At 69.2% G+C, this 111,319-nt stretch carries 113 protein-coding genes, 1 other RNA gene and 1 pseudogene (1 of these 115 cut by a window edge); 58 read left to right on the top strand and 57 right to left on the bottom strand.

The genetic code is table 11. The annotated features are described in order from the left end of the window. Positions 1-502: the final stretch of an SDR family oxidoreductase gene (locus I4Q42_RS16970; protein WP_198577268.1), read on the top strand. 503 nt of this gene lie to the left of the window's left edge; only the last 502 of its 1,005 coding nucleotides appear in the window; the start codon falls outside the window, past its left edge; its stop codon occupies positions 500-502. 145 nt (positions 503-647) lie between these two features. Here I4Q42_RS16970 and I4Q42_RS16965 read toward each other — a convergent pair whose 3' ends face one another. Next, positions 648-1,211 (bottom strand): nucleoside 2-deoxyribosyltransferase, encoded by a 564-nt coding sequence (locus I4Q42_RS16965; protein WP_198577267.1) that lies wholly within the window; start codon positions 1,209-1,211, stop codon positions 648-650. Between the two features lie 63 nt (positions 1,212-1,274). On the opposite strand from I4Q42_RS16965, the gene I4Q42_RS16960 reads away from it, so the two are divergent. Continuing rightward, positions 1,275-2,075, top strand: a complete 801-nt coding sequence (locus I4Q42_RS16960) for a CAP domain-containing protein (RefSeq protein WP_198577266.1) — start codon at positions 1,275-1,277, stop codon at positions 2,073-2,075. A 33-nt stretch (positions 2,076-2,108) separates the two neighbouring features. On the opposite strand, the gene I4Q42_RS16955 is transcribed toward I4Q42_RS16960, so the two are convergent. The 5 genes from I4Q42_RS16955 to I4Q42_RS16935 all read right to left on the bottom strand — a co-directional run bounded on the left by I4Q42_RS16955 (position 2,109) and on the right by I4Q42_RS16935 (position 5,957). Continuing rightward, positions 2,109-2,456: an ArsR/SmtB family transcription factor gene (locus I4Q42_RS16955; protein WP_198577265.1), complete on the bottom strand. Its 348-nt coding sequence runs from the start codon at positions 2,454-2,456 to the stop codon at positions 2,109-2,111. Continuing rightward, positions 2,443-2,889, bottom strand: a complete 447-nt coding sequence (locus I4Q42_RS16950; protein WP_198577264.1) for an SRPBCC family protein — start codon at positions 2,887-2,889, stop codon at positions 2,443-2,445. Before I4Q42_RS16950 ends, I4Q42_RS16955 begins: the two co-directional genes overlap by 14 nt. 84 nt (positions 2,890-2,973) lie before the next feature. Further along, positions 2,974-3,642 carry a hypothetical protein gene (locus tag I4Q42_RS16945; protein ID WP_198577263.1) on the bottom strand — a complete coding sequence of 223 codons (669 nt, stop codon included), beginning with the start codon at positions 3,640-3,642 and terminating at the stop codon, positions 2,974-2,976. A gap of 120 nt (positions 3,643-3,762) precedes the next feature. Next, on the bottom strand, positions 3,763-4,782 hold the full coding sequence (gene ilvC / locus I4Q42_RS16940) for a ketol-acid reductoisomerase (protein ID WP_198577262.1): 1,020 nt from the start codon (positions 4,780-4,782) through the stop codon (positions 3,763-3,765). Positions 4,783-5,036: 254 nt separating this feature from the next. Continuing rightward, positions 5,037-5,957, bottom strand: coding sequence for an RcnB family protein (locus I4Q42_RS16935; RefSeq protein WP_198577261.1), 921 nt, complete (start codon positions 5,955-5,957; stop codon positions 5,037-5,039). A 104-nt stretch (positions 5,958-6,061) separates the two neighbouring features. Between I4Q42_RS16935 and I4Q42_RS16930 the strand changes: the two genes are divergently transcribed. The 7 genes from I4Q42_RS16930 (at position 6,062) to I4Q42_RS16900 (ending at position 11,495) form a co-directional block, all read left to right on the top strand. Next, positions 6,062-6,616: a DUF924 family protein gene (locus I4Q42_RS16930; protein ID WP_198577260.1), complete on the top strand. Its 555-nt coding sequence runs from the start codon at positions 6,062-6,064 to the stop codon at positions 6,614-6,616. A gap of 76 nt (positions 6,617-6,692) precedes the next feature. Then, positions 6,693-7,643 carry an SH3 domain-containing protein gene (locus I4Q42_RS16925; protein WP_408611090.1) on the top strand — a complete coding sequence of 317 codons (951 nt, stop codon included), beginning with the start codon at positions 6,693-6,695 and terminating at the stop codon, positions 7,641-7,643. Positions 7,644-7,826: 183 nt separating this feature from the next. Further along, entirely contained in the window at positions 7,827-8,666 is an 840-nt protein-coding gene (locus tag I4Q42_RS16920; protein WP_332873102.1) for a thymidylate synthase, read from the top strand. Between the two features lie 44 nt (positions 8,667-8,710). Then, positions 8,711-9,229 carry a dihydrofolate reductase gene (locus I4Q42_RS16915; protein WP_198577258.1) on the top strand — a complete coding sequence of 173 codons (519 nt, stop codon included), beginning with the start codon at positions 8,711-8,713 and terminating at the stop codon, positions 9,227-9,229. Continuing rightward, on the top strand, positions 9,226-9,600 hold the full coding sequence (locus tag I4Q42_RS16910; protein WP_198577257.1) for a hypothetical protein: 375 nt from the start codon (positions 9,226-9,228) through the stop codon (positions 9,598-9,600). Before I4Q42_RS16915 ends, I4Q42_RS16910 begins: the two co-directional genes overlap by 4 nt. A gap of 85 nt (positions 9,601-9,685) precedes the next feature. Continuing rightward, positions 9,686-10,597 carry an SMP-30/gluconolactonase/LRE family protein gene (locus I4Q42_RS16905; protein WP_198577256.1) on the top strand — a complete coding sequence of 304 codons (912 nt, stop codon included), beginning with the start codon at positions 9,686-9,688 and terminating at the stop codon, positions 10,595-10,597. A gap of 106 nt (positions 10,598-10,703) precedes the next feature. Next, a complete protein-coding gene (locus tag I4Q42_RS16900) occupies positions 10,704-11,495 on the top strand; it encodes an SDR family NAD(P)-dependent oxidoreductase (protein WP_198577255.1) in 792 nt (263 codons plus the stop codon). 230 nt (positions 11,496-11,725) lie between these two features. Here the strand turns inward: I4Q42_RS16900 and I4Q42_RS16895 are convergent, their stop codons facing one another. From I4Q42_RS16895 to I4Q42_RS16870, 6 genes are all read right to left on the bottom strand, one after another. Next, positions 11,726-12,817 (bottom strand): NADH:flavin oxidoreductase, encoded by a 1,092-nt coding sequence (locus I4Q42_RS16895; protein ID WP_198577254.1) that lies wholly within the window; start codon positions 12,815-12,817, stop codon positions 11,726-11,728. Between the two features lie 318 nt (positions 12,818-13,135). After that, positions 13,136-14,194: a histidinol-phosphate transaminase gene (hisC, locus tag I4Q42_RS16890; RefSeq protein WP_232793227.1), complete on the bottom strand. Its 1,059-nt coding sequence runs from the start codon at positions 14,192-14,194 to the stop codon at positions 13,136-13,138. A gap of 67 nt (positions 14,195-14,261) precedes the next feature. Next, positions 14,262-14,552 carry a putative quinol monooxygenase gene (locus I4Q42_RS16885; RefSeq protein ID WP_198577253.1) on the bottom strand — a complete coding sequence of 97 codons (291 nt, stop codon included), beginning with the start codon at positions 14,550-14,552 and terminating at the stop codon, positions 14,262-14,264. Between the two features lie 74 nt (positions 14,553-14,626). Beyond that, on the bottom strand, positions 14,627-15,058 hold the full coding sequence (locus I4Q42_RS16880) for a hypothetical protein (RefSeq protein WP_198577252.1): 432 nt from the start codon (positions 15,056-15,058) through the stop codon (positions 14,627-14,629). Between the two features lie 7 nt (positions 15,059-15,065). Continuing rightward, a complete protein-coding gene (locus I4Q42_RS16875; protein ID WP_198577251.1) occupies positions 15,066-15,359 on the bottom strand; it encodes a hypothetical protein in 294 nt (97 codons plus the stop codon). 139 nt (positions 15,360-15,498) lie between these two features. Beyond that, positions 15,499-16,194: a tellurite resistance TerB family protein gene (locus I4Q42_RS16870; RefSeq protein WP_198577250.1), complete on the bottom strand. Its 696-nt coding sequence runs from the start codon at positions 16,192-16,194 to the stop codon at positions 15,499-15,501. A gap of 295 nt (positions 16,195-16,489) precedes the next feature. On the opposite strand from I4Q42_RS16870, the gene I4Q42_RS16865 reads away from it, so the two are divergent. After that, positions 16,490-17,359 carry a hypothetical protein gene (locus tag I4Q42_RS16865; protein ID WP_198577249.1) on the top strand — a complete coding sequence of 290 codons (870 nt, stop codon included), beginning with the start codon at positions 16,490-16,492 and terminating at the stop codon, positions 17,357-17,359. A gap of 65 nt (positions 17,360-17,424) precedes the next feature. Here I4Q42_RS16865 and I4Q42_RS16860 read toward each other — a convergent pair whose 3' ends face one another. After that, the gene (locus I4Q42_RS16860) at positions 17,425-18,885 is read right to left on the bottom strand and encodes a GH1 family beta-glucosidase (RefSeq protein ID WP_198577248.1); all 1,461 of its coding nucleotides are present in this window, start codon (positions 18,883-18,885) and stop codon (positions 17,425-17,427) included. A 187-nt stretch (positions 18,886-19,072) separates the two neighbouring features. Between I4Q42_RS16860 and I4Q42_RS26645 the strand changes: the two are divergent. Further along, positions 19,073-20,196, top strand: a pseudogene (locus I4Q42_RS26645) (DUF3500 domain-containing protein). A gap of 199 nt (positions 20,197-20,395) precedes the next feature. Next, positions 20,396-21,517, top strand: a complete 1,122-nt coding sequence (locus I4Q42_RS16845; protein ID WP_198577245.1) for a HupE/UreJ family protein — start codon at positions 20,396-20,398, stop codon at positions 21,515-21,517. Positions 21,518-21,693: 176 nt separating this feature from the next. Here the strand turns inward: I4Q42_RS16845 and metH are convergent, their stop codons facing one another. From metH to I4Q42_RS16795, 10 genes are all read right to left on the bottom strand, one after another. Further along, positions 21,694-24,372, bottom strand: a complete 2,679-nt coding sequence (gene metH / locus I4Q42_RS16840) for a methionine synthase (RefSeq protein ID WP_198577244.1) — start codon at positions 24,370-24,372, stop codon at positions 21,694-21,696. Continuing rightward, a complete protein-coding gene (locus tag I4Q42_RS16835; RefSeq protein WP_198577243.1) occupies positions 24,369-24,767 on the bottom strand; it encodes a DUF4259 domain-containing protein in 399 nt (132 codons plus the stop codon). The genes metH and I4Q42_RS16835 overlap by 4 nt, the downstream gene beginning before the upstream one ends. Before the next feature lie 2 nt (positions 24,768-24,769). Next, positions 24,770-25,771, bottom strand: a complete 1,002-nt coding sequence (locus I4Q42_RS16830) for a D-alanine--D-alanine ligase family protein (protein ID WP_198577242.1) — start codon at positions 25,769-25,771, stop codon at positions 24,770-24,772. Positions 25,772-25,776: 5 nt separating this feature from the next. Further along, positions 25,777-26,853 (bottom strand): homocysteine S-methyltransferase family protein, encoded by a 1,077-nt coding sequence (locus tag I4Q42_RS16825; RefSeq protein ID WP_198577241.1) that lies wholly within the window; start codon positions 26,851-26,853, stop codon positions 25,777-25,779. Beyond that, complete coding sequence (gene blaCAU, locus I4Q42_RS16820; protein ID WP_198577240.1) at positions 26,850-27,707, bottom strand: CAU/MBL1b family subclass B3 metallo-beta-lactamase; 858 nt, start codon at positions 27,705-27,707, stop codon at positions 26,850-26,852. Before blaCAU ends, I4Q42_RS16825 begins: the two co-directional genes overlap by 4 nt. Beyond that, positions 27,704-28,429 (bottom strand): class I SAM-dependent methyltransferase, encoded by a 726-nt coding sequence (locus tag I4Q42_RS16815; RefSeq protein ID WP_198577239.1) that lies wholly within the window; start codon positions 28,427-28,429, stop codon positions 27,704-27,706. Before I4Q42_RS16815 ends, blaCAU begins: the two co-directional genes overlap by 4 nt. After that, on the bottom strand, positions 28,426-29,376 hold the full coding sequence (metF, locus tag I4Q42_RS16810; RefSeq protein ID WP_198577238.1) for a methylenetetrahydrofolate reductase [NAD(P)H]: 951 nt from the start codon (positions 29,374-29,376) through the stop codon (positions 28,426-28,428). Before metF ends, I4Q42_RS16815 begins: the two co-directional genes overlap by 4 nt. Further along, positions 29,373-30,350: an ArsR/SmtB family transcription factor gene (locus tag I4Q42_RS16805; protein WP_198577237.1), complete on the bottom strand. Its 978-nt coding sequence runs from the start codon at positions 30,348-30,350 to the stop codon at positions 29,373-29,375. Before I4Q42_RS16805 ends, metF begins: the two co-directional genes overlap by 4 nt. 143 nt (positions 30,351-30,493) lie before the next feature. Continuing rightward, positions 30,494-30,850 carry a VOC family protein gene (locus I4Q42_RS16800; protein ID WP_198577236.1) on the bottom strand — a complete coding sequence of 119 codons (357 nt, stop codon included), beginning with the start codon at positions 30,848-30,850 and terminating at the stop codon, positions 30,494-30,496. Between the two features lie 111 nt (positions 30,851-30,961). Beyond that, positions 30,962-31,921, bottom strand: coding sequence for a 2-hydroxyacid dehydrogenase (locus I4Q42_RS16795; protein ID WP_198577235.1), 960 nt, complete (start codon positions 31,919-31,921; stop codon positions 30,962-30,964). Between the two features lie 283 nt (positions 31,922-32,204). Between I4Q42_RS16795 and I4Q42_RS16790 the strand changes: the two genes are divergently transcribed. Next, positions 32,205-32,633, top strand: a complete 429-nt coding sequence (locus I4Q42_RS16790) for a hypothetical protein (RefSeq protein WP_198577234.1) — start codon at positions 32,205-32,207, stop codon at positions 32,631-32,633. Between the two features lie 68 nt (positions 32,634-32,701). Here the strand turns inward: I4Q42_RS16790 and ettA are convergent, their stop codons facing one another. Then, positions 32,702-34,369 (bottom strand): energy-dependent translational throttle protein EttA, encoded by a 1,668-nt coding sequence (gene ettA, locus I4Q42_RS16785; protein ID WP_198577233.1) that lies wholly within the window; start codon positions 34,367-34,369, stop codon positions 32,702-32,704. 216 nt (positions 34,370-34,585) lie between these two features. On the opposite strand from ettA, the gene I4Q42_RS16780 reads away from it, so the two are divergent. Continuing rightward, positions 34,586-36,880, top strand: coding sequence for a TonB-dependent receptor (locus I4Q42_RS16780; protein WP_198577232.1), 2,295 nt, complete (start codon positions 34,586-34,588; stop codon positions 36,878-36,880). Positions 36,881-37,038: 158 nt separating this feature from the next. After that, complete coding sequence (locus tag I4Q42_RS16775; protein WP_198577231.1) at positions 37,039-38,151, top strand: alkaline phosphatase D family protein; 1,113 nt, start codon at positions 37,039-37,041, stop codon at positions 38,149-38,151. A gap of 11 nt (positions 38,152-38,162) precedes the next feature. On the opposite strand, the gene I4Q42_RS16770 is transcribed toward I4Q42_RS16775, so the two are convergent. Beyond that, complete coding sequence (locus I4Q42_RS16770; RefSeq protein ID WP_198577230.1) at positions 38,163-38,420, bottom strand: low temperature requirement protein A; 258 nt, start codon at positions 38,418-38,420, stop codon at positions 38,163-38,165. 84 nt (positions 38,421-38,504) lie between these two features. On the opposite strand from I4Q42_RS16770, the gene pip reads away from it, so the two are divergent. Continuing rightward, positions 38,505-39,494, top strand: coding sequence for a prolyl aminopeptidase (pip, locus tag I4Q42_RS16765; RefSeq protein WP_198577229.1), 990 nt, complete (start codon positions 38,505-38,507; stop codon positions 39,492-39,494). Between the two features lie 171 nt (positions 39,495-39,665). Here the strand turns inward: pip and I4Q42_RS16760 are convergent, their stop codons facing one another. Then, a complete protein-coding gene (locus tag I4Q42_RS16760; protein ID WP_198577228.1) occupies positions 39,666-40,847 on the bottom strand; it encodes a low temperature requirement protein A in 1,182 nt (393 codons plus the stop codon). Positions 40,848-40,921: 74 nt separating this feature from the next. Here I4Q42_RS16760 and I4Q42_RS16755 point away from each other — a divergent pair, with 74 nt between their 5' ends. The 5 genes from I4Q42_RS16755 to I4Q42_RS16735 all read left to right on the top strand — a co-directional run bounded on the left by I4Q42_RS16755 (position 40,922) and on the right by I4Q42_RS16735 (position 46,307). After that, complete coding sequence (locus tag I4Q42_RS16755) at positions 40,922-41,434, top strand: hypothetical protein (RefSeq protein WP_198577227.1); 513 nt, start codon at positions 40,922-40,924, stop codon at positions 41,432-41,434. A 225-nt stretch (positions 41,435-41,659) separates the two neighbouring features. Continuing rightward, positions 41,660-43,072 carry an O-antigen ligase family protein gene (locus I4Q42_RS16750; RefSeq protein ID WP_198577226.1) on the top strand — a complete coding sequence of 471 codons (1,413 nt, stop codon included), beginning with the start codon at positions 41,660-41,662 and terminating at the stop codon, positions 43,070-43,072. Next, positions 43,069-43,935: a 50S ribosomal protein L11 methyltransferase gene (locus I4Q42_RS16745; RefSeq protein ID WP_198577225.1), complete on the top strand. Its 867-nt coding sequence runs from the start codon at positions 43,069-43,071 to the stop codon at positions 43,933-43,935. Before I4Q42_RS16750 ends, I4Q42_RS16745 begins: the two co-directional genes overlap by 4 nt. Before the next feature lie 80 nt (positions 43,936-44,015). After that, positions 44,016-44,462 (top strand): hypothetical protein, encoded by a 447-nt coding sequence (locus tag I4Q42_RS16740; RefSeq protein WP_198577224.1) that lies wholly within the window; start codon positions 44,016-44,018, stop codon positions 44,460-44,462. A gap of 42 nt (positions 44,463-44,504) precedes the next feature. Then, positions 44,505-46,307, top strand: a complete 1,803-nt coding sequence (locus I4Q42_RS16735) for an aminopeptidase P family protein (RefSeq protein WP_198577307.1) — start codon at positions 44,505-44,507, stop codon at positions 46,305-46,307. 156 nt (positions 46,308-46,463) lie between these two features. On the opposite strand, the gene I4Q42_RS16730 is transcribed toward I4Q42_RS16735, so the two are convergent. From I4Q42_RS16730 to dapA, 4 genes are all read right to left on the bottom strand, one after another. After that, positions 46,464-46,883: a DUF2147 domain-containing protein gene (locus I4Q42_RS16730; RefSeq protein WP_198577223.1), complete on the bottom strand. Its 420-nt coding sequence runs from the start codon at positions 46,881-46,883 to the stop codon at positions 46,464-46,466. 98 nt (positions 46,884-46,981) lie between these two features. Continuing rightward, complete coding sequence (locus tag I4Q42_RS16725) at positions 46,982-48,142, bottom strand: acyltransferase family protein (protein WP_198577222.1); 1,161 nt, start codon at positions 48,140-48,142, stop codon at positions 46,982-46,984. Between the two features lie 214 nt (positions 48,143-48,356). After that, positions 48,357-48,815: an SsrA-binding protein SmpB gene (gene smpB / locus I4Q42_RS16720; RefSeq protein WP_058349779.1), complete on the bottom strand. Its 459-nt coding sequence runs from the start codon at positions 48,813-48,815 to the stop codon at positions 48,357-48,359. Next, positions 48,815-49,699: a 4-hydroxy-tetrahydrodipicolinate synthase gene (gene dapA, locus I4Q42_RS16715; protein WP_198577221.1), complete on the bottom strand. Its 885-nt coding sequence runs from the start codon at positions 49,697-49,699 to the stop codon at positions 48,815-48,817. The genes smpB and dapA overlap by 1 nt, the downstream gene beginning before the upstream one ends. A gap of 253 nt (positions 49,700-49,952) precedes the next feature. Here dapA and I4Q42_RS16710 point away from each other — a divergent pair, with 253 nt between their 5' ends. Then, positions 49,953-52,076: a lytic transglycosylase domain-containing protein gene (locus I4Q42_RS16710; RefSeq protein WP_408611088.1), complete on the top strand. Its 2,124-nt coding sequence runs from the start codon at positions 49,953-49,955 to the stop codon at positions 52,074-52,076. 172 nt (positions 52,077-52,248) lie between these two features. Here the strand turns inward: I4Q42_RS16710 and I4Q42_RS16705 are convergent, their stop codons facing one another. From I4Q42_RS16705 to I4Q42_RS16695, 3 genes are all read right to left on the bottom strand, one after another. Beyond that, positions 52,249-53,226, bottom strand: a complete 978-nt coding sequence (locus I4Q42_RS16705; protein ID WP_198577220.1) for an alpha/beta hydrolase — start codon at positions 53,224-53,226, stop codon at positions 52,249-52,251. 64 nt (positions 53,227-53,290) lie between these two features. Continuing rightward, the gene (locus I4Q42_RS16700) at positions 53,291-54,103 is read right to left on the bottom strand and encodes a TrmH family RNA methyltransferase (RefSeq protein ID WP_198577219.1); all 813 of its coding nucleotides are present in this window, start codon (positions 54,101-54,103) and stop codon (positions 53,291-53,293) included. Positions 54,104-54,122: 19 nt separating this feature from the next. Then, a complete protein-coding gene (locus tag I4Q42_RS16695; protein WP_198577218.1) occupies positions 54,123-55,379 on the bottom strand; it encodes an MFS transporter in 1,257 nt (418 codons plus the stop codon). A 190-nt stretch (positions 55,380-55,569) separates the two neighbouring features. On the opposite strand from I4Q42_RS16695, the gene I4Q42_RS16690 reads away from it, so the two are divergent. Next, positions 55,570-56,634 (top strand): LacI family DNA-binding transcriptional regulator, encoded by a 1,065-nt coding sequence (locus I4Q42_RS16690; protein ID WP_198577217.1) that lies wholly within the window; start codon positions 55,570-55,572, stop codon positions 56,632-56,634. 65 nt (positions 56,635-56,699) lie between these two features. Here I4Q42_RS16690 and I4Q42_RS16685 read toward each other — a convergent pair whose 3' ends face one another. The 4 genes from I4Q42_RS16685 to I4Q42_RS16670 form a co-directional block, all read right to left on the bottom strand. Next, a complete protein-coding gene (locus tag I4Q42_RS16685; RefSeq protein WP_198577216.1) occupies positions 56,700-57,026 on the bottom strand; it encodes a hypothetical protein in 327 nt (108 codons plus the stop codon). 93 nt (positions 57,027-57,119) lie between these two features. Beyond that, entirely contained in the window at positions 57,120-58,214 is a 1,095-nt protein-coding gene (gene rsgA / locus I4Q42_RS16680; protein ID WP_198577215.1) for a ribosome small subunit-dependent GTPase A, read from the bottom strand. 152 nt (positions 58,215-58,366) lie between these two features. Beyond that, positions 58,367-59,914: a globin-coupled sensor protein gene (locus I4Q42_RS16675; RefSeq protein ID WP_198577214.1), complete on the bottom strand. Its 1,548-nt coding sequence runs from the start codon at positions 59,912-59,914 to the stop codon at positions 58,367-58,369. A gap of 145 nt (positions 59,915-60,059) precedes the next feature. Next, the gene (locus tag I4Q42_RS16670) at positions 60,060-61,589 is read right to left on the bottom strand and encodes a glucan biosynthesis protein (protein ID WP_198577213.1); all 1,530 of its coding nucleotides are present in this window, start codon (positions 61,587-61,589) and stop codon (positions 60,060-60,062) included. A gap of 218 nt (positions 61,590-61,807) precedes the next feature. Between I4Q42_RS16670 and I4Q42_RS16665 the strand changes: the two genes are divergently transcribed. From I4Q42_RS16665 to I4Q42_RS16650, 4 genes are read left to right on the top strand one after another with little or no spacing between them, the layout of a single operon-like run. After that, positions 61,808-62,923 (top strand): MlaE family ABC transporter permease, encoded by a 1,116-nt coding sequence (locus I4Q42_RS16665; RefSeq protein ID WP_198577212.1) that lies wholly within the window; start codon positions 61,808-61,810, stop codon positions 62,921-62,923. Further along, a complete protein-coding gene (locus I4Q42_RS16660) occupies positions 62,920-63,747 on the top strand; it encodes an ABC transporter ATP-binding protein (RefSeq protein ID WP_198577211.1) in 828 nt (275 codons plus the stop codon). Before I4Q42_RS16665 ends, I4Q42_RS16660 begins: the two co-directional genes overlap by 4 nt. Then, positions 63,747-64,685, top strand: coding sequence for an MlaD family protein (locus tag I4Q42_RS16655; RefSeq protein ID WP_198577210.1), 939 nt, complete (start codon positions 63,747-63,749; stop codon positions 64,683-64,685). The genes I4Q42_RS16660 and I4Q42_RS16655 overlap by 1 nt, the downstream gene beginning before the upstream one ends. Next, positions 64,682-65,329, top strand: a complete 648-nt coding sequence (locus I4Q42_RS16650) for an ABC-type transport auxiliary lipoprotein family protein (protein WP_332873101.1) — start codon at positions 64,682-64,684, stop codon at positions 65,327-65,329. Before I4Q42_RS16655 ends, I4Q42_RS16650 begins: the two co-directional genes overlap by 4 nt. A 257-nt stretch (positions 65,330-65,586) precedes the next feature. Here I4Q42_RS16650 and I4Q42_RS16645 read toward each other — a convergent pair whose 3' ends face one another. Both I4Q42_RS16645 and I4Q42_RS16640 read right to left on the bottom strand, forming a co-directional pair. After that, positions 65,587-66,099: a group I truncated hemoglobin gene (locus I4Q42_RS16645; RefSeq protein WP_198577209.1), complete on the bottom strand. Its 513-nt coding sequence runs from the start codon at positions 66,097-66,099 to the stop codon at positions 65,587-65,589. A gap of 12 nt (positions 66,100-66,111) precedes the next feature. Next, positions 66,112-66,960: a DUF3034 family protein gene (locus tag I4Q42_RS16640; RefSeq protein WP_232793224.1), complete on the bottom strand. Its 849-nt coding sequence runs from the start codon at positions 66,958-66,960 to the stop codon at positions 66,112-66,114. A 273-nt stretch (positions 66,961-67,233) separates the two neighbouring features. Here I4Q42_RS16640 and I4Q42_RS16635 point away from each other — a divergent pair, with 273 nt between their 5' ends. Further along, complete coding sequence (locus I4Q42_RS16635; RefSeq protein ID WP_198577207.1) at positions 67,234-67,776, top strand: cupredoxin domain-containing protein; 543 nt, start codon at positions 67,234-67,236, stop codon at positions 67,774-67,776. A 6-nt stretch (positions 67,777-67,782) separates the two neighbouring features. After that, on the top strand, positions 67,783-70,113 hold the full coding sequence (locus I4Q42_RS16630; protein ID WP_198577206.1) for a putative bifunctional diguanylate cyclase/phosphodiesterase: 2,331 nt from the start codon (positions 67,783-67,785) through the stop codon (positions 70,111-70,113). On the opposite strand, the gene I4Q42_RS16625 is transcribed toward I4Q42_RS16630, so the two are convergent. The 3 genes from I4Q42_RS16625 to I4Q42_RS16615 are packed head-to-tail and all read right to left on the bottom strand — an operon-like array spanning position 70,110 to position 72,145. Continuing rightward, the gene (locus tag I4Q42_RS16625) at positions 70,110-70,775 is read right to left on the bottom strand and encodes an HAD family hydrolase (protein WP_198577205.1); all 666 of its coding nucleotides are present in this window, start codon (positions 70,773-70,775) and stop codon (positions 70,110-70,112) included. The genes I4Q42_RS16630 and I4Q42_RS16625 overlap by 4 nt on opposite strands. Further along, positions 70,772-71,620, bottom strand: a complete 849-nt coding sequence (serB, locus tag I4Q42_RS16620) for a phosphoserine phosphatase SerB (protein ID WP_198577204.1) — start codon at positions 71,618-71,620, stop codon at positions 70,772-70,774. The genes I4Q42_RS16625 and serB overlap by 4 nt, the downstream gene beginning before the upstream one ends. A gap of 54 nt (positions 71,621-71,674) precedes the next feature. Then, complete coding sequence (locus I4Q42_RS16615) at positions 71,675-72,145, bottom strand: hypothetical protein (RefSeq protein ID WP_198577203.1); 471 nt, start codon at positions 72,143-72,145, stop codon at positions 71,675-71,677. A 61-nt stretch (positions 72,146-72,206) separates the two neighbouring features. Here I4Q42_RS16615 and miaA point away from each other — a divergent pair, with 61 nt between their 5' ends. Further along, positions 72,207-73,088: a tRNA (adenosine(37)-N6)-dimethylallyltransferase MiaA gene (gene miaA / locus I4Q42_RS16610; protein WP_408611087.1), complete on the top strand. Its 882-nt coding sequence runs from the start codon at positions 72,207-72,209 to the stop codon at positions 73,086-73,088. On the opposite strand, the gene I4Q42_RS16605 is transcribed toward miaA, so the two are convergent. Continuing rightward, positions 73,021-73,575 carry a hypothetical protein gene (locus I4Q42_RS16605; RefSeq protein ID WP_198577201.1) on the bottom strand — a complete coding sequence of 185 codons (555 nt, stop codon included), beginning with the start codon at positions 73,573-73,575 and terminating at the stop codon, positions 73,021-73,023. The two genes, miaA and I4Q42_RS16605, sit on opposite strands and share 68 nt — an antisense overlap. A gap of 150 nt (positions 73,576-73,725) precedes the next feature. On the opposite strand from I4Q42_RS16605, the gene I4Q42_RS16600 reads away from it, so the two are divergent. From I4Q42_RS16600 to I4Q42_RS26145, 16 genes are all read left to right on the top strand, one after another. After that, positions 73,726-74,208, top strand: coding sequence for a CinA family protein (locus I4Q42_RS16600; RefSeq protein WP_198577200.1), 483 nt, complete (start codon positions 73,726-73,728; stop codon positions 74,206-74,208). A gap of 117 nt (positions 74,209-74,325) precedes the next feature. Continuing rightward, entirely contained in the window at positions 74,326-74,373 is a 48-nt protein-coding gene (locus I4Q42_RS26640; RefSeq protein WP_370444040.1) for a hypothetical protein, read from the top strand. Between the two features lie 110 nt (positions 74,374-74,483). Continuing rightward, positions 74,484-76,289, top strand: coding sequence for an acetolactate synthase 3 large subunit (locus I4Q42_RS16595; RefSeq protein WP_198577199.1), 1,806 nt, complete (start codon positions 74,484-74,486; stop codon positions 76,287-76,289). A gap of 12 nt (positions 76,290-76,301) precedes the next feature. Beyond that, the gene (locus tag I4Q42_RS16590) at positions 76,302-76,619 is read left to right on the top strand and encodes a BrnT family toxin (protein ID WP_198577198.1); all 318 of its coding nucleotides are present in this window, start codon (positions 76,302-76,304) and stop codon (positions 76,617-76,619) included. Then, positions 76,600-76,887, top strand: coding sequence for a BrnA antitoxin family protein (locus I4Q42_RS16585; RefSeq protein ID WP_198577197.1), 288 nt, complete (start codon positions 76,600-76,602; stop codon positions 76,885-76,887). The genes I4Q42_RS16590 and I4Q42_RS16585 overlap by 20 nt, the downstream gene beginning before the upstream one ends. A 72-nt stretch (positions 76,888-76,959) precedes the next feature. Beyond that, positions 76,960-77,520 carry a hypothetical protein gene (locus tag I4Q42_RS16580; RefSeq protein WP_198577196.1) on the top strand — a complete coding sequence of 187 codons (561 nt, stop codon included), beginning with the start codon at positions 76,960-76,962 and terminating at the stop codon, positions 77,518-77,520. Further along, the gene (gene ilvN / locus I4Q42_RS16575; protein ID WP_198577195.1) at positions 77,517-78,089 is read left to right on the top strand and encodes an acetolactate synthase small subunit; all 573 of its coding nucleotides are present in this window, start codon (positions 77,517-77,519) and stop codon (positions 78,087-78,089) included. Before I4Q42_RS16580 ends, ilvN begins: the two co-directional genes overlap by 4 nt. 6 nt (positions 78,090-78,095) lie before the next feature. Further along, complete coding sequence (locus I4Q42_RS16570) at positions 78,096-78,968, top strand: hypothetical protein (RefSeq protein ID WP_232793223.1); 873 nt, start codon at positions 78,096-78,098, stop codon at positions 78,966-78,968. A gap of 145 nt (positions 78,969-79,113) precedes the next feature. Next, positions 79,114-79,248, top strand: a complete 135-nt coding sequence (locus I4Q42_RS26430) for a hypothetical protein (RefSeq protein ID WP_269816516.1) — start codon at positions 79,114-79,116, stop codon at positions 79,246-79,248. Further along, complete coding sequence (locus tag I4Q42_RS16565) at positions 79,248-79,472, top strand: Atu4866 domain-containing protein (protein ID WP_198577194.1); 225 nt, start codon at positions 79,248-79,250, stop codon at positions 79,470-79,472. Before I4Q42_RS26430 ends, I4Q42_RS16565 begins: the two co-directional genes overlap by 1 nt. A gap of 5 nt (positions 79,473-79,477) precedes the next feature. Continuing rightward, positions 79,478-79,843, top strand: a transfer-messenger RNA (tmRNA) gene (gene ssrA / locus I4Q42_RS16560). Positions 79,844-80,041: 198 nt separating this feature from the next. Next, positions 80,042-80,521 carry an SspB family protein gene (locus I4Q42_RS16555; protein ID WP_198577193.1) on the top strand — a complete coding sequence of 160 codons (480 nt, stop codon included), beginning with the start codon at positions 80,042-80,044 and terminating at the stop codon, positions 80,519-80,521. A gap of 3 nt (positions 80,522-80,524) precedes the next feature. Continuing rightward, a complete protein-coding gene (locus I4Q42_RS16550) occupies positions 80,525-80,995 on the top strand; it encodes a PaaI family thioesterase (protein WP_198577192.1) in 471 nt (156 codons plus the stop codon). 9 nt (positions 80,996-81,004) lie between these two features. Further along, positions 81,005-81,805 carry a C13 family peptidase gene (locus I4Q42_RS16545; RefSeq protein WP_198577303.1) on the top strand — a complete coding sequence of 267 codons (801 nt, stop codon included), beginning with the start codon at positions 81,005-81,007 and terminating at the stop codon, positions 81,803-81,805. Positions 81,806-81,911: 106 nt separating this feature from the next. Next, positions 81,912-84,020, top strand: a complete 2,109-nt coding sequence (locus tag I4Q42_RS16540; RefSeq protein WP_198577191.1) for a serine hydrolase domain-containing protein — start codon at positions 81,912-81,914, stop codon at positions 84,018-84,020. Between the two features lie 247 nt (positions 84,021-84,267). Further along, the gene (locus I4Q42_RS26145) at positions 84,268-84,444 is read left to right on the top strand and encodes a hypothetical protein (protein WP_232793222.1); all 177 of its coding nucleotides are present in this window, start codon (positions 84,268-84,270) and stop codon (positions 84,442-84,444) included. On the opposite strand, the gene I4Q42_RS16530 is transcribed toward I4Q42_RS26145, so the two are convergent. After that, a complete protein-coding gene (locus I4Q42_RS16530) occupies positions 84,406-84,825 on the bottom strand; it encodes a RusA family crossover junction endodeoxyribonuclease (protein ID WP_232793221.1) in 420 nt (139 codons plus the stop codon). The two genes, I4Q42_RS26145 and I4Q42_RS16530, sit on opposite strands and share 39 nt — an antisense overlap. A 133-nt stretch (positions 84,826-84,958) precedes the next feature. On the opposite strand from I4Q42_RS16530, the gene fumC reads away from it, so the two are divergent. The 5 genes from fumC to I4Q42_RS16505 are packed head-to-tail and all read left to right on the top strand — an operon-like array spanning position 84,959 to position 88,340. Next, positions 84,959-86,350 (top strand): class II fumarate hydratase, encoded by a 1,392-nt coding sequence (gene fumC, locus I4Q42_RS16525; protein WP_198577189.1) that lies wholly within the window; start codon positions 84,959-84,961, stop codon positions 86,348-86,350. 2 nt (positions 86,351-86,352) lie between these two features. Beyond that, positions 86,353-87,024 carry a phytanoyl-CoA dioxygenase family protein gene (locus I4Q42_RS16520; protein ID WP_332873100.1) on the top strand — a complete coding sequence of 224 codons (672 nt, stop codon included), beginning with the start codon at positions 86,353-86,355 and terminating at the stop codon, positions 87,022-87,024. After that, on the top strand, positions 87,021-87,761 hold the full coding sequence (locus I4Q42_RS16515; RefSeq protein ID WP_198577188.1) for an AAA family ATPase: 741 nt from the start codon (positions 87,021-87,023) through the stop codon (positions 87,759-87,761). Before I4Q42_RS16520 ends, I4Q42_RS16515 begins: the two co-directional genes overlap by 4 nt. A 13-nt stretch (positions 87,762-87,774) precedes the next feature. Further along, positions 87,775-88,029, top strand: a complete 255-nt coding sequence (locus I4Q42_RS16510; protein ID WP_198577187.1) for a type II toxin-antitoxin system CcdA family antitoxin — start codon at positions 87,775-87,777, stop codon at positions 88,027-88,029. Beyond that, positions 88,026-88,340 (top strand): CcdB family protein, encoded by a 315-nt coding sequence (locus I4Q42_RS16505; RefSeq protein ID WP_198577186.1) that lies wholly within the window; start codon positions 88,026-88,028, stop codon positions 88,338-88,340. Before I4Q42_RS16510 ends, I4Q42_RS16505 begins: the two co-directional genes overlap by 4 nt. Here I4Q42_RS16505 and I4Q42_RS16500 read toward each other — a convergent pair. The 3 genes from I4Q42_RS16500 to I4Q42_RS16490 all read right to left on the bottom strand — a co-directional run bounded on the left by I4Q42_RS16500 (position 88,337) and on the right by I4Q42_RS16490 (position 90,339). Continuing rightward, a complete protein-coding gene (locus I4Q42_RS16500) occupies positions 88,337-88,735 on the bottom strand; it encodes a YccF domain-containing protein (RefSeq protein WP_198577185.1) in 399 nt (132 codons plus the stop codon). The two genes, I4Q42_RS16505 and I4Q42_RS16500, sit on opposite strands and share 4 nt — an antisense overlap. Before the next feature lie 69 nt (positions 88,736-88,804). Continuing rightward, positions 88,805-89,329 (bottom strand): hypothetical protein, encoded by a 525-nt coding sequence (locus I4Q42_RS16495; protein ID WP_198577184.1) that lies wholly within the window; start codon positions 89,327-89,329, stop codon positions 88,805-88,807. Beyond that, entirely contained in the window at positions 89,329-90,339 is a 1,011-nt protein-coding gene (locus I4Q42_RS16490; RefSeq protein WP_198577183.1) for a polyprenyl synthetase family protein, read from the bottom strand. The genes I4Q42_RS16495 and I4Q42_RS16490 overlap by 1 nt, the downstream gene beginning before the upstream one ends. 131 nt (positions 90,340-90,470) lie before the next feature. Here I4Q42_RS16490 and I4Q42_RS16485 point away from each other — a divergent pair, with 131 nt between their 5' ends. From I4Q42_RS16485 to I4Q42_RS16475, 3 genes are all read left to right on the top strand, one after another. Next, on the top strand, positions 90,471-91,211 hold the full coding sequence (locus I4Q42_RS16485) for a tRNA1(Val) (adenine(37)-N6)-methyltransferase (protein ID WP_198577300.1): 741 nt from the start codon (positions 90,471-90,473) through the stop codon (positions 91,209-91,211). Positions 91,212-92,227: 1,016 nt separating this feature from the next. Beyond that, positions 92,228-93,058 (top strand): flagellin, encoded by an 831-nt coding sequence (locus tag I4Q42_RS16480; RefSeq protein ID WP_198577182.1) that lies wholly within the window; start codon positions 92,228-92,230, stop codon positions 93,056-93,058. 85 nt (positions 93,059-93,143) lie between these two features. Then, positions 93,144-93,536: a VOC family protein gene (locus tag I4Q42_RS16475; protein ID WP_198577181.1), complete on the top strand. Its 393-nt coding sequence runs from the start codon at positions 93,144-93,146 to the stop codon at positions 93,534-93,536. A gap of 170 nt (positions 93,537-93,706) precedes the next feature. On the opposite strand, the gene I4Q42_RS16470 is transcribed toward I4Q42_RS16475, so the two are convergent. The 5 genes from I4Q42_RS16470 to I4Q42_RS16450 form a co-directional block, all read right to left on the bottom strand. Continuing rightward, positions 93,707-94,252 (bottom strand): DUF2239 family protein, encoded by a 546-nt coding sequence (locus I4Q42_RS16470; protein WP_198577180.1) that lies wholly within the window; start codon positions 94,250-94,252, stop codon positions 93,707-93,709. Then, complete coding sequence (locus I4Q42_RS16465) at positions 94,249-94,587, bottom strand: GIY-YIG nuclease family protein (protein ID WP_198577179.1); 339 nt, start codon at positions 94,585-94,587, stop codon at positions 94,249-94,251. Before I4Q42_RS16465 ends, I4Q42_RS16470 begins: the two co-directional genes overlap by 4 nt. 55 nt (positions 94,588-94,642) lie before the next feature. Beyond that, positions 94,643-96,094 (bottom strand): NCS1 family nucleobase:cation symporter-1, encoded by a 1,452-nt coding sequence (locus I4Q42_RS16460; protein WP_198577178.1) that lies wholly within the window; start codon positions 96,092-96,094, stop codon positions 94,643-94,645. A gap of 99 nt (positions 96,095-96,193) precedes the next feature. Beyond that, positions 96,194-96,376 (bottom strand): hypothetical protein, encoded by a 183-nt coding sequence (locus I4Q42_RS16455; protein ID WP_198577177.1) that lies wholly within the window; start codon positions 96,374-96,376, stop codon positions 96,194-96,196. A gap of 83 nt (positions 96,377-96,459) precedes the next feature. Further along, positions 96,460-98,925 carry a TonB-dependent receptor domain-containing protein gene (locus I4Q42_RS16450; RefSeq protein ID WP_198577176.1) on the bottom strand — a complete coding sequence of 822 codons (2,466 nt, stop codon included), beginning with the start codon at positions 98,923-98,925 and terminating at the stop codon, positions 96,460-96,462. 363 nt (positions 98,926-99,288) lie between these two features. Here I4Q42_RS16450 and I4Q42_RS16445 point away from each other — a divergent pair, with 363 nt between their 5' ends. Together I4Q42_RS16445 and I4Q42_RS16440 are read left to right on the top strand one after the other, a co-directional pair. After that, positions 99,289-99,807: an RNA polymerase sigma factor gene (locus I4Q42_RS16445; RefSeq protein ID WP_198577175.1), complete on the top strand. Its 519-nt coding sequence runs from the start codon at positions 99,289-99,291 to the stop codon at positions 99,805-99,807. Further along, positions 99,770-100,798: a FecR family protein gene (locus tag I4Q42_RS16440; RefSeq protein ID WP_198577174.1), complete on the top strand. Its 1,029-nt coding sequence runs from the start codon at positions 99,770-99,772 to the stop codon at positions 100,796-100,798. Before I4Q42_RS16445 ends, I4Q42_RS16440 begins: the two co-directional genes overlap by 38 nt. 100 nt (positions 100,799-100,898) lie before the next feature. On the opposite strand, the gene I4Q42_RS16435 is transcribed toward I4Q42_RS16440, so the two are convergent. Then, on the bottom strand, positions 100,899-103,715 hold the full coding sequence (locus I4Q42_RS16435) for a TonB-dependent receptor (RefSeq protein WP_232793219.1): 2,817 nt from the start codon (positions 103,713-103,715) through the stop codon (positions 100,899-100,901). Between the two features lie 534 nt (positions 103,716-104,249). Between I4Q42_RS16435 and I4Q42_RS16430 the strand changes: the two genes are divergently transcribed. Next, positions 104,250-105,680, top strand: a complete 1,431-nt coding sequence (locus I4Q42_RS16430; protein ID WP_408611092.1) for an amidohydrolase — start codon at positions 104,250-104,252, stop codon at positions 105,678-105,680. A 211-nt stretch (positions 105,681-105,891) separates the two neighbouring features. Here I4Q42_RS16430 and I4Q42_RS16425 read toward each other — a convergent pair whose 3' ends face one another. From I4Q42_RS16425 to I4Q42_RS16410, 4 genes are read right to left on the bottom strand one after another with little or no spacing between them, the layout of a single operon-like run. Next, positions 105,892-106,437 carry a sterol desaturase family protein gene (locus I4Q42_RS16425; RefSeq protein ID WP_232793218.1) on the bottom strand — a complete coding sequence of 182 codons (546 nt, stop codon included), beginning with the start codon at positions 106,435-106,437 and terminating at the stop codon, positions 105,892-105,894. 17 nt (positions 106,438-106,454) lie between these two features. After that, complete coding sequence (locus tag I4Q42_RS16420) at positions 106,455-107,651, bottom strand: ABC transporter permease (protein ID WP_198577173.1); 1,197 nt, start codon at positions 107,649-107,651, stop codon at positions 106,455-106,457. Continuing rightward, the gene (locus tag I4Q42_RS16415; protein WP_332873097.1) at positions 107,648-108,550 is read right to left on the bottom strand and encodes an ABC transporter ATP-binding protein; all 903 of its coding nucleotides are present in this window, start codon (positions 108,548-108,550) and stop codon (positions 107,648-107,650) included. Before I4Q42_RS16415 ends, I4Q42_RS16420 begins: the two co-directional genes overlap by 4 nt. Positions 108,551-108,582: 32 nt before the next feature. After that, positions 108,583-109,488, bottom strand: coding sequence for a polyprenyl synthetase family protein (locus I4Q42_RS16410; RefSeq protein ID WP_198577171.1), 906 nt, complete (start codon positions 109,486-109,488; stop codon positions 108,583-108,585). Positions 109,489-109,615: 127 nt separating this feature from the next. On the opposite strand from I4Q42_RS16410, the gene amaB reads away from it, so the two are divergent. Further along, positions 109,616-111,142, top strand: a complete 1,527-nt coding sequence (gene amaB / locus I4Q42_RS16405; protein ID WP_198577170.1) for an L-piperidine-6-carboxylate dehydrogenase — start codon at positions 109,616-109,618, stop codon at positions 111,140-111,142. Positions 111,143-111,319: the final 177 nt, after the last annotated feature.

Below are 111,319 nucleotides of genomic sequence, written 5' to 3'. Positions count from 1 at the left end.
GCTCGACATCCTGGTCAACAACGCCGCCTTCCAGGAGCATGTCACGGCCTTCGAGGACCTGACGCCCGAGCACTTCGACCGCACCCTGAAGACCAATCTCTACGGCTATTTTCACATGGCCCAGGCGGCGGTGAAGGTGATCCCGCCGGGCGGGGCGATCGTCAACACCGGCTCGGTGACCGGCCTGTTGGGCAACAAGGACCTGCTGGACTATTCCCTGACCAAGGGCGGCATCCACGCCTTCACCCGCTCGCTGGCCACGCACCTCGTGGACAAGGGCATCCGGGTCAACGCCGTGGCTCCGGGCCCGGTCTGGACGCCCCTGAACCCGGCCGACAAGCAGGCGCCCGACGTGGCCCAGTTCGGCGCCAAGACCCCGATGAAGCGCCCCGCCCAGCCGGAAGAGATCGCGCCGGCCTACGTGTTCTTGGCCTCGCCGCAGACGGCCAGCTACATCACGGGGGAAGTGCTGCCGATCATTGGCGGGTACAACGGGGGCTAGCGGGGATCCTTCTCCCCTTGCGGAAGAAGGTGGCGGCCGAAGGTCGACGGATGAGGGGTCGAAAGGCCTCTCCGCAACCTTCTGAGAGACCCCTCACCCGACCTCGCTTCGCGAGGCCCCCTCTCCCGCAAGGGGAGAGGGGTTCTTACTCCGCGTAGAGCCTCAGCGCCTGCAGGCACATCTCCAGCCCGGTCAGGTCGTGCAGCGCGTCGGGCGTGACGATGACGAACAGGCGCCGGGCCTCGGCCCACAGCATGACGCTCTCGGGCAGGCCCAGGTCCTCGACGACGCAGCCGTCCTCGTCGCGCCAGATCCCGTCCTCGCCGCGCTCGGCGCCGACGATCACGTCGACCCGGTCGACATATTCGGCCAGGCTTTCGTCCTCGACGTTGATGTAGGCGAAGATCGGCTTGCCCAGGCCCGCCAGCACGCCGGCCTCGAAGGCCGTGGTCGAGTCGCAGGACGGACCGCGCCAGGGGGTCAGGTTGACGATGGCCGCGTCGACCCGACGCAATTGGGCCATGCGGTCCATATAGAGTTCGCGAGCCTGGATCTCGGAGCCGAAGTCGTCGCCCGGCGCGGCCTGGCCGCCGGAAAAGGCCGTGAAGCCGGCGTCCAGGCACAACGCCTTTCGACGAAGATCTTGGGCTTCGGCGTCGGGGAGCCATGCCTCGGGGCCGGCCAGCCATAGGGAACGGACGGGTCGCATCCGGCCTTAGAGCGGACGACCGGACCGTCCTGTCAACCGTCTTGGAGATCAAAGCCTAGTCCGATGAGCGCCCTCTCCCGTCGAACCGCCCTGGCCCTGGGGGCCGCGAGCCTTGTCCTGCCGGGCCTGGCTCAGGCCGCCTCGGCCCAGGCCTATCTCGCCTACGACCGCCGGCTGCGCGACCAGCTGGCCGCCCGGCGCGGGGATTTCGACGCCGATTTCGAGCGCGAGTTGCAGGATCAGGGCGACGCCCAGCGCGAGGCCCGCCGCCTGTCGCCGCTGACCTTCGATCCGGGCCTGGCCCTGGCCGCCCGCGCCCACGCCGCCGACATCGCCCGCACCGAGGTCTACGACCACATGACCCGCGAGGGCTTCGGCCCCGCCGCCCGCGTCGGCCTGCTGGCCCGCGACCTGGTCGGCGCCCCGGCCGAGAACATCGCCCTGCGCCGCAACGCCGCCGGCGCCGTGCGTCCCGACCAGATCATGGGCCAATGGAAGTCGAGCCCCGGCCATCGCGCCAACCTGCTGGCGCCCGGCTTCACCCATGTCGGCTACGCGGCCCTGCGCGACGGTCCCGAGGTCATCGCCGTGGGCGTCTATGCCGAGGTCTCGGCCCGTCTGGCCGCCCCCGCCCCGCTACGCGCGACCTCGGTCGAAGCCATCGCCGCCGCCCTCTCCCGCGCCAGCCCGCGCATCGACCAGTTCTCGCTGTCGGATCCCGGCGGCGAGGTGCTGACCCAGACCTATGTCGAACGCCCCCAGCCGGTCACCATCCCGTCCGGCGCCTGGCAGCTGCGCCCGCACTTGTCGAGCGGCGCGCACCGCTATCAGGTGGCCTGGGGACCGGTGGTGGTGCTGGGGTAGCGGCGTACTCCCTCTTCCTATGGGAAAGGGGCGTCACACCCCCTCCACGAACGCCTTCAGCCGCCCCAAGGCGTCGTCCCAGCGGGCGGAGACCGTGTCGAGCCAGGCGCGCGCCTGGCGCACCTGTTCGGGGCGGTAGGCGAAGCGGCTCTCGCGGCCTTCGCGCAAGCTGGCGACCAGCCCCGCCCCCTCCAGCACCCGCAGGTGCTTGGTCACGGCCTGGCGGGTGATGTCGCCGCCGCTGGCCAGGGCCGAGATCGAGCGGGGTCGGCCGTCGCTCAACCGGTCGAGCAAGGCCAGCCGCGTCGGGTCGCCCAGCGCCGCGAACACCGCCGCCGGATCGGGCGGAGCGGCGCCCGTCGCCGCCTCAAGCCTCGACATGCGCCTTGATGTTCTCGACCTGCTGGGCCCAGCCGCCCTCGTTCATCCGGAAGGCCTCGTCGCGGCGATGGGCCGGCACGGCGTCGAAGCCGCTCTCGATCACATCCAGCCGCACGCCCTGCCCTTCCGGCGTCAGCAGGAACTCGACCAGGGTCGGGGTCTCGCCCGAATAGTCCACGGCCGGATCGATGGCATAGGGATGCCAGCGAAAGGCCAGCCGCCGCATCGGCTCGACGGCCACGACCTGCGCGCGCCACTGGATATGCTCGTAGCCCGGATAGGTGATATGGCCGGTCGAGGCCCGGCCGGCCACGAACGGACCGTCCAGCTTGACCCGGAACCAGGCCCCAAACTGCTCGTGGTCGGCGATGGCGTTCCAGACGCGCTCCAGCGGCGCGTTCAGCACGATGGTCTTCTCGATGCGGTCGGTCATTTCAGCAACCTCTTGGTTGCTGATTAAAGGCTCGAGCGCGCCAGACATGCAACCGGATACTTGCACGTTTCAGTCATTCGCCGCTTATCGCGTTGGAAAGATTCCGCTGACCCGGGCCACGATGGCGAAAATCTCAGGGTCGTTCATGAACGCCTTCATCGCTGCCCAGCCTTCCGGCGCATCCTCCCAGTAGTTCGGCGGCCCGCGATCCTCCGAAGCGGCCTCGCCGAAGCGCCAGTAGAGATCCGTCACCAAGAGGCCGACCGGCTTCAGGCGATCTAGGTAGGTCGCGATGTCCACGCCCCCGATCGCCAAGCCGCAAAGCAGCGCCTCCACCTCGTCGCTCTCGTGGAAACCCAACCCAGTGCCGGCGATTTCATCGAGTTGGCGATCGAACCAGGCGTCGAGAAATGCGCTCAGCGCTCGACGCTGGCCGGGCTTCCACGCGACCCTATCGCCGAAGCGCAAATGGCCGACGACCAGTTGCGGGTATAACTGCCAGTGCTTTTCCGTCGCCGTGATCTCGAACATCCGGGGCAGCAAATACAGATAGTCATTCTCAGACCCGACGGTCAGGAAAACGCCGCTCGCATAGCCGCCCAGATCATCGCCCGTTAGCTGTCTTAGAGGCTTGGCTAGCAGTATGTCGGTGTTGCGCTTGTCGACGCAGCAAGGGCAACCGTGAATGACGCGCGGCTTGGTTGTGTCGAAGGCCGCATAGAGGTCGGCCAGCGCTGCGTCGAAAGCCCTCAAGGCCATATCCTGTGTCCGCTTTTCTCCCTCAACTTGGCCGAGAAGCCCGCGAGACGCCAAACGAAAAACGGCGGGCCCTTGCGAGCCCGCCGCTTCCTTGTTCAGCCGTTAGGCCGAAGCTTAGTTCTTGGTGACGTCCACCAGCTTGTTCTTGGCGATCCACGGCATCATGCCGCGGAGGCGCGCGCCGACTTCCTCGATCTGGTGCTCGGAAGCGCGGCGGCGGGTCGCCTTGAAGGACGGCTGGCCGACGGCGTTTTCCAGCATGAAGTCGCGGACGAACTTGCCCGACTGGATGTCTTCCAGCACGCGCTTCATCTCGGCCTTGGTCTCGGCGGTCACCAGGCGCGGGCCGGTGACGTATTCGCCGTACTCGGCGGTGTTGCTGATCGAGTAGTTCATGTTGGCGATGCCGCCTTCGTAGATGAGGTCCACGATCAGCTTCAGCTCGTGCAGGCACTCGAAATAGGCCATTTCCGGCGCGTAGCCGGCTTCCACCAGCACTTCGAAGCCGGCGCGGACCAGCTCGACCGTGCCGCCGCAGAGGACGGCCTGCTCGCCGAACAGGTCGGTTTCGCATTCCTCGCGGAAGTTGGTCTCGATGATGCCCGAGCGGCCGCCGCCGATGGCCGAGGCGTAGGCCAGGCCGAGGTCGAGGGCGTTACCGGTGGCGTTGTGGTGCACCGCGATCAGGCAGGGCACGCCGCCGCCCTTCTGGTACTCGCCGCGCACGGTGTGACCCGGGCCCTTCGGCGCGACCATCAGCACGTCGATGGTGTCCTTCGGCTCGATCAGGCCGAAGTGGACGTTCAGGCCGTGGGCGAACAGCAGGGCCGCGCCGTCACGGATGTTGGGGGCGATGTCGTTCTTGTAGATCGCGGCCTGATGCTCGTCCGGCGCCAGGATCATGATCAGGTCGGCCCAGGCGGCGGCTTCGGCCACCGACAGGACCTTCAGGCCTTCGCCTTCGGCCTTCTTGGCGCTGGGCGAACCCGGGCGCAGGGCGACGGCGACGTTCGAGGCGCCGCTGTCACGAAGGTTGAGGGCGTGGGCGTGGCCTTGGCTGCCATAGCCTACGATGGCGATCTTCCGGTCCAGGATGCGGGCGAGGTCGGCGTCGCGGTCGTAGTAGACGCGCATGATTTCTTCTCCAGGACTGGTCAATATGGCCACCCCGCGCAACGGCGGAGCGACAAAGGCCGGGCGTTTGAGCGTTTTTTTGCCGTTTCGTCAAGGCGACGGCGGCAAAAGCCTGTGGCCTCGGAGCCTCTGCGGCGAGGTTTTTAAACCCTGGGGCCGAGCTTGCCCATGGAAGAACCGGCGACGCACGCCGAGAAAACAAAATCGCCGCCCTCCGGAGACCGGAAGGCGGCGATCGAGAGCGCTGGAGGGCGCTACCAGAAGAGGTCGTAATAGACGCTCAGCACGCGGCCCGACCACACGTCGACCAGCATGGCGTCGTCGCCGACCCGAACCCACTCACAGCCGATCGGCGGCTGGGGCAGGCCGTAGCGGTACCAGTCGAGATAGTAGCCGCTGCCGTACCAGCCGCCCGGCAGATAGTCGCCGAAGCTCCAGCGGAACGAATACCAGCCGCGCGGATAGCGGTAGGCCGGGGCGCGGTAGCGCTGGGCGGAGCGGTAGGTGGGCCGGAAGCGGCGCTGGTCGTACTGCGGCCGGCCGTTGTCGCGGTCGCGCCAGCGTTGGTCGCCGGGACGTTGCCCGCCCGGACGCTGGTCGCCCTGGCCCGGACGCGAGGCGCCGGGACGGTCACGATCGCCATTCCATCCGCCCGGACGGTCATTGCCGGGACGACCGTTGTTGCGATCGTCGTTCGGACGTCCGTCGGGGCGTCCATCGGGGCGCCCGCTGGGCCTGTCGCCGCCTTGCCAGCCGCCGGGACGCTCGCCCCGATCCTGGCCGCGATCCTGGCCGCCGCCGTTCGGGCGTTCGCCGCGATCCGGACGGTCGCCACGGTCGCCGCGATCGGCCTGGGGCGCCTGAGGCGCTTGCTGGGCCGGGCGGGGTTCCTGCGGACGCGGGGCCTGAGGCGCGGAATCGCCGCCTCGGCCGCCGCCGCCGCGCCAGCCGCCGTCCTGGCGGTCGCCACGGTCAACACGGCCGCCTTGGTCGCCGCTGCCTTGCTGGGCTCGGCCGCCCTGGTCGCCGCCGCGCGGACCGCGATCGGGGCGCGAACCGTGGTCCCCGCGCTCGTTCTGCTGCTGCATCGCGACGGCCGTCGCCGCATTGCCGGCCTGCGCCGCCGCGCCGCCCGTCAGCGACAGGATCATGGCGGCGGTGATCAGACGTTTCATCTCTTGCTCCGTGGACCTTGCGCCGGCCCGTGGCTCATCCCTTGATGACACCATCGCGCTTGGCGCATGAACCGTAATTGAACGAAATCCGCAGCGAGGATTCGATGGCCGCGCAGCCCCAGGACATTCTCGGCTTCTGGACCCAGGCGGGACCCAAGAAGTGGTTCGAGAAGAACCACGCCTTCGACGAAGCCATCCGCCTGAAGTACGAGCCCACCCACCACAAGGCGGCACGGGGCGACTACGACGACTGGGTGGACACCGCCGACGGCGCCCTGGCCCTGGTCATCGTGCTCGACCAGTTCCCGCGCAACCTCTACCGCCGCAGTGGCCACGCCTTCGCCACCGACGGCAAGGCCCGCGCCATCGCCCGCGCCGCCATCGCCGCCGGCCACGACACGGCGGTCGCCCCCGAGCTGCGCTACTTCTTCTACCTGCCCTTCGAGCACTCCGAATCGCTGGCCGACCAGGAGCTGTGCATCGAACTGTGCGCCGGCATGCAGGCCGACACCGGCGACGAAGACTCGATCAAGTGGGCGATCATCCACCGCGACATCATCGCCCGGTTCGGACGGTTCCCCCATCGCAACGTCGCCCTGGGCCGCCAGACGACCCCGGCCGAGCAGGCCTTTCTCGATGAAGGCGGCTTCGCGGGTTAGGCGAGCTTGGCTTCCGCAACCTCGGCATTGTAGTGTCGCCCCGATCTTTCCCAGGGGCTCTGGAGGGCGCTTTTACATGTCGATGAAGAAACTCATGCTCGCGGCAGGCGCGATGGTCTGCGTCGCGGCGCCGATGGAAGCCTCCGCCCAGGCCAAGGCGAGCAAGGCCCAGCAAGCGCAAGCCCAGGCTGTCGCCGAAGTGCCGCGCTGCTCGCGCAAGCTGGGCACCCTGTCGATCATCGACGGCGATGATCCGCGCGGCTGGACGCAGTACAACCTCGCCTCGCCGCAGAAACTGCTGCGGGCGCTGGTGCAGAAGTCGGGCTGCTTCAACCTGGTCGATCGCGGCGCGGGCCTGAACGCCGCCCAGATCGAGCGCAACATCGGCGGCAATCTAGGCCTTCAGCGCGGCTCCAATGTCGGTCAGGGCCAGATCAAGGCCGCCGACTACGTGCTGGTCGCTGAGGTCCAGGCCAGCGACAGCAACGCCGGCGGCGGCGCGGTGGCCGGCGCCATCGGCGGCCTGATCGGCGGCCGGGCCGGCGGCCTGATCGGCGGCATCAAGACCAAGAAGCTGGAAGCCAACACCGTGCTGTCGCTGACCAATGTCCGCACCACCGAGACGGTGGCCGTGCAGGAAGGCTACGCGGTGAAGAACGACATCGGCTGGGGCGTGGGTGGCGGCATCGGCTTCGCCGGCGCCGTGGGCGGCGGCTACGAGGACACCGAGATCGGCCGCATCGTCACCCTGGCCTTCATCAACAGCTACTCGAAGATGGTCGGCGAACTGGGCCTGGTCGGCGACAGCCCGGCCGCGGCGCAGAACGCCCCGGCCAAGACCTTCGTGGCCACCCGCGTCGTCAACATGCGCGCCACCCCCGTGGCGGCCGGCAAGCTGGTCCGCGCCCTGCCCGCCGGCTCGATCGTCTATCCGACCGGCAAGAAGCAGGACCTGTGGTGGGAAGTGGCCGACGAGAACGACAATGTCGGCTGGGTGCTGAACACCGGCCTCGAGCCGTCGAAGTAGGCCTAGCGGCTACCTGAACGAGAACGCCCCGCCGGTTCGCCGCGCGGGGCGTTTTTCGTATGAGGCGCTCGGATCGTCTCGACGCCTGAACCGTTAATTTCTCCACAAGAATTTGAGCCCCGGCCCGATTTTTACCGCTACATCTAGTGTTATAAGCCTCCGGGAATGCCGTGGAGCGACGCCGTGAACGCCATCCTGCCGATCCTCGCTCAGCAATCCGTCGACCATCCCGAGCGCCAGTATCTCGACCTGCTGGCCGACATTCTCGCCAACGGCGTCGAGCGTGGCGACCGTACGGGTACGGGCACCAAGGGCGTCTTCGGCCGGCAGATCCGCTTCGACCTGGCCAAGGGCTTCCCGGTCCTGACCACCAAGAAGCTGCACCTGCGCTCGATCATCATCGAGCTGCTGTGGTTCCTGAAGGGCGACACCAACATCGCCTATCTGAAGGACAACGGCGTGCGCATCTGGGACGAGTGGGCCGACGAAAACGGCGAGCTTGGCCCCGTCTACGGCAAGCAATGGCGTTCGTGGGCCACGCCCGACGGCCGCTCGATCGACCAGATCGTCAACCTGGTCGAGGGCCTGAAGACCAACCCCAACAGCCGCCGCCACATCGTCAGCGCCTGGAACCCGGCCGACGTCGAGGACATGGCCCTGCCGCCCTGCCACTGCCTGTTCCAGTTCTTCGTCGCGGACGGGAAGCTGTCCTGCCAGCTCTATCAGCGCAGCGCCGACGTCTTCCTGGGCGTGCCGTTCAACATCGCCAGCTACGCCCTGCTGACCCTGATGGTCGCCAAGGTCGTCGGCCTGCAGCCGGGCGAGTTCGTGCACACCTTCGGCGACGCCCACCTCTATCTGAACCACCTGGACCAGGCCCGCGAGCAGCTGACCCGCGAACCCAAGCCGTTCCCGACGATGAAGATCGCCGACAAGACCGACCTCTTCGCCTTCGAGTACGAGGACTTCCAGCTGGAGGGCTACGAGGCCCACCCGCACATCAAGGCGGCGGTCTCGGTCTGAAACCCGACCTTCCGGATCAGGCGACGGACGGCTAAGAGTCGCCCATGACCGCCCCCATCCTTACCGTCGGCCCAGTGGCCCGCTCGCTCAACGGCGTCATCGGCCGCGACAACGACCTGCCCTGGCGGCTGAAGTCGGACCTTGCGATGTTCAAGGCCGCCACGCTGGGCAAGCCGGTGATCATGGGCCGCAAGACCTGGGACAGCCTGCCCAGGCGCCCCCTGCCCGGCCGACTGAACATCGTGCTCACCCGCGACCACAAGTTCGAGGCCGAAGGCGCCGTGGTCTGCGACACCTGGATGGAAGCCGTCCAAATCGGCAAGGAGCAGGCGGCCGAGGACGGTGTCGAGGAGGTCTGCGTCATCGGCGGCGCGGCCCTGTTCGAACTGGCCCTGCCCCGCGCCAAGCGCATTTACGTCACCGAGGTGCAGGCAGAAGTTCAGGGCGACGTCCACTTCCCGGCCTTCGACGAGAGCGCCTGGACCGAGGTGCGCCGCGAGGAACGCCCGGCCGGCGAGGGCGACGACTTCCCGTTCGTGTTCCGCGTGCTGGAACGCAAGTGAGCGCCCTACTGGCCGCCGCGGCCCTGCTGGCCCAGACGACGACGCCGGAGGCGGCCGCCGCCGATGCACGCCAGGCCGCCCGCGACAAGGCCGCCGAGATCGCCGTGGTCCAGGTCCAGCACGTGGGCCTGGCGCGTCGGCCGCGTGGCCGCTGCCTGGTGGTCGCCAAGGTCTATCGGGCCGAGCCGGGCGTGACGCTGAAGGTCGGTCGCACCCTGCGTCTGTCGGTCCCTTGCGCCGCGCCCGGCGCCAGCGGTTCGGACACCGACCACGGCGTCGACCAAGCCGCTCTCAAGCGCTCCAGCTACGGTCGGGCCTTCCTCGACGCGCGGCTGAAGCTGATCGCCTACGACCTGTTTGACCTGAACTGACCTAGCGGCAGCTTGCCGGCCCTCTCAAACGACCGTTTACTCCCATGGAGCGTCCGACAGAGACGCCGCAAGGGAGCGAGACGACATGGACCTGACCCTCGTCGCCGAAGGCCTGCAGTTTCCCGAAGGCCCGATCGCCATGGCCGACGGCTCGGTGCTGCTGGTCGAGATCCAGCGCCAGACCCTGACGCGGATCGCGCCCGACGGAACCCGGACCACCGTCGCCGACCTGCCCGGCGGCCCTAACGGCGCGGCCATCGGCCCGGATGGGGCGGTCTACATCACCAACAACGGCGGCAGCTTCGCCTTCTTCGACATGGGCGGGCTCAACATCCCCGGCCCGACGCCCGAGAGCCACACGGGCGGCTCGATCCAGCGGGTGGACCTTTCCACCGGCGCGGTGACCACGCTGTACGAGGCCTGCGACGGCAAGCGGCTGGTCGGCCCCAACGATCTCGTTTTCGACAGGCACGGCGGCTTCTGGTTCACCGATCATGGCTGCTCGACGCCGGACGGCCGCAAGTACGGGGCGCTGTACTACGCCAGGGCCGACGGCAGTCACATCGTCCGGCTCCGCGACCACCTGATCTCGCCCAACGGCGTGGGCCTGTCGCCGGACGAGGACGTGGTCTATGTCGCCGACACCATGCTGGGCCGCCTCTGGGCCTTCGACGTCGCCGCGCCCGGTGAGCTGGCGCCGCCGGCCCCGCTCCAGCCCGGCCGCGTGGTCTGCAACCTGCCGGGCTACCAGTTGCTCGACAGCCTGGCGGTCGAGGCCGACGGCCGGGTGTGCGTGGCGACCATCATCAACGGCGGGATCACAGCCTTCTCGCCGGACGGGACGACCGAGCACTTCGCCGTGCCCGACGTGATCGTCACCAACATCTGCTTCGGCGGCGTCGACCGGCGCGACGCCTGGATCACCGCCTCCGGGACGGGAATACTGTTCAAGACACGCTGGCCGCGGCCCGGCCTAAGCTTGAACTTCAATGCCTGATCGCCGCTGATCTGTGACTTGAGTTCACAGGCCATGTGCCCGGTCTGCGCATGGTCCCGCTCGGCTGCGCCCCCACCTGGAGTGCAGCAAGCCACGGAGTCCCGCGATGGATCTCAAACTCGAAGACAAGACCGCCCTCGTCACCGGCTCGACCGCCGGCATCGGGCTGGAAATCGCCCGCACCCTCGCCGTCGAAGGCGCCAAGGTGTTCGTCACCGGCCGCAGCCAGGCCAAGCTCGACGAGGCCGTGGCCGACATCCGCGCCTCGGGCGGCGCCAAGGTCGAGGGCGTGCTGGCCGACGCGGCCACGGCCGAGGGGGTCCAGGCGATCCTGAAGGCCGTTCCCCAGGTCGACGTCCTGGTCAACAACCTCGGCATCTACGAGATGAAGGCCTTCGCCGACATCACCGACGAGGACTGGCTGCACCTGTTCGAGGTCAATGTGATGAGCGGCGTGCGCCTGTCGCGCGGCTACTTCCCCGGCATGCTGGAGCGCGACTGGGGCCGGGTGATCTTCATCTCCAGCGAAAGCGGCTTGGCGATCCCCGGCGAGATGGTCCACTACGGCATGACCAAGAGCGCCCAGCTGGCGGTCGCGCGCGGTCTGGCGCAAGCGACCAAGGGCACGGGCGTGACGGTCAATTCGGTCCTGCCCGGCCCGACCCGCGCGGCGGGCATCTTCGACTTCCTCAAGAGCGTCTCGACCAATCCGGAAGGCACGCCGGCCGAGCACGAAGCCGAGTTCTTCGAAAAGCACCGCACGTCGTCGCTGCTGCAACGGATGATCGAACCGCAGGAAGTGGCCAGCCTCGTGGCCTATGTCGCCAGCCCGCTCTCGGCGGCGACCAACGGCGCGTCGCTGAAGGTCGAGGGCGGCCTGGTGACGACGATCGCTTAGGCGGCCGATTGAGCACTGCGAACCTCCCCCTCTGGGGGAGGTGATCGCGCAGCGATCGGTGGGGGGAGTTGGAGCGAAGTCGGCCAGGGCCTCGGCAGCTGAAAACGCACCCCCTCCGGCCCTCCGGGCCACCTCCCCCAGAGGGGGAGGATCTGATCCGACGCCTTGCCAGATAGATGCTCCCCCTCTGGGGGAGCTGTCGCGGAGCGACTGAGGGGGTCTTCTTCTAACTAGTACAGAACCCCCAGCGCCTCGCGGCTGAAGCTCTGCAGCTCGTCCTCGCGGCCGTCGCGGATCTTCACGACCCATTCCGGATCCTGCAGCAGGGCGCGGCCGACGCCGACGAGGTCGAACTCGCCGCGGTCGAGGCGTTCCAGCAGGCCGTCGATCGAGGCGGGCTGGCTGCCTTCGCCGCCGAAGGCCGCGATGAACTCGCCCGACAGGCCCACCGAGCCGACGGTGATGGTCGGGGCGCCGGTCAGCTTCTTGGTCCAGCCGGCGAAGTTGAGGTCGCTGCCTTCGAACTCCGGCTCCCAGAAGCGGCGCTGGCTGCAATGGAAGATGTCGGCGCCGGCGTCGGCCAGCGGCTGCAGCCAGGCTTCCAGCAGTTGCGGGGTCTCGGCGTTCTTGACCGCATAGTCCTGCTGCTTCCACTGCGACAGGCGGATGATCACCGGATAGTCGGGGCCGACGGCGGCGCGGACGGCTTTCAGGATCTCGGCGGCGAAGGCGCTGCGCTCGGCGATGCCGGGACCGCCATAGGCGTCGCCCCGCAGGTTGGTGCCGTTCCAGAAGAACTGATCGATCAGGTAGCCGTGGGCGCCGTGCAGCTCGATGGCGTCGAAGCCCAGGCGCTTGGCGTCGGCGGCCGCCGTGGCGAAGGCGGCGATGGTGTCGGCGATCTCGGCGTCGGTCATCGGCTCGGTGAATGGCGCGCCGCCGGCCTTGGACACGCCCGAGGGGCTGTCGATCTTGCCCAGCACGTCCTTGCCCTTGGCCGAACCCACATGCCACAGCTGCGGCGCGATCAGGCCGCCGACGGCGTGGACCTCGTCGACGACCTTCTTCCAGGCCGCCAGTTCCTTCTCGCCGTGGAAGCGCGGGATGTTGGCGTCGTTCAGCGAGGCGTCGCGGGCCACGCCCGTGCCTTCGGTGACGATCAGCCCGACCTGGGCGGCCGCGCGGCGGGCGTAATAGGCCGCGACGTCGTCGGTCGCCACGCCGCCCGGCGAGAACGAGCGGGTCATCGGCGCCATGACCACCCGGTTGGGCAGCTTCAGCGACTTGAATTCAAACGGCTTGAAGAGGGCGTCGAGGGCCATGCGGGCGCTCCGGCAGGAGTATGATTTGCCAGGATCCAAACATTTGTTTGGATCCACCGCCATGCAGAAATACTGCAACGGTCGCTGTATCTGGTGAGACGGGAGCGGGATGGGAAGGCCGGGCCGGGAAAATCAGCGACCAGCCCCGCCGCCCGCAGTTCTGCGCCCACCCCTCACCCGAGTTTCCCCGCGAAGGCGGGGACCCAAGCCGAGTCAGCGGACAATCCACGGCCGCACCACGACCTGAAAGCCAGCTTGGATCCCCGCCTTCGCGGGGATGCGCGGAAATTGAGTTGTCTGGGTAAGAGCCTTGCGCCCCTACCCCAAAATCTCGTCTAGCGCCGTCAGCAGCCGATCGATCTGGCCGTCCGTGCCTACCGTGATCCGCAGATGATCCCCGATGCGCGGCGCGTCGAAGCGGCGGACGATGACTCCCCGCGCCCGGAGCTCCGCCGCCAGCTCGGCGCCGGGCCGCGACTCGTGGCGGGCGAAGACGAAGTTTGCCGAGGACGCAGGCGCGGAGAAGCACCGCGCCTCCAGCCCCTCGACCAGCCGCAGGCGGCCGGCGATCACCTTGGCGCGGCTATCCTGGAAGAAGGCCTCGTCCTCGATCGAGGCGATCGCCCCGGCCTGGGCAGGACGGCCCAGGGGATAGGAGTTGAAGCTGTCCTTGACCCGCGTCAGCCCCTCGATCAGGGCCGCGTCGCCGATGGCGTAGCCGACCCGCAGGCCGGCCAGGGCCCGCGACTTCGACATCGTCTGCACGACCAGGAGGTTCGGGTGGTCGGCGACCAGCGGAATGGCGCTCTCGCCGCCGAAATCGACATAGGCCTCGTCGATCACCACCGGCTTGTCGGGGTGCTCGGCCAGCAGGCAAGCGATCTCGGCGCGGGTCAGGGCCACGCCGGTCGGAGCGTTGGGATTGGCGACGATGATCGCCCCGGCCGGACGGCGATAGTCCTCGATCCGCACCGACAGGTCCTCGGCCAGGGGCACGGTCTCGTAGGCCACGTCGAACAGCCGGCAATAGGTCGGATAGAAGCTGTAGGTGATGTCGGGGAACAGCAGCGGCGACTCATGGCCCAGCAGGGCGCGGAAGGCGTGGGCCAGCACCTCGTCCGAGCCGTTGCCGACGAACACCTGCTCCACGGCCACGCCGTGATGGGCCGCCAGGGTCTCGCGCAGCGCGGTCGAGGTCGGATCGGGATAGAGCCGCAGGGCCTCGCCGGCCGCCGCCGCGATCGCGTCCACGGCCTTGGGCGAAGGTCCGTAGGGGCTCTCGTTGGTGTTCAGCTTGACCAGGTCGGCGATCTTCGGCTGCTCGCCCGGCACATAGGGCGACAGCGTGTGGACCAGCGGGCTCCAGAAACGGCTCAAGGTCTTGCTCCAGGCGGACTTCAGGCCGCCGGGATGCGCGAAACCTCAGGCCTGCGTCAAGCGCGCCCTACTCCACCGCGTCGAGATATTCGATCTCCGGACGCGCGGCCATGAAAGGTCCCATGGCCGCGCCGGCGGCCTTGAAATAGTCGGTGCCGCCGTGGTGTTTGAGGGCCTCTTCGGAGGCGTAGAGCTCCAGCACCTTGTAGACCCCGGCCTCGGTCTTGGATTTCGTCAGCTGATAGACGATCGCGCCGGGCTCGTTGGCCTTCACCTTGGCCGCGAGATCCAGGAACACAGCCTCGAACTCAGACGTCTTGTCCGGCTGGACCTTCAACACCGCCACCACGCCGATCATGCCCGCCTCCCAACATTTGTTTGAAAGCCAATGTCGCCAATGGCCGGCGCAAGTGCAAGTGGCCAACTCGCGGCTCAGTTGGTCAGCGGGAACAGGGTCATCACGCCAGCGAACAGCGCGAACAGCAGCGTGAAGCTCAAGAGCAGGACCGCGGGTCGCCTGGCTGCGCGGGCACGGCTGAAGGCCCAGCCGCAGAGCGCCAATTGCGCGACGAGAAAAAGCGGTCCGATGACATCCCATCGACCGTCGTCGAAACCTTCGTACTGGGCGACCTGCATCCGTGGCCCGTCCAAAACGGCCGCGAAAAGCAGAATGTGGCTCAAAATTACCGGGATCAGGAAAAGCAGCAGGGCCTTGGCCCGCTGCCTGACGCCGCCGATCACCCCCATGACAAGGCACGCCGTCCCCGCCGCGGGAAGCAGGCTGAAGGGAAAGAACAGCGGATTGAAGATGGCCAGGCAAAAGAGCGGCAACGCCAGCGCCGCCGAGGCCAGGGCGTTCAGCAAGATAAGCCTACCGCCGCTCGTTCCAGCCGTAGGCGACCCAGGAATGTCCGCCGACGTTGCGGGCTTCGATCAGCGAGGGATCGGCGGAAGCCTTGGCGTGGGCCTGGCGGCGGCCGCGCAGGGCGAAGGCGGCGAGGCCCAGGAGCGCGGTGGCCATGAAGCCGACCACGACCAGGGTAGCGGCGAAGACGACGGCGACGATGGCGGCGACCGAAACGGCGATGGCCGTGGCCACGGCGCCGACCAGGGCCGCCAGACCGCGCCAGGCCGAAGGCCCGCCGCCGGGCGATGTCGCGCTCATGTTCATCGTCGTCCTCTCGGGGCCTTCACTCAAGGGCGCGAGGCGCCCGGAATCTCCGTCCGTACGACCACTAGGTTGGATCACGAGGTCTGAACGTCAACTGAACACCCGTTGGGTTCATTCACAAAGCGGTTTTCGCTCAACCCGCGGCGGCCAGTCCCAGTTCCCGCCGCTCGCGCATTACGGTGCTGAAAGCCGCATTGATCGCCGCGGCCTTGGCCTCGGCCACCTCGATGAACTCGGCCGGCAGGCCGCGGGCGCGGGCGCGATCGGGGTGGGCGTCCGACAGGGCGCTCTTCCAGGCGCTGCGCACGGCCGCGTCGTCGGCGTCGGCCGCCACGTCCAGGATCACGTAGGGATCGTCGGCCTCCGCCCCCAGGTGGGTGGCGCTGAGGCGGCGGAAGGCCAGGGCCGACAGGCCAAACAGCTCGGCCACCCGCTCCAGGTAGTCGAGCTCGTCCTGGGTCACCGCGCCGTCGGCCTTGGCGATGTGGAACAGGCCGTCGAGCACGTCTTCCAGCAGCTGCGGGCACGAGCGATAGCGCTTGGCCAGCCGCTTGGCGTAGCTCTCGAAGCCGTGGGTGGTCTGGCGGGCCAGATCGTACAGGCGATGGATGTTCTGCTCGGAGGCCGGATCCGGGTGGAAGACCTGCGAGAAGGCCGCGAACTCGTGGCCGTCGGCGCTGCCGTCGGCCTTGGCCAGCTTGGCGCCGAGCGCCGTCACGGCCGTGGAGAAGGCCGGGTCCTGTCCGGGCGGGCCGGGCGGACATTCGGCGCACTCCGCCAAATCCAGACGGCGGGCCGCGATGCTTGCGATGTTGCGCCAGAAGGTCATGCGGAGGGGTCTTAAAAGCCGGCCGATCCTGGGAGATACGGATCCGAACGTCCCCAGGATGACGCTCCGGAAGCGCCTCATAGCACACGTGTCGTACGCGACCCACCCGGCGATTGCTGCGTCGCACATGTAAACTTGTTCAGAATTGTCGCGATCGGCGGAGCCATCCGGCGGCTTCGCCGTTATGGCTGAGCTTGAAGCGTCGCCTTGTCGGGTCGGCGCCATGCTGAGGTCCCATTGCGGTCCGAAATGCTCTAGTCAGTCCGCTGACGTCACTAAAAGGATCTCCGGCCGTATGGCGACCGCTCTTCTTCTCGCCCTCGCCCTGATGGCGCAGGACGCGCCCGTGACCACCGCGGCCCCGCCGCCGCGCACCCAGCCCGCCGCCACGCCGCCGAACGACGAGTACGGCTACATCGCCTGGTGCTACGGCGCGCTCGGCGGCTATGTCGAGCTGTACGACAAGGTGATGCCCGAGGTGACCCGCATCGAGAAGGCCTTCCCCGGCCCCGACGGCGCGGCCGCCGCGCTGAAGGAATATCCGGCCATGCGCAACCAGGCGCGCTCGGACCTGAAGATCTACGCCTCGGCCATCACCGCCGCCGAGAAGGCCAGCCCGCGCCCGATCTCGGAATATGGCGCGGCCTCGATGAAGAAGGGCCGCTCGATCTGGGGCGGTTCGGAAAGCGTCGACAAGGCCCGCCTGGCCCAGGTGTGGATGAGCTGGTCGCCGCCCGGCGACTGCGAGACCCGCGCCAAGACGCTCGAAACCAAGTCCAACCTGTTCGGCCAGGCCCTGAACTACAACGTCAAGAGCGCCGTGCCGGTCGAGCCGGAAGCCGCGCTGGCCGCTCCGGCCCCTGCCCCGGTCGAGGAGGCCCCGGCGCCAGCGCCCGCCAAGCCCGCTCCGGCCAAGGTCGAGGCTTCGGCGCCCAAGCCGGCGGTCCAGAAACCGGCCGCCGCCAAGCCGGTCGCCAAGCCCGCCGCCGCCGCTCCGGCTGTCAAGAAGCCCGCGGCCCCGATCGGCGCGACCCCGGCCAAGCTGCCGGCCAACCGCGAGATCATCATCGACCCGGCCAACCCGCAGGCCTGCGCCGGCAGCCTCGTGCCCGCCAAGCGCGGCGGCAAGGACGTGCTGATCTGCAAGCCTGACGACCTGCGGTAGACGCTCTTTTCCCTTTGAACTGCCCTCTCTCTTAGAGAGAGGGATGCAGAGACAGAGACGACGCTTCACGGCGCCGTCGGCAAAACCCCGCTGCGCGCCAAGGCCGCGTACCAGGCGTACGAGGCTTTCGGCGTTCGCACGCCCGTCGTCCGGTCGTGGGTCACCAGGCCGAACTTCGAGCGGTAGCCCAGCGCCCATTCCCAGTTGTCGATCAGGCACCAGGCGAAGAAGCCCTTCACCGGCGAGCCGGCCTCCATGGCCGCCTTCACCGCCTGCAGGTGGCGGCGCAGGAAGGCGATGCGGAAGGTGTCGGCCTGGATGCCCGGCCCGTCGCCGAACGGGTCGGAACAGCCGTTCTCGGTGATGAACACCGGCGGATTGCCGTACTCGGTGCGCAAGCGCGCCAAGACTTCGGACAGGCCCGACGGGTCGATCTGGCGGCCGAAGGCGTCCAGCTCCACGCCGCGGGGCGGCGCGGCCGGGGCGATCCGGCCCGGCGACAACGGCGCCAGGCGCATATAGGCTGGCGCATAGTAGTTCACCCCCATGAAGTCGACCTTCTGGCGGATGGCCGAAAGATCGCCCGCCCGCACGCGGTCGCCCAGAAACTCGCCCATGGCGTCCGGATACTCGCCCTTCAGCAGGGGATCGAGCCAGGCGCGATTCCACAGGGCGTCGAGGCCGTCCGACGCCAACCGGTTCCAGAACGCCAGGCCGCCGCCCGCCGGACGGCAGGGCTGCAAGGCCAGGGTCGTGCCGATCGACAGGTCGCCCTTGGCCGCCCGCAGGGCCTGGATGGCGAGCCCCTGGCCCAGGTTCATGTGGTGGGTCACCGGCCCCAGCAGGGCGACGTCCTTCAAGCCCGGCGCGTGCTCGCCGGTGACGTGGCCGAACACGGTGTGCACGGCCGGCTCATTGAGCACGATGATCCGCTTGAGCCGATCGCCCAGCCGCTCGCCGACCAGGGCGGCGTAGTCGGCGAAGGCCTGGGCCGTGTCGCGCGCCGCCCAGCCGCCATGGTCCTGCAGCGCCTGGGGTAGGTCCCAGTGGAACAGGGTGGCGTAGGGCGTGACGCCCTTCTCCAGCAGGCCGTCGACCAGCCGCGCGTAATGGTCGATCCCCGCCTGGGCGACCGCGCCGGCCCCGGTCGGCAGCAGTCGCGACCACGAGATCGAGAACCGGTAGCCGCCCAGCCCCGCCCCGGCCACGAGGTTCACGTCGTCGGCCCAGCGGCGATAGCTGTCGGTGGCGGTCTTGGCGTCGGAGCCGTCGACGATCTTGCCCGGCAGATCCTGGAACAGGTCCCAGACGCTGGGACCGCGCCCGTCGGCCTGCGGCGAGCCCTCGGTCTGGAAGGCGGCCGTGGCCGTTCCCCAGACGAAGTCCTTAGGAAAGTCCCGCGCCTTCGGCTGCACGTCGCCGGGCCGCTCTGTTCCGCAGCCCGCCAATCCCGCGGAAAGCCCTGCCGCCGCGCCGCCGACCGCCAGCGCGCCCAGCCCACGACGGCTTACGCCCTCGCCTTCCATGCTCCACCCCCAGCTTTGGATCGGAGGCTCACAACCTCCGTTGGCGGCAGAATGCAGCTATAACCGAATGCTTGGCCAGTCCGCGATTTTGTCTCGCCAAACGCCGCGCACCTTGTCTCGCCGGACATAGGTCGGGAAAGAACGTCGTTCATCGCTGCCTTCCAGAACAAATGTTTGGGAAGAACCGATGACCATCGAAGGCCCACGGCGCCGCCTCGCCCTCGCGGCGACCTGCATCGCAATGGCCCTGACGGCAGGCCTCGCCGCCTGCGGCGGAGGCGGCGGCTCCAGTTCGAGCGGCTCCAGCAGTTCCAGCAGCGCTTCGTCGAGCAGCAGTTCGAGCAGCTCCAGCAGCAGCACGGCCTCGACCTCGTGCTCGGAAACCACCCAGGGCGCGCAGCTGGTCTGCCTGGCCAACGTGTTCCGGGCGACGCTCAGCAGCAGTCAGCTCAGCTCGGTCAGCTACAGCCTGACCTCATCCAACGCCACCCAGCACTGGTCGAACCTGCCGGTCGGCTCGGTCAGTCGCCTGGGCCTGGCGCTCAGCGCGCTGAGCACCGACCAGAAGACCGCCGCCGAGGCCCTGATCGCCGCGGCCCTGACCACCCAGGGCCAGTCGACCATGACCGGCCTGCGCGCCGCCGACGGCTACCTGGCCGCTGCCGCCAGCGGCTATGGCCAGAATCTCTACTACATCGCCTTCCTGGGCACGCCCTCGACCTCCAGCCGTGGATCCTGGAGTTCTCCGGCCACCACTACACCTTCATGGCCAGCGTCACGGGCAGCTATGTCAGCATGACCCCCAACTTCGTCGGGGTGGAGCCGCTGTCCTTCACCTATGGCGGCACGGCCTACACGCCGATGCAGACGCGGCACGACACCCTGGCGGCGATGCTGAGCGGCCTGTCGTCGACGCAACTGGCCTCGGCCAAGCTGTCCCAGGCCTATGACGACGTGCTGGTCGGTCCGCAGGAGGACGGCGACTTCCCCTCGACCCAGTCGGGGCTCGCCGTGTCGAGCCTGAGCTCGACCCAGCAGGCTTTGGTCAAGGCGGCGATCAACGCCTACGCCGCCGACGCCAACGGCACGGGCCAGAGCGACGCCTACACCACCGACACGGCCCTGGCCTCGACCTATATCGCGTGGGCCTCGTACTCGGACCTGTCGACCAAGGGCTCGTACGTGCGCATCGACGGCCCGCGGGTCTGGATCGAACTCAGCGTCCAGAGCGGCGTGGTCTACAGCGCCAACCACTACCACAGCATCTGGCGCGACAAGACGGCGGACTATGGCGGCAACTTCACGTTCTGAGCCCTTCCGTCCAATGACTTGCGCCGCCCCTCCCTCAACTCCCGTCATTCCCGCCCTTGTGGCGGGAACCCCTTGTTCAGCCCGCATGCGCGGCGCCAGCGGCGCGCCGGCGCGCCGCCCCAACTGCCCTAGCGGCGGACATAGGGCTTCCCGCCACAAGGGCGGGAATGACGGGAAGAAATTAGGAATATGGCTGGCGATGCTCGTCACCGGCCTCGCCCTGCTGACCACCGGCCTGGCCGTCGCTCACCCGATGGCCAAGTCGTTCGTCCAGATCCGCGTGCTCGACCACGCCTGGCGGCTGCACCTGCGACTGCCGGCCGACCGGCTGGAGGTGGCCATCGTCCAGGCGGGTCTGGTTCCCCAGCCGCTGGGCGAAGGACGCCCCACCCTGACGGCGGCGGCGGTCGCGGCCTATGTCGCCGACCACATTCGCCCCCGCTCGCCGGACGGGACGGTGTGGGGCAAGCGCGTGCTCAGCGTCGAGGAAGTCCCCTTCCCCACCGACGAATGGGTGGTCGAGGTCGACCTGACGCCGCCGCCGGGCCCGGCGCCGGATACGCTGATCCTGGACTACGGGGTCATCGTCCGCGAGATCGCCACCCACGCGGCGGTGCTGACCCTGGAGCAGGACTGGGCGCGCAACGTGCTGCCGCACAAGCCGCGCCTGCTGGGCACGCTGCGGGCGGAATCCCGCCAGATCCGCATCGACCGGGTGCAAGGCTCGCCCTGGCCGGCCTGGACCAGCATGGTCGTGATGGGCGCCCGCCACATCTTGGAGGGCGCCGACCACCTGGCCTTCCTGGTCACCCTGATCCTGACCGCGCCGCTGGTGGCCGAGAACGGCCGCTGGCGGCCGGTGGAGGAGCCGCGCAAGGCGCTGTGGGCCACCTTCGCCCGGGTCAGCGCCTTCACCGTCGGACACTCGGTCTCGCTAATGGGCGCGGCCCTGGGTTGGCTGCCGCCGGCCGGCAAGGGCGTCGAGGCGCTGATCGCCCTGTCGGTCGGGATCTCGGCCCTGCACGCCCTGCGGCCGATCTTCCCCCGGCGCGAGGCCTGGGTGGCCGGCGGCTTCGGCCTGGTCCACGGCCTGGCCTTCGCCGAGACCCTCAGCACCCTGTCCCTGTCGACCGGCCAACTCGTGGCCGCGACCCTGGGGTTCAATCTCGGGATCGAACTGGTGCAGCTGCTGATCGTCGCGGCCGTGGCGCCGGTGGTGTTCGTGCTGCGGCGACGGGCGGCGGGGGTGTGGACGCGTTGGGCCCTCGGGGCCGGAGCGCTGGCGGCGTCGATGGTGTGGCTCTACGCGCGGTTGGCGTGAGGCTCCGCTCCGCCAACCCCAAGACTCCCGTCATTCCCGCCCTTGTGGCGGGAAACCCTCTTTCAGCCGCAAGGGCGGATGGGGCGGACTGCTGAGCAGTCCGCTTGCACCTCACCTGCGAGCGGAACCAGGGGTTCCCGCCACAAGGGCGGGAATGACGGGAGTATTTGGGATCCTTAAGCCGCCTCGCCCCGCGCCCGGGCCAGCGGGTCGTAGTTCAGGATCGGCGACAGCCAGCGTTCGGTCGTGGCCAGGTCCCAGCCCTTGCGGAGGGCATAGTCCTCGACCTGGTCGAAGTCGATCTTGCCGACCCCGAAATAGTGGCTCTGCGGGTGGCTGAAATAGAGGCCCGAGACGGCCGCGCCGGGGCTCATGGCGAAGCTCTCGGTCAGCAACATGCCGGTGGCCGCCTCGGCCTCGAGCAGGCGGAACAGCGTGCCCTTCTCGGTGTGGTCGGGCTGGGCCGGATAGCCGGGGGCCGGACGGATGCCGACATACTTCTCGCCGATCAGGGCGTCGGCGTCGAAGCCCTCTTCCGGCGCATAACCCCACAGCTCGACCCGCGCCTTGTGGTGCAGCCACTCGGCGAAGGCCTCGGCCAGGCGGTCGGCCAGGGCCGAGGCCATGATCGCCGAATAGTCGTCGCCGGCGTCCTTGAAGCGCTTGACGATCTCGTCTTCGCCATGGCCGGCGGTGACGGCGAAGCCGCCGACATAGTCGGCCGGACCGCCGACGGGGGCCACGAAGTCGGCGAGCGCCAGGTTGGCCTTGCCCTCGCCTTTGCCCTTGTCCATCTGCTGGCGCAGGGTGTGCAGGCGGGCGATCTCGACCGTGCGGGTCTCGTCCGAATACAGCACCACGTCGTCCTCGACCGCCTGGGCCGGCCAGAAGCCGATCACGCCCTTGGCCCCGAACCACTTCTCGGCGATCACCTTTTCCAGCATCACGCGGGCGTCGCGATAGAGGTCGGTGGCGGCCTCGCCGACCACGTCGTCTTCCAGGATCTGCGGATAGCGGCCGATCAGCTCCCAACTGGCGAAGAACGGCGACCAGTCGATGAACGGCTCCAGCTCGGCCAGGCTCGGCTCGAAGGTGCGCGTGCCGGTGAACACGGGCTTGGGCGGCGCATAGCCCTTCCAGTCAATGGCGAACTTGCGCTTGCGGGCCTCGCCGATCGGGGTGCGGGCCTTGACCGTCTGGCCGCGGGCGTACTGCTCGCGCACCTTGACGTATTCGGCGCGGGTCTCGCCGATGATCCGGTCGCGCTCGCCTTCCGACAGCAGGCCCGAGACCACGCCGACCGCGCGGCTGGCGTCGACGACATAGGTCGTCGGGCCCCGCCGATAGGCCGGCTCGATCTTCACCGCCGTGTGGGTACGGCTGGTGGTGGCCCCGCCGATCAGCAGCGGGATGTCGAAGCCCTGGCGCTCCATCTCGGCGGCGACGAACACCATCTCGTCCAGCGACGGGGTGATCAGGCCCGACAGGCCGATCATGTCGACCTCGTGCTTTTTCGCTTCTTCGAGGATGCGGTCGGCCGGGACCATGACGCCCAGGTCGATGACCTCGTAGTTGTTACACTGCAGCACGACGCCGACGATGTTCTTGCCGATGTCGTGGACGTCGCCCTTGACGGTGGCCATCAGCACCTTGCCGGCCGCCTTGCGGACCTGGCCTTCCTTCTCGGCCTCCATGAACGGCATCAGCCAGGCCACGGCCTGCTTCATCACGCGGGCCGATTTGACCACCTGGGGCAGGAACATCTTGCCCGCGCCGAACAGGTCGCCGACGACGTTCATGCCGTCCATCAGCGGGCCTTCGATGACGTGCAGCGGCCGTTCGGCGGCCAGGCGCGCCTCCTCGGTGTCGGCTTCGATGAACTCGGTGACGCCGTTGACCAGGGCGTGGGTGATGCGCTCGCCCACCGTGCCCTCGCGCCAGGCCAGATTGACCTGCTGGGCCGCGCCCTTCTCGCCCTTGTAGCGCGGGGCCATGTCGACCAGACGCTCGGTGTTGGTCTGCACCGGATCGCGCTGCGGGCGGTTGAGGATCACGTCCTCGACGGCCTCGCGCAGCACCGGGTCCAGGGTGTCATACACCGGCAGGTCACCGGCGTTGACGATGCCCATGTCCATGCCGGCGTTGATGGCGTGGTACAGGAACACCGAGTGGATGGCCCGCCGCACCGGCTCGTTGCCGCGGAAGCTGAACGAGACGTTCGACACCCCGCCCGAGATCCGGGCGTAGGGGCAGCGCTTCTTGATCTCGCGCGTGCCCTCGATGAAGTCGACGGCGTAGTTGTCGTGCTCCTCGATCCCCGTCGCCACCGCGAAGATGTTGGGGTCGAAGATGATGTCTTCCGGCGGGAAGCCGACCTTGTCGACCAGGATGCCGTAGGCCTTCTCGCAGATCTCGATCTTGCGGGCGGCGGTGTCGGCCTGGCCGACCTCGTCGAAGGCCATGACCACCACGGCCGCGCCGTAGCGCAGGCACAGCTTGGCCTGCTCGATGAACTTGGCCTCGCCTTCCTTCATCGAGATCGAATTGACGATCGCCTTGCCCTGCACGCACTTCAGGCCGGCCTCGATCACCTCCCACTTGGAGCTGTCGATCATCACCGGCACGCGGGCGATGTCAGGCTCGGCCGCCATCAGGTTCAGGAAGGTGATCATCGCCTGCTCGGAGTCGAGCAGGCCTTCGTCCATGTTGACGTCGATGACCTGGGCGCCGGCTTCCACCTGCTGGCGGGCGACCGACAGGGCTTCGCTGAAGTTGCCCTCGACGATCAGCTTCTTGAACTTGGCCGAACCGGTGACGTTGGTCCGCTCGCCGATGTTGACGAAGACAGGTCTCATTGGAATGCGCTCAGGATCTTTTGCAGGCCGGCGATATGGATCAGCCAAGCATCGTGGGCGTCGCCTTCCTGCCAGAGTTCGTCGAGTTCGGAAGCCGGACCGACCACCCGGGCCAGGGCGGCCTTGGCCAGGCGGGCCGCGCCTTCCGGCGGCGCGCCGAGGGCGGCCTTGAGGTCCTGGTGGTCCGGCGGCAGCACGACGCCGTCGCCGAGACCAGCGGCGACGATGGCCGAGGCGGCCACGGCCATCTCGGCCTCGGGGGCTTCCAGATAGCCGCCCGCCTTGGTCACGTGGTCGAGGATCAGCAGCACGGCGCGCCAGTCGGGCGCCTCGGCCAGGTCGGCGACGAAGTCGGCCGCCTCGTCGTTGTCGAAGGGTCCGGTGTCCCAGGCCATGGTCAGGCCGCCGTCGCGGCTTGCTTGGCCCGCGCTTCGGCGAGAGCCAGTTGGCCCTTGAGGAAGGTCGCGATCTCGATCCCCTGCGCCTTCAGCGCCTTGGGGTAGAGCGACGAGGCGGTCAGGCCCGGCAGGGTGTTGGTCTCCAGATAGACGAGGCCGTGCTCGGAGACGATGAAGTCGGTGCGCGAATAGCCGCGGCAGCCCAGGGCCCTGTGGGCCTTCAGCGCCTGGTCCTGAATCGCGGCGTTGATCTCCGGCGCGAAGGTGGCCGGGCAGATCTCCAGCGTGTCCTTGGCCAGGTACTTGCTCTTGTAGTCGAACTTGCCGGCCGACGGACGGATCTCCACCGGCGGCAGGGCGATCAGTTCGCCGTCCTGCTCCAGGATTCCGCAGGTGGCTTCCGGACCGGTGACGAAGGGCTCGATGACATAGGCCAGGGTCTTGGCCGCCTCCGCCACCGTTTCCAGGTCGGCGGGCGCGTCGACGAAGATCAGGCCGTAGCTCGAGCCGTCCTCGGCCGGCTTGGCGATCAGCCGGCCGTACTTGGCCAGGGCGACCTCGGCATCGGCCAGGTCGATGGTCTCGGGGGCCGAGACGCCGGCCTTGGCGACGATTTCCTTGGCCAGAACCTTGCCGAAGGCCAGCCGGCTGGCTTCCGCGCCCGAGCCGGTGAAGGCCACGCCCCGCGCCTCGCACAGGGCCTGCAGGCCGCCGTCCTCGGAAAAGCCGCCGTGCAGGCTGAGCAGCAGGACGCGGTCCTCGCGGGCGGCGACGTCCAGGGCCGCCTCGATGTCGCCGATCGGCGCGCCTTCGGTCGGCAGGTCCAGCTCGAACGGACGGTCATGGCCCAGCAACGCGGCCTGGCTGGCGACGTAGACCTGGCCGTCCGGAGCCCAGAACCACAGGTCGGCGTCGGGCAGTTCGCGGGTCAGACTCTGGGCGCTGCCGACGGCAACGAGGCGCTCGCGGCTGGGGCCGCCGAAAAGGATGGTGGTGCGCATCGTGCTCAAGCCAGTTCGAAGGGTTCCAGACCCGCCAGGCGCATGGCCTTCGGGCGCTCAGGAATAGCGCGAGGCGCGACGCCGCGCACCTCGTCCGCCACGTGGCGGATGTGATCGGGGGTGGTGCCGCAGCAGCCGCCCAGGATGTTGACCAGACCGTCCTTGGCCCATTCGTGAAGGGCGTGACCGGTCTCGTGCGGCTCCTCGTCGTACTCGCCCATGGCGTTGGGCAGGCCGGCGTTGGGATAGGCCGCGACCAGGGTGTCGGCGATGCGGGCCATCTCGGCGATGTGCGGCCGCATCAGGTCCGCGCCCAGGGCGCAGTTGAAACCCACGGCGAACGGCTTGGCGTGCTTGATCGAGTTCCAGAACGCCTCGGCCGTCTGGCCCGACAGGGTGCGGCCCGAGCGGTCGGTGATCGTGCCGCTGATCCAGATCGGCAGTTCCTCGTGGCCCTCGTCGCGCCAGTCGAGAATGGCCTTCAAGGCGGCCTTGCAGTTGAGGGTGTCGGTGATGGTCTCGATCAAAAAGAGGTCGACCCCGCCCTGGTAGAGGGCGTCCACCTGCTGGCGATAGGCGGCGTAGACCTGGTCGAAGGTCACCTTGCGCGCGCCCGGATCGTTCACGTCCGACGACATCGACAGCATGACGTTCAGCGGCCCGATCGAGCCGGCGATGAACTTCGGACGCTCGGGGTTCTCGGCGTTCCAGCGGTCGGCGACCTGGCGGCCGATCCTGGCGCCCTCGAAATTGATGTCCCAGACGTCCTGTTCGCCGAGGCGATAGTCGGCCTGGGCGATGGTGGTGCCCGAGAAGGTGTTGGTCTCGGAGATGTCGGCGCCGGCGCTGAAATACGCATCATGAAGTTCGGCCACGAGATCGGGCCGCGTCAGGCACAGGATGTCGTTGTTGCCCTTCATCTGGCCGTCGTAGTCGGCGAAGCGGTCGGCGCGGTAGTCGGCCTCGGTCAGCTTCTTCTTCTGGAACATCACGCCCCAGGAGCCGTCGAGGATGAGAATGCGCTCCTTGGCGGCGGCCTTGAGGGCGGCCACGCGATCAGCACGGATGGAGAGGTCGGTCATTTCGCGGCTCCTTGCTGGCGCGCCAATTCCTTGTCGAACGCGGCCTGGGCGGCGTCGACGAAGCGCGAAAGCTCGGTGAAGTCGATGAAGGCGTCGGCGTCGCCGCGCAGCTGCTTCTGGCGCTTGGCCAGCAGATCGCCCTGCTCTTCGTGGCTGGGCAGCATGACGTCGGTCGGGATCGCCCGCACGGCGGCGAAGCTGGCCCGATAGTCGGCGACGATGGTCTTGTGGGTCTTGTTGCCGACCAGCACGTTGCCGGCCACCGACAGCGAGCACGGGAAGGTCACGCTCAGCGGCCGCCCCTTCTCGACCACCTGGGTGGTCCAGGTGGTGCAGCCGATGGTGTGGCCCGGCGTCAGGTGGGCGACCAGGGTGGTGGCGCCCAGCTTCAGCTTGGTCTCGTCGCCGAATGCCTTGTCGACCTTCACGGCCGGAAAGGTCGTCGCGCCGTTGGCGTTGTCGCCGAAGTGCTGACCCTTCTCCAAGGCCGGCTTGTCGGCGCGCGAGGCCCACAGCTTCGCGCCGGTGTCGGCCTTCAGCTGGGCCAGGCCCCCAGCATGGTCGAAGTGGGCGTGGGTGTTGATCAGCACCTTCACGTCGGCGAGCTTGAAGCCCAGCGTGGCGATGTTGCGCTCGATCAGCTTGGCCCCGTCGGCCGACGGTCCGCCGTCGAGCACGACATGGCCTTCCGGCGAGGTGATCAGCCAGGCCGACAGCCCCTCGGAGCCGACATAGTAGATGTTGCCGACCACGCGGTATGGCCGATTGGGCTTGGTCCAGGCGGGATTGTCCTGCGCGCCGGCGACGCCGAAGCTCGCCAGGCCCAGGGCGATGGCGAAGGTCAGGGCCCTCATGCCGCTTCTCCCTTGCGCGCGACCAGATAGGCCTCGCTGTTGACGGCCAGCGGCCCGCCCAGCGGGCTGCCGACGATACGCTCGACCTGGAACCATGCGCCGACCTGCTTGAAGAACGCCCGGTGATCGAAACCGAGGTGATGCGGATAATAGGCCAGGCCCGGCCCAATCGGGGACTCTTCACGCTCGCGCGGCGGCCGGCCCAGGGCGGCGGCCAGGATCGGACCCGGCCGGGCGTCGAAGGCGCTGGCGCGACGGATCATCCGGAAGATCCCCTTGGCCAGGGCCGGCGGCCCGACCTCGATCGGCACGCCGATCACCACCCGGCCGCCGGGGGCGAGGATGCGATGCAGTTCGGCCAGGGCCGTCTCGGTCTCGCGCGGCGGCAGGTGCTCGAACACCTCCAGGCAGAAGGCCGTGCGCGCCCAGCCGTCGGCGAGGTCGGTCGAGCGGGCCGCGACCCGCGCCCCGGCCACGCCGTCCAGCAGGGCCTCGGCCTCGGCGCGCAGGGTCGGCGCGGGCTCGAAGGCCACGGCCTGGTCGGTGCGGCCGGCCAGCAGAAGCCGCGCGGCCAGGGCGCCGTCGCCGCAGCCGTAGTCCAGCACGGGGCCCAGGTCGCCCTGCCCCGCCAGGCGGTCGGCGTCGACCAGCCGGCGGTCCTGCACCCAGCGCTTCAGAGCGCTGGGGTCGTTGCGGGTCAAGGCGGCGTAGGCGCCGGTCACGCAGCCGCCTCGGCCGCGGGGACGGTCTCGCGCACGCCCAGCACCCGGCAGATGGCGTAGACCAGGTCGGCCCGGTTCAGGGTGTAGAAGTGGAAGTCGTTGAAGCCCTGTTCCTGCAGCTTGGCGCACATTTCGGTGGCCACCGAGCAGGCGATCAGGCGGCGGGTCTCCGGATCGCCGTCCAGCCCCTCGAACAGGTTGGCCAGCCAGCCCGGCACCGAGGTCTGGCAGGCGGCCGACATCGTCTTCAGGCCGTTGAAGTTGGTCACCGGCATGATCCCCGGCACGATCGGGATGGTGATCCCGGCGCCGCGGGCCTTGTCGACGAAGCGCAGGAAGGCGTCGATGTCGAAGAAGAACTGACTGATGGCCAAAGTGGCGCCCGCGTCGACCTTGGCCTTCAGCACGTCGATGTCGTGATCCAGCGACGGGCTTTCGGGATGCTTCTCGGGATAGACCCCGACCAGCACCTCGAACGGCGCAATGCCGCGCAGGGCCGCCGTCAGTTCGGTGGCGTTCTTGTAGCCGTCCTCGCGCGGCACGTAGAGACCGCCCAGGCCGCCCTCGCCGGGAGGCGGATCGCCGCGCAGCGACACGATGTGGCGCACGCCGATGTTCCAGTAGTCGTGGATCACCTCGTCCACCTCGGCGCGGCTGGCGCCGACGCAGGTCAGGTGGGCGGCGGGCTTCAGGCGGGTCTCGTCGAGGATGCGCTTGACCGTGCGGTGGGTGCGCTCGCGGGTCGAGCCGCCGGCGCCGTACGTCACCGAGACGAAGGCCGGGTCCAGCGGGGCCAGGCGGGTGATCGCCTCCCACAGGCTCTCTTCCATCTTCTCGGTCTTGGGCGGGAAGAACTCGAAGGACACGCGCGGGCGCACGGCGCCGACCGGGCGTTCGCCGGCGCGCGCGATGGGACCGATGACGCGGCGGGTGGGCGGCAGGGTCATGCGGCGGTCCTCTCGGCGATCGCCGCAACGGGGCGGCGGGCAGTCCAGATCTTGACGGTGAGCCCCTCGGCCGTGGTCGGCGGCAGGGCGATATTGGCTTCCGGGACCAGGCCGCCGGCAAGGATCCATGGCTGGATCTCGTCGTCGGCGAAGCCCAGGCGGCGATGCTGGTGGGCCTCGCGCAGGAACTCGTGGTCGTGCGGGGCGAAGTCGGCGATCAGCAGCAGGCCGCCCGGCGCGACCAGGCGCGCGGCCTCGCTCACGGCGGCGGCGGGATCGCCCAGATAGTGCAGCACCTGGTGGACGGTCACCAGGTCGGCGCAACCGCCCGGCAGGCCGGTGTCGAAGATGTCGCCATGGCGCAGCTCGCACTGCGCCAGACCGGCCTTGCCCACCTCGTCGCGGGCGATGTTCAGCATCTGCTGCGACAGGTCCAGGCCCAGGGCGTTCACCGCCCGTCCGCCGAGAAGCGTCAGCATGCGGCCTGCGCCCGCGCCCAGGTCGACCATCTCGTCGAACGGCCCCTCGCCGGCGGCGCGCAGGATCGCGGCCTCGACCTCGTTCTCGTCGACATAGAGCGAGCGGATCTCGTTCCAGCGGGCGGCGTTGCGGGCGAAATAGGCCTGGGCGCCGGCCGAGCGCTCGGCGCGGACGGACGCCAGCTGGCCGGCGTCGGCCTGGATGACGGCGTCGTCGCGGTCGATCAGCCCCAGGGCCGAGGCGACCACCACCCCGCCGCCCGAGGTCTCGGCCAGGCGGTAGAAGACCCAGGCCCCATCGGGGAAGCGCTCGACCAGCCCGGCCTCGGCCAGGAGCTTCAGGTGGCGCGAGACGCGCGGCTGGCTCTGGTCGAGAATGCGGCACAGTTCGAGGACAGAAAGCTCCTCGACGGCCAGCAGCGCGAGGATACGCAGACGGGTGCTTTCACCCGCCGCGCGCAAGACGTCGACAACCTGTTCGCTCGATAGCGCCATAAGGACATAAAGATATCTTTATGTCCGATTTGGCAAGCGAATTCTGCGACGCGGAAGCGCTCCTTAGCCGGTCCGACGGAGATCAAAAAGCCCCGGAACGCCGTCCCGCGCAGGACATAGGGGATAAATCTTCCCCGTGACCTCTAGGCGGGCTGCCACAGCTCGACCTTGAAGCCTTCCGGATCCACCAGCCACGCGAAGCGGCCGTATTCCTCGTCCTGCCGGCCCGTCGCCTCGACGCCCTCGGCGGCCGCCTTGGCCAGCACGCCGTCTAGGTCGTCGACGATCAGGTTGATCATGAACGACGCCGCCGAGGGCTCGAAATAGCGGGTGTCGGCCGGAAACGGCGACCAGCTGGCCATGCCGATCTTGGGATGCTGGAACACCGCCCCGCCCCAGGACTCGGTCTCGAAGCCAAGCACCCGCGTGTACCATTCGGCCAGGGCCTTGGGGTCCTTCGCCTTGAAGAACACGCCGCCGATACCGAGCACCTTGGCCATGGGTTTCCCTTTCGAAGCCTCATCCGCAAGGGAAGCGACCACACGCGCCGCGTCAACCACCCGCCCGCCTCCCCTTTCGAGAGAGGCGGTCCAGACCGTCACGCCGCCCCGTTACGCCGCCACCGGACTGGCCAGCGGCTCACCCAGGAAATAGCGGCGCAGGTTCTCCAGGGTCAGGTTGACCATGGCCGGCAGGCTGTCGAGCGTGGCGCCGGCCATGTGTGGGGTCAGCACCGTGTGGGGCACGTCGACCCAACGAGCCGGCGGAGTCGGCTCGACCTCGAAGACGTCGAGGGCGGCCATGCCCAGCCGCCCGTCCTTGAGCGCCGCCACCAGGGCGTCCTCGTCGACCAGCGACCCGCGCGAGACATTGACCAGCAGCCCCTGCGGCCCCAAGGCGTCGATGACCCCGGCATTGACCAGATGGCGGTTACTGGCGTCGGGCCGAGCGCAGACCACCAGGATGTCGCTATCGCGCGCCAGGGCCATCAGGCTGTCGGCGCGCGGCCACTCGGTCTCCTTGGCGCGCGGTCCCCACCAGGCGACCTTGACGTCGAAGGCCGACAGCCGGCGGGCGACGGCCTCGCCGATGTGGCCCAGGCCGACGATCCCGGCCTTGCGGCCGCGCAGACCGTGGCGCGCGCCCATCCGGTCCATAGAAGTCCAGCGGCCGGCGCGAACCCGGCGGTCGCCCTCGGCGATCCCGCGCCAGGCGCTCAGCAGCAGACCCAGGGCGTGGTCGGCGACGTCGCCGGCGTTGAGGCCGACGGAATGGGTCACCGCCAGGCCGTGGGCCCGGCACCAGGGCACGTCCACCCCGTCATAGCCGGCGCTGACGCAGGCGATCAGGCCCAGGCGCGGCATCTCCGAAAGCAGGTCGCGCGGCAGCACCATCTCGCCGGCGTGGACGATGGCCTGCACCTGCCTGCCCGGCCCCTCGAGAAAGGTCAGTCGGTCGGGATAGTCCCACAGGCGATGCACCTCGTAGGCGCCCTCCAGCAGCGGCTCCATGGGCAGCAGCATCTCGTGGGAGAGAACGATATGGGGCTTTAAGACAGGGGTCTGCGGCATGGGGGCGGCTCTCCGGTCCCGGCGCGCGGCGGAAGATCTCCGTCGCCGATCCGCGGGACGATTGCTCCAAAGGACAAGCTACTCTTCTTGTGGCCGCGCGCCAGCATTCAGCGCGCGACGCACGACAATCTGAAGACGATGTAAGGCGACGCCCCACAGGCCAGGAACCCGCGCCCCGCCGCCCGGTTCCAGCGCCCGCAATCCGCGGCCAAGCTGTGAACGCCTTGGCCGCGAAAGGGTTTTATCCGCTGGCGCCGAGACCGGCGCTTCAGGGAGAGCTCCCATGTTCAAGAAAACTCTGCTGGCGGGCGCCGCGCTCGCCATGATCGCCTCTGGCGCGGCCGTGGCGAACCCGAAGATCAAGGCCGGCGCCGCCATCGCCTCGCCCAAACAGCCGATCCCCTACGACCAGCTCGACGCCTACTCCAAGGCCTCGCCCAAGCTGCGGGCCAGCAAGGACTGGTGGGCCGGCCAGGCAGCGACCGGCGCCGCGGCCGACACCTCGGCCACCCTGCCCCCGGCCTCCATGAACGGTTCGATGTCGGGCGACGCGGCCGCCAGCACGGCGGTCAACCCGCCGATGACCGACGCCCCGCCGTCGATGCCGAGCACGCCGCCGACCAACGCCTCGCCCGCCGACGCCATGCCGGCCGATCCGGGCTCGAACCTGCCCGGGGCCGATCCCAACCTTCCGCCGAAGGAACCCAAGTAGGCTTCAAAGCAAAAGGGGCGGCCCTCGCGGACCGCCCCTTTCTCGTTTCGACCAAAGCCTGTCCGTGATTAGCGGGCGAACTTCTGGAACTTGATCCGCTTGGGGATCAGGCTGTCGGCGCCCAGGCGGCGCTTCTTGTCTTCCTCGTACATTTCGAAGTTGCCTTCGAACCATTCGACGTGGCTGTCGCCCTCGAAGGCCAGGATGTGCGTCGCCAGGCGGTCCAGGAACCAGCGATCGTGGCTGATGACCACGGCGCAGCCGGCGAACTCCTCCAGCGCCTCTTCCAGGGCCTGCAGGGTCTCGATGTCCAGGTCGTTGGTCGGTTCGTCGAGCAGCAGCAGGTTGCCGCCGGTGGCCAGGGTCTTGGCCAGGTGGACGCGGTTGCGCTCACCGCCCGACAGCAGGCCGACCTTCTTCTGCTGGTCGCCGCCCTTGAAATTGAAGCTGCCGACATAGGCGCGCGAATTGATCTCGCGCTTGCCAACGATCATCACGTCGGTGCCGCCGCTGATTTCCTGCCAGATGGTCTTGTTCGGATCCAGCGCGTCACGCGACTGGTCGACATAGGACAGCTTCACGGTCTCGCCGACCTTGACCGTGCCGCCGTCGGGCTGCTCGCGGCCGGTGATCAGCTTGAACAGCGTCGACTTGCCGGCGCCGTTCGGGCCGATGACGCCGACGATGCCGTTCGGCGGCAGGCGGAACGACAGGTCCTTGAACAGCACCTTGTCGCCGTATTCCTTTTCCAGGCCGTTGACCTCGAGCACCAGGCTGCCCAGGCGCGGGCCCGGCGGAATCTGGATATGGGCCTGGGTCTGGGCGGCGCGGGCGTTTTCCTGCGCGGCGACCATCTCGTCATAGCTCGCCAGGCGGGCCTTGGACTTGCTCTGACGGGCCTTGGGCGAGCTGCGCACCCATTCCAGTTCGCGGGTCAGGGCGCGCTGGCGGGATTCGCTCTCGGACTGCTCCTGAACGACGCGCTTCTGCTTCTGCTCCAGCCAGCCGGAGTAGTTGCCCTCGTAGGGCACGCCCTTGCCGCGATCCAGCTCCAGGGTCCACTTGGTGACCTGATCCAGGAAGTAGCGATCGTGGGTGACCAGGATCACGCAGCCCGGGAAGTCTTCCAGGTGGTGCTGCAGCCAGGCCACCGACTCGGCGTCCAGGTGGTTGGTCGGTTCGTCGAGCAGCAGCATGTCCGGCTTGCTGAGCAGCAGGCGGGCCAGGGCGATGCGGCGCTTTTCACCGCCCGACAGGCTTTCGATGTTGCTGTCGTTGGGCGGGCAGCGCAGGGCGTCGATCGCCATCTCGATCTTGGAATCGATGTCCCACAGATCCTTGGCGTCGATGATCTCCTGGAGCTTGGTCATCTCCTCCATCAGCTCGTCGGTGTATTCCTCACCGAGCTGAACCGCGAGGGCGTTGTATTTGTCGAAGACGTGCTTGTCTTCGCAGTCGGCGATGACGTTGCCCCAGACGTCCTTGGTCGGGTCGAGCACCGGCTCCTGCGGGAGATAGCCGCGCTTGATGCCGTCGGCGGCCTTGGCCTCGCCGGAGAATTCCTTGTCGAGGCCGGCCATCACCTTCAGCAGGGTCGACTTACCCGAGCCGTTGACGCCGACGACGCCGATCTTGGCGTCGGAGTAGAACGACAGCCAGATATTCTCGAAGACCTTCTTGCCGCCGGGATAGGCCTTGGTCAGGCCCTGCATCTGGAAAATGTATTGCTGCGCCATGAGGGGCTTTTCGTCTCTCGGGTCGGGTTCGGGGATCGGGCGCTCAAATAGCCGCTGGGGGAGATTTGCGCAATCGTGGCCCCTTCACGGCTTCGTCGTCGAACTGTCGGCGAGGCGACAAATAAGCGTCGCAAGCCCGTCGTCGATCAACGTTAGGCGAGCCTCCTAGACGCGTTCGAAGCGGCCTCTCCGCCGCCAACGCCTAGGGGATATGAGATGAAGACCACGCTCCTGCTGAGCGCCGCCTTCGGCGCGCTCCTGCTCGCCGCGCCCGCTCTGGCCGCCGAAACGCCCGCCGCCGAACCCGCCGCGACCGCCGCCGACGCCAATGAAGTCGAAGCCGTCGTCGTCATCGGCCAGGGCCAGAGCCGCCAGGTCCAGACCATCACCGAAGCGGCCCTGGCCCTCGAGACCGCCGGTTCCAGCCCGCTGAAGGCCATCGCCAAGCTGCCCGGCGTGAACTTCCAGTCGGCCGACGCCTTCGGCGCCTACGAGTGGTCGACCCGCATCTCGATCCGCGGCTTCAACCAGAACCAGCTGGGCTTCACGCTCGATGGCGTGCCGCTGGGCGACATGAGCTACGGCAACCACAACGGCCTGCACATCAGCCGCGCCATCGCCAGCGAGAACATCGGCAAGGTCGAACTGGCCCAGGGCGCCGGCGCGCTCGGCGTGGCCGCCTCGTCCAACCTCGGCGGCACGCTGCAGTTCTTCTCGCGCGATCCCTCCGAGGCCCTGGGCGGCCAGTTGAACCTGACCGGCGGCTCGGACGCCATGCACCGTGTGTTCGGCCGCTTCGAGACCGGCGCCATCGAGCAACTGGGCGGCCTGCGCGCCTACGTCTCCATCGCCGACCAGAAGAGCGACAAGTGGAAGGGCGGCGGCGAACAGAAGCAGCGCCAGTACGACGCCAAGGCCGTGCTGCCGCTGGGCGAAGGCGAGCTGACCGGCTTCTACCACCGCTCGGAACGCCGCGAGCAGGACTACCAGGACATGTCGTTCGAGATGATCAAGCGTCTCGGCCGCGACTGGGACAACACCCAGCCCAACTGGGCCCTGGCCGTGGCCGCCGCCCGCGCCTACCAGACCGGGACCGCCCTGCCCTCGCCGTTCACCTCGGTCGACGACGCCTACTACGCCGGCGCCGGCATCCGTGACGACGATCTCTACGGCGCCAGCCTCAGCCTGCCGATCGGCGAGCGCGTGAAGTTCGACGCCACCGCCTACCAGCACAAGAACCAGGGCCAGGGCCTGTGGTACACGCCGTACCTGGCCAGCCCCGGCTTCGGCACGGCCGGCTCGAACGCCGCCCCGCTGTCGATCCGCACCACCGAATACGACATCGATCGCGGCGGCCTGGTCGCCGGCCTGTCGGTCGAGCTGGGCGCCCACACCATCAGCGGCGGCTTCTGGACCGAGACCAACCACTTCAACCAGGCCCGCCGGTTCTACGCCGAGACCGCCTCGGCCCCGTCGCGCGACCCGCTCGACTTCCAGGCCAACCCGTTCGCCACCCAGTGGCAGTACCGCTTCGAGACCAAGACCCTGACCGGCCACGTCGAGGACACCTGGGTCGTCACCGACGCCCTGAAGGTCAATTTCGGCTTCAAGGTCATGAAGGTCGAGAACAGCGTCGAGACCGTGGTCGGCAGCGCCCTGTCGGGCACGATCGAGAGCAAGGACACCTTCCTGCCGCAGGTCGGCTTCGTCTACGCCCTGGACGGCGGCCTGGAGTTCTTCGGCGGCTACACCGAGAACATGGCCGCCTACGTCTCGGCGGCCACGGCCGGCCCGTTCGCCTCGCAGAGCCAGACGGTGGTCGACTACGTCGCCAAGACCCTGAACCCGGAAAGCTCCAAGACCTTCGAGGCCGGCGCCCGCTATCGCCAGGGCCCGTTCCAGGGCGTGGTCGCGATCTATGACGTCAACTTCGAGGACCGCCTGCTCAGCGCCGCCACGGCCTCGCCGATCCTGGGCCTGCCCGCCGTGCTGTCGAACGTCGGCTCGGTAAAGACCCAGGGCCTGGAACTGGCCGGCGAATACCGCATCAGCGACGCCTGGTCAGTCTACGGCGCCTACGCCTACAACAAGTCGGAATACCAGGACGACGTCATCAACGGCAGCGGCGTCGTCGTCGCCCGCACCGCGGGCAAGACCGTGGTCGACACGCCCGAAAACACCTTCAAGGCGGAGGTGAAGTTCGAGCAGGGCGGCTTCTTCGCCAAGCTCGGCGTCAACTACACGGGCGAGCGCTACTACACCTACGAGAACATTGGCGGAAAGGTCGACGGCTTCACCGTCGCCGACCTGACCCTCGGCTACAGCTTCGACGGCGAGGGCTGGACCAAGGGCCTGGAGGTCCAGGCCAACATCAGCAACCTGTTCGACGAGGACTACATCTCGACCGTCGGCTCGGGCGGCTTCGTCAACAACGACACCGCCGGCACGACCATGACTCTCCTGCCGGGCGCCCCCCGCCAGGGCTTCGTGACGATCAAGAAGGCGTTCTAAGCAAGCCTCCCCCCTTCCCCCTCGATGGGGGAAGGGCCGGGGTTGGGGGTGATGCGGCGCTGGACAACCTACGGCGCGTCACCCCTAAATTCCGCAGACACCCCCATCCCAACCCTTCCCCCATCGGGGGGGGAAGGGCTTTTTCGTGGGAAGCGCCCGTGACCGACCTTTCCCGCCGCTCGGCCCTGGGCCTGTCGGCCGCCGCCCTGGCCGTCGCGCCGGCCGCCGCCCAAGCCGTGGTGGACGCGCCCCACCCCGCCCTCGACAAGCCGCTGACCCGCATCGCCTTCGGCTCCTGCGCCAAGCAGGACAAGGACCAGCCGATCTGGGAGGCGATCTTCGACGCCAAGCCCGACCTCTTCATGTTCCTGGGCGACAACATCTACGCCGATACCCGCGATCCCAAGGTGATGGCGGCAAAATACGCGACCCTGGCGGCCAAGCCGCACTTCAAGCGCCTGCGCGAGGAGATTCCGGTCGTGGCCATCTGGGACGACCACGACTTCGGCGAGAACGACGCTGGCGGCGACTATCCGATGAAGGACGAAAGCCGCCGCCAGTTCTGCGACTTCTGGGGCGAACCCGCCGCCTCCCGGCGCCGCACCCGCGACGGCGTCTACGCGGCCTATGTGTTCGGGCCCGAGGGCCGGCAGGTGCAGATCCTGCTGCCCGACCTGCGCTGGAACCGCACGCCCCTGGCCGAGAAGACCTTCAAGGGCGGCTACAAGGCCTGGGCGGTCTCGCGCGGCTTGCAGGGCAAGGAAACGCCGGGCCCCTACGACCGCATCGCCGACCAGGACGCCACCATGATCGGCGAGCCGCAATGGACCTGGCTGGAGGCCCAACTGGCCCAGCCGGCCGACCTGCGGATCTTCGGCTCCAGCCTTCAGGTGCTGGCCGACTTCGCCGGGTGGGAAAGCTGGATCAACTACGCCCGCGACCACCAGCGCCTGTTCCAGGCCATCCGTCGCCAGAAGGCCGAGCGCCTGGTCTTCGTCAGCGGCGACACCCACTATGCCGAGGTCAGCAAACTCGACCTCAACGTCCCCTACCCGATGTGGGACGTCACCTCCTCGGGCCTGACCGAAGTGTGGCCCGTCACGCCGCCCAATGCCCTGCGCGGTTCGGCCGTGCTGCGCGAACGCAATTTCGGCCTGATCGAGATCGACTGGTCGCCGCCGGCGCCGAAGGTCACGATCCAGGTTCGCGACGAGAAGGGCCGCGTCCGGATCAGCCAGGCGATCGACACCGCCGACCTGCGGATAGGCTGAGCCCTGTCGCCCTACTGCGGCCGCTGCATCAGCCGCTCGGCGCGGCGGCGCATGGCGGCGGCCAGTTGCAGCAGGGCCAGGGCCGAGGCCTCGTCGCGTTCGGCCGCGCGCATCGAATAGACCCGGGCCAGGACCAGCAAGGCCTCGGCCTTGTCCAGCCCCTCGGCGCCGAAGGTCTCGGCGATCGAATTGTCGAGCTCTTCCAGCTGATCGTCGGTCAGCAGGTTCAGCAGGTCGTCGTCGGTGAGATCTTCAGGCGTGGTGCTCATGCGCACGCACCATAGCCGGAATCGGGGCGAGGATGCGACGGCTGCGGATGGTCAAAACGGGTTCTGGCGCGCTAGGGTGAGCCCATGGACCGTCATGCCTCTCTCGCAGCCATGTCCGCCGTCGGCCGCCGGGGCCTCTTCCGGGAGGTCGAGCCGTTCTCCTTCGGCTGGTTGCCGGTCGGGGGCGCCCACGAGATCTACTACGAGGAATGCGGGGCGCCGCGCGGCAAGCCGGCGGTGATCCTGCACGGCGGCCCGGGCGGGGCGATCAACCCGACCATGCGGCGGTTCTTCGACCCGGCCAGGTGGCGCATGGCCCTGTTCGACCAGCGCGGCTGCGGCCGCTCGCGTCCCAACGCCAGCCTCGAGGACAACACCACCTGGAGCCTGATCGCCGACATCGAGCGGCTGCGCGAGCACCTGGGCATCGAGAAGTGGACGGTGTTCGGCGGCTCCTGGGGCTCGACACTGGCCCTGGCCTACGCCATCAAGCACCCCGACCGGGTCGAAGGCCTCGTTCTGCGCGGCGTCTTCCTGCTGACCGAGAAGGAGCTGCGCTGGTTCTACCAGGACGGCGCCTCGATGCTGTTCCCCGACGCCTGGGAGCGCTTTCTCGCCCCTATCCCGCCGGCCGAACGCGGCGACCTGATGGCCGCCTACCACAAGCGGCTCGTCCATGCAGACCGCCGCGTCCAGGCCGAGGCCGCCAACGCCTGGAGCCAGTGGGAAGGCGACACCATCTCGCTGCGAGGGCCCGAGGCCCGTCCCCCGAAGTTCAACGAAGAAGACTTCGCCATCGCCTTCGCGCGGATCGAGAGCCACTTCTTCGTCAATCGCGGCTTCTTCCCCGAGGACGGCTGGATCCTCAACAACATCGACGTGATCCGGCACATCCCGACCTGGATCGTCCAGGGCCGCTTCGACGTGGTCACCCCCCTGGCCAGCGCCTGGGCCCTGCACCGCGCCTGGCCCTCGGCCCATTTCGAGATCGTCTGGGACGCCGGCCACGCCTCGACCGAGCCCGGCGTCATCGACGGCCTGATCCGCGCGACCGAAGCCGCGTTCGGGCGGTAGTTTAGCCCTCTAAACTCCCGTCATCCCGCCCTTGTGGCGGGAAACCCTCTGTCAGCCGCAGGTGCGGATGGGGCGGTGTGCTCAGCACGCCGCTTGCGCTTCACTTGCGGGCGGAACCAGGAGTTCCTGCCACAAGGGCGGGAATGACGGAAAGAAGGGAGGCATAGTCGCTCAATCCCCCAGGTGCTTCCCCCGCCGCTTGATCGCCAGGCTCTCCCAAGCCGCCACCGCCAGCAGCACGGCCGTCGTCAGCAGCGACAGCACCAGCGGCGAGACGCTCATGGCGACCAGGGCCAGCAGCGCCAGGGCCGCCATCCCGGCGACGCGCGACGGCGACCAGATGCGGAAGATCGCCTTCTTGAACAGGGTCCCGCCCAGCAGAAACAGCAGCGGCCCGCCGATCAGGGCCATGGCGGTCTTCAGGTCCGCATGGCCGACCGGATGGTGGATCACCCACTCATCGCCGACCGCCGCCACGATGATCCCCGCCACCGGCAGCAGGTGGCTGTAGGTGTAGGCCCGACGGGCCACACGGCCGGGATCGTCGGAATGGCTGATGCTCTCGCTGGCGGCCTCGGCCGTGTAGGAGAAGTAGATCCACCACATCGCCAGGCTGGCGACGAAGGACGAGATGAAAGCCGTCGTCACGGCCGGCGTCCATTCCAGGCTGGCGGCGGTGGCGCCCATGACCAGGATCGACTCGCCCAGGGCGATGATCGTGAACAGGGCGCAGCGCTCGGCCAGGTGCGCGCCTTCCACCGTCCAGTCGGCGGTCTTCGAGCGGCCCAGCCCTGGGGTCCAGAAGCCGGCGGCCGGCGAGGCGTATTCGATGGCGATGGCGGCGGCCCAGCAGGCCAGGCGGATCTCGTCGTGGGCCAGGCCGCCGGCGATCCACAGCACGCCCGAGACGATCAGCCAGGCGCTGATCCGCAGGAAGTTCAGCCGCAGGTTCTCGTCGCGCCGCACGCACCACAGGGTGAACAGGCTGCGCCCCACCTGGATCGCCACATAGGCCAGGGCGAACAGCAGCCCCCTGCCCTCGAAGGCCTGGGGAATGGCCATGGCCAGCACCATGCCGGCGGCCATGACGACGAACAGCATGATCCGCACCGGCGGCCGCTCGGGATCGAGCCAGTTGGTGACCCAGGCGGTGTAGACCCAGGCCCACCAGACGGCCATCAGCAGCAGGCCCGTCTCCAGCACGCCCAGCAGGCTGGGATGGCCGATCAGGCCGTGCGAAAGCTGGGTGATGGCGAAGACGAAGACCAGATCGAAGAACAGCTCGACATAGGTCACCCGCGCGTGGCCGCCCTCTCGCGCCCGCAGCAGGCCGCCGCCCTTTTGGTCCGTCATCGCCGCTCCTTCGCCTCTTCGTCCGGAATCGCAAGCTAGCCAGAACGAATTGGCGGCTGAAGCGCTATCCTCGCATGACGCCGTTCGACCTTCTCAAAACCCGCGCCGCCATCGTCGGCCTCCCTCTCGCCCTGACCCTGGGCGCGGTGGCGGGCATGGCCATGCAGATCGGTCCGCAGGACGCCGAGCCGATGGCCTTCGTCGAGCCCCGCGGCAGCCAGTATGCCGAGGCCGCCGCCATGGTCTGGCCGGCCGGCAAGGTGCCCGACTACGTCATCGGCTCGGATTTCTTGCGCCCGCCGCAGGAAATGACGCCGGTGGTGCTGACCTCGGCGGACCTGTCGGACATGGGCCTGATCGAGCCGGCCAGCTACGAGCCCACCGACCAGGACATCGTCTCCGCCTCCGGCGCGACCACCGCCGCCATGGACCAGCCGGAAAACCCGCCCGAACCCGCCGACGCCCCGCCGGCCCGCAGCTACGCCTCGACGGGCGGCGACATTCTCGACACGCGCCTGCCGGAAGAGGTGATCCCGGTCACGGCCTCGGCCGCCGCGCGGACCGAGGTGGCGGCGTCGAGCTACTGAGCCGATCCAGCCAGTAATTTATAGAAGTCATCGCCCGCTTCATGCGGGCGACCCAAGCTGACTCCGCCCCATCCTGACATACCGCTTGGGTCGCCCGAACAAGTCGGGCGATGACCTTTGATCTTTGGATCCCGGCTGCCCTTCCAGACTTTCCCGGCCCTCCCCTTGCAGCCGCCCCCCTGAGCGAACCGCGCCTGTGCCGTTTCGCGCCAGACGGGAACGGCGATGGACGCGGAAACGCCAGAACGGGACGAGGAGCACGAGGGCGGGATCCTGCGCACGCTGGAGGCCTGGGCCTGCGGCTTCGTGCTGTTCATGCTGTCCAACGCCTTCATCGGGCCTCTGCTGGACCCGGCCCAGGCCGGCGGCGAGGACATGCCGATCCTTCGCCTGATGTGGCTGCCGGTCTACGCCCTGATCCTCGCCCTCGTCCTGTGGCGCGCCCCACGGCTGGCGAAGTTCTGGTTGCCGGCGACCGTGCTCAGCCTGCTGGTGTTCTGGGTGTTCGCCTCGTCGTCCTGGTCGTTCGATCCGGGCACCACCAACCGCCGGGCCCTGGCCGCGGCCTTCACCACCCTGTTCGGCTTCTATTTCGCCGCCAGCTTCGACGGCCGCCGCATGGCCGAGATCCTGGCGACCACCTTCCTGATCCTCGGCGCCGGCGGCCTGCTGGCGGCGATCGCCTATCCCAAGATGGGCGTGCAGCACGACATCAACGCCGGCGACTGGCGCGGCCTGTGGTTCGAGAAGAACCAGATGGGCGCGATGATGGTCTATGGCGCCCTGGCCGCCACGGCCGCCATCCTGGCCGGCTCGCGCCATCGCAAGCTGTTCGTCGCCGCCATCGTGATCTGCGCCTTCATGATCGTGATGAGCAAGTCCAAGACCTCGCTGATGGTGCTGCTGATCGGCCTGGCCGGCTCGGGCGTCCTGGCCTCGATGCGGCGCGGACCGGCGACGGCCGTGACCATGGTCTGGCTGGGCGTCACGGTGATCGGCGGCGCGGCCCTAGTCATGTGGCTGGCCCCCGACCTGCTGTTCAAGGCCCTGGGCAAGGACCCCACCCTGACCGGCCGCACCGAGATCTGGGACGCCCTGCTGCGCCAGTCGGCCAAGGCCCCCATCACCGGCTACGGCTATGCGGTGTTCTGGCGCGACGAGTCGGTGCCGGCCATGTTCATCCGCAAGGAGACCGGCTGGAACGTGCCGACCGCCCACAACGGCTGGCTCGACGTGCTGGCCCAGCTGGGCTGGGTGGGCGTGGGGCTGTCGGCGCTGGTCCTGGGCCTGCCGGTGCTGGTCGCCCTGCTGCGCTTCGACAAGGTGCGCGACGGCTACTGGTCGACCCTGTTCCTGGTCATCTTCCTGATCACCACCTTCTCGGAAAGCTTCATCCTGGAGCGCAACGGCATCGCCTGGGCCCTGGCCTGCGCGGCCGCCACGCGCCTGCTCGGACCGGCCCTGGGCCTGGCCCGCAGCGCCGAGCCGAAGGCCGCGCGCGCCCCACGTGAAGAGGCGCCGCTGACCTGGCGGCTGGCCCCGCCCGAGCCGATGCCGGAAATTTGGAGCCCCGCCCCCGCCTTCGGACGACGCATGGTCTCGCCTTTGGCGGCGCGTACGACTATTGGAGCGGCATGACCGACTATACGCCCCAGCAGATCGTCGCCCGCGGCGCCCGCGCCGACGCCGAAGCCGCCGCCGACGCCATCGACAACATGCCCGGCCTCGAAGGCGCGACTTACTCGATCCTGGAAGAGGACGAGGACAAGAACATCTGGCGCATCGACGCCTTTCCGACCACCGACGAGGAAGACGCCGGCCTGCTGGAGCTGCTGGGCGGCTTCCCGCTGAAGGTCGTGCGCGAGACCCTGGCCGACGCCGACTGGCTGGCCATGGCGCTGTCGGGCCTGCCGCCGGTGCGCGCCGGCCGCTTCTTCGTCTACGGGATGCACGACCGCGGCCGCCTGCCGGCCAGCACCGTCAACCTGCGCATCGAGGCCGGCGCGGCCTTCGGCACCGGCCACCACGGCACCACCGTCGGCTGCCTGCAGGCCTATGACCGCCTGATCAAGGCCAGGAAGTTCAACAAGGTGCTCGACGTCGGCGCCGGCACGGGCCTGCTGGCCATCGCCGCCGCCCGTACGGGCAGCAAGCTCGCCGTGGGCACCGACATCGACAAGCCGTCCGTGCGCATCGCTCGCGAGAACGCCCTGGTCAACAAGGCCAACGCCCGCTTCGTCCACGCCTCGGGCCTGGGCCACCGCCTGGTCGCCGACAACGCGCCCTACGACCTGGTGTTCGCCAACATCCTGGCCCGCCCGCTGATCAGCCTGGTGCAGGACATCAAGCGCGCCCTGGTCCCGGGCGGCACGGTCATACTGTCGGGCCTGCTGCGCACCCAGGAGCGGATGGTCAAGGCCGCCTACCTGTCGCGCGGCTTCCGCGTGAAGACCCGCATCCACCGCGACGCCTGGGCGACGCTGGTTCTCGAACGGCCCTAAGGCGCTCTCCGGCAGAGGGAACGGAACGCCCCCGCTTGGCTCCACGTTTCTTGGGACAACACCGTTCCAGGACGAAAGCCATGACCTACACCGATCCTTCCCTGCCTCCCGTCCAGCGCCAGCCCGAGCGCGTCCCCGAGCGCGTCATTGAGGTGCGGCGCGAGTCGAGCCCGCTGGGCTGGCTGGTGGCCGGCGTCGTCGCCATCGTGGCGGTGATCGCCGTGGCCTTCATGCTGACCTCGCGGCCGATGGACGCCAGCTCCGATCAGATCGCCCAGGCCCAGGAACAGGGCCGCACCGCCGGCCTGCTCGAAGGCGCCCAGGTGGGCCTCCAGACCGGCGCCCAGCAGGCCCAGGCCGCCGCCGAGAGCTCGGCCCGCGACGCCGCCGCGGCGTCCGACGCCCTGCGCCGCCAGACCGAGGCCCAGGCCCGGACCGCGGCCGACGCCGCCCACGACGCGGCCGCCAACGCGCCGGCCACGACCGACGGCACGGCCCCTGCGCCCCAGGTCGACACCCCGCAATAAGTCCCCTTTTCAGGTCGGCGCATGAGGCCTAAATCGGTCGGCATGCGCCAGACCTTCGATGAATCCACCGATCCGGGCTTTGGCCCGCGCCACGTTCCGCTGATCCGCGAGGCCATGGCCCGCCAGGGTCTCGACGGCTTCCTCGTGCCGCACGAGGACGAGCACCAGAACGAATACCTGCCCGCCGCCAACGACCGCCTGGCCTGGGCCAGCGGCTTCACCGGCTCGGCCGGGGCCGGCGTGATCATGAGCGACCGCGCCGCCGTCTTCGTCGACGGCCGCTATACGCTTCAGGTGCGCGAGCAGGTCGACCAAGGCGTGTTCGAGATCCGCGACCTCGTCGAGGGCGGCGTCCCGGCCTATCTGGAGACCGCCCGCAGCGGCGCCGTCATCGGCTACGACGCCCGCCTGCACAGCCCCTCGGCCCTCGACGCCCTGAAGGCCGCCGCCGCCCGCGCCGGCGCGACCCTCAAGCCCGTCGCCGCCAACCCGCTGGACGAGGCCTGGGGCGCGCAGCGTCCAGCCCAGCCGACGGCCCCCGTGGTTCCGCACCCGACGCAGTACGCTGGCGAAGAGTCCTCGGCCAAGCGCGCCCGCGTCGGCGCCGGCCTGGGCGCCGACGCTTCGGTGATCACCGCTCCGGCCTCGATCGCCTGGCTGTTCAACATCCGCGGCGGCGACGTCATTCGCACGCCCCTATCGCTGGCCCAGGCCATCCTCCGCGCCGACGGCACGGCCCGCCTGTTCCTCGACCCGGCCAAGGTGACCAAGGAACTCCCCGCCTGGCTCGGCAACGAGGTGTCGCTGGAGGCCCCCGAGGCCCTGGAAGCCGCGCTCGGCGAGCTCTCTGGCAAGAGCGTGCTGGTCGATCCGGGCCAGTCCTCGGCCTGGTACTTCGACACCCTGACCACCGCCGGCGCCAAGGTCGTGCGCGGCATGGACCCCTGCACCCTGCCCCGCGCCTGCAAGAACGGCGTCGAGCTGGACGGCACGCGCGAGGCCCACCGCCGCGACGGCGCCGCCCTGACCCGTTTCCTGCATTGGCTGGCCACCGAGGGCCAAATCAGCCCGCCGGACGAGAAGGAGGCCGTCGCCAAGCTGGAGAGCTTCCGCGAAGCCACCGGCGTGCTGAAGGACCTGTCGTTCGACACCATCGGCGCGGCCAACGGCCACGGCGCCCTGCCCCATTATCGTCCGACCGAGCGCAGCAACGAGCGCGCGGCCCTCGGCTCGCTGCTGCTGGTCGACAGCGGCGGCCAGTACCTGGATGGCACCACCGACGTCACCCGCACCGTGGCCATCGGCGAGCCCTCGGCGGAGATGGTCCAGCGCAACACCCTGGTCCTGAAGGGCCACCTGGCCATCGCCCGCCTGCGCTTCCCGGCCGGCACCACCGGCTCGGCCATCGACGCCCTGGCCCGCATGGCGCTGTGGGCGCACGGCCTGGACTACGACCACGGCACCGGCCACGGCGTCGGCGTCTATCTAGGCGTCCACGAGGGTCCGCAGCGGATCAGCAAGGCGCCCAACACCATCGCCTTGCAGCCGGGGATGATCGTCTCCAACGAGCCCGGCTACTACAAGGACGGCGAGTACGGCATCCGCATCGAGAACCTGGAAGTGGTCATGCCGGCCGAAACCGTCGTCGGCGGCGACCGCCCGATGCACCGCTTCGAGGCCCTGACCCTGGCCCCCATCGACCGCCGGCTGGTCGACAAGGCCCTGCTGAGCGCCGAGGAGGTCGCCCAGTTCGACGCCTATCACGCGCGGGTGCTGCGGGAGATCGGCCCTCGCCTGGAGCCGGAGGTCCGGGCTTGGCTGGAAGAGGTCTGCAAGCCGCTGTGATCCTTCTCCCCTTGCGGGAGAAGGTGTCGCCGATAGGCGACGGATGAGGGGTCTCTCAAACGCAAAACGCCGCGACAGCCGATCAGCTGTCGCGGCGTTTCTGTACGTGCAACCTCTCACCCACCCTCTCCCGCAAGGGGAGAGGGATCAGGGCCACTACTTCACCCGCGTCCAGGTCTGGGTCTTGCACAGCGGGGCGACGACGCAGCCCTTGAGCTTCAGGGTGTCGGCGTTGAGCATGGTGATCGTGCCCGAATAGATCTTGCCGTCGTCGGCCTTGTAGACCTTGCCGCCAGTCCATTCCTCGGGACCGCCGCTGAAGCCCCACAGCAGTTGCAGGCCCTTCAGGGGGCGATTGCGCAGCGAGGCGTCCTTGTTCTTGTCGTCCTTGACGCCCGGATTGGCCTTGATGGTGTTGGAGGTCACCAGCTTGCCACACAGGCTGTTGCCGCAGCGGGCGATCTCGACCTGGCCGCCGTTGGTTTCGGTCTGCCACAGGCCGGAGATGTCGGCGGCCATGGCCGGTACGGCGAAGGCGGCGCTGGCGACGGCGGCGAGGATGGCGGTCCTGAGCATTCGATTTCGACTCCCTTTGCGCGTTGCGTTTGGAACGCGCGTTTTATCCCTCGTCGCCTATCTCGCCGCGATCGGCAAGGCGATTTCAGGGCGCCCTATCAGGGCAGGGTCGTAACCATCGCCTGGGCGCCGCGGTTCCGCTCGCCCTTCTTGCCCCAGTTGGCCGTCAGGCTTTCGAGGCGCGGCTTCAGCCAGTCCTGCAACGGGGCGTCGACCAGGCGCTCGAAGACCCAGGCGAAGACCAGGGCGGCCGGGAAGGCCATGGCCCAGATCGCCCAGTGGGCGGCCTCGTGCAGTTCGACCTTCTGGTCCAGCTGGCGTTGCAGGGCGAACCAGATGGCGCCGACGAACTGGTTGGTCAGGTACAGCGAGAACGACAGCCGGCCGCCGGTCTTGGCCCAGGTCCAGCCGGTCTGGGCCGAGCCGCTGGCGGCGAAGATCAGCAGGCCCAGCAGGGCCAGGCTCGGATAGGCGAACTCGCCGATCACGTTCAGCACCACGAAGCCGACCACCGCGAAGGCGGCCAGGGCGTCGGCCAGCTTGGGGCCGATGACCACTTCGCGGGCCAGGCGGGCGATCAGCACGCCCATCAGGAACAGCGGAATGGCGCGGTAGAGGCCGTTGCGCAGGTGCAGGTGGAACGACGGCAGGCCGAAGACGGCGCGGGCGAAGGCGTCTACCGCGACGAAGATGACGAAGCCGGCCAGCAGCGCCATCCACGGCGAGCGGATCTTGCCAAAGACGCGCCAGATGGTCGGAAAAAGAGCGTAGCAGACCAGCAGGGCCGACAGGGTCCAGGTCGGCATGTTCCAGCCCGACGGTCCCTGGAAGCCCCAGGTCTGAATGAGGAACACCTGCGCCGGCAGCTGGTCCCACTGGTACCATTGCGGATTGCGCGGCTGCATGCCCAGGGCCGTGGTGGCCAGCACCAGGGCCACGAAGGCGGCGATCATGATCAGGTGAGCCGGCCACACCCGGGCTACGCGCTTGAGCAGGAAGGCGCCGTCGTGCATCTGGCCGGCCGTGAAGCGCGGACCATAGGCCCGGCCCAGCACATAGCCAGACAGCATCAGGAAGAAATCGGTCGCCAGATAGCCGCGCCCGAAGGCCAGATGGATCGAGAACAGCGAGACCGGCGCCTGCTCGGCGTAGTGATAGACCACGATGAAGAAGGCCGCGAAGAACCTCAGCGCATCCAGCGGCCCGCCGCGGGACAGCGGACGCGCGGCTTTCTGTGGTCTTGCACCAGTATCGGACATGGCGGGCTCCTTCGCGGATGAAGGAGCAAAGCGTGGGCCAATTCAAGATCCTCCCCCTTTCAGGGGAACCTCCCCCTCTGGGGGAGGCGGCCGAAGGCCGGTGGGGGGACATTGTCAGCTTCCGGGGCGTCGGCCGATCTCGCAGTCACGCCCCCCACCGATCGCTTCGCGATCACCTCCCCCACAGGGGGAGGTTCCTCACGGGCGGATCAGATCAATCCCCCCGGTCGCCCTTCATCAGCCGCGCCTTGTCGCGCGCCCAGTCGCGGGCGGCTTCGGTTTCGCGCTTGTCGTGGTTCTTCTTGCCCTTGGCCAGACCGATCTCAAGCTTGGCCAGGCCCTTCTCGTTCCAATAGAGCTTGAGCGGGATCAGCGTGCGGCCGTCGCGCTGGACGGCCCCGATCAGCTTCTCGATCTGCTTGCGGTGCAGCAGCAGCTTCCGGTGCCGGCGCGGCTCGTGGTTGAAGCGGTTGGCGTGGCCATAGGGCGGGATATCGGCGTTGATCAGCTTGATCTCGCGCCCTTCGACCGACGCATAGGACTCGGCGATGTTGGCCCGGCCGACGCGCAGCGACTTGACCTCCGTGCCGGTCAGCATGATGCCGGCCTCGAAGGTTTCCTCGATGAAGTAGTCGTACCGGGCGCGCCGGTTCTCCGCGATCGGCTTGGTCATCAGACCAGACCCGCCTCGCGCATGGCTTCCAGGATCGCGGGACGCACGGCCTCGGCGCAGGGCGTGATCGGCAGGCGCACGTCCTCGTTCGACAGGCCCAGCTGGGCCAGGGCGAACTTGGTCGGGGCCGGCGATGAGTCGAGGAACAACGCCTTGTGCAGCTTGATCAGGCGGTCCTGCCAGTAGCGGGCCGTTTCCCAGTCATTGCCGAAGCAGGCGTTCATGAAGGTGGCGCAGGCGTCCGGGGCGACGTTCGAGGTCACCGAGATCACGCCGTGGCCGCCGTGGGCCATGTAGCCCAGCGCGGTCGGGTCATCGCCCGTCAGCATGACCCAGTCGTCGCCGCAGGTGATGCGCTGCAGGCTGATGCGGGTCAGGTCGCCGGTGGCGTCCTTGATGCCGACGATGTTGGGCAGCTTGGACAGGCGCACCAGGGTGTCGTTGGAGATGTCGACGCCCGTGCGGCCCGGCACGTTGTAGACGAACACCGGCAGCTCCACGGCGTCGTTGATCGCCTTGTAGTGCTGATACATGCCCTCTTGGCTGGGCCGATTGTAGTACGGGGTCACCACCAGGGCCGCGTCGGCGCCGACGGTCTTGGCGTGGCGCACCAGGTCGATGGCCTCGTCGGTCGAATTCGACCCCGCGCCGGCGATCACCGGCACGCGGCCGCGGGCGGTCTGCACGCACAGCTCGACGACGCGCTTGTGCTCGTCGTGCGACAGGGTCGAGGTCTCGCCGGTGGTGCCCACCGGCACCAGGCCGTGCACGCCGCCGGAGATCTGGCGCTCGACCAGGGCGACGAAGCCTTTCTCGTCGACCTCGCCGTTCAGGAACGGAGTGACCAGGGCCGGGATGACGCCCTTGAACGGGGAATGGACCATGACTTGCAATTTGCCGTGAGCAGACGCCGCGAGTGTTGCGGCTGAAACGTGGGGGCGGACAATATGTCCGGGCGCCGTCCGACCGCAACTGGCCGAGCCGACCTTTTCGCGGGTTGAACACGCCTGAACGGGTCGATCCAGCGGCGAACCGGGCTATAGACCGTGCATCATCGCGCTTTAGGCCCCAAATCGGCCCTCGAAGCCGTCATATCAAGAGCGGGACTGCAGGCCCGCCCGTGAAGGAGACCGCGTTTTGGCTTTTGGGATTCGTCGGCTTCTCCTCGGTTGCGTCAGCCTGGCCCTGGTCGCGAGCGTCGCGGACGCCCAGACTGGCGCGCAGGTCGACGAAGAGGGCCTGCCGACCGCGCCCCAGCCCTATACCGGCAACGCCCGCCCGGGCCTGGTCAGCACCCCGCCCACCGCCAACTATTCCAGCCTGTCCGACAGCGACGCGGCCAACCTGCGCGCCGCCGTCATGGGTCAGCGCTCGGCCGCGACCGTGCGCGCGGCCATGACCAGCATTTCCGACCCGCTGGCCCGCAAGATCGCCCTGTGGGCCCTGGCCGACGTCGGCGCCGAGAGCATGAGCTTCTTCGAGCTCGACCAGGCCCGCCGCGACCTGGTCGGCTGGCCCCGCGCCTCGCGCCGCGACCTGCCGGCCGAGAAGGCGCTGTCGACCTCCGGCCTGACGCCCGCTGAGACCATCGCCTGGTTCGGCGGGTCCGAGCCGCAGACGCCCGAAGGCGCCATGGCCCTGGCCTCGGCCTACCAGGCGACCGGCCGCGCCCAGGACGCGACCAACCTGATCCGCCGCTACTGGCGCGACAAGAGCTTCGAGGTCGACGCCCAGCGGGCCATGCTCGCGCGGTTCGGCGTGCTGCTGACCGCCGACGACCACGCCCAGCGCGCCGACGTGCTGCTGTACGGCCAGCAGGGCCCGGCCGCCCGCGAGATGGTCGCCCTGCTGCCCTACGACCAGCAGCCCGCCGCCCAGGCCCGCATCGCCCTGCGCGCCAACGCCGGCAACGCCAACGACCTGGTCGCCGCTCTCACCCCGGCCCAGCAGCTGTCGCCGGGCGTGGCCTTCGAGCGCGCCGCCTATCTGCGCCGCAAGGGCATGGACGTGATGGCGCTCGACCTCGTGCGCTACTTCCCCGCCAAGCCGCCGTCGGAAGCCGCCGCCGCCTCGATCTGGCGCGAGCGCAAGCAACTGGTGATGTCGGCGATCAAGAACAGCGACAGCCGCAGCGCCTACGCCGCCGCCGCCGCCGGCCTGCCGGGCGGGGCCGACGCGGCCGAGGCCGAGTTCTTCGCCGGCTGGATCGCCCTCTCCCGCCTGAAGGATCCCAACGCCGCCGCCGCCCACTTCGGCCGCATCGCCGAGATCGGCGCCTCGCCGATCACCCGCGGCCGGGCGCTCTACTGGCAGGGCCGCGCGGCCGAGGCGCAGGGCGACGTCATCGCCGCCCAGGCCTTCTACGGCGAGGGCGCGCGCCACATCACCACCTTCTACGGCCAGCTGGCCGCCGAGAAGGCCGGCGTGCAGGAGATCCGGCTCGACAAGGACCCGATGATCACGGCCGCCGACCGCTCCCGCTTCGAGGGCCGCGAACTGGTCCGCGCCGCCAAGCTGCTGCACGACATCGGGGCTAACGACGCCTTCCGCTCGCTGGTGCTCTATATCGACGACCAGCTGCCGACCGCGGCCGAGGAGGCCCTGCTGGTCGACTTCGCCCGCAACACCGGCGACCAGGACCTGGCCATGCGCGCGGTGCGCACCGCCGCCCAGCGCGGCTTCATCCTCGCCGAGCGCGGCTATCCCCTGCTCGACCATCACTTCACGCCGATCCCCGGCGCCGCCGAGACCGCCTTCGTCTATTCGATCTCGCGCCAGGAAAGCAATTTCGACCCCCGCGCCCGCTCGGGCGTCGGCGCGCGTGGCATGATGCAGCTGATGCCGCCCACCGCCGCCGGCGTCGCCCGCAAGCTGGGCGAAAGCCACAGCGTCGATCGTCTGTTCGAGCCCGACTACAACATGCGCCTAGGCTCGGTTTACCTGGGCGACATGATCAGCCGCTTCAGCGGCTCCTACATCATGGCCGCCGCCGCCTACAACGCCGGCCCCGGCCGTCCGCCGCAATGGGTGGCCCTGTGCGGCGACCCGCGCGGCGCGTCCACCGATCCGCTCGACTTCATCGAGTGCATCCCGTTCAGCGAGACCCGCAACTACGTGATGCGCACCCTGGAGACCACCATGGTCTACCGCGCCCGCCTGGGCGGCGGCGTCGCGCCCCTGACCCTGTCCAGCGACCTGAAGCGCGGCGGGTACAGCTACGTGCCGGGCGCGGGGACGATGGCGCCGATCGGGGGAAGGTAGGGCTCTCTCCCTCCCCTTTCCTCCCGTCATTCCCGCCCTCGTGGCGGGAAGCCCTCTGTCAGCCGCAAGGGCGGATGGGGCGGACTGCCGAGCAGTCCGCTTGCGCCTCACGCGGAAGCGGAACCAGGGTTTCCCGCCACAAGGGCGGGAATGACGGGAAAAGGGGGAAGCGCTAAATCCCCTTCTTCTTCGCATAGGCCTCGAACAGCCCCGGCCAAGCCGCCACCGGCTTGCCGGCGATCGCGCGCAGGCCAAAGCCGTGGCCGCCTTCCTCGAAGACGTGCAGCTCGGCCGGGATCGCCTTGGCCTTCAGGGCGGCGAACATCATCAGGCTGTTCTCGACCGGCACGGCCTTGTCATCGGCGGCGTGGACCAGGAACACCGGCGGCGTGCGCCCGCCCACCCCGGCTTCCGGCGAATAGGCCTGCACCGCCTCGAACGACGGGGCCGCGCCCAGCAGCTGCTTGCGCGAGCCGGCATGGGTCAGGGGCGCGGTCATGGTGATCACCGGATAGATCAGGGCCGACAGGTCCGGGCGGGCCGACAGGTCGTCGGCCGCGTCGACGCGGTCATAGACCTGGGCCTCGAAGCGGGTGGTCAGGCTGGCCGCCAGGTGGCCGCCGGCCGAGAAGCCCATGATGGCGATGCGGTTGGGCGAAACCTTCATCGCCGGCGCCCACGAGCGCACCAGGCGCAGGGCCCGCTGGGCGTCCTGCAGCGGCGCGTCCGGCCCCGCGCCCCAGCCGTCGCCCGGCAGGCGATAGAGCAGCACGAAGCAGGTGTAGCCGCGATCGGCCAGCCACTGGGCGGTCTCGAAGCCTTCCTTGTCCATGACGACGCGCTCGTAGCCGCCGCCCGGTATCAGGATCACCGCCGCGCCGTTGGGCTTGCGCGGACGGAACAGGCTGAGCGTGGGCGTGCGGGTGTGGGTCACGGCCCTGTCGCGCGGACCCTTGCCGTCGCTACGCTCGGACACCGTCTCCTGCGCCGTGACGCCCTGCGAACCGGGCGGATCGCTGGGCCAGATCGGCCGCACTTCGCTGGGATCGGGATTGGTCGGCTTGCGGGCCGCGCTGGCCATGCTCGCGGTCGACAGGGCGGCGAGCCCGGTCAGCAGGGCGAAGGCGCCCCGGCGGTTCAGTTGCGGCATGACGTTTCTCCCGAACTCTACTGTTGGGCCGGAGCTTAAAGCGCTCGGTAACCGGTGGACAAGATCAGCGACGCCCGCCGCCAAACCTTAGGTGATGCAGCACGATCCCGCTGGTCGTCGCCACGTTCAGCGAGTCGAAGCCGCCCGCCATCGGAATGCCGATCCCTTCCGACCGCTTGATGACATCCGCCGACAGGCCCGGCCCCTCCGTCCCCAGCAGCACCGCCGCGCGGGCCGGCGGATCGAGTTCGGAGAGCATCCGCCGTGCCGCCGGCGTCAAGGCCAGCGGCGTGAAGCCCGCGCCGGCCAGCAGGTCCACGGCGTCCTCGCCCCTGCCGATGTAACCAGTCAGCACGCTGAGCGTCGCGCCGACCGAGACGCGGATGGCCTTGCGGTAGAAGGGATCGCAACAGTCGGGATCCAGCAGCACCGCGTCGGCCCCGAAGGCGGCGGCGTTGCGGAAGATGCCGCCCAGGTTGTCGTGATTGGCGATGCCGAACAGCGCCACCACGACCGCCCGCTCCGGCAGCCGCGCCAGCAGATCGGCGGCCGGCGTCGCCTCGGGCTTGCGGCCCACGGCCAGCACGCCGCGATGCAGGTGAAAACCGGCCACGGTGTCGAGCACCGCCTGTTCGACCAGATAGACGGGGGTCTCTTCCGCGAGACCGTCGAACACCTCCGCCAGCTTGTCCCGCCGCTTGGGGTCGATCAGCAGCGACTCGACCCGCTCGGGCGCGTCGCGGACGAAGGCCCGCAGCACCGTCTCGCCCTCGGCGATGAAGCGCCCCTCGCGGCCCACGAGATCGCGCTCCCGGATGTCGCGATAGGCGGCCAGACGCGGGTCGGCGGGATCGGCTATGGTCAGGAAGTGCGGCAAGGCGGATCCGGAAAGAGAGTTACCGCACGCCCCGTATCGGAAGGATCGCCAGTCCGCCAGCCGCCGCCAGGCAGGCGGCCACCACGAACAGCGAATGATAGTCCATCCGGCTCGGGCCCAGGAACCACACCGCCAGCACCGGGGCCAGGGCCTGGGGCAACGTGTTGGCCAGGTTGATGACCCCCAGGTCCTTGCCGGCGTCCGACTGCGAGGGCAGCACCTGGCTGACCAGGGCGATGTCGACGGCGTAGTAGCAGCCCGCCCCGCAGCCGAAGACCACGAAGCCGGTCAGCACCACCGGCCAGCCGGGCGTCATCGAGAAAGTCAGCATGGCCGTGGCCAGGATCATCGCCGCCCCGGCCGCGAACAGCTTCCGCCGGCCCAGCCGGTCGCTCAGCATGCCGAAGATCATCGCGCAGCAGACATTGGCCACGGTGGCCACGGTGGTCAGCAAGGCCAGGCCCTGCTCGGCCCGCTGGCCCGGAAACAGGGTCGGATAGCGCAGCGCGTCCTGCAGGTAATACAGCATGTAGCACTGGGTCAGGGTGATCGCGACCAGCACCATGAACCGGCTGATCCAGGCCAGGGCGAAGTCGGGATGCTTGCGCGGATCGACCCACAGCCCCTTCAGGAAGCCCGTCAGGCTGAAGCGCTCGGCCGCCTGCGCGGTGATCGGCGGATCGTTCAGGCGCAGGGCGAAGGGGGCGATGGCGACGGCCAGGACCACGCCGATGGCCAGGTAGCGGGAGGCCTCGGAGGTCAGCAGGCCGCCGACCAGCACCGCCCCGGCCACCGCGCCGATGGGATGGCCGAGACTCAGGAACGCCGCCACCCTGCCCTTCTGGGCGTCGGGCACGCGGTCGGGCAGCAGGGCCAGCAGTGCGGCGAACATCATGTTGAAGGCCAGCTGGAAGCCGATGACGCCGCCGATCAGCTCCAGCCGGCTGTCGGCCAGCATGATCGCCACGTACGAGACCAGGGTGCCGACCAGGCCGATCAGCAGCCAGGGCCGCCGACGTCCGAACCGCGAGGTCGTCCGATCGCTGATCGCCCCGGCCAGCAGGTTGGCGATGCTGGCGATCAGGGCGCCCCAGAACGCCGTCTGGCTCAGCACCACCGCCTTCTGGGCGGGATCGAGGGCGGCCGCCTTCAGCGGCAGCAGCACCTGGATCAGCGGCATGAAGCTGACGAAGGCGCCCATCTGGGCGAAGGTGAAGGCGGCGATGAAACTCGGCCTGACCGGTACGACCGGCCGGCTGGCGCCGCTATGCGACATGACTGCTCCCTGTGACCGACGCGGTCTTTGCCGCCGCGTTCGCCTGCCCGGGGACCTTCGCCGCCGCCCAAGGTCCGGGCAAGGGGCCATCCCGCCTCTTCGCAAGTTTTTTCATGGCTCGCGTTGGGCGCCGCAAATGCTCTAGGCTTGCGGCAACGATTGAGTCCTGAGCGGGGGAAACAGGCAAGCGATGGCGTCGGTGACGATCTACGACGTGGCGGCGCGCGCCGAGGTTTCGATCAAGACCGTCTCGCGGGTCATGAACAACGAGCCCAACGTCCGGCCGATGATGCGCGAGAAGGTGCTCGAGGCGGCGCAGGCGCTCGGCTACAGCCCCAACCTCTCGGCCCGCAGCCTGGCCGGCTCCAAGAGCTTCGTCATCGCCGTCTTCGTCGACGCGGCCCTGACCATCGACCACTGGCGCAGCGAGCGCGGCGCCGACTACCTGTCGCGCATCCAGCTGGGCGCGACCCTGCAGTGCCGCGACGCCGGCTACCACCTGCTGGTCGAACTAATCGACCACGAGGCCCCGCAGATCCGCCAGGAGGTCGGCGCCCTGCTGGCGGCCCTCAAGCCCGACGGCGTGATCCTGACCCCGCCCAGCTCCGACAACGAGATCGTGCTGGAGCTGCTGGGCAAGTCCGGCACCCCCTATGTCCGCCTCGGCCCGGAAGAGACCGAAGGCCCCGGCCCGCGCGTGCACATGGACAATTTCGCCGCCGCCCGCGACGTCACCGAGCATCTGGCGGCCCTGGGCCACAAGCGCATCGGCTTCGTGGTCGGCGAGCCGCGCCACGGCGCCAGCCAGGCGCGCCGCGCCGGCTATGTCGCCGCCATGCAGGCCCGCGGCCTGCCGGTCGACGAAGCCTGGATCCTCCAGGGCGACTTCACCTTCCAGTCGGGCCACGACGCGGCCAAGGCGCTGCTGGCCCTGCCCGACCGCCCGACGGCGATCTTCGCCTCCAACGACGACATGGCCCTGGGCGTGCTAGCCGCCGCCGCCGAGGCCGGCGTGCTGGTGCCCGGCGAGGTGTCGGTGGCCGGCTTCGACGACAGCCCCAGCGCCCGTTTCTCGCGCCCGCAACTGACCACCGTGCGCCAGCCGGTCGTCGAAATGGCCGAACTGGCCACCCGCCTGCTGATCAAGGGTCAGGTCAAGGGCGGCGCGGCCGGCGCCATGGCCGCCCCGATCGACGAACTGCTGCCGTTCGAGCTGATCCACCGGGCCTCGACCGCGCCGCCGCCGGTGGCCTAGGTTGCGAACGGCGCGCCGCTGAAAACACGGCGCGCCATCCGGCGATATCGTAATCCAGGCTTACGCTAGACCGCGTCGGGCTCGGCGTCGCCTTCGCGGAATTCTTCGGCGCCAACGAACGCGACGCCTTCTTCGTCCAGCACCCAGGCGCCCACGAAGCCGGCGTGCGACGGATCGATATCCTCGTCGATCAGATCGCCGTCATAGAGACCGACCGTGCTGTAGTCGAAGTCCAGCGACAGCTGATGGGCCATGCCCACCATCTCCTCGGCCATGCGGCGCGAATAGCCCAGGGCTTCGCTCTCATTGGCGAAATCGTCGCTGAGGGTGCTGACCTCGACCGCATCGCTGCCTTGGGTCGCGCTGGTGGTGACGATGGTGAAGGCGGGCATGGGGAAGTCTCTCGTCGATAAAACAGGGCTCCCACCTAGCCCCGTTTGTCCGGAAATCCGCGCTAAATTCTGAAAATGGGCTTCGGACCGGCGCTAGGTCCGCCTGCGCCCGGCGCTATCGAGCCCGCCCTTCGCGTCCTTCTTGCTGGCGCGATAGGCCTTCTGAAGCCCGGCCAGGCGGCGGCGTTCGGCGTCCTTGGCCAGGCGCTCGGCCTTGGCCTCGACCGCCGCCAGCTCCGCGCCCAGCTTCTGGAAATTGGCCCATCGGCCGGCGTCGAGCGCGCCGCTGTCCAAGGCCGCCCGCACCGCGCAACCGGGCTCGCCGGCGTGGCCGCAGTCGTTGAACTTGCAGGTCTCAATCAGGCGCTCGATGTCGTCGAACACCACGCCCAGGCCTTCCTCGGCCTCGATCAGCCCCACTTCGCGGATACCGGGCGTGTCGAGCAGCAGGCCGCCGCCGGGCAGCAACACCATCTGGCGGTGGCTGGTGGTGTGGCGGCCCTGGTCGTCGGCCTCGCGGATCTCCCGCGTGGCCATGCGGTCCTCGCCGAGCAGGGCGTTGACCAAGGTGGACTTGCCGACCCCGGACGAACCGATCAGCACGCAGGTCTCGCCCGGCGCCACATGGGCCAGAAGCGCATCGAGGCCCAGGCCCTGCCGCGCCGAGACCGTCAGCACCGGGCAGCCGGCGGCCAGGGCGGCGATCGCGTCGGCCTGTTCCTGCGAATCCTCGGCGAGGTCGGACTTGGTCAGCACCACCACCGGCCGCGCGCCGCTCTGCCAGGCCGCCGCCAGATAGCGCTCGATCCGGCGCGGATTGAGGTCGGCGTTCAGCGAGGTGACCACGAAGGCCACGTCGATATTGGCGGCGATGACCTGGAGGGTCTGGATGCTGTCGGCCGCCCGGCGCACGAAGACGCTGCTGCGGGGCAGGATGGCGTGGATCGTGGCGGTGCGCTCGACGAGATTCAGCGACAGCGCCGCCCAGTCGCCGACAGCGGGATGATCGGCTTCCCGCGCCTTGTGGAACAGGCGGCCCGAGGCCTTGGCGCGCAGCTCGCCCTCGTCGGTCATCACCTGATAGCCGTCGCGATGCTGGGCGACGACGCGGCCGGGGACGTGTCCGGCCCGCGCGTGCGGCGCGAAGGCCTTGGTCAGCGCCTCGAGCCATCCGTATTGCTTGATCAAGACGCCGACTTCCACATCGCCAGCGCCCCATCGCGGCGCGCTTGCGCCCTTGTATGGCGGCGAGCCGACGGCATCCAGCGATCAGGCGAAAAAGAAAGGGCGCGGCCTCGACGGCCGCGCCCTTCCTGAAACTCAGAAGGCTTGAACCGCCCTCACCGCCCCGGTCGGGCGAAGGCGGCGACCTTGGCGCGGGCCGCGTGCACCGGATGCTCCTGCTCGGCATAGCGCGCCGGCTGGGCCTGGCTGCTCGCCCCCAGGCGGAAGCCGCCCACGTGGTTGGCCAGGTCGGCGGCTTCGGCGCGCAGGGCGCGGGTGGCGTCGTTGGAGCGCTGGGCCAGGGCGGTGTTGCGCTGGGTGACCTGGTCGAGCTGGCCGACCGCGCTGTTGACCTCGTTGAGGGCGCTGGCCTGCTCGTTGGCCGAGGCGGCGATCTCGTTGACCAGGCCGTCGATGGCGCCGACCTTGTCGACGATGCCGCGCAGGGCGTCGCCGGTCTGGCGGACCAGCTCGACGCCTTCGCTGACCTGGCGGCTGGAGTCGGAGATCAGGCTCTTGATCTCCTTAGCCGCTTCGGCCGAGCGCTGGGCGAGCGCGCGAACTTCCTGGGCGACGACCGCGAAGCCCTTGCCCGCGTCGCCGGCCCGGGCGGCTTCGACGCCGGCGTTCAGGGCCAGCAGGTTGGTCTGGAAGGCGATCTCGTCGATGACGCCCAGGATGTGGTTGACCTGGTTGGACGAGCCTTCGATCTGGGTCATGGCCTCGGCGGCGCGGGTGACCACGACGCCCGAGCGCTGGGCCTCGGTGGCGGCCTCGCCGACACGGCTCGAGACCTCACGGGCGCTCTGGGCGGTCTTGGCGACGGTCGAGGTCAGCTGTTCGACGGCGGCGGCGGTCTGTTCGAGGGTGGCGGCCTGCTGCTCGCTGCGCAGGGCCAAGTCGTCGGCGGCCGAGGCGATGTCGTCGGCGCCCGAGCGGATGCCGCGGGTGGCGCGATCGACCGCGCCCATGGCCTCGGCCAGGGCGGCGGCGGCCTGGTCGAAGTCGGACTTCAGGCTGTTGAATTCGGGCGACAGGGCGCCGTCGACGCGAGCCGACAGGTCGCCGGCGGCCAGGCGCGACAGGGCGTCGCCGATGGCGCGCACGGCCTCGGCCTGGCGCTGCTCGGCGGCGGCGCGCTCGGCTTCCAGCTGGTCGCGGTCGTCCTGCAGCAGTTCCAGATAGGTCGAGATCGCCAGGTCCATGTCGAGGAACACAGCCTTGTTCAGGGCCACCAGGCCGTCGGCCAGCTCGGCGTCGTTCTTGGCGCTGGCGAACAGGCCCTTGGCGCGCTTTTCGACCATGGCGCGGATCAGCTTCTCGGCCACCAGCGCGTAGCCGCCGATGTACCAGCGCGGCTCCAGGCCGATGACGGCGTGGGCCTTGCCGATGCGGGCGACGTCCTGCTGGTAGTCGGCGCCGTATTCGGCGGTGGCCAGGCGGCGCCAGTGCGAGGACTGGCGGGTCTGGGCGTTGCCGATATGGGCTTCGTTCGAGAACATCTTGCGCGTCTCGGGGAAGGCGCGGACCTGGCTGTAGAAGGCGTCGAGCGCCCCGTTGATCTCGGCGTCGATTAGCGGCTTGGCCGCGCGCAGGGCGGCGCGGTCCTTGTGATCGAACCGCATGAAGCTCATGCGCTGGTCGAGCTGGTTCTGCGCGCTCATGCGGTTACCCCGAGTCACTGGAAATCCTGGTTAAGAGAGCCGTGACGGCAATTCATTAACCAAGATTGAACCCCGGACCGACCTCGCGCAAAAGGCCGGATGTCGAGCCCTTAAGGGTTCGGACAGATGCGGCGGAAGGTCGCTTTCAGGCTGTCCAGAGGTAGCGCCAGGTCTCCGAGATCGGGACCCCGTCGCGGGTCAGGCGCAGGCTGAGTTCGGCCTGGCTGGCCTTGGGCTTGAGGCCGAAGGCGGCCCGCACCGTGGCTTCGCGCGGATAGGGCGTGACGTTGCTCCAGGCAGTCTCGCCGCCCTTGGCCTCGATCTCCAGCTTCACCCCGTCCAGACCGTCGGCCAGCATCGGGCCGGACAGGTCGATGGTGAACATCCGCAGGCCCGCCTGGGTGTCGGCGCCGGTCCGGGTGCGCACCACCCTGGCCTCGCCGTCGCCGACCCGCTCGCCGCCCCAGTGCAGGCGGTAGGACAGGTCCACGCGCGAGCCGGCCTCCCAGGCCGCGTCGGGCCGCCAGAAGACGGCGATGTTGTCGTCGCTCTCCTTGCGGGTGGCCAGCTCGGCCAGCACCACCGCCCCCTTGCCCCAGTCGCCGAGAGGTTCGACCCACAGGCTGGGCCGCAGATCGTAGCGGGCTTCCAGGTCGCCATAGTCCTCCAGCCGCCGGGCGCGCTGGACGAGGCCAAAGCCCTTGGGGTTCTCATCCTGGAAATAGGACAGGCGGTGCGCGGTCGGGTTGGCCAGCGGTCGCCAGACCTGCTCGCCGCGCCCGGTCAGCATGGCCAGGCCGTCGCTGTCGTGCACCGCGGTGCGGAAGTCGTCGCCGCGCTCGCCGTCCGAGACGTTGAACAGGAACATGCTGCTCTGGGCGGCCACGCCCATCTTGGTCATCCGCACGCGCGGGAAGATCGTCGCGGCGACGTCGAACACCACCGACTGGCCGGGCCGGATCAGAAAGCTGTAGGCGCCGGTGCAGCTGGGGCTGTCCATCAGGGCGTGGACGACCACCGTCTCGGCGCCGTCGGCCGGCCGTTCCAGCCAGAAGCGCTCGAAGCTGGGGAATTCCTCGTTGGGCTCGCCGGCCCCGATGGCCAGGCCGCGCGACGACAGGCCGTAATACTGGTCGCGGCCCAGGCTGCGGAAATAGCTCGCGCCCTGGAAGACGGCGATCTCGTCCAGCTTGTCGGCGCGATTCAGCGGCCACAGCAGGCGCAGGCCCGAAAAGCCGCCGATGGCCTTGGCCGCGCCGGCGTGCTCGCCGGGCACGTCGAACATGTCCGGATCGAAGGGCACGGGCCGCGCCACGCCCGCCTCGACCTCGTAGATCGGGAAGACGCGCGGATACAGATAGGCCGGCGGGAAGAACTCGGCCCGGAACGGCGGCTGGCGGTCGGCCCACAGGGCGTGCTCGCCGCGGAAGCGGATGCGGAAATATTCGTCGTACGACAGGCCGGCCAGGCCCTTGCCGCCGCCGGCGTCCGGGGCGCGATAGGGCTTGCGGGCCAGGGCCTGGGCCAGGCCGCGCAGAATCTCGGGCGAAAAGGGCTGGCCTTCGCCGCTGGACGACTCGGGTTGCGCCGCAGCAAGGCGCGGAAGCATGGCCATCAGGGCCCCAAGCGAGAGCTTGCCGAGCGCGCCGCGCCGGCTGACAGAACCGAATTCCATGCGGCCCCTTCTATGCCGCGCGCCCGGATGGCGCTACGAACCAGGCGTTGGATTACCGCCGTTTGACGGCGTCATTGCGGCGGCGCCGCATAAACCTGCAAGATCGCCTTTCGGCGCCATGCCACGATCTCGACGCAACAAGCTGCGCCTTGACGCGTTTGAGCCGGCGGCGCAGTCCCGCTAGGCTGGGGCGGCAACATGAGGGGTCAGCGTAGTTCATGAGCGTGCCGGCGGAATTTTCCCTGGAAGACAAGGACGGCGGCAAGGCCGTGATCCTGTCCGGGGACTGGACGGCGCGCGGCATGGCCGACGCGGGTCTTCGGCTGGCCGAGGCCATGAAGGATTCGGCCGACTACGACCTCGACCTGACCGGCATGAACCGCTGCGACACGGCCGGCGCCTACGCCATCATCCGCGCCGCCGACGGCCGGGTCTCGGCCGGACAGATCAAGGCCCGCAAGCAGACCCTGCGCCTGCTGGAGCTGGTCGGCGACGCTATCCAGGCCGAGCCCCAGCCCGACGTACGCCTGCACGGCTTCGTCGCCCTGCTCGACCGCATCGGCCGCGGCCTGTTCGATCTGCTGCACGACGGCTACGGCACTCTGGTCTTCCTGGGCCACCTGCTGACGGCCCTGGGCCGCTGCCTGGTCAATCCGCGCAAGATCCGCTGGGCGCCGATCATCTCCCTGGCCGAGCGCGCGGGCCTGGACGCCATGCCGATCGTGGCCACCACCACCTTCTTCATCGGCGCGGTTGTCGCCTTGCTGGGCGCCAACCTGCTGACCGATTTCGGCGCCCAGGTGTTCAGCGTCGAGCTGATCGGCGTGTCGGTGCTGCGCGAGTTCAACATCCTGATCACCGCCATCCTGCTGGCCGGCCGCTCGGCCTCCAGCTTCGCGGCCGAGATCGGCTCGATGAAGATGAACCAGGAGATCGACGCCATGCAGGTGATCGGCGTCGATCCCTACGAGGCCCTGGTGCTGCCGCGCTTCGCGGCCCTGCTTCTGACCATCCCGCTGCTGACCTTCGTGGCCACCCTGGCGGGCCTCGCCGGCGGCATGGTCGTGGTCTGGGTGGTGCTGGACCTGTCGCCCAGCTTCTTCCTTCAGCGGATGACCGACTATGTCGGGGCCACCCACTTCTGGATCGGCATGTCCAAGGCCCCGGTCATGGCCATGGTCATCGCCGCCATCGGCTGCCGCCAGGGCATGGAGGTCGGCAACGACGTCGAATCCCTTGGCCGCCGCGTCACCGCCGCCGTCGTGCACGCGATCTTCGCCATCATCCTGATCGATGCGATCTTCGCCCTGCTCTACATGGAGCTGGAAGTATGACCGCCGCCGCGACCGCTCCGGAAAAGACCGACGCCCCGGCGTCCGCGCCGCCGCCGATCGAGGTCGACGGCCTGGTCTCGTGCTTCGGCGACAATGTCGTGCACGACAAGCTCGACCTCACCGTCAAGCGCGGCGAGGTGCTGGGCGTGGTCGGCGGTTCCGGCACCGGGAAGTCGGTGCTGCTCAACAGCATCATCGGCCTGAAGATCCCCGACGGCGGCGTCATCCGCCTGTTCGGCCAGGACATGCAGGAAGCCTCGCGCCGCAAGTGGACCGCGCTGGAGCGGCGCTGGGGCGTGCTCTTCCAGCAGGGCGCGCTGTTCTCGAACCTGACCGTGCGCGAGAACGTCGCCGCGCCCCTGTTCGAGCACACCCGCCTGCCCAAGAGCGAGATCCTGGAACTGGCCGACCTGAAGATCGCCCTCACCGGCCTGCCGCCCCGCGCCGGGTCGCTGAAGCCGGCCGAGCTGTCGGGCGGCATGCGCAAGCGCGCCGGCCTGGCCCGGGCCCTGGCCCTGGACCCCGAGCTGCTGTTCCTCGACGAACCCACCGCCGGCCTCGACCCGATCGGCGCGGCGGCCTTCGACGAACTGATCAAGGACCTGTCCGACAGCCTCGACCTGACCGTGTTCATGATCACCCACGACCTCGACAGCCTCTACGCCATCACCGACCGCGTCGCCGTGCTGGCCGACAAGCAGGTGATCGCCCAGGCCCCGGTCGAGGAGCTCGAACACTCCGATCATCCCTGGATCAAGGAATACTTCCTGGGCCCGCGCGGACGCGCGGCGGCCGGGAAAGGTGCTACGGCGAGGAGCCGCTGATGGAAAGAAACGCCAACTACGCCCTGGTGGGGGCGGCCTGCCTGGTCCTGTTCATGGGCCTGGTGGTGTTCGTCGTCTGGCTGGCCAAGCTGCAGTTCAACAAGGACTACGACCTCTACGACGTGCTGTTCGTCGGGGCGGTGCGCGGCCTGTCGGAAGGCGGCGAGGTGCACTTCAACGGCATCAAGGTCGGCGAGGTCACCAAGATCGAGCTCGACAAGAGCGATCCAAACCGCGTCATCGCCCGCACCCGCCTGACCTCGGACGTGCCGGTGCGCGTCGACACCTACGCCACCCTCGAGCCGCAAGGCATCACCGGGGTGAACTACATCCAGCTGACCGCCGGCACCTCGACCAAGCCGCTGCTCAAGGAGACGGTGAAGAACGGCGAGGTGCCGATCATCCGCAGCCAGCGCAGCGCCCTGTCCGACCTGCTGGAAGGCGGCGGCACGGTGCTCAGCCGCACCATCGAGGCGCTGGACCGCGTCAACCGCGTGCTGTCGGACCGCAACATCAAGACCTTCAGCGCCGGCATTTCCGACATCCAGTCGGTCACCGCCGAACTGCGCGAGCGCAAGGAAATCATCGCCGACGCCCAGAAGGCTCTGCAAAGCATCGACGCCACGTCGCAGGAGATCGCCAACCTGTCTCGCTCGACGCAAGGTGTGGTCGACGGCGACGGCCGCAAGGCGATCAAGGACCTCGGCGCGGCCGCCGACGAGATCAAGGCCGCCGCCAAGGACGTGCGCGGCATGGTCGGCCGCCTGGAAGGCCCGACCAGCGACTTCGCCTCGACCGGCCTGCCGCAACTGTCGTCGGCCATCGTCACCCTGCAATCGGCCGCCGAGTCGCTCGACCGCCTGGTCGGCGAGGTGGAGCAGAACCCGCGCGGCCTGGTGGGCAAGGCCCCGGCCAAGGAAGTGGAGATCAAGCCGTGACCGCATCCCGGATCAAGACCCTGGTCGCCGGCGCCGCGGCGCTCGGCCTGGCGCTCATCCTGTCGGCCTGCATCAGCGTGTTCCCCAAGGCCAAGCCGTCGGGCATGTACCGCTTTGGAACCACGGCCCCGACGGCCAGCAAGGGCCCGCCCGGCGCGCTGTTCGGCGTGCTCAAGGCCCCGACGGTGTTCACCCGGCCGGCGGCCGGCGACCGCATCCTGACCACCAGCCCCGGCGGCGAGGCGGCCTATGTCGCCGGCGCCCGCTGGATCGCTCCGGCCAGCGTGCAGTTCGACGAAGCCCTGTCGCGGGCCTTCGACGGCGACCCGGGCCGCGCCCGCCTGATCGGCCGCGGCGAGGTCGCCAAGGCCCAGATGGTGCTGCGGCTGGAGGTGCGAACCTTCGAGGCGACCTACGGCGGCGATCCCAAGGCCGCGCCGGAAGTCGTGGTCCAGGTGCGCGGCGTGCTCAGCCGCACCGGCGACCGCGCTCTGGTCGGCGACCAGGTGTTCGAAGCCAAGGTCAGGGCCGCAGACAACCGCGTCGGCGCCATCGTCGCGGCCTTCGACCAGGCCAACGCCAAGGTGATCGGCGACATCGTCGGCTGGATCAACGCGGCTGGGGCGGGCCTGCCTGCGGAGTGAGAGCTTCGGCTCCTTTCCCGTTGGGGGAAAGCGACCTTGAGGGATGATGCCGCCCGCGATTCCATCCCTCTAAATAAAACTTCGCCTCCCTCGCCCTTGTGGCGAGGGTCCATGCCCGCGACCGCCCAGACCTCGACCGTCCTGCCGAGGTCTGGGCCGCGACCACGGCACGACCCGATGCGGAGATTGAAGGGTCTGGGAGACCCCTCATACGACGGCTTCGCCGCCACCTTCTCCCACAAGGGGAGAAGGAAAACCTACTTCCGCTCGATCGTCTGGCGCGCCATCGGGGCCAGCTTGGCCAGGAGCTTGTTCTGGGCGGCGAAGGGCACGCCTTCCTTGTCCATCGCCCACTGCAGGTTCTCGACCAGGGCGTTGAAGTCGCGGCCGGTGATCCCCTGGTCCTTGTGAGCCTGCGTCATGTCCTTGCCGGTGTAGTCGCAGCCGCCGCCCAGCACGTAGCAGAACTGCTCGGTCAGGGTCCGCTTCAGGCGCACGGTGTCGGCGGTGGCGAAGATGTCCTTGATGCGCGGGTCGGCGAGGTTGCGGTCCACGAGATCGCTGGCGATCCGGGCCAGGCCCGCCTTGCCATGGAAGGCCTCGAAGGTCGCCTTGTCGGCCAGGGGCGTCGCCCCGGCGTTGGCGTTGGACTGGACGTAGGGATCCACCGGCTGCTCGCCGGGCGGAACGTCCTGGGCCTGGGCGAGGCCCGAGAGGCTCAGGGCGAAACCAGCGGCCAGGGCCGAGCGGAGGGCGTTGTGACGGATCATCTGCTTGCGCTCCTAAAAGCCGGCCTGCAGCGAGACATAGAGCCCGCGCTGGTCCTTGAAGGTGGCGATGTCGCCGAGGTCGACATAGGCGAGCGTCACCGAGACGGTCTTGTTGACCGCATAGGCGGCGAACAGGTCCATCCAGTCGTCCTCCTTGGCGAAGCCGAGGTTGCTGGGCTTGGTGCGGTACTCGGCCCCCAGCGCCAGGCGCTTGCTGACCAGCCAGCCGGCCGAGCCCTCGAACTGGGCCTTGTAGTCGTCGTTCCTGTCGCCGCCAAAGCCCAGCAGGCCGGTCTGGTTGGCCTTGGTCAGGCGCACCGTGCCATTGAGGACCAGGCTCTTGTCGAGCAGCAGCTTGGTGGCCGCGGCGTAGTAGTCGACGCCGCTGTCGTCCTTGCCCCCGACCGCGCGGACGATGGCGCCCTGGTCGTTCTTCTTCCACTGGGCGCCGACCGCGACCTGCGGGATCCAGGTGTCCTGGTCATAGACCGCGTCGCCCAGCACGCGAACCTTCACGCCGACGATGTCCTGCTTGAAGGTGAAGCCCTTGCCCAGACCCAGCTTGGCGCCCGTGGCGCCGGTGTCGAATTCCTGGCGCGCGGCCGACAGCTCGACCCGGTCGAACAGGCCCACGGCCCCGCCATAGGCCCGCAGCTTGTAGTCGGAGACGTCGACATAGGTGGCGTGGACCTTGCCGCCGACGCCGCGCGAGGTCTCGTTGCCGGCGATCACCGCCCAGGTCGACAGACCGCCGCCGGCGCTGCCTTCGAGCGCGCTGACGCCGCCCGTCAGCAGCAGCTTGCCGCCGGACTCCAGCTCGGCCGCGCCGGCCGATCCGGCCATCATGGCCCCGCCTGCCATGACCAAAGCGCATCCCGCGCCCGCCAGAACCGTCGCCGCCGTCTTCATCGCGTTACATCCCCGGTTTCCAGCGACAGCGACGCTACGCGCAAGACTTTACGCAATCGTTAGAACATCTCGCCTAAGCTTAGACTTCAACGCTGCGACAATTTGTCCATCGGCTTGGGGGAAGACATGCGAAAGACCGCCAAACTTCCGGCAAGCTTGGCCGCAACACTATTTTCGGTTGCGCTATTTTCAGGACACGCAAAAGCAGCAGACCTCACGCTCACCGTGCGCGGCTCCGACGGCAAACCCGTGCCCGACGCCGTGGTCACGGTCTATCCCGGCGGCCAGCCGACCAAGGGTCCCATCAAGTTCGACTGGCCCTATCGCGTCGCCCAGCAGAACATCCAGTTCACGCCCTTCGTGCTGATCGCGCCGGCCGGCGCCGAGGTCTCGTTCCCCAACCTCGATAAGGTCCGCCACCACGTCTATTCGTTCTCGGCCGGCAACAAGTTCGAGCTGAAGCTCTACGGCCGCGAGGAAAACCGCACCGTGCGCATGCCCGCCGTCGGCGTGGCCGCGATCGGCTGCAACATCCACGATCAGATGGTCGGCTTCATCAAGGTGGTCGACACCCAATACGCCGCCAAGAGCGACGCCTCGGGCAAGGCGGTGATCCGCGGCGCGCCCGACGGCGCCGTCGTGGTCAAGGTCTGGCACCCCTATCTACGCGCGCCCAAGAACGAGAAGACCCTGCCGCTGGCCGCGCTGAAGGGCGCAGTCGCCCAGGACGTCGCCATCGACCTGCGCGCCCCGGCGATGACCCACTAGGCTCCCATGTTCAACCGCCTGCAGACCAAGCTGACCGTTCTCTACGCCGGGCTCTTCGCCCTGGCGCTGGGGGCGATCGCCGTGACCGTCTATCTGACGATCGCCGGCACGGCCCAGCAGGCGGTGCGCCAGGAACTGACGGCGACCGGCGGGGTGTTCGACCGCGTCTGGGCGCTGCGCACCCAGCGCCTGCGCGACGGCGCCGACATTCTGTCGCGCGACTTCGGCTTCCGGGCCGCCGTCGCCACCCGTGACGCCCCGACCATCGACTCGGCCCTGGCCAATCTGCGCGGCCGCATGGGCCTGGACCTGGCCGTGATGATGAACGTCGACGGCGAGCTGACCGGCGTGGATCCCTCCAAGCTCGACGCCGAGCGCCTGTGGACCGCCCTCGACGCCGAGGACGGGGCCGGCGGCGTGTTCATGGTCGACGGCGAGCCCTACCAGCTGATCTCGGCCCCGATCCTGTCGCCCACCCTCACCGGCTGGGTCGTGTTCGGCGTCCGCCTCGACGACCGCGAGATGCAGGCGCTGGAACGACTTTCGTCGATCCGTCTCGACGCCGACGTCTTCAATAGAGAAGGCCAGCAGTGGCGAGCGGAGAACGCCGAGCGCCAGACCCCCGCCCTCTCCGCCTTTGTCGCCAACGCCGCGAAAGGCGACGGCGCCCCCGGCCGCATCCAGGGCCCCGGCGGCGATGAACTGGTTCTGGTCAAGCCGCTGAAGACGCTGGGCGGCGGCGCCTCGTCCCTGGTCCTGCGCTATCCCCTGGCCCTGGCCCTGGCGCCCTATCGCCCTCTGCTGGCCGCCGTGGTCCTGGCCGGCCTGGTCGGCGCGGCCCTGGTGATCGTCGCCAGCTGGATGCTGTCGCGCGGCCTGGCCCGTCCCATCGCCGAGCTCGACGCCGCCGCCCAGGAGCTGGAGCAGGGCCGCGAGGTCCACGTCGTCGTCCAGACCCGCGACGAGATCGGCCGCCTGGCCGACAGCTTCAACCGCATGGCCCACGGCATCCGCGACCGCGAGGCGCGGATCACCCACCTGGCCATGCACGACCCCGAGACGGGCCTGGCCAACCGCCACGCCCTGGAAGCCGAGATCGCCGCCCGCATGGCGGCCGATCCGACCCGGCCGGTGATCATCGGCGCCCTGGGTTTGGACCGTTTCACCTTCGTGCGCGGCGCCATCGGCTACACCCTGGCCACCGAACTGATCGTCGAGATCGGCGAGCGGGTCCGCGCCCACAATCCCGACGTCATGGTCGGCCGCCTGACCACCTCGACCCTCTGCGTCGTCTCCAGCATCACCGACCTCGAAGAGGCGGTCGCGATCGTGACCTCGGCGACGCCGATCCTGGAGGCCCCCGTGCGCCTGGGCGGCGATCTCGTGGACATCCACGTCAGCAACGGCCTCGCGGCCGGCCGCCACGGCGAAATCGCCCCGCACCGCCTGATCGAGCAGGCGATGATCGCCCTGGACCAGGCCCGCGACGCCGGCCGCAAGGCCTCGCCCTTCGACCAGGCCGCCTACGGCGATCCGGCCAGCAACCTGTCCCTGATGAGCGAGATGCTGGAGGCGGTGCGCACCGGCGCCCTGTTCCTCAACCACCAGCCCAAGCTCGACCTGCGCACCGGCGCCATCACCGGCGCCGAGGCCCTGGCGCGCTGGATCCACCCGACCCGCGGCTTCCTGGGCCCCGACCTGTTCGTCGGCATGGCCGAGGAGACCGGCCACATCCGCGCCCTCACCGACTATGTCATCGACCAGGCGATCGCCGACCAGCAGGCCCTGCGCGCCGCCGGCCACGACCTCGTCATGTCGGTCAACATCTCCGGCCGCCTGATCGACGATCTCGGCTTCGCCCGCCAGGCCATCGCGCGCGTGTCGGAAGCCGGGGCCCGCATGTGCTTCGAGATCACCGAGACCGCGGTGGTCGGCAACGCCGCCGTCGCCTTGCAGGTGCTGGAGCAGTTCAAGGCCGCCGGTATCGCGGTGTCGATCGACGACTACGGCTCGGGCCTGTCGTCGCTGGCCTATCTGAAGCAGATCCCGGCCGACGAACTGAAGATCGACAAGGCCTTCGTCATGGGCATGGACGGCGAGGCCAAGGACGCCCTGCTGGTCAAGTCGACCGTCGACCTGGCCCACAGCCTGGGCCTCAAGGTCGTGGCCGAGGGCGTCGAGTCCCGCGAAGCCCTGGCCATGTTGCAGGTCATGGGCTGCGACATCGCCCAGGGCTATCACATCGCCAAGCCGATGGCCCTGCCGGCCCTGACCGAGTTCCTGACCCGCTGGGGCGCCGAAGACGAGGCGGCCGATCCGCGGGCGAAGCAGGCCTAACTAGACCGCTTCAGCAGGTCGAGCACCACGTGCAGGCTGTCGGCGATGTGCACGCACTTCTCGTGCATCTCCTCGGTCGGATCGAGGATGTCGGGCACCATGATCGTCATCATCCCCGCCCCGTGCGCCGCGCGGACGCCGGGATGGGAATCCTCCAGCGCCAGGCACAGGGTCGGATCGACGCCCAGCCGCTCGGCGGCCAGCAGGTACGGGTCCGGGAACGGCTTGTGCCGCGTCACGTCATGGTGGGCGACCACCGCATGGAAGCGCGGCAAGAGGTCGAAGCGGCCAAGATAACGCTCCACCGCCGGGTAACCGTTCGAGGTGGCGATGGCGCGCGGCAGGCCGACCGCGTCCAGGTGGTCGAGGATCTCCTCGACCCCGTCCTTCAGCCGGATCTCGGCCTCCAGCAACAGCTCGACGTCGCTCCACAGCCGCTCGAAGAACGGCTTGACCGGAAAGTCCTGGCCGTAGAGCTCGCGCAGCATGACCCCGCACTCGGGATTGGTCTTGCCGACCATCGAGGCGTAGGTCGCCGCCGTGATCGGCGCGCCGAACACCTTGCCGGCGTCGATCATCGCGGCCTGGTAGACGGTCTCGGTGTCGAGCAGCAGACCGTCCATGTCGAAGACCACCGCCTCGATCCGGCGGGGAAAGCTCACTGGGTGAACTCCTCGGCGCGATAGCCCTGGAAGTAGAGCAGCGCGGTCAGGTCCGCATGGTCGACCTTGGCATGGGCCCGCGCCGCCACGATCGGCTTGGCGCGATAGGCCACACCCAGGCCGGCGGCCTCGATCATCGCCAGGTCGTTGGCGCCGTCGCCCACGGCCAGAGCGTCGGCCGGCGTCAAGCCCAGGGCCGAGGTCTCCTCGTTCAGGGCGGCCAGCTTGGCCTCCTTGCCGAGGATTGGGTCGCCGACCTCGCCGGTCAGGGCGCCGCCCTGCTCGATGAGCGTATTGGCGCGGTTCAGATGGAAGCCCGCCGCCTCAGCGACGCGGCTGGTGAAGAAGGCGAAACCGCCCGAGACCAGAGCGCAGCGGGCGCCGTGGGCGGCCATGGTCCTGACCAGGGTCTCCGCGCCGGGATTGAGCCGCACCCGCTCGTCGAAGCAGGTCTGCAGGGCCGTGTTCGCCAGGCCCTTCAGCATGCCGACCCGCTCGCGCAGCGCGCCCTCGAAGGCCAGTTCGCCGCGCATGGCGCGCTCGGTGATCTCGGAGACCTGCTCCTTCACGCCAGCGAAGTCGGCCAGCTCGTCCAGGCATTCGACATTGATGATCGTTGAGTCCATGTCGGCGATCAGCAGGCGCTTCTTGCGGTTCTGGGCGGGCTGGATGGCGAAGTCGACCGGCTGCTCGCCGATCGCGGCGACCACCTGCTCGCGCACGGCGGCCGGATCGCCCTCGAAGCTCACGTCGACGGCGTTCGGGCCGAGCGGAACGGCCTCGCCGAGCGCGAGAGCGGCGGCGAGGGTTTCGGCCTGCGGGCCGACGAGGGTCAGGACGTGCATGGACGCGGCGGCTAAGCCACACGCCGCGCCCCGTCAACCCGCATTAGCGGAACCTCAGCTCGGGTCGATGCCGGTGCAGCGCTGCAGCAGGGCGACACCGGCGCGCTTGCCGGCGGCCTCGGCCGTCTCGCCGGGAGCCGGCTTGACGTTCTCGAACAGGAACTGGAGCCCGTCCTCATAGACCCGGCTCGGTTTCACACCCTTCTCGGCGCCGTCCTCGAAGGCCTCGTCCATCATGGTGCGACCCTTGGCGCCGAAGGCCTCGAGCACGAACTGCATGCCGCGTCCGTCGCCGCCCTTGCTGGCGAAGATCTGCGGATAGGACGTCGCCACCTTGCCCAGGATGACCAGCACGGCCCCGCAACCGGCCTTCTCCTGCGCGGTCAGTTCCGGCGCCGGCGCATTGGCGGCGGCCGCGGCCGCCGGCGGCGGCGACTTGGGCTTGCCGGGCGTGGCGTCGGCCAGCACCGGACCAGCCGTCAGGGAGGCGACCATCGCGGCCGCAATCATGTATGTACGCTTCATGGACCAAGCCGCCCCATACGCAACCGTCGCAACGCCCTTCGCTGACGACTCGCGCGTCTGGATGATCGCCGGACCGACGGCCAGCGGCAAGTCGGCCTATGCCCTGGACCTGGCCGAGCGCACCGGCGGCGAGATCGTCAACGCCGACTCCATGCAGATCTACGCCGGACTGCGGGTGCTGACGGCCGCGCCGTCGGCCGAGGAGACAGCCCGCGCGCCGCACCACCTGTTTGGCGTCGCCGACGCGGCCGAGGGCTGGTCGGTCGGCCGCTGGCAGACGGCAGCCGTCAGGGCCCTGCACGACATCGCCCATCGCGGCCGTCCCGCCATCGTCGTCGGCGGCACGGGCCTCTATTTCCGCGCCCTCACCCATGGCCTGGCCGACGTGCCGCCGGTGCCGGAAAGCCAGCGCGAGATCTCGGGCCTGCTCTACGCCGCCCAGGGCGAGGCCGCATTCCGCGACCTGCTGCGTCCGCTCGATCCGGCCGCCGAGGCCCGTATCGAAAGCGGCGACCGCCAACGCCTGGTGCGTGCTCACGCCGTGGCGGTGGCTACGGGCCGGGCGCTCTCGGACTGGCAGGCCGACACCCGGCCCGTCCTGCAGCCCGGCGAATGGAGCGGCGTGGTCCTCGATCCGCCGCGCGGCGAACTCTACGACCGCTGCGACGCGCGTCTGGACCTGATGGTCGAGAATGGCGCCTTGGGGGAGGTGGCGGCCATGGAAGCCCGCGGCCTCGACCCTGCCCTGCCCGCGCTGAAGGCCGTCGGCTATCGCGAACTGGCCGCCCATCTGCGCGGCGAGACCACGCTGGACCAAGCCCTTGACGCCGCCCGCCAGGAGACCCGCCGCTACGCCAAGCGCCAGCTGACCTGGTTCAGGAACCAGACTTCCGACTGGACGCGGGTTTGGGCGGGGGTTTCGCCGACGGGTCCGACAGGATGACGCCGCCAGCCGTCAGCAGCGGCCGAACCTTGACCTTGTAGTCGTCCTCGAACACCGCCGTCGACATCGGCTCGATGCCGGCCCGCACCCGGCGCGCCGACTGCGTCACGGGCTCGGCCATCACGTCGCAGGACTGGCCGGTCAGGTCCGCTTGGCCCGCTTCGCCGGCCGCCAGCAAAGTCGACACCGGATCCGTGCAACTGGTCTGGCCCGTCATCGACGAAAAGCAGATCTCGCGCTGCAGGTAGGTTTCGATGGTCCAGGCGCAGGGGGTGGGCGTCACCGCCTGGCCCTCGACCGTGGCGGTCGCCCCCGGCCGCACCGAGATCTTCATGAAGACCTGCTGGCGCACTACCGCCCGCTCGACTCGGCCCGCCTTGGTCAGGGTGAGTGGCAGCGCCCGCTGGGTCACCGTCGCCAACTGCATCACGGGAGCGGGCGGCGCGGGCGCAACGGCCGGCGGCGGAGCGGACGCTTGAACGAACACGAAGAACCTCCCACTGAACCTTGGCCATTCGTGGCACGTTGCCGCAATCTTGGCGATAGTCGATCACGCCTCGCTTCAGGGCCCTCTTCATCCTATTGGGACGAACGCGGAGCGCGCGCCACCGCGCCGCTCGCCGACAAGGACCGCTTGATGACCGAACTCGCCCGCCTGGCCGCCGCCGTCGCCGCCCGCCTGACCGAGCGCGGCGAGACCGTGGCGATCGCCGAATCCTCCACCGGCGGGCTGATCTCCTCGGCGCTGCTGGCCGTGCCGGGCGCCTCGAAGTTCTATGTCGGCGGCGCGGTCGTCTACACCGCCCGGGCGCGGCTCACCCTGCTGGACATTCCGCAGAAGGCCATGGACGGACTGCGCTCGGCCAGCGAGCCCTACGCCGTGCTGCTGGCCCGCGTGGCCGGCAAGAACCTGAAGGCGACCTGGGGTCTATCGGAAACCGGCGCCGCCGGTCCGGAAGGCAACCGGTACGGCGACGCGGCGGGACATGCCTGTTTCGCGGTCGTCGGCCAGGAGCGCGAGGTCAGTCTTACCATCGAGACCAGGATGGATGATCGGCAGGCGAACATGCAGCGCTTCGCCGAGCAAGCTCTTGCCCTGCTCCTGGAAACCTTGGGCTGAAATTCGCGCCAGACCCGTTGCGACTTATCCGCCACGGGTCGTTTCTTGCGTCAAACCGCGCCTTGACGCCCTCCAGCGAGCATGGCATTCCCCGATCATCCATTTGGAGCAACACTCGTGCGCACCACCATGATCGTACTTATGGAGCGGCCGTTCACGGCGTGACCTCGAAGTCACGTTGATAGATCGGTCGCGCGCACAAAGGTCCTTCGGGGCCTTTTTTCTTTTCCGTCGCCTCCAAAGCCCAGCTTCCACGTCCATCCGGGACTTCCGCAATGACCGCCCACCAGACCATCGAGAGCAACGCTCCCGCCGATGCCGCCAGCCGCGCCATGACCGGCGCCGAGATCGTGGTCCGCGGCCTCGTGGACCAAGGCGTCGAAGTCCTGTTCGGCTATCCGGGCGGCGCGGTCCTGCCCATCTACGACGCGCTGTTCCACGAGCCGCGCCTGCAGCACATCCTGGTCCGCCACGAACAGGGCGCGACCCATGCCGCCGAAGGCTACGCCCGCTCGTCGGGCAAGCCGGGCGTTGTCCTGGTCACCTCGGGCCCGGGCGCGACCAACGCCATCACCGGCATCATGGACGCCCTGATGGACTCGATCCCGATGGTCGTCATCACCGGCCAGGTCCCCACCCACCTGATCGGCACCGACGCCTTCCAGGAAGCCGACACCGTCGGCATGACCCGCTCGTGCACCAAGCACAACTACCTGGTCAAAGACGTCCGCGACCTGCCGCAGATCATCCACGAGGCCTTCAAGATCGCCACGACCGGTCGCCCCGGTCCGGTGCTGATCGACATCCCCAAGGACGTCCAGTTCGCCAAGGGCGAATATTATGGCCCGACCGAAGTCGCCTCGACCCATGCCTACTCGCCGAAGACCAAGGGCGACGCCAATCGCATCGCCGAAGCGGCCAAGCTGATCGCCCAGGCTCGCCGGCCGATCTTCTACACCGGTGGCGGCGTCATCAATGCCGGCCCCAAGGCCAGCGAGGCCCTGCGCCAGTTCCAGGCCCTGACCGGCGCGCCGGTCACCTCGACCCTGATGGGCCTGGGCGCCTTCCCGGCCGCCGATCCGGCCTGGCTGGGCATGCTGGGCATGCACGGCACCTTCGAAGCCAACAACGCCATGCACGACTGCGACGTGATGATCTGCGTCGGCGCCCGCTTCGACGACCGGGTCACCGGCCGGCTGGACGCCTTCTCGCCGGGCAGCAAGAAGATCCACATCGATATCGACGCCTCGTCGATCAACAAGAACGTCCGCGTCGACCTGCCGATCGTCGGCGACGCCGGCAGCGTCCTGGAAGACCTGATCGAGGCCTGGAAGGCCGCCGGCCACCAGCCCAACAAGGCCGCCCTGACCGACTGGTGGACCCAAATCGACGCCTGGCGGGCCCGTCAGTGCCTGTCCTACAAGCGCTCCGAGACGGTCATCAAGCCGCAGTACGCCATCCAGCGCCTGTACGAGCTGTCCAAGGACAAGGACGTCTACATCACCACGGAAGTCGGCCAGCACCAGATGTGGGCCGCGCAGTTCTTCCGCTTCGAGGAGCCGAACCGCTGGATGACCTCGGGCGGCCTGGGCACCATGGGCTATGGCTTGCCCGCCGCGCTGGGCGTGCAGCTGGCCCACCCCAAGAGCCTGGTCGTCGACATCGCCGGCGAAGCCTCGATCCAGATGTGCATCCAGGAGCTGTCGACGGCGATCCAGTTCGACCTGCCGGTCAAGATCTTCATCCTGAACAACGAATGGATGGGCATGGTCCGCCAGTGGCAGCAGCTGCTGCACGGCGAGCGCTACAGCCACTCCTATTCCGACAGCCTGCCCGACTTCGTGAAGCTGGCCGAGGCCTATGGCGCGGTCGGCATCCGCTGCTCGGACCCGGCCGAGCTGGACGCCAAGATCCTGGAGATGATCAACAGCGACAAGCCGGTGATCTTCGACTGCCGCGTCGAGAAGCACGAGAACTGCCTGCCGATGATCCCCTCGGGCAAGGCCCACAACGAGATGATCATGGGCGAGGTCGAGGACATCGGCAGCGTCATCGGCGAGGACGGCGCGGGGCTGGTCTAAGCTTGACAATCCATGGGCGCATTCGACGAAAATGCGCCCATGCCGATATTCGAGTGGGACACCGAAAAGGCGAAGGCCAACCTATCCAAGCATGGCGTGGCCTTCGAGGACGCGACCATGGTCTGGGCGGACCCGTTGCACGTGATCTACCCTGACAGGGTGATCGACTACGAGCAACGCTGGCATGCCGTGGGCGTGGTCGGTCTTGTGACTGTGCTGCTGGTGGTTCACATCTATATCGGCGATGCTGGCGCGGACCGCGTCCGGATCATCAGCGCGCGGAAGGCGACTCCCTGGGAGCGCAAGGTCTATGAACAAGACAACGCTTAGCGAAGACCAACTCGAACGACTGGCCGCTCTGGACGCGTTGCCCGACGACCGGATCGACACGACGGACATTCCCGAAGCGCCGCACGAAAACGCCCGTCTGGCGCGACGTCCGGGACAAGGCGAGACCCTAGCCCATCCGGACGCTGTGGCGCTCGACGCCGATGTCGTCGGCTGGTTCAAGGAACATGCGGGCGGTAAGCCTTATCAGACCGAGATCAACCGCGTGCTGCGCCAATACGTGGCCAAGGCAGAGAAGAAGCGCGCCTGATGCCTCCTCGCTTCCTGATCGACGACGTCCCGCGGGGACGGCCATAAGGTGGCCGGGCTCTGGGGGGACGCCATGCCGTTACAACTCTTTCTCACCGCGGCGCCGGTGGCCTTCGCCGTGGTGGCCGGCGGCTTCAGCCTGTTCCAATGGCTGATGTCGCAGCGGGCGCGGTCCGACGAGCGCGACGACGAGCTTCTGGCCTGGGGCGCCAAGGTGATGGACGCCATGGCCGAGTTGGAGACCCTCTGCGCCAATCCTGCCGGCCTGTGGCCGGGCGTCGAGTTCGACCGTCGCCGCCTGGCCCTGGCCGCCGCCCTGTCCAGCCTGGTCGACCAGGGCCGGATGTTCTTTCCCAACGTGCAGTCCACGGGCCAGCAGCGCGGCGACAAGCCCGAGGCCTATCGCGGCTCGCGCGTGGTGATCCTCGACCAGGTGATCGTCGGCTATGACGTGGCCCACCTGATCCCCCAGGCCGGACCGGAGCGGAAGGCCTTGCTGCAGCAGCCCCTGCGCGACGCTCGACGAGAATTCGTATCCCTGCTGCAAAAGGAGGTAGGCTCCAGCCGACGCTCCTCCGCCGCTGTCCGCCAGACACGCCCCGCCATCAAGATCCGCTTGGAAGACCTGCGATGACCGCCAACGTTCAACCCGCCTCCCTCGTGGCCGCTCCCGCCTCGGCCTACGACCTCAGCCCCAACGAGCAGGCCGAGCAGACGGCGACCTTCGCCCTGCTGGTCGACAACGAACCGGGCGTGCTGCACCGCGTGGTCGGCCTGTTCGCCGCGCGCGGCTACAACATCGAGAGCCTCACGGTGGCCGAGACCGACCGCAAGGCCCACACCAGCCGCATCACCGTGGTCACCCGCGGCACGCGCCAGGTGCTCGACCAGATCGAGGCCCAGCTGAACAAGGTGGTCAATGTCCGCCGCGTGCACGACGTGACCCGCGACCCCAACGGCGTCGAGCGCGAGCTGGCCCTGGTCAAGGTGCGCGGCTCGGGCGCCGAGCGGGTCGAGGCCCTGCGCATCGCCGACATCTTCCGCGCCAAGCCGGTCGACACCACGCTGGAAAGCTTCGTGTTCGAGATCTCCGGCGCGCCGTCGAAGATCGACAAGTTCCTCGACCTGATGCGCCCGCTGGGCCTGGTGGAACTTTCCCGCACGGGCGTCCTTTCCATCGAGCGGGGCGTCGAAGGGATGTAGCAGGCCATGGGCGTGATCGGACCGGCCGTCTTCGCGGGAGCCCTGGCGCTCGCCGCACAGGATCAGCCCGTTACGCCCGTCGCCCCCGCAGCGCCCGATCCGGCGGTCTGGTGGTCGAACGAAATCCCCAGACCCTCGTCCGAGATCGAACCGCTGGCGGGCCGTCGCCTGGGTCGCAAGGAACTGCCGGTTCCGATCGACAACGGCGTCGATCCCCTGCTCTATCGCCTGTGGGGCCTGCAACCGCTGCAAACCCAGCTGGTGCGCCGCGGCGAGCTGGTGCTCGAGGCCTGGGCGCGACCGGCCCGCGGCGTGCGCCAGGCCGTTGTCCGGGTCACCGTGCGCCGCGACGGCCGCGCCTTCGTCCAGGCTCGCGCGGGCCTGGGTTGCTGCACGCCCGACATCGGCCGCCGGGTCGACATCAACGCCGAACTGCCCGCCGAGCGCATCGCCGCCTTCAAGGCCCTGGCCGGCGATCCGGCCTGGAGCCAGCCGCGCAGCGTCATCGTCGACTATGGCGGCGGCTCGGTCGAAGCCTTGTGCGTCGACGGCGTCTCCTGGGACGTCACGCTCCTGGTTCCCGGCCAGGCCCGCCACCTGCGCCGCGCCTGCGACGACGCCGAGGTCGGCTCGATCGCCGGCGTGCTGTCGGCCGTGGTCGGGGCGGCCGCCGGCCGTGATCCGCTGTTCGACGCGGTGTTGCCGCGCGGCGGCGACTTCTCGCGCCAGGCCAAGGCCTATGCCGATCTCGCCGCCCAGGGCGGCCAGTTGAAGGCCGGGACCTCGAACCGTCCGCAGCCCAAAGCCGTACCAGTCACCGACGACGAAGAGCCCGAACCGCCGGCCGAAACCCCAGAGATGCCCGCCGCGCCGCGCTGATCCGCCGTATCGATCCGGAGGATCGTGCAATCAACGCGGAGCATCGCTCTACCGGCTGGACGGCCGGCCGGGGCATAGTGACCTCGTGCCGCCGCAGCTGCCTGCGGGGCCTCCCCAAAACCAAAGCCCAAACCAAAGCCAAGCCATGAACCGCTACACGCCCCGTCGTGCGACGGCGGCTCCGCGCTGGTTCGCCGCCGCTCTGCTGGCGGCCGCCGCCGTCGCGACCGCCTTGCCCGCCCTGCTCTCGTCCGCATCTACCTGGAGGATCCTGCCATGATGATCGATCACCTCCCCGTTTCCGGCGTCTGGTCCTCGCCCGACGGCCGCTTCAGCCTCGAACTTCACCCCGACGGCCGCTTCGTCGAAATCCACGAAGAGCCCCGGAGCATCTTCACCGGCGCCTACGTCCTGGTCGGCGAGACCCTGAAACTGTTCGAGGACCACGGCGCCGTGGTCACCGGCCGCCTGGCCGACGGTCGCCTCAGCCTGGGGAGCGTTTGACGCATCCCCTTCCCTCCGGCTGGGCGAGCCCCTATATTGGATTTGTCCGGCTTCGGCCGAACTATGGGGATAAACGCGCACGTAATAAGCGGACTGGACCCGGGTGCGATTCCCGGCGGCTCCACCAAATCTCTCCCGAGTTATCACGGGACTGCATGGGGCCGATCAGCATCGACAGACGTGTAAAGGTGTCTGCTTTCTCTCGGCATGGCCCACCGTTTCGGGCCTTTAAACTAAATGCGAACGATAACTTCGCTGAAGAGTTCGCCGTCGCTGCGTAATGCGGTGCAGGTGAATTCGCCTCTTAAGTCCTAGGGGTTCAGATCCTTAGGCGGGGCCCGGAGGGAGCCTGGCAACAGAATCCCTCCACTTCCCTGGAATGTGGACGGCTCCCTCCTCTCTCTTGAGAAGGCATGGGGGAGCCTGGCAACAGAATCCCTCCACTTTCTCCAAGAACGCCTCCCGATCAAAAAATTGTACGCGGCTACCGCATCCCGGCGCCTTTGCCGGAAGGCCATGACAGGTTACGCTGACGGCTGGATTTGTCGTTTTTGCTTAATCGAAGACCCATGGCCCGCACTCCTCCGACCGAAGACCTGATGCAGTACGAGGCCATGGCCCAGGACGCCCTGCGCGGCGTCGTGAAGGCTGCGCTGAAGAAGGCGGCCGCGCCCGGCGGCCTGCCCGAGCCGCACCATCTGTACATCACCTTCAAGACCCAGGCGGCCGGCGTCTCGGCCCCGCAGGACCTGCTGGGCAAGTATCCCGACGAGATGACCATCATCCTCCAGCACCAGTACTGGGACCTCGCCCCGGGCGAGACTTTCTTCTCGGTGACGCTGAAGTTCGGCGGCCAGCCCAAGCGTTTGTCGATCCCCTATTCGGCCGTAACCCGCTTCTACGACCCGTCGGTGCAGTTCGCCCTGCAGTTCGAAGCGCCGGAGATCGAGCCGGCCCCGGTCGAGCCGGAGCCCGAGCCCACCCCGCCCGCCACCGATGGCGACGAGGCCCCCAAGATCATCTCCCTCGACCAGTTCAGGAAGAAATAGGCCTTGAACGACGTCGTCTCGGAGGAGCTGTCCACTCTCACCGACGAGGCGATCCTCGCGCGTTTCAACGCCTCGAAGAACGCGCCGCCCAGCGCCCTGACGCTGGGCTTCAAGCTCATCGCCGTCAGCCAGGCCGAGCGGCGCGTCGAGATCGCCTTCGACGCCCGCGCCGACCTGCTGGCCAATCCGATGGGCCAGGTGCAGGGCGGTTTCGTCTGCGCCATGCTCGACGAGTGCATGTCGGTGGCCGGCCTGATCACCTCGGGCATGACCCATGTCGTGCCTACGCTCGAAATGAAGACCAGCTTTCTGCGGCCGGCCTTGCCCGGTCCGCTGCGCGGCGTCGGCCGCGTGGTGAAATGGGGCCGCACCGTCTGCTTCATGGAAGGCGAGCTGTACGACGCCAGTGGCCAGTTGCTGGCGACCTCGACGGGCACGGCCCTGCCGACGCCCTTCGCCAAGTTCAAGAAATAGGGCCGCATGATGGGGCGAGCCGCGAGCCTGCTGGTCGCACTGCTGCTGGCCTGCCTGACGATCGCCCCCGCCCGCGCCGCCGGCCCGTTCGAACAGTGGGCCTCTGTGGTGATCGCCGGCGACTGGCGCGCCCATGAAGGCGGCTCGACCGAGGCCTTCGACAACGCCCGCCGAGACGTCGCCAAAAGCCTCGTCGACCTGGGCTTCCCGCCGCCGGTTCAGTTCTCGACCCGGCCCGGGCGCTATCGCGGCAAGGGCCTGACCGGCGCGGTCCCCAAGGCCGTGCAAGCCGGCCTGAAGTCGGCGGCGGAGACCGCCCCGGCCGGGTGCCTCGTCTACATCACCTCGCACGGTGCGCCGGAAGGCGTGGTGATGGGTCGGGACCTTCTGCGCCCGCAGCGCCTGGCCGCCATGATCGACTCCGCCTGCCCTGCCCGACCGTCGATCGTGGTGATCTCGGCCTGCTTCTCTGGCGTGTTCGTGCCGGTTCTGGAACGCGACGACCGCATGATCCTGACGGCCGCCCGGCCTGACCGCACCTCGTTCGGCTGCGGCGAGAGCGATCGCTATCCCTATTTCGACGACTGCTTTCTGAGCGAGATCGGCAAGGCCCGCGATTTCGTCGCCCTGGGCCGCGCGGTCCAGGCCTGCGTGGCCCGCAAGGAAGTCGACACCGGCGCCAGCCCGCCATCGGAGCCGCAGATGTGGATCGGGCCCGAATTGCGACCGCTGCTGCCGCTCTATGCCTTCGACAAGGCCCGCAAACCGGCGCCGACGTCGACGCCCTCCGCACGGCCGGTCGAAAATTGAACGGCTCGCGTCTCGCGGGTCGCTTTTCTTCCCAAGGCCGGTGTCCCTCGCCTGACGAATTGGCCTAAGAAGACCTCCCGACGGTTTAGCCGACGAGGTGGGGTTCGTGACGTTGCGTATGTCGTCCAAGGCCGCGAAGTGCGCGGCGATCGTCGGTCTCTGGTTGGCGGGCGCGGGAAGCGCCGGCAGCCAGGACGCGACGCCGACGGCGACCGCTGCGCCCGCGTCTGTCGCCCCCGCGGCCTCGACGCCGCCCGCACGCCCGGCGCGGCCGGCCATCCGCCGCGTCGCCCCGGCTGCGACGGCCGCCGTCGCGCCGCCGACGGTTCCCGCCCTCCCCGGTGTCGCCCCCCTGCCCGCGCCCGAACTCGAAGCCTTCGTGGACGGCGCCGTGCGCCGCGCCATGGCCGACGAACACATCGCCGGCGTCACCCTTTCGGTCGTCCAGAACGGCCAGGTCGTGCTCAAGAAAGGCTACGGCGCCGCCAGCCTTACGCGCGGAAGGCCGGTCGATCCGGACCGCACGCTGTTCCGCATCGGCTCGATCTCCAAGACCTTCACCTGGATCGCCCTGCAGAACGAGATCGACGCCGGCCGCATCCGTCCCGATGCGCCGATCAACGTCTACCTGCCCGAGAAGCTGCAGGTGCGCGACCAGGGCAAGAAGACGCCGGTGCGGGTGCGCGACCTCTACACCCACACGCCCGGCTTCGAGGATCGAACGCTGGGCCAGCTGTTCGAGCGCGACGAGCGCCGGGTGCGCCCGCTTGAGGTCTATCTGCGACAGGAGCGCCCCAACCGGGTGCGCGAACCCGGCCAACTCCCGGCCTATTCGAACTACGGCGTGGCCCTGGTTGGCGCGGCCCTGGCCAACACCGGCGCCAAGCCGTTCGAGGATCTGATCGCCGAGCGCGTGATCATCCCCGCCGGCCTGACCCGCACCACCTTCCGCGAGCCCCGCGCCTGGCGCGAAGACCTGCCCGCGCCGATGGCCCCGGCCCTCGCCGCGGACCTGGCCGAGGGTTACCGCTGGACGCCGCTGGGCCTGGAAGCCCAGCCCGTCGAATTCATCGGCCAGATCGCACCGGCCGGTTCGGCCTCGAGCACCGCCGCCGACATGGCGCGCTACATGACCCTGCTGCTGAACGGCGGAACGATCGACGGCCGCACCGTCTTCTCACCGCGCGCCGCCCAGGCGTTCCGCACGGCCAGTTACCGACCGGCGGCTGGCGCGGCCGGTTGGAACGCCGGCTTCCAGGACATCCCCCTGCCCGGCGGCCGCCGCGGCTTCGGCCACGCCGGTGCGACGCTGTGGTTCCACTCCAACATGGTGCTGGTCCCCGACCTGGGCCTGGGGATCTTCATCTCGGTCAACACCGACACCGGCCAGGACCTGCCGGCCACCCTGCCCGCGGCGATCGTCGAGCGCTTCTATGCCCCCGCCCGGGCCGTGCCGAACTTCACGCGACTGAGCCCGGACGCGGCCCTGGCCTATGAAGGCGACTACCTGACCGACCGCCGCGCCTATGGCGGGCTGGAAGGCTTCGTGGATCGGCTGATCGGCGTGGCCACGGTTCGCGCCAGCGCCCAAGGCGGCCTGGCGATCACCAGCGACGGACGCACCCGCCTGTGGGTTCCGACCGATCGCGAAGACGTCTTCAAGGCCGCCGACGGCGCCGACGTGCTGGTGTTCCAGCGCCAGGACGGCGCGGTGGCGCGGTTCTTCGCCCCCTCGGGCGCCTCGGCCTATGAGCGGGTCGGCCCGATGTTCCAGCAGGGCATGCTTGGCGGCGTGGCCGTGCTGGCCGCCCTGGCATCGATCGCCACCCTGGCCGGCGTCTTCGTGCGCAGCCGGCGCGACACCCGCCAGACCACCAGCCAAGCCCGCGCCAGCCTGCTGCAGACCACCCAGGCGGTGCTGTGGCTGGCGGCCATGGCCTGCGTGGCGCTCTTCGCGGCCGGTTCGGGCGACGTGGCCGGCGTGGTGTTCGGCTGGCCCAGCGGCTGGCTGCTGACGGCCTCGGCCTGCGCCTTCATCGCCACCCTGCTCAGCCTGGTCACCCTGGGCATGATCCCGATCGTCTGGCGCGGGGGCCGCCGCGTCGATAGCTGGACCGAGCTGCGCAAGCTGTCCTTCACGATAACGGCGCTGATCTTCATCGCCTTCGCCATCGTGCTGGCCGCCTGGGGCTTCCTGGAGTTCTGGAACACCTGAGGCGGCATGGCCCGTGCAGGCTCTCCCTCGCTGACGGCGAAGGGGAGTTGGCGCGTGTCGAAACGGAACGTCTGCATCCTGGCTGGCGGCGACGCTGTTCTACGGGGCGTTCGGCGCCGACCTGATCGAGCGCGCCTTCTGGTTCTACGCGGCCAACGCCTTCCTGGCCGCGGGCCTTGTCACCTTCGCCTTCCAGGCCACGGCGCGGCTGCTGCGCATTCCTCGCAGCCGCCGGCTCTATCCGGCCATGGCCTTCGTGCTGCCGGGCGCGGCGGCCGCCAACCTGATCCTGACCGGCTGGATCCCCCTGGCGCCTGGCGCGGAGCCGTCGAGCCTGGGCCGGTATCTGGCCTTCCTGGTCGTGCTCTACATCTCGATCGGCGCGTCAGCCTTCGAGCGTGCCCCGCAGAAAGCGCGACTCTAGCTTTCGCACCACGATCACGATCCGCTCGCGCTCGCCCGGCCGTCGCTCGACCAGCAGGCGGGCGACCTGGGCGTCGTCGTGGAAGGCGTAGCCCTTGATGGCGTCCAGCAGGGCCTTGGCCAGGTTGTCGAGGTCCAGCCAAGGCGGCTCGCCGACGAACTCCATGCCGATCTCGACCGAGAACTCGCCCCAGGCCGGCCGCGCGCCGCGCCAGCTCTTGCGGAAGAACTCGTAGATCAGCGGCTTGTAGTACTTGGCCTGGGTGGTCAGGCCATCGACGACGATGGTCAGCTCGCCGCCGGCCTCGCGGGCCCGGACCTTGCCGTGATGCGTCCAGTCGTCGTTCAAGCGCGCAGGTCCCTTCGGCCAGCCGAGCGGCAAGCGGTCGCCTGCTCTCTACGCGGCCAGAGGCCGCCGGCGCAACGGATCAGCCACGCTTTGTAAGCTTGCGAACGTTGCCCTGGCCGCCCTCAGGGTCTAGACCGCGCTCGACCGTTTTCCGGAGATCCGCCGCATGACCGCCACGCGCACCGAGACCGACACCTTCGGCCCCATCGAAGTCGCCGCCGACCGCTACTGGGGCGCGCAAGCCCAGCGCAGCCTGGGCAACTTCAAGATCGGCTGGGAAAAGCAGCCGCTGCCGGTCGTCCGGGCCCTGGGCATCGTCAAGCGCGCCGCCGCCGAGACCAACCACAAGCTCGGCAAGCTCGATACCGGCCTGAAGGACGCCATCGTCCAGGCCGCCAACGAGGTCATCGAAGGCAAGCTGAACGACCACTTCCCGCTCGTGGTCTGGCAGACCGGCTCGGGCACCCAGTCGAACATGAACGCCAACGAGGTGATCTCGAACCGCGCGATCGAGATCCTGGGCGGCGAGATGGGCACCAAGAAGCCCGTCCACCCGAACGACCACGTCAATATGAGCCAGTCGTCGAACGATACCTATCCGACGGCGATGCACGTGGCCTGCGCCGAGCAGATCGTTTCGGACCTGCTGCCGGCCCTGAAGCTGCTGCACGCCTCGCTGAAGGCCAAGTCCGACGCCTGGGCCGACATCATCAAGATCGGCCGCACCCACACCCAGGACGCCACCCCGCTGACGCTGGGCCAGGAGTTCGGCGGCTACGCCCAGCAGGTCGAGAACGGCATCGAGCGCATCGAGCAGACCCTGCCCAAGCTGATGCAGCTGGCCCAGGGCGGCACCGCCGTCGGCACCGGCCTGAACGCGCCGATCGGCTTCGCCGAGGGCGTGGCCGAAGCCATTGCCGCCATCACCGGCCTGCCCTTCACCACCGCCCCGAACAAGTTCGAGGCCCTGGCCGCCCACGACGCCATGGTGTTCAGCCACGGCGCCATCAACACGGTCGCCGCCTCGCTGTTCAAGATCGCCAACGACATCCGCTTCCTGGGCTCGGGCCCGCGCGCTGGCCTGGGCGAACTGGCCCTGCCGGAGAACGAGCCGGGCTCGTCGATCATGCCGGGCAAGGTCAACCCGACCCAGTGTGAAGCCCTGACCCAGGTCTGCGTGCAGGTGTTCGGCAACCACGCCGCCCTGACCTTCGCCGGCAGCCAGGGTCACTTCGAGCTGAACGTCTTCAATCCGGTGATGGCCTACAACTTCCTGCAGTCGGTGCGCCTGCTGGCCGACGCGGCGATCAGCTTCAACGACAACTGCGTCGTCGGCATCGAGCCGCGCGTCGACAACATCCAGAAGGGCGTGGAGAACTCGCTGATGCTGGTCACGGCCCTGAACGGCCGCCTGGGCTACGACATCTGCGCCAAGATCGCCAAGACCGCCCACAAGAACGGCACCACCCTGCGCGACGAAGCCGTCGGCGGCGGCTACCTGACGAACGAAGAGTTCGACCAGTACGTCCGTCCGGAAAAGATGGTCTCGCCGGGCTGAGGGTGAACCTCGACTTCCAGCGTGACGGGGCGGCGCATTTTCCCGCCGTCCTGTCGCCGGAGGCGCTCGAACGCCTCCGGGCGCTGGCCGACGAGCGGACCGCCCGCAAGCCAGGCGCCCGCCTCGACGCCGGCGACCAAGGCCTTGCCGCCCAGCTCTCCTCCGAGGGGCCGATCGGAGCCCTCGCCGCAAGCCTGACCTCGGCCGGGGCGCGCCCGGTGCGGGCGACGATGTTCGACAAGACCCCCGACGCCAACTGGTCCGTGGCCTGGCACCAGGACCGGGTGCTGCCCGTCGCCGAACGGATCGAGGTCCAGGGCTTCGGCCCCTGGTCGGTCAAGGACGGCCTGTTGCATGTGGCCCCGCCTTTCGAGATCCTGGCCCGCATGGTCACCCTGCGCGTCCATCTCGATCCCGTCGATCTCGGCAACGCGCCGCTGAAAGCCGCGCTCGGCAGCCATCGGCTGGGCCGTGTGCCGGCGGACCGCGCCGCCGAGGCCACCGCCGGTCATGAGGTCATCGTCTGCGAAGCGAAGGCCGGCGACGTCTGGGCCTATTCGACGCCGATCCTGCACGCTTCCGACCGAGCCGATCCGCCCCGTCGCCGACGCGTGCTTCAGGTCGACTACGCCGATTTCGACCTGCCCGGCGGCCTGGCCTGGGCGGCCACTTGACCGGCCTGACCCGCCCGTACTGGATCGAAGCCCGCTTCGAGCGCGGCGAGGGCTGGAACGCTGGCGCCTATCCGTTCAACCTGGCCGCGGTTCGTGGCCTCGACAGCCTGGCGTTCCATCCGCGCGTGACCTTCCTGGTCGGCGAGAACGGCTCGGGCAAGTCGACCCTGATCGACGCCCTCGCCGTGGCGTGGGGCTTCAATGCCGAAGGAGGCTCGACGGGCGTCAACTTTTCCACCCGCGCCTCGCATTCCCCGCTCAGCCAGCACATTCGCAGAATCCGGGGACATCTGCGGCCGATCGACGGCTATTTCCTGCGCGCCGAAAGCTTCTTCAACGTCGCCAGCTACATCGAGGATGTCGGCGTGTCCGGCTACGGCCACGTCCCTCTGCATGAGCAGTCGCACGGCGAAGCCTTCTTCGCCCTGTTCGACAACCGCTTCCGCGGCGACGGTCTCTACATCCTCGACGAGCCGGAGGCGGCGCTGTCGCCGACGCGGCAGCTGTCGTTCCTGGCGCGGCTGCACGAGCTGGTGCTGGCGCGCTCGCAGTTCATCATCGCCACGCACTCGCCGATCCTGCTGGGCTACCCCGACGCCTGGATCTACCAGGCCTCCGAGCGCGGCCTGGAGCGGGTGGAGTACGAGGACACCGAGCACTTCCAGGTGACCCGCAGCTTCCTCAACCGTCGCCAGACCTTCCTGGACGTCCTGCTGTCGAGCGACGACGAGGCGTGATAGCCTCCGGGCCATGGGCAAGCCCGAACTCGACATAGCGGCCGGCGGCGGCATCGATCCGGAACTGCTGGCCCAGGCGCAGCGTCTCGGGATTTCGGTCGCCGGCCTGAGCGAGCCTCAACTTCGGCTGCACCTGCAGAAGGTGGACCCGGCCGGGGCCGAGGCGCGCGCTCGGCGCTGGACCGAAGAGAACGCCGAGGCGATCCGACACTATCGTGAGCGGGTTGAAGCCGACGGCGCCTTTGGGGACGATCTGCGCCGGTGGTGATCCGCCAGTTCGACGTGTTTCCCAATCCCTCGATCCGCACCTGCGCGGCAGCGCCCTATGTCGTCGTGCTCCAGTCGCACCATGCCGGGGATCTTCCTACCGCCGTCGTGGCGCCGCTGTATTTGCCGCAAAGCGCCCTGCCGCTCAGCGAGCTGTCGGCCAAGGTCGAAATCCACGGCCAGGCGCTTCTGGTCTTCATCCCCGAGCTGGTCGGCGTTTCGACGACGCTGCTCCGCGAGCGTGTCGCTTCCCTCGCCGTCCACGAGGACGCCATCCGCCGCGCCCTCGACAGGCTGTTCACCGGCTTCTAGCGACGCACCACCGTGCGGCCGATCGGGGCCAGGGCTATGTAGGCCAACTGAAGGTCCTTGATGGCGAACGGGATGCCGATGATGCTGATGGCCTCGGCGACGGCGATCAGCAGGTGGCTGAGCGCGATGTACCAGCCGCCGAGCACGAACCAGATCAGGTTCAGCACGAAGCCCAGCGGTCCGGTGCCGATGTCGCCGCGCCCGGTGACGAGGTCGCGGCTGACGATCTCCTTGCCGAACGGCCAGAAGGCAAAGCCCGCGATGCGCCAGGCCGCGCCCGTATAGGGCAGGCCGACGACGGTGATGGCCAGCAGAAGGCCGCCCAGCAGCCACAGCAGGCCCGACAGCCAACCGCCGAGGAAGAACCAGAGCAGGTTGAGGATGAAGCGGATCATCGCGGGCCTTTCGTCTCTCAGGAGACTTGGGACGTTCACTCGCCGTTGTCGAGCTTCCTTACGGCGAATTCACCGCAGCAGTTGCCAGCGCCTGGCCCAGCGTCCCTTGCCGAAGCGTGACAGGGCCAGGAGGTAGAGGCCGGCGTAGACGACGACGCCCAGGCCGATCAGCGCCCAGGCCCATGGACCCGGCGCATGCCAGGCCGGAGCCGTGGTCAGCCAGTCGTGCTTCGGCGCGGTCAGCTCCAGCCACAGGCCGCCCACCCAGGCGACCGAGAACAGCGCCACCACCGGATAGCGCAGCACCGGGCTCTTCTGGACCAGCAGCAGGAACTGGACGAACAGCGCCGCGCCGGCGGCCGCGAGGCCGGCCAGCCAGGGCTGCCAGGAGCCGGGGACGAACCGCGCCGCGCCGAGGCCCGCGAAAAGCGGCGCCCACAGCAGCGGGCCGAAGAACAGCAGGATCAGGGCGAAGCCGACCAGCACCCCGACGCCGCCGCCGATCACCTTGCCCGCCGCCTCGCCGGCTGCGTGAGCGCCGTGGTGACGGTCTTGACCGTGAGGGTCGCCGGAGGGGTTGTAGCCCTGCGCCATCAGGCCCGGCGGCTGACCGCGAAGTCGGCGAGGCTTTCGAGGCTTTCGCGAAGCTCGTTGGCCGGGAAGAGCGCCAGGGCCGCCTTGGCCTTGTCGGCATATTCGGCGGCCAGGTCGAGGGTGGCGTCCAGGGCCCCGGTGCCGATGATCAGCTCGCGGGCGCGGCGGAAGTCGGCCTCGGTCTGTTCGCGACGGCCGATGGCCCGCTCCCAGAACTCGGCCTCGCGCGGACCCGAACGGGCGATGGCCAGCAGCAGCGGCAGGGTGGCCTTGCCTTCGCGGAAGTCGTCGCCGGCGTTCTTGCCCAGGGTCTCGGTGGCGCCGCCGTAGTCGAGGGCGTCGTCGGCCAGCTGGAAGGCCAGGCCCAGGCTCATGCCGTAGTCGCGCAGGGCCTTGGAGCGTTCGGCGTCGACGCCGGCCGACACCGCGCCGGCCTCGGCGGCGGCGGCGAACAGCTCGGCGGTCTTGGCCTGGATGATCTCGAGATACAGCGCCTGCGACAGGTTGAGGTCGTGGCTGCGCATCAGCTGCATCACCTCGCCCTCGGCGATGACGCGGCTGGCCTGGGCCAGGATCTGCAGGGCGCGCATCGAGTCGGTCTCGACCATCAGCTCGAAGGCGCGGGCGAACAGGAAGTCGCCGACCAGCACGCTTTGGGCCGCGCCCCAGATCAGGTGGGCGGCGACCTTGCCGCGACGCAGCTGGCTGCCGTCGACGACGTCGTCATGCAGCAGGGTGGCGGTGTGGATGAACTCGACGGCCGCGGCAAGCTTCAGGCAGTGGTCGTTCTCGGACCCGGCCAGGCGCGCGGCGGCCACGGTCAGCAGCGGGCGCAGGCGCTTGCCGCCGGCGGCGATCAGGTGCTCGGCCAGGGCCGGGATCACCGGAACGTCGCTCTGCATGCGGTCGGTGATCAGCCGATCGACGCCGGCCATGTCGGCGGCGGTCAGGCGCACGAGACGATCCACCGATCCCGGTTGTCGGGCGAGGGTCGCTGCAGCTGCGTCCAAGACCATGTACTCCTCAGGCGACGGCACGCGCGGCGCTGGGACCGTTGCGAGCGACAATGGTGGCGGGATAGGTCAGGGTCAAGGCGAGCACAAGGCCCGAAACGTTGTCTGATCCCTCCACTGCCCCTTCGATCCCCTCTTCCGTCACCGAAGACCGCGTTCTCGGCGGGCGCGTGAGGCTGCGCCAATCGGCGGCGGGATACCGGGCAGGGCTCGATGCGGCCTTGCTGGCGGCCGCCTGCGACGTCGGCGAAGGCGAGCGGCTGATCGAGGCCGGCTGCGGGGTCGGCGGGGCGCTGCTGGCGGCAGCGACCCGTCGCCCGGGCGCGCGATTCGTCGGGCTGGAGCGCGATCCGACCGCCGCCGCCCTGGCCCGGGAGAACGCGGCCCTGAACCAGCTGGCCGAGCGAGTCGAGATCGTCGAGGGCGACGTCGCCGCCGGTTTCCGGGCCGTGGGCCTGCCGGTGTTCGACGCGATGATCAGCAATCCACCGTTCTTCGACGACCCCAAGGCCCTGCGCGCGCCGGCGCCCGAAAAGTCCGGCGCCTGGATGGCCGATGCCGGTCTGGCCGCCTGGACCGCCTTTGCCCTGAAGGCCGTGCGCGAAGGCGGGACCATCACCCTGATCCACCGCGCCGACCGCCTGGCCGATATCCTGGCCCTGCTGGCGCCGAAGGCCGGCTCGTTCCGCATCCGCCCGGTGCAGCCGTTCGCCGATACGCCGGCCAAGCGGGTGCTGGTGCGGGCGGTGAAGACCGGCAAGGCGCCGCTGGCGCTGCTGCCGGCGCTGGTGCTGCACGATCGCGAGGGCGGGAAGCATTCGGTGGAGGCCGAGGCGATCCTGCGCGGGGAAGTGGCGTTGGGGTGGTAGGAGACCCTTCTCCCCTTGCGGGAGAAGGTGGCGGCCGAAGGCCGTCGGATGAGGGGTTTCTCGGATGTTGGACGCTCCGCCCGATCTATCCACAGCAAGCGGCTTTGAGGTCTGAGAGACCCCTCACCCGACCTCGCTCCGCGAGGCCACCCTCTCCCGCAAGGGGAGAGGGCACGGGTTGGCGGCCTCTCGCGGAAATCCGCGAAAGTGGGTGGGAAGGCGCGGAGCGGCCGGGCGGAGCCCGGAGACCGTGATGGGTTTTAGCGTTTCGGCTTCGTCAGACCGCTCCGCCGCATCGTTGGCTCGAAGGACCGGGGGCGTAGGCGCTATTTCAGCCATTGGCCCGGCTAGCCCTCGGACGGGCAGGATCGACAGCCCCGCGGTAATCCGGCGCGGCCTCGGCTGATCCTGTTGAACCGGTTTGAACGTTCCCGGCCTGTCTACCCGCTTGTCGCGTCACGGAACGGCTGGCGGTCCAGTCACGCCTTCTGAGCGATCCTGCAAACCCGCCCTTCCCATGACGCAACAAGCGGCCCCGCTCGATGCGATCACAGCCGCAACTTGGGCCGGTACCAAGAGCCCTCCCCATGGCTGGGATGGGTTTGAGTATGCGGGTGGTTTTGGCGCGTCTGATAAGTTTGGGTGAGAAAGTTATAGCGCGCTGTTTTGGTTGAACTCTTTTTCGAGTTCGCCGGGGATGGAAAGCGCTCTATCCCCGTCCGCCTTTCTTCCCCCTTCCCCCTTGATGGGGGAAGGGCCGGGGTTGGGGGTGGTTGCGGCGGTTCAGCTTGAAAAGACTTGCAGGTGGAACGCGCGGCTCCACCCCCATCCCAACCCTTCCCCCATCAAGGGGGAAGGGCTTTTAGCTTGAGCTCCGCCCTCGCTCTCAGAGCGAGGAACCACGAACGCGAACTTTTCCGCGCAGCCTAACGATGCGCTAACGCAACACGTGCAGAACTGGGCTTTGGATGCAAAACGCGTCCTTGGCCAGAATGGCCGCGCCGGGAAACGGGTCGATGCCGCAGAACAGCATCAACACGAACGTGGGGGCGATGATCGCCCTGCAGTCGCTGAACACGATCAATCGTGATCTGTCGACGACCCTGCGCCGCATCGCCACCGGCCTGAAGATCTCCAGCCCCAAGGACAATCCCGCCGTCTGGGCCACCGCCAAGATGCAGTCGGCCGAGGCCAAGTCGCTGGACGCCGTGCGCGCCTCGCTGCAGCGCGGCCAGTCGACGGTGGACGTGGCCCTGGCGGCCGGCGACACGGTCACCGACCTGCTCGACCAGATGAAGCAGAAGATGCTGGCCGCCTCCGACGCCAGCCTGACCACCGCCAGCCGCAAGGCGCTGAACGACGACTACCTCTCGCTGCGCAAGCAGATCGACCGCGCGGTGGAGAACGCCAGCTTCAACGGCGTGAACCTGATCTCATCGGGCTCGACCGGCTCGATCAAGGCCCTGGCCAACGCCAAGGCCGACCAGACCATCGACGTCGACCACGTGGACCTGTCGACCGGCGGCGCGGCGATGTCGGGCATGCCCGCCGACCTGCTGACCCGGCCGACCACCAACGACATCAAGGCGATGGACGGCGTGATGCAGAAGGTCACCGCCGCCCTCTCGAGCCTGGGCACCCAGTCCAACGCCCTCGACACCCACCTGACCTTCATCGACAAGCTGCAGGACACGCTGGAGGCCTCGGTCGGCCGGCTGGTCGATGCCGACATGGCCCAGGAGGCCACGCGGCTCCAGGCCCTTCAGGTCAAGCAGCAGCTGGCCATCAAGTCGCTGTCGATCGCCAACGCCGCGCCGAGCTATATCCTCAAGCTGTTCGGGGGCTGAGGCTCCCGCCTCTACGGGGATTTCACGGATGGAGGATCGGCGTCAAAGTCCGGCTCTCCTCTCCCCTTCCCTCGCGTGAGTCGCCATGGCCCAGCATCTCGCCCTCCTGTCCCTGCTCGTGCGCGACTATGACGAGGCCCTGGCCTTCTATGTCGGCAAGATGGGCTTCGAGCTGGTCGAAGACAGCGAACTGGGCGCGGGCAAGCGCTGGGTGGTGGTGTCGCCCGGTCCTGGCGGCTCGCGGTTCCTGCTGGCCAAGGCGGCCGACGACAAGCAGGCGGCGCTGGTCGGCGACCAGGGCGGCGGCCGGGTCTGGCTGTTCCTGCACACCGACGACTTCGACGGCGACCACGCGCGGCTGAGCGCGGCGGGGGTCAGGTTCCTGGAGGAGCCGCGGCACGAGGCCTATGGCAGCGTGGCGGTGTTCGAGGATCTGTACGGCAATCGGTGGGATCTGTTGCAGCCGCGCGGCAAATGACGCCCCTCTCCCCTTGCGGGAGAGGGTGGCCTCCCGAAGGGAGGTCGGGTGAGGGGTCGATAGCCCGGCAAGCTGCGTGGAGCGGATAGGCTGGGCGGAGCGTCGCAGTCTGAGAGACCCCTCATCCGACGGCCTTCGGCCGCCACCTTCTCCCGCAGGGGGAGAAGGATTTAGAAGTCGGCCAGCGCTCTTGCGTGCTCGGCCACATCGGCTGGCCATTGCGCCAGCCCCGCCTCGAATCCCGCCCGATCCCCCGCATAGAGCGCCCGCATGGCCCCCTCGAAACCCGGGGCGTCGCCGGCGGCGGCGCTGGCGAAGCGGTAGGCCGCGTCGCGGGCGCGGCGCAGGCGGTCGGGGGCCTCGGCCTCGCGGCGCGCGGCTTCGACCAGCTTGCGCAGGGCGACGGAGGCGCCGCCGGGCTGGGCGGCAAGCCAGTCCCAATGGCGGGGCAGCAGCGTCACTTCGCGGGCGACGACGCCCAGCTTGGGTCGGCCACGGCCGCGCGGGGTTTCAGGCTCGGGCTCGACCGGCGCCAGGCGGGCGGCGAGGTCTTCGGGGGTTCCGCGCAGGTCGAAGTCCACCTGCCGGCCGTCGGGATCGAAGATCAGCAGCGGGGCGTCGGGACGCTCGCGCACCACCGCCTGGGCGGCCTCGGCGACGGTGAGCTTGTCGCCGGCCGCGAGGCGACGGCCGGTCTCGAACAGGGCGTAGGTCATCGGACGAGATCTACCGCGTTCAGGGTTTCGCACCAGTGCTTGCGGCGATCGGCCAGGCGCAGCGCCCTGCCCTTGGGCTCCAAGCCCTCGGCGTCGATCGTCTCCAGAACCTCGAAGGCGAAGGCCGTTTCGCCATGGGCGTTCCAGGCCCCTTGCAGGCGGGCGTTGGGGTGCGAGCCGAGCTTGAGGCTGAACCAGACGCCGCTTTGGCGGGTCGCCACGTTCTCGGTCCCGCCGACGAAGGCCTGGCCGGTGCGGCCACAGCGCACGGCGTAGACGCCGGGCTGGGGCTTTTCTTCCTTGTAGGCGCGCAGCAGCGCCTTGCGCGAATTCATCGCCGTCTCCCTGACTGTGAGCGGCTTTTTACCCGGATGAATTATGGAGTCAATATTACCCGGGTGTTTTTATGCGCATCAGCAGCCCGTAGAGCCCGCCGGCCAGGCCCGCCCCGACGAACCAGGCGTATTGGTAGATGAGCGTCCACGGCGCGCCGACGCCGGCGAAGGCGTGCGGGGCGGCCGCGTGCAGGAAGCCCGGCAGGTTGGGCGCAACGCCGACGGCGAAGGCGACCAGGGCGGCCGGGTTCCAGCCCGCCCGGTAGGTGTAGGCCCCCGTGCGGTCATAGAGGGCCGGGACGTCGAGGACTGTGCGGCGCAGCAGCCAGTAGTCGACGATCAGGATGCCGGCGATCGGTCCCAGCAGCGCGCCGTAGCCGGTGAGCCAGACGAAGATGTATCCGGCGGTGCTCTCCAGCAGCTTCCAGGGCATGATCAGCACGCCGAGGCCGGCCGTGATCCAGCCGCCGATGCGGTAGGTGATCCGCCTGGGCCAGAGGGCGGCGAAGTCGTAGGCCGGGCCAACCAGGTTGGCGGCGATGTTGCAGGAGACGGTGTCGAGGCTGATGATCACCAGTCCGACCAGCACGGCGATGCCGCCGATGTCGCCCGACAGGGCCACCGGGTCCCAGACAGCCTTGCCGAAGATCAGCACCGTGGCCGAGGTGACGACGACGCTCATCGCCGCCAGCAGGGCCATCGGGCCGGGCAAGCCCAGGGCCTGGCCGACGATCTGGTCCTTCTGGGTGCGGGCGAAGCGGGTAAAGTCGGGGATGTTGAGGGCGAGCGTGGCCCAATAGCCGGTCATGGCGGTGACGGCGGGGCCGAAGTCGCTCCAGAACCGGCCGGCCTTGGCGCCGCCGGGGTCGTAGGCCGAGGGCTCATGCAGGATGGGTCCGAGGCCTCCGGCCTTGGACAACGCCCACCAGACCAGGGCGGCGCAAACAACCACCTTGATCGGCGCGGTCCAGGTCTCGAGCTTGCGGACGGTCTCCAGCCCCTTGGTGACAAAGGCCAGCTGGATCAGCCAGAAGGCCAGGAAGGCCAGCAGCTGGCCCACCCCGATGCCCAGCAGCGGGATCGGCGCGCCGTCGAGCCTGTGGCCGACCATGACGCCGAGCAGGGTCAGCAGCGCGCCACCGCCGATCCAGGTCTGGATGCCGTACCAGCCGCAGGCCACGATGGCGCGGGCGAGCGCGGGCAGCCGCGCTCCCCGCCAGCCGAACGCGGCGCGGGCCAGCACCGCATAGGGCACGCCGTGCTTGGCGCCGGCGTGGCCGATCAGCAGCATCGGGACGAGCACGACCACATTGCCCAGCAGCACGGCCCAGACGGCCTGGGTCGCCGACATCCCCTGCTCCACCAGGCCGGCGGCCAGCATGTAGGCGGGCACGGCGATGACCATGCCCAGCCACAGGGCCGCGAAGTGGCGCGCGCGCCAGGTGCGCTGGGCCGCCGTGGTCGGGGCCAGGTCTTCGTTCCAGAGATTGTCGTCGGTATCCGCCACGTGCTCCCCCAAGCCTTGCGTCGAAGGGAGCGAGCATGCGCGGCGAGACCCGGGCCGTCACCTGGGAAACGCCGCGCGCTGGCGGGTTTGTAGCGGTTTCTAGAACGCCGCGTAGGCCCAGGTCGCTAACCCTGCGCCGAACAGCAGCACCATGGCGACAAGGCCGACGCGGTCCCACTGGATACAGGGGCCGGCGTGGCGAAGCTCGGCGGCTTCGGGCTTGTTGATGTCGCACTTCCTGAAGGACACGGGACGCGCGGAAACACGCATGGCGTGGGCCATGTTGAACCTCCCTAACGAATGACGCCTCTGACGGGCGCGTACGGGAGGTTTACCACGAACTCGCCTGACAGGCGAAATCTCGCTCAGTAGGAGAAGCGCAGGCTCAGCCCGACGCGGCGCGGCTGGGCCGAGAACGACTGCGGCAGGCGGCCGGCGGTGATGAACAGAGGCGCGTCGGCGTCGAGCAGATTTTCGACGAACAGGCCGGCCGAGCGGCGGCCCTGTTCGATGGCGATGCGGCCGTCCAGCAGGGTGACGCCGCCCAGGTCGCGGCCGGCGGCGGGGCTGACGGACTCGAAGGTCGAGCGCGACTCCCCGACATAGGCGGCCGAGCCGTTGACGATCAGGGCCGCGCCGCCGGGCAGCTCGCGGCGGGTCTCGCCCCAGACGGTGAAGGCCAGGCGCGGCACGGCCGGCAGGTGGTCGCCCTCGCGGCCCAGGCCGGCCATGGCGCCTGTGGTCTGGTCCTGGGTCAGCACGGCCTCGGTGGCGGCCAGGTTGAAGCCCAGCTTGGCGCCGCGGCGGCTCCAGGTGGCGTCGAACTCGGCTCCGTCGATGCGGGCCCGGCCCAGGTTTGTCACGAAGGCGAAGGCCCCGTTGGCGCTGGTCGCCGAATACTGCATGTCGCGCCAGTCGATGCTGTAGAGCGTCAGGTTGGCCGACAGCCGCCCCCAGCGAGACTTCAGGCCCAGCTCGCGGTTCCACAGGGTGTCGGCGCCGTAGGCCTGGAGCTCGGCGGCGAGGCCCGGGGCGGTGTTGACCCCGCCGGGCCGGAAGCCCTGCGAGATCTGGGCGTAACCCATCAGCCGCGGGGTGAAGCGGCGCGAGGCCAGGGCCTTCATGCTCCAGCCGTCCTCTTCGACCCGGTTGCGGAAATTGCCGCCCGAGGTGTCGGAGATGACGTTGACCACCAGCACGTGGCCGACGGTCTTCTTGTCGTAGGCGAAGCGGCGGGCGCCGACGGTGACGTCGGTCCGGTCGTCGACGGACAGGGTCGCCTCGCCATAGGCGGCGGCCTGGTCGAGGCGGGTGTCGACGATGCGGCGGCCGGTGTAGCCGGCGGCCTCCACGGGCAGGCCGGTGGCCGGATCGGCGACGCGCACCTGGCTGTCGATGCTGTCGCGGCGGGTCTCGGAGAACACCCCCACCGTCCATTGCAGCGCGCCCTCGTGGTCGGAGGTCAGGCGCGCTTCGCGGACGTCGGCGACGAGGTCGATGGGCTGGTACAGCAGGCCGGGCGTGCGGCTGTCCACATAGGACGCGTAGGCGCCCATCTGGCCCGCGTCGCAGGCGACGTCGGAGCCCAGGACCAGCCAGCGGGCGCAGGCGGCGGCGCTGCCGCGCTCGGACTGCAGGGTGCCGGTGTAGTCGATCTGCCGGGTGTTGTTCCACTCGTAGCGGGCCAGCGAGGCCGAGAACCGGGCGCCCGGCAGGCGGCTCTCCATCGACAGGGCCGCGAACCACACATGGCTGTCGAAGGGCGTGCGCACGAAGTTGCGCGACACGTGCGAGGGCTCGCCCGGCGCGCCGGCCCCGGTGTCGTTCAGCTTGGAATCCTGGGCGGCCAGCAGCAGGTCGACGCGGATGTCCTCGCGCGGCCGCCAGGCGGCGGCCAGGCGCCCGCCCACCGTTCGGCCGGCGTTGACGCCGGTCAGGCCCAGGCGGGCGTTGTCGGCGAAGGCGGCCTCGTCGCGGCGATAGGCGGTCAGGCGCACGGCCGCGCGGTCGTCGGCGAAGGCCTTGTTGGCCACGGCGGTGACCGCCCCGCCGATCCGCCCGCCGACGACGCCGCTTTCCAGTTCCAGTCCCGTCAGGTCGCGAGACAGATCGGCGCGGTTGAAGCCGACCTTCACCGCCCCGCCCATGGCGCTGGAGCCATACAGCGTGCCCTGCGGTCCGCGCAGCACCTCGATCCGATCGACATCGACCAGCAGCAGGTCGGGGAACGATCCGCCGGGATCGGCCGTGGTGCCACTGGGGCCCGAGACCGGCACGTCGTTGTAATAGAGGGCCGTGGTCGCCTCGCCCGAACCGTAGACGCCGCGCAGGGTCATGCGCATGCGGCCGACGCCCGTGCTGGTCAGGGTCAGGCCCGGCAGGCGCTGGGCGACGCGCTCGAAGGTGACCGCGCCGGTGGCGGCCAGGGCCTCGCCGTCGACGATGCGCATCGACAACGGCGTGTCCTGCTCGGCGGTGCTGCGGCGCAGGGCGGTGACCATCACCGCGTCGACCTCGGCCGAGACGACCGGCGCGGCCGGCGGGGCGACGGCCAGGGACGGGCGGGCCATCGGGGCGCGCTCGATCAGCAGCCGACCGCCGTGCCGCCGGGCGACCAGGCCCGAGCCGGCCAGAAGCCGCCGCAGGGCCTCGTCCGGCTCCAGGCGGCCGCTGACGCGGGGCGCGGTCAGGCCGGTGACCAGGGCGGGGTTGAACAGGATCTCGGTGTCGGTCTGGGCGGAGAAGGCCGTCAGGGCCCGGGCCATCGGCGCGCCGCCCTCGATCTCGACCCGACGCGGCGCGGCCGCGACGGCGACCACGGGAACGGTCACGGGCCCGGCCATGGCGGCGAGCGCGAGCCATCCCGCGAGGGCGGATCGTCGATGGCGGATGAGCAAGACCCCCGGGGCTCCAGTACGCGGCAGCGACCCTTCCTTCACCGCTGCGTTCCCCAAGGCCAGTCCCCTCGTCGCCGTTGGCCGGCGATCCCGTCGCCGCGCGCCCGCCTGGCGGACAATCCGGAGACTCTGCCTGTTAATCTGGCAGGCGGGGCGCCCTCACGGCAAGACCGAGAGTGTGGGTTGACCCGGTCGTCACGCTGCTGACGAATGATCGCAACAAAAAAGACTCGTTGTGTCGGGGACGACGAAATGGCGCTGGCGAATCTGGCCGCTGGAGCGCGTGGAGGCGAGGGCTTGGCCCAGGCCTCCCTGCCCTACCAGCAGGCCCTAAGAGCCTTCTTCCGCCGAAGGGTGGACGGGGGCGAGGTCGACGACCTCGTACAGGAAGTTCTGCTCCGACTGCACAACCGCCGTGACGGCGGCGAGGTGTCGAACCTCGGCAGCTTCATTTTCCAGACCGCCACCAACGTCCTGCTGGACCGCCGTCGCCGCGACACCGTGCGCAAGCGCCAGGCCCACTGCGAGCTGGAGGAGATCCACCACCCGCTCGACGAACTGTCACCCGACCGGATTCTGCAAGCCAAGCAGCAGGCCGCCGTCGCCGCGGCGGCCCTGGCCGATCTGCCGTTAAGGACGCGCGCCGCTTTCATGCTCGTCCGATTTGAAGGCATGAGTTACAAGGCGGCGGCCGCTCAACTGGGACTCTCCGTCAGCGCGGTCGAAAAACACGTCGCCAAGGCTCTGAAACACCTGACGAGCCGCCTGCAGGAACACGATGCGCCACCTCGCCCCAAACCTGGCTTCTTCCGGTGAACCGGACGCCGCGGAATGGGTCGCGCGCCTGCACAATCGGCCGAACGACCTCAGCCTGCGGCGTGACTTCGATTCCTGGCTGAAGTCCGATCCCGCCAATAAGCCCGCCTTCGACTCCGCCGCCGACGCCTGGTCGCGCATCGGCGCGCTGTCGGATGAACCCGAGATCCGGTCGGCGCGCGCCGCGCTGAAGGCAGACCTGGCCGCCGACGCCCGTCGTCGCCACGCCCGGCCGCAGATGCGCTGGGCCGCGGGCATCGCCGCCATGGTGATGGCCGGCGGCTTCGGCACGGCCCTGTGGCTGGCCGCCACCTCGGCCGACCATTCCGCGCCGGCCGTCGCGCCCGCCCAGATGGCCGAGGCCGTCTACCAGACCGGCGTCGGCGAACGGAAGAGCATCACCCTGGCCGATGGCTCGGTCGCCACCCTGTCGACCGACACCGTGCTGCGCGTCACCGAATGGGGCGCGCGCCGGGGCCTGACCCTGGATCGCGGCGAGGCCTTCTTCCAGGTGGCCAAGAACCCGCAGCGGCCGTTCGTGGTCACCGCGCAGGGCCGCACGGTCACCGCCCTGGGCACCGCATTCAACGTGCGCATCGATCCGGGCGCCTGGTCGGTCAGCCTGCTGGAAGGCAAGATCCGCGTCGCCGATCCGGCCGCCCACAACAGCGTCGACCTGCTGCCGGGCTCGCGCCTGGAACAGCACGCCGGCGCGACGTGGGCCGTGGCCGCCGCTGATGTCGCCGCCCTGACCAGCTGGCGCGAAGGCAGCCTGGTGTTCGACAACCAGCCGCTGTCGCAGATCGTCGGCGAGCTGAACCGCTATTCGGACCGCAAGATCCGCATCGCCTCGCCCCGCGTGGCCGCCACCCCGATGAGCGGCCGGTTCAAGACCGGCGACGTCGGCGGTTTCGTCGACGCCCTGTCGGCCTATGGCGCAGCCAAGGTGCGCACCGGCGAGGGCGGCGAGATCGTCCTGGTCGCGCCGTAGCGGCGATCAACGTCCCTCAAGATCGAGGTCTTCAGCCGCGGCTCAACCCGACGAGGGCGAGACGGGCCAGCAGCTTCTCGGCTGCCGGCCCGCGCCGTTGTCACTCGCCGAAGCGGAAGCGCAGGCCCACCCCGTAGTAGCGACCCTCGTAGCGGACATCGACCGGATAGGTCCGGTCGGGCGAATAGTTGTTGTAGTTCTCGAACGGCTTGGCCAGCAGGTTGCTGACGTCGAGGCTGACGGTCAGTTGCTTGGAAAGGTCGTAGCTCAGCGAGGCGTCCAGACGGGACGTCGCCCGCACCCCTACGCCGGTATATTGCGAACCGTCGGTCGCCTGACGGTAGTAGCTGACCCAGGGCGAGCGTCGATTGTAGGAGATCCGTCCCGTCACGCCGTTGCGCTCGTAGAACAGAGCGGCGTTGTAGGTCCATTTGGAAAGGCCGGTGATCTTGACGTAGGACGCATCGGCGCCGAGCGTCTGGGGGAACTGGTTCTTGCCGTCGATGTAGGTGACGTTGCCCTGGACGCCGAAGCCCTTGAAGGCTTCGGGCAGGAAGTCGAGGAAGGTCTGGGCGTTGACCTCGAAACCCTTGATCTTGCCCGCCCCGGAGTTTTCCGGACGGCTGATTTCGATCAGGCCATAGACAGGATCCTGGACCCGGCTGGTGTAGTTGCTCGTGAACCCGAAGAGGTCGCGATAGAAGCCGGCGACGGTGATGCTGCCCGTGCTGGAGAAATAGTACTCGGCGCTGATGTCGTAGTTCTTGGACGTGAGCGGCACGAGGTCGGGGTTTCCGCCCGAGCCGTAGGCGTTGGGTTGCACCGGCGCGTTGGGATCGACGGGCTCGTTGGGGTCGCGAACGACCTGGGTGACGTTCAGGGCCGGGTTGAGCGCGCCGAAGTCGACGCGGGTGCGGGTCTCGGTATAGCCCAGGCGCAATTGCACCTTGTCCAGCGGCCGGATCCGCAGGCTGATATTGGGCAACACGTCCGTGTAGTTCTGCTCGATCGTCCTCGGGATCAGGGTCGTGACGCCATTTGCCGCGACGCGCGAGGTGCCGGAGTATTCGCCGACGGTCTGGACCACCCGGACGCCGACCACGCCATCAAACGCCATCGAACCCAGCTCGAAGTCGTACTTGGCCTGGACGTAGCCGGCGTAGCTCTGTTCGGTGGCGCTGAAGGCGCCGCCCTGGTCGAGGGGCACGTCCGGGCTGCTGAAGGCCGTCAGGGTGTCCTTGTAGCCCTGGTCGTTGGGGTAGAGCGCGATCAGTTGCTGCAGGGCGTCGATCGAGCGTTGCCGCAGGGCGGCGGCGTTCGCCGCGATCCCCTCGCGGGTCGGCATCAGATACTGGGTGAAGCCCTGTGAATCGCCGCGGAACGGATCCTCGATCATCTCGAGCTGCCCCACGGGCAGACTGGACAGCGCGATCTTCAGCGGCAGCACCCAGGCGTAGCGCGAGCCCTGGATCAGCGAGGCGTCGCGGTCGGTGTAGCGCAGTCCGAACTTGATCTCGGGCAGGAACGACAGGCGTGTGTCGAACACTGCATCGCCGCGCCATTGGACCCCGCTGCCCTTGGCGATGTAGTGCCGCTCGTAATAGCCGCGCCAGTAGTAGTTGGCCGGGTTGGCGGCGTCGAAGCCGGTGAGGTCGAACGCCGCGCCATCCTTCTCGTTGAACTTGACGACCACGGTCGGCGCGGTGGTGAAGGCGCTGTCCAGGCTCCAGTTACGGGCCTCGTACTCGCTGTCCTCGTAGGCGAGGTCGGTCGACAGGGTCAGGCGATCACCGCGCCAGACGGCGCCGACCGCGCCCTGATAGGTGTTGGTGTGATCGGCGCCGGTCGAGCGATAGGCCTGGGGCGCGACGCCACCGGTCTTGGTGAAGCCGGCGGCCTGGTCGGTGGTCCCGGGAACCAGCGTGACGTTCGTCAGGGTGGGGTCCTGCAGGACGGTGGAGTCCCAGTCGCGAAGATTGACGTCCAGGTTGTCGGTCGCCTGCCGGCCGCGATAGCCCTGGTAGATCCCGTCGAAATAGATCTCGAGCTTGTCGTTCGGCTTCCACTGGACGGCGACGTTGCCCGAAGGCCGGTAGCGCTTGCCGCCGTCGTTATAGAGACCCACCGAGTGGGGGTAGTAGAAGCTGTTGCCGGCGCTGGCCGGCGAGACGCTGGAGGCGGGACTGACCTGACGGATCCATTGGTTGTTGTACCGCACGCCGTTGCGGTACTGCGACTGGGCGTAGGTGGCGTTGGCCAGGACGCCGATCTCGCCGATCGACGTGTCCCAGCGATCCGAGAGCAGGATGTTGCCGTTCGGGTCGCGCTTCTCGGTCTGGTCGTTGTAGGTGAGGCGCACGCCGCCGCCGATGAACCGCCCCTTGAAATCAAGCGGGCGACGCGTGCGGACGTTGATCAGGCCGGCCAGGCCCGGCTCGACGATGTCGGCGGTGCCGGACTTGTAGATCTCGATCCCCGCCAGGGCCTGGGCCGGGAAGTCCTGCAACTGCACGCGACGCAGTTCGGCGGTGAAGATCTCGCGGCCGTTATAGGTGGTGGCGACGTCGGGCAGGCCTCGGATCAGGACGCGATTGGCCTCGTCGCTGAAACGTTCGACCTGCACGCCGGAGATGCGCGCCAGGGTCTCGGCGGCCGTGTTGTCGGGAAGCTTGCCGATGTCTTCGGCGACGACCGCGTCGAGGATCGCGTCCGAGTTGCGCTTGATGGTCTGCGCCGAGCGCATGCTCTGGCGAAGGCCGGTCACGACGACCTCGGTCACGGCCGAGGTTTCCGTCGTGGCGCCGGCTGTATCCGCGGCCGCGGTAGAGGCTGCCGTCGCGGCCGTCGTCTGCGCGGCCACGGGCATGGCCAAAAGCGCCATCGGGGCAACCGACAGCATGAACGCCATACGTTTCATCAATCCCTCCCAGGTCGAGCGCGAGGTATTTTCCCCGTCGCTTCATTTGTCAGACTAAATGTGCAGAGGGATCATTTTTGGTCAATCCCATTGATACGATCAATGCAAAAATTGAAATCAGGATTTCACATTTCAACAGATTTCGAAATCCCGTTCGGCGCCGTCACCGCCGGCATTCCCATGCGTGGGAACGAATTTCCAAACACTTGGATCGACGTTCGTTTTGAAACTCGCCGCAGAGCGTCAACCCGGCAAGCCCGGACGGCATCAAGCTATACTCTGACAAAATAGCACCCACCTTGGTGTCCGCATGACCTTGCGGCAAGCGACACGACGGGATGGGGGCCTCTGGCTCCAGGGCGGCAATGACCGGAGATCGGACGAACCTTCGCCCACTTTCTCCCCTCCCCGGTTGCGGAAACCCATCCTCCCTGCGTCATGACTAGGGACAGCGGCGCCGTTCGCGTCGCATCAGGGAGGCTATTCGTGACTTCGATCCTCAAGACCGCCGCCGCGGGCATGGTTTGCGCGCTGATGGCGTCGAGCGCCCTGGCCGCGCCGCTGAACGCCGCGCAGAAGACTCAGCTGAAGGCCAACGTCGATGCCTACACCCCGCAGATGAACGAGGCGGCCCTGAAGATCTGGGGCTTCGCCGAGCTCGGCTACCTCGAGACCAAGAGCTCCAACGTGCTGCAGGAGCAGCTGACGGCCGCGGGCTTCACGGTGAAGGCCGGGGTCGCCGACGAGCCAACCGCCTTCGTCGCCAGCTTCAAGCAGGGCAAGGGCCCGGTGATCGCCGTGCTGGCCGAGTTCGACGCCCTGCCGGGCCTGTCGCAGGCCGCCGTGCCGACCAAGACCCCGCGTCCCGAGACCGACAACGGCCACGGCTGCGGCCACAACCTGTTCGGCGCGGCCTCGGTGGCCGGCGCGGTCGCCCTCAAGTCGTGGATGATCCAGAACAAGGTGCAGGGCGAGATCCGCGTCTACGGCACGCCGGCCGAGGAAGGCGGTTCGGGCAAGGTCTACATGGTGCGCGAAGGCCTGTTCGACGACGTCGACGTGACCCTGCACTGGCACCCGGGCAACGAGAACTCGGCCCGCCAGGGCACCTCGATGGCCAATATCAGCGGCAAGTTCCGCTTCCGCGGCAAGTCGGCCCACGCTTCGGGCGCGCCCTGGGCCGGCCGTTCGGCTCTGGACGGCGTCGAGGTGCTGGACACCGCCGCCAACTTCATGCGCGAGCACATCCCCGACGGCACGCGGATCCACTACGTGATCACCAACGGCGGCAAGGCCCCCAACGTCGTGCCCGACTTCGCCGAGGTCTATTACTACGTCCGCAACAGCGACCCGAAGGTCGTGGTCAGCGTCATGGACCGGGTCAAGAAGGCGGCCGAAGGCGCGGCCATGGCCACCGAGACCAGCGTCGAGTTCGAGCAGACCGGCGGCGTCTACAACCTGCTGCCCAACGACGTGCTGGGCAAGGTGATGAACGACAGCCTGGTCAGCGTCGGCGGCGTCACCTGGACCGCCGAAGAGACCGAGTTCGCCAAGACCCTGGCCAAGAGCCTCAACAACGGCGGCGGCGACCTGGCCTCGGTCGGCAAGATCGAGTCCTACGCCCCGGCCGACATGACCGGCGGCGTCGGCGGCTCGACCGACGTGTCGGACATCTCGTGGGTGACCCCGACCGTGGGCCTGTCGACGGCGACCTTCGTGCCGGGCTCGGCCGGTCACAGCTGGCAGAACGTGGCGGCGGCGGGCTCGTCGATCGGCCTCAAGGGCGCGGCCGTGGCGGCCAAGACCCTGTCGATCACCGGCGCGGAGCTGCTGACGAACCCCAAGCTGATCGCCGACGCCAAGGCCGAGCTGAACACCCGCCGCGGCGACGGCTTCCAGTACAAGGCCATGGTCGGCGACCGCAAGCCGCCGCTAGACTACCGCAAGCCGGGCGGGGCTGAGTAATCCTAGCCGGACGGGAGCGGCCTCGCCGCTCCCGCTATCCCAAAAGCTCGTCATCTCGGCAAAAGCGCAGCGTAGAGCCGGGACCCAGGGGCCGACGCACCGCGCTCGCCAACGCCGGGGCGGTGAACCCAGGCGCGGCGCCCAGTCCTCCTGGGTCCCGGATAAGCCCTTCGGGCTTTCCGGGATGACGTAAGTTTGGTGGCTTGAAAGTCTAGGCCTGCACGCCCTGGCCGCGCAGCTTGGCCTTCAGCTCGCGGATCGGCCTCGCCAGCAGGAAGCCGAACGACACCGCGCCTTGCTTGGTGTGCACCGCGTGGTGGATGCGGTGGGCCTGGATCAGGCGCTTCCAATAGGCCGACTTGCCGAGCGGCACCTTGAAGCGCCGGTGCACCATGCCGTCGTGGAAGACGAAATAGACCGCGCCATAGGCAGTGACGCCCAGGCCGACGGGCAGCAGCCACGGCACGCCGCCGTTGGTTCCGAACCAGATGGCGACGATGGCGGGCGCGGCGAAGACCACCGCGAACAGATCGTTGAGCTCGAAGGCGCCGTGGCGGGGCTCGTGGTGCGAGCGGTGCCAGACCCACAGGAAGCCGTGCATGACGTACTTGTGGGTGAACCAGGCGAAGCCTTCCATGAAGGCGAAGGCGGCCAGGAACAGGGCGACCTGAAGTCCGAAGGTGACCATCACTTTCCTACTCTGGAGCGGCCGTCCTGACTGCATCAGGCGCGAGCGCTCGTCCTTGTCCTGGCTCAAATATCCCGGCGCTAGCGCTACGGATCGCGCGACAGGGCCTGGGCGACGCCCAGACCTGTCGCGCCGACGGCGGCCAGTACGATCCAGGCCTTATACACCGAGCCGATCCCGCCGTCGCGCCAGAGCACGGCCTGGTAGGCGTCGATGACCCAGGCGTGGGGGGTCAGCCAGCCCAGGCTCTGCAGCCAGGCCGGCATGAGAAAGCGCGGGGCCATGCTGCCGCCGATCGCCGCCAGCACCAGGATCACGAAGGTCGACAGCATCTGGGCCTGGTCGCGCGTGCGGCACAGCGAGACGAGGCCCAGGGCCAGGCCTGCCGAGCAGGTCCCGGCCGCCAGGGTGGTGGGCAGCCAGAGCAGGAAGTGCTGGGCGGCCTCGACCCCGTAGACGCACTGGGCGACAACGAAGATCATCACCGCCTGGACGATGGCCTGGGCGGTCAGGAACAAGAACTTGCCGGTGACCACCGGCCCCATGCCGGCCACGCCCGCCAGCAGGCGGTCGGCGACGCCGGCCCGGCGCTCCTCCATCAGCGACAGCGCCCCCTGCATGGCCGAGAACAGGGCGAAGAGGATCATCACCGCCCCGGCGTAATAGGCGATCACCGCCCCGCCCTTGCGGGCGCCGGCGATGTCCTCGCGGTCGAAAAGATCGTCCTTCACGGCATGGGGCTCGGCCCGCAACTGCTCGGTGGCGGCCTCGACGCGGACCGACTGCTCCGGCGTCAGGTCGCCCAGGGCCGGCTTCACCGAGTCGATCGAACGGCGCAGCGCCGCGTCGGGGGCGGCGGCGGCCAGGGCCTGCTGGGTGCGGGCCTGGGTCAGAGGAGCCGCCACGGCTCGGGAAGGATCGGCGACGATCAGGAACGGCTTGCCCGGCGCGGCGGGATCGGCGCGGATGACGAGGCCGGCGTCGGCCTGGCCGGACTTGACCCTGGCCCGCACAGCGGCCGCGTCGGGCGCGGTCTCGGCCCGGACGTCGGCGCTCTTCAGCAGGGCCGCGGCGACCCGGCGCGAGGCGTCGGTCTGGGCGAGGTCGGTCAGCGCCAGCTTGGGCTGCAGGTTGTCGCCCGAGGTCCCGGCGAACACCGACGAGAAGATCAGGAACACCAGCGGCGGCAGCAGAAAGGTCATGACCAGGGCAGCGCGGTCGCGCCACAGCTCGAGCGCCATGACGCGCATCATGGCCAGCGCCATCACCGCCCGCGTCCTCATGCGGCCTTCCGCTCGGCCACGAGGGTAAAGAGATTGGCCAAGGACGGCTCGCGCACCCGGATCTCGCGGGGGGCGAGGCCCAGCTTGCGCAGCCTGGCGTCCAGCCGGCCCGCCGCCGCATAGCCGCCGGCGTCGAGGCGGGTCCAGACGCCCGGGCGGCGGGTCGGCTCCAGGCCCTCGGCGGCCAGGCGGATCTCGCCGGCGGTGTCGAGGCCTTCGGACAGGTGGACCAGGATCTCCATCTGGTCGCCATAGGCCTCGGCGACCAGGGCCCGAGGCTCGCCCTCCAGCACCATGGCCCCGGCCCGCAGGAAGCCGACGCGGTCGGCCAGGGCTCCGGCCTGGTCGAGGTCGTGGGTGACGATCAGCACCGCCACACCCAGGTCGCGCAGGTCGCGGATCACCGCGTCGACGGCCTCGCGGGCGTCGATGTCGACCCCGACGGTCGGCTCGTCGAGGATCAGCAGGGTCGGTTCGTGGACGATGGCGGCGGCGATGTTGGCGCGGCGCTGGAAGCCGCCCGACAGGGTGCGGACCGGGGCGTCGGCGCGCTCCAGCGTGCGGGTCAGCTCCATCGCCCGGCGCACGGCGGCCGGGACCTTGGCGCGCGGCACGCCGGCCAGGGCGGCGAAGGTCTCGATGTTTTCGCGCACCGACAGGTTGGCGTAGAGGGCGATCTCCTGCGGCACGAGGCCCAGTCCCGCGCGGGCGGCGGGGACGCGGGCGGGGTCGGCGCCGTTCAGGCGGACGGTCCCGGCGTCGGGCCGCAGTCGGCCGCAGATGGCGCGCACCAGGGTGGTCTTGCCGGCGCCGTTGTGGCCCAGCAGGGCGTAGATCTCGCCCGGATTCAGGGTCAGGTCGACGCCCTTGAGGACCTGACGGTCGCCGTAGGAACGCACGACTCCTGTAGCAACCAGAATAGGGCCTGGATTCACGCCGCCGCCTTGCGCGCGGCGAACAGCCGGCCGGCGTAGGGACCCAGCAGGCCGCCGCCGCCGGCGGTGGCTAGGGCGGCTTCGGCCGCGGACAGGTGCTCTTCCATGGCCGCGCGGGCGCCGGCCAGGCCCAGGCGCGAAACGGCCGTGCTCATCGACGCGTCCTGGCCGACGTCCTTGCCGGCCGCCTCGACCGAGCCCTCGGCGTCGATGATGTCGTCGCGGATCTGGAAGGCCAGGCCCACCCGGCGGGCGAATTCGCCCACCTGTTCGACGGCCGCGTCGTCGGCGCCGCCGATCAGGGCCCCGACCTGGGCGGCGGCGATGATCAGCACGCCGGTCTTCTCGTGGTTCAGGCGATCAATGGCGGCCATGTCGCGCAGCTGGTCGCGGTCGAGCAGGTCGCGGGCCTGGCCGGCGACCAGGCCCATGAAGCCCACGGCCTCGGCGGCGCGGCCGGTGATCTCGGCGCGCAGGTCGCCGGACAGCGCCTTGTCGCCAGCGATGACGGCATAGGCCTGGTTCAACAAACCCACCCCCGCCAGGATCGCCGTGGCCTCGTCGAAGGCGCGGTGGATGGTCGGCAGGCCGCGGCGCAGGCCCGCATCGTCCATGGCCGGCAGGTCGTCGAGCACCAGCGAGGCGGCGTGGATCATCTCGAAGGCGCAGGCCGCGTCCAGCGCCGCCCCTTCGGACGCGCCGAAGGCCTCGGCGGCCAGCAGCACCAGCATCGGACGGAAGCGCTTGCCCGGGGCCAGCAGCGAATAGCGGACGGCCTCGACGAGGCGGTCGGGGGCCGTGCCCGGCGCCGGGGCCAGCTCGGCCAGGCGACGGTCGACGCGCGCCCGCAGGGTCTCGACCCGGGGCAGCAGTCCCTGTTGCAAGGCGACCTGGTCGTCCATCTCGCGAGTCGCGCCTCCCACCCCGTCGCGGGCGGAGTCATTTGAAGGCGCCCCGCCGTTGCGTCAACCCAAGCGGTCCTACCCTGGCGGGTCTTGACCCGACGGCCGAGCGGCGCGTCCATGGGGCATGTCGACACCGCTTCCCTCCCCCGCCGCCCACGCCCGCGAGATCCTGGCCCGCCTGGGCGTCGCCGACCTATCGGCCGACGGCGGTCAGGCCGTGCGCACGCCGATCGACGGCTCGGTCCTGGCCCATGTCGCCTTCGACGACGCCAAGGCCATCGAGGCCAAGGTGGCCGGCGCGGCGCGGGCCTTCCGGAGCTGGCGCTGCGTTCCGGCCCCGCGCCGGGGCGAGCTGGTCCGGCTGCTGGGCGAAGAGCTGCGGGCGGCGAAGGCCGATCTGGCCGCCCTGGTGACGCTGGAGGCCGGCAAGATCGCCTCGGAAGGCGCCGGCGAGGTGCAGGAGATGATCGACATCTGCGACTTCGCCGTCGGCCTGTCGCGCCAGCTGCACGGCCTGACGATCGCCTCGGAGCGCCCCGGCCACGCCATGCGCGAGACCTGGCATCCGCTGGGGCCGGCGGCGGTGATCAGCGCCTTCAACTTCCCGGTCGCGGTCTGGGCCTGGAACGCCTGCCTGGCCTTGGTCTGCGGCGATTCGGTGATCTGGAAGCCGTCGGAAAAGACGCCGCTGACGGCGCTCGCCACGCAAGCCCTGCTGGAGCGCGCCCTCGCCCGCTTCGGCGAGGACGCGCCGGCCGGGCTGTCTTCGGTGGTGCTGGGCGGCCGCGACGCCGGCGAGCGGCTGGCCCGCGATCCGCGCATCCCGCTGGTCAGCGCCACCGGCTCGACCCGGATGGGCAAGGCCGTCGCGCCGCTGGTGGCCGAGCGTTTCGGGTGCTCGATCCTGGAGCTGGGCGGCAACAACGCGATGATCGTCACCGAAAGCGCTGACCTGTCGCTGGCCCTGCGCGCCATCGTCTTTTCGGCCGCCGGCACGGCCGGCCAACGCTGCACGTCCTTGCGCCGGCTGATCGTGCACGAGAGCCTGATCGACAAGGTCAGCGACGCGGTCGCCGCCGCCTTCGATCGCCTGCCGGCCGGCGATCCGCGCCAGGACGGGGTGCTGCTGGGTCCGTTGATCGACAAGGGGTCGTACGAAGCCTTCGTCCACGCCCTCGACCAGGCCCGCGCCGATGGCGCGCAGGTCAGCGGCGGCGAGCGGCTGCGCGAGGCCGAGGCGCCCGACGCCTTCTACGTCCGCCCCGCCCTGGCCCGCCTGCCCGGCCCCACCGCCGGCATGGCCCGCGAGACCTTCGCGCCGATCCTCTACGTCGTGCCCTATTCGGACTTCGACGAGGCGGTGGCGATCCAGAACGACGTGCCCCAGGGCCTGTCGTCCTGCGTGATGACCAATGACGTGCGCGAGGCCGAGAGCTTCCTGAGCCCCTGGGGCAGCGACTGCGGCATCGCCAACGTCAATATCGGCCCCTCGGGCGCCGAGATCGGCGGGGCGTTCGGCGGCGAGAAGGAAACCGGCGGCGGCCGCGAGAGCGGGTCGGACAGCTGGAAACAGTACATGCGCCGCCAGACCGCGACGGTGAACTATTCCGGCGCCCTGCCTTTGGCGCAGGGGGTTAGGTTCGATTTGTAGGGGTTGCGGCGCAGATCCTCCCCCTCTGGGGGAGGTGGCCCGGAGGGCCGGAGGGGGTCAGCACCGCCTTCGGCGGCCCCCTCAGTCGCTTCGCGACAGCTCCCCCAGAGGGGGAGCATCTCGCGTCCCACCCTTGATCAAAGCGGGATATTGTCGTGCTTCTTGGGCGGGTTGGTC

It is taken from the genome of Caulobacter hibisci, from assembly GCF_016135805.1.
GTDB classification, from domain to species: domain Bacteria; phylum Pseudomonadota; class Alphaproteobacteria; order Caulobacterales; family Caulobacteraceae; genus Caulobacter; species Caulobacter hibisci.
Note: the sequence above shows the minus strand (reverse complement) of the source record. Positions and strands in the feature narration are given on the sequence as shown.

Coding starts and splice junctions, on each gene's coding strand:
- I4Q42_RS16895 (WP_198577254.1), bottom strand. CDS start 12,817: ATGGCCCTCGACGCCCTCTTCAAGCCGTTTGAATTCAAGTCGCTGAAG.
- I4Q42_RS16795 (WP_198577235.1), bottom strand. CDS start 31,921: ATGCCGCAGACCCCTGTCTTAAAGCCCCATATCGTTCTCTCCCACGAG.
- I4Q42_RS16735 (WP_198577307.1), top strand. CDS start 44,505: ATGCGCCAGACCTTCGATGAATCCACCGATCCGGGCTTTGGCCCGCGC.
- I4Q42_RS16800 (WP_198577236.1), bottom strand. CDS start 30,850: ATGGCCAAGGTGCTCGGTATCGGCGGCGTGTTCTTCAAGGCGAAGGAC.
- I4Q42_RS16630 (WP_198577206.1), top strand. CDS start 67,783: ATGTTCAACCGCCTGCAGACCAAGCTGACCGTTCTCTACGCCGGGCTC.
- I4Q42_RS16760 (WP_198577228.1), bottom strand. CDS start 40,847: ATGACGGACCAAAAGGGCGGCGGCCTGCTGCGGGCGCGAGAGGGCGGC.
- metH (WP_198577244.1), bottom strand. CDS start 24,372: ATGAGACCTGTCTTCGTCAACATCGGCGAGCGGACCAACGTCACCGGT.
- I4Q42_RS16825 (WP_198577241.1), bottom strand. CDS start 26,853: ATGACCGACCTCTCCATCCGTGCTGATCGCGTGGCCGCCCTCAAGGCC.
- I4Q42_RS16590 (WP_198577198.1), top strand. CDS start 76,302: ATGGGCGCATTCGACGAAAATGCGCCCATGCCGATATTCGAGTGGGAC.
- I4Q42_RS26430 (WP_269816516.1), top strand. CDS start 79,114: ATGAACCGCTACACGCCCCGTCGTGCGACGGCGGCTCCGCGCTGGTTC.
- I4Q42_RS16755 (WP_198577227.1), top strand. CDS start 40,922: ATGACGCCGTTCGACCTTCTCAAAACCCGCGCCGCCATCGTCGGCCTC.
- I4Q42_RS16420 (WP_198577173.1), bottom strand. CDS start 107,651: ATGAGGACGCGGGCGGTGATGGCGCTGGCCATGATGCGCGTCATGGCG.
- I4Q42_RS16955 (WP_198577265.1), bottom strand. CDS start 2,456: ATGTCGAGGCTTGAGGCGGCGACGGGCGCCGCTCCGCCCGATCCGGCG.
- I4Q42_RS16660 (WP_198577211.1), top strand. CDS start 62,920: ATGACCGCCGCCGCGACCGCTCCGGAAAAGACCGACGCCCCGGCGTCC.
- I4Q42_RS16645 (WP_198577209.1), bottom strand. CDS start 66,099: ATGATCCGTCACAACGCCCTCCGCTCGGCCCTGGCCGCTGGTTTCGCC.
- I4Q42_RS16750 (WP_198577226.1), top strand. CDS start 41,660: ATGGACGCGGAAACGCCAGAACGGGACGAGGAGCACGAGGGCGGGATC.
- serB (WP_198577204.1), bottom strand. CDS start 71,620: ATGCACGTCCTGACCCTCGTCGGCCCGCAGGCCGAAACCCTCGCCGCC.
- I4Q42_RS16870 (WP_198577250.1), bottom strand. CDS start 16,194: ATGACCTTCTGGCGCAACATCGCAAGCATCGCGGCCCGCCGTCTGGAT.
- metF (WP_198577238.1), bottom strand. CDS start 29,376: ATGACCCTGCCGCCCACCCGCCGCGTCATCGGTCCCATCGCGCGCGCC.
- I4Q42_RS16495 (WP_198577184.1), bottom strand. CDS start 89,329: ATGGCGCAGGGCTACAACCCCTCCGGCGACCCTCACGGTCAAGACCGT.
- I4Q42_RS16740 (WP_198577224.1), top strand. CDS start 44,016: ATGACCTACACCGATCCTTCCCTGCCTCCCGTCCAGCGCCAGCCCGAG.
- smpB (WP_058349779.1), bottom strand. CDS start 48,815: ATGACCAAGCCGATCGCGGAGAACCGGCGCGCCCGGTACGACTACTTC.
- ilvN (WP_198577195.1), top strand. CDS start 77,517: ATGACCGCCAACGTTCAACCCGCCTCCCTCGTGGCCGCTCCCGCCTCG.
- I4Q42_RS16745 (WP_198577225.1), top strand. CDS start 43,069: ATGACCGACTATACGCCCCAGCAGATCGTCGCCCGCGGCGCCCGCGCC.
- I4Q42_RS16480 (WP_198577182.1), top strand. CDS start 92,228: ATGCCGCAGAACAGCATCAACACGAACGTGGGGGCGATGATCGCCCTG.
- I4Q42_RS16950 (WP_198577264.1), bottom strand. CDS start 2,889: ATGACCGACCGCATCGAGAAGACCATCGTGCTGAACGCGCCGCTGGAG.
- I4Q42_RS16555 (WP_198577193.1), top strand. CDS start 80,042: ATGGCCCGCACTCCTCCGACCGAAGACCTGATGCAGTACGAGGCCATG.
- I4Q42_RS16675 (WP_198577214.1), bottom strand. CDS start 59,914: ATGAGCGCGCAGAACCAGCTCGACCAGCGCATGAGCTTCATGCGGTTC.
- I4Q42_RS16665 (WP_198577212.1), top strand. CDS start 61,808: ATGAGCGTGCCGGCGGAATTTTCCCTGGAAGACAAGGACGGCGGCAAG.
- dapA (WP_198577221.1), bottom strand. CDS start 49,699: ATGGTCCATTCCCCGTTCAAGGGCGTCATCCCGGCCCTGGTCACTCCG.
- I4Q42_RS16465 (WP_198577179.1), bottom strand. CDS start 94,587: ATGAATTCGCGCAAGGCGCTGCTGCGCGCCTACAAGGAAGAAAAGCCC.
- I4Q42_RS16780 (WP_198577232.1), top strand. CDS start 34,586: ATGAAGACCACGCTCCTGCTGAGCGCCGCCTTCGGCGCGCTCCTGCTC.
- I4Q42_RS16915 (WP_198577258.1), top strand. CDS start 8,711: ATGACCGCCCCCATCCTTACCGTCGGCCCAGTGGCCCGCTCGCTCAAC.
- I4Q42_RS16580 (WP_198577196.1), top strand. CDS start 76,960: ATGCCGTTACAACTCTTTCTCACCGCGGCGCCGGTGGCCTTCGCCGTG.
- I4Q42_RS16685 (WP_198577216.1), bottom strand. CDS start 57,026: ATGCCCGCCTTCACCATCGTCACCACCAGCGCGACCCAAGGCAGCGAT.
- I4Q42_RS16595 (WP_198577199.1), top strand. CDS start 74,484: ATGACCGCCCACCAGACCATCGAGAGCAACGCTCCCGCCGATGCCGCC.
- I4Q42_RS16500 (WP_198577185.1), bottom strand. CDS start 88,735: ATGATCCGCTTCATCCTCAACCTGCTCTGGTTCTTCCTCGGCGGTTGG.
- pip (WP_198577229.1), top strand. CDS start 38,505: ATGGACCGTCATGCCTCTCTCGCAGCCATGTCCGCCGTCGGCCGCCGG.
- I4Q42_RS16640 (WP_232793224.1), bottom strand. CDS start 66,960: ATGGCAGGCGGGGCCATGATGGCCGGATCGGCCGGCGCGGCCGAGCTG.
- I4Q42_RS16860 (WP_198577248.1), bottom strand. CDS start 18,885: ATGGAAGGCGAGGGCGTAAGCCGTCGTGGGCTGGGCGCGCTGGCGGTC.
- I4Q42_RS16770 (WP_198577230.1), bottom strand. CDS start 38,420: ATGAGCACCACGCCTGAAGATCTCACCGACGACGACCTGCTGAACCTG.
- ettA (WP_198577233.1), bottom strand. CDS start 34,369: ATGGCGCAGCAATACATTTTCCAGATGCAGGGCCTGACCAAGGCCTAT.
- I4Q42_RS16455 (WP_198577177.1), bottom strand. CDS start 96,376: ATGGCCCACGCCATGCGTGTTTCCGCGCGTCCCGTGTCCTTCAGGAAG.
- I4Q42_RS16435 (WP_232793219.1), bottom strand. CDS start 103,715: ATGAAACGTATGGCGTTCATGCTGTCGGTTGCCCCGATGGCGCTTTTG.
- miaA (WP_408611087.1), top strand. CDS start 72,207: ATGATCGCCGGACCGACGGCCAGCGGCAAGTCGGCCTATGCCCTGGAC.
- I4Q42_RS16670 (WP_198577213.1), bottom strand. CDS start 61,589: ATGGAATTCGGTTCTGTCAGCCGGCGCGGCGCGCTCGGCAAGCTCTCG.
- I4Q42_RS16470 (WP_198577180.1), bottom strand. CDS start 94,252: ATGACCTACGCCCTGTTCGAGACCGGCCGTCGCCTCGCGGCCGGCGAC.
- I4Q42_RS16565 (WP_198577194.1), top strand. CDS start 79,248: ATGATCGATCACCTCCCCGTTTCCGGCGTCTGGTCCTCGCCCGACGGC.
- I4Q42_RS16410 (WP_198577171.1), bottom strand. CDS start 109,488: ATGGACGACCAGGTCGCCTTGCAACAGGGACTGCTGCCCCGGGTCGAG.
- I4Q42_RS16930 (WP_198577260.1), top strand. CDS start 6,062: ATGGCCGCGCAGCCCCAGGACATTCTCGGCTTCTGGACCCAGGCGGGA.
- I4Q42_RS16790 (WP_198577234.1), top strand. CDS start 32,205: ATGTTCAAGAAAACTCTGCTGGCGGGCGCCGCGCTCGCCATGATCGCC.
- I4Q42_RS16925 (WP_408611090.1), top strand. CDS start 6,693: ATGTCGATGAAGAAACTCATGCTCGCGGCAGGCGCGATGGTCTGCGTC.
- I4Q42_RS16845 (WP_198577245.1), top strand. CDS start 20,396: ATGCTCGTCACCGGCCTCGCCCTGCTGACCACCGGCCTGGCCGTCGCT.
- amaB (WP_198577170.1), top strand. CDS start 109,616: ATGTCGACACCGCTTCCCTCCCCCGCCGCCCACGCCCGCGAGATCCTG.
- I4Q42_RS26145 (WP_232793222.1), top strand. CDS start 84,268: ATGGCCTTCGTGCTGCCGGGCGCGGCGGCCGCCAACCTGATCCTGACC.
- ilvC (WP_198577262.1), bottom strand. CDS start 4,782: ATGCGCGTCTACTACGACCGCGACGCCGACCTCGCCCGCATCCTGGAC.
- I4Q42_RS16440 (WP_198577174.1), top strand. CDS start 99,770: ATGCGCCACCTCGCCCCAAACCTGGCTTCTTCCGGTGAACCGGACGCC.
- I4Q42_RS16725 (WP_198577222.1), bottom strand. CDS start 48,142: ATGTCCGATACTGGTGCAAGACCACAGAAAGCCGCGCGTCCGCTGTCC.
- I4Q42_RS16690 (WP_198577217.1), top strand. CDS start 55,570: ATGGCGTCGGTGACGATCTACGACGTGGCGGCGCGCGCCGAGGTTTCG.
- I4Q42_RS16510 (WP_198577187.1), top strand. CDS start 87,775: ATGGGCAAGCCCGAACTCGACATAGCGGCCGGCGGCGGCATCGATCCG.
- I4Q42_RS16475 (WP_198577181.1), top strand. CDS start 93,144: ATGGCCCAGCATCTCGCCCTCCTGTCCCTGCTCGTGCGCGACTATGAC.
- I4Q42_RS16875 (WP_198577251.1), bottom strand. CDS start 15,359: ATGAGCGCGACATCGCCCGGCGGCGGGCCTTCGGCCTGGCGCGGTCTG.
- I4Q42_RS16615 (WP_198577203.1), bottom strand. CDS start 72,145: ATGAAGCGTACATACATGATTGCGGCCGCGATGGTCGCCTCCCTGACG.
- I4Q42_RS16730 (WP_198577223.1), bottom strand. CDS start 46,883: ATGCTCAGGACCGCCATCCTCGCCGCCGTCGCCAGCGCCGCCTTCGCC.
- I4Q42_RS16935 (WP_198577261.1), bottom strand. CDS start 5,957: ATGAAACGTCTGATCACCGCCGCCATGATCCTGTCGCTGACGGGCGGC.
- I4Q42_RS16960 (WP_198577266.1), top strand. CDS start 1,275: ATGAGCGCCCTCTCCCGTCGAACCGCCCTGGCCCTGGGGGCCGCGAGC.
- I4Q42_RS16965 (WP_198577267.1), bottom strand. CDS start 1,211: ATGCGACCCGTCCGTTCCCTATGGCTGGCCGGCCCCGAGGCATGGCTC.
- fumC (WP_198577189.1), top strand. CDS start 84,959: ATGACCGCCACGCGCACCGAGACCGACACCTTCGGCCCCATCGAAGTC.
- I4Q42_RS16900 (WP_198577255.1), top strand. CDS start 10,704: ATGGATCTCAAACTCGAAGACAAGACCGCCCTCGTCACCGGCTCGACC.
- I4Q42_RS16545 (WP_198577303.1), top strand. CDS start 81,005: ATGGGGCGAGCCGCGAGCCTGCTGGTCGCACTGCTGCTGGCCTGCCTG.
- I4Q42_RS16705 (WP_198577220.1), bottom strand. CDS start 53,226: ATGCCGCAACTGAACCGCCGGGGCGCCTTCGCCCTGCTGACCGGGCTC.
- I4Q42_RS16430 (WP_408611092.1), top strand. CDS start 104,250: ATGGCGTCGAGCGCCCTGGCCGCGCCGCTGAACGCCGCGCAGAAGACT.
- I4Q42_RS16585 (WP_198577197.1), top strand. CDS start 76,600: ATGAACAAGACAACGCTTAGCGAAGACCAACTCGAACGACTGGCCGCT.
- I4Q42_RS16835 (WP_198577243.1), bottom strand. CDS start 24,767: ATGGCCTGGGACACCGGACCCTTCGACAACGACGAGGCGGCCGACTTC.
- I4Q42_RS16655 (WP_198577210.1), top strand. CDS start 63,747: ATGGAAAGAAACGCCAACTACGCCCTGGTGGGGGCGGCCTGCCTGGTC.
- I4Q42_RS16905 (WP_198577256.1), top strand. CDS start 9,686: ATGGACCTGACCCTCGTCGCCGAAGGCCTGCAGTTTCCCGAAGGCCCG.
- blaCAU (WP_198577240.1), bottom strand. CDS start 27,707: ATGAGGGCCCTGACCTTCGCCATCGCCCTGGGCCTGGCGAGCTTCGGC.
- I4Q42_RS16570 (WP_232793223.1), top strand. CDS start 78,096: ATGGGCGTGATCGGACCGGCCGTCTTCGCGGGAGCCCTGGCGCTCGCC.
- I4Q42_RS16885 (WP_198577253.1), bottom strand. CDS start 14,552: ATGATCGGCGTGGTGGCGGTGTTGAAGGTCCAGCCGGACAAGACGTCT.
- I4Q42_RS16830 (WP_198577242.1), bottom strand. CDS start 25,771: ATGCGCACCACCATCCTTTTCGGCGGCCCCAGCCGCGAGCGCCTCGTT.
- I4Q42_RS16865 (WP_198577249.1), top strand. CDS start 16,490: ATGGCGACCGCTCTTCTTCTCGCCCTCGCCCTGATGGCGCAGGACGCG.
- I4Q42_RS16805 (WP_198577237.1), bottom strand. CDS start 30,350: ATGGCGCTATCGAGCGAACAGGTTGTCGACGTCTTGCGCGCGGCGGGT.
- I4Q42_RS16600 (WP_198577200.1), top strand. CDS start 73,726: ATGACCGAACTCGCCCGCCTGGCCGCCGCCGTCGCCGCCCGCCTGACC.
- I4Q42_RS16695 (WP_198577218.1), bottom strand. CDS start 55,379: ATGTCGCATAGCGGCGCCAGCCGGCCGGTCGTACCGGTCAGGCCGAGT.